116 protein-coding genes, 5 pseudogenes and 1 riboswitch (2 of these 122 only partly in view) are annotated in these 115,343 nt (G+C 37.4%); of the genes and pseudogenes, 99 read left to right on the forward strand and 22 right to left on the reverse strand.

The genetic code is table 11. The features are described from left to right. From MHB53_RS25505 to MHB53_RS25540, 8 genes are all read left to right on the forward strand, one after another. Positions 1–533 carry the 3' portion of a pyruvate, water dikinase regulatory protein gene (locus MHB53_RS25505; RefSeq protein WP_445661484.1) on the forward strand. 274 nt of this gene lie to the left of the window's left edge, so 533 of the gene's 807 nt are visible here — the last part of the coding sequence; the start codon falls outside the window, past its left edge; it ends in the stop codon at positions 531–533. 455 nt (positions 534–988) lie between these two features. Continuing rightward, positions 989–1,387, forward strand: a complete 399-nt coding sequence (locus tag MHB53_RS25510; protein WP_340924069.1) for a YaiI/YqxD family protein — start codon at positions 989–991, stop codon at positions 1,385–1,387. 52 nt (positions 1,388–1,439) lie between these two features. Next, positions 1,440–3,254, forward strand: a complete 1,815-nt coding sequence (gene dnaG, locus MHB53_RS25515; RefSeq protein ID WP_340924072.1) for a DNA primase — start codon at positions 1,440–1,442, stop codon at positions 3,252–3,254. A 40-nt stretch (positions 3,255–3,294) separates the two neighbouring features. After that, a complete protein-coding gene (rpoD, locus tag MHB53_RS25520) occupies positions 3,295–4,425 on the forward strand; it encodes an RNA polymerase sigma factor RpoD (RefSeq protein WP_340924074.1) in 1,131 nt (376 codons plus the stop codon). Positions 4,426–4,672: 247 nt separating this feature from the next. Beyond that, positions 4,673–5,215 (forward strand): hypothetical protein, encoded by a 543-nt coding sequence (locus MHB53_RS25525; protein WP_340924076.1) that lies wholly within the window; start codon positions 4,673–4,675, stop codon positions 5,213–5,215. A gap of 497 nt (positions 5,216–5,712) precedes the next feature. Further along, on the forward strand, positions 5,713–6,069 hold the full coding sequence (gene cccA, locus MHB53_RS25530; RefSeq protein ID WP_340924079.1) for a cytochrome c550: 357 nt from the start codon (positions 5,713–5,715) through the stop codon (positions 6,067–6,069). 78 nt (positions 6,070–6,147) lie between these two features. Continuing rightward, complete coding sequence (locus tag MHB53_RS25535) at positions 6,148–6,852, forward strand: tRNA (adenine(22)-N(1))-methyltransferase (RefSeq protein WP_340924081.1); 705 nt, start codon at positions 6,148–6,150, stop codon at positions 6,850–6,852. After that, positions 6,849–7,967, forward strand: coding sequence for a Nif3-like dinuclear metal center hexameric protein (locus tag MHB53_RS25540; protein ID WP_340924082.1), 1,119 nt, complete (start codon positions 6,849–6,851; stop codon positions 7,965–7,967). The genes MHB53_RS25535 and MHB53_RS25540 overlap by 4 nt, the downstream gene beginning before the upstream one ends. A gap of 128 nt (positions 7,968–8,095) precedes the next feature. Here MHB53_RS25540 and MHB53_RS25545 read toward each other — a convergent pair whose 3' ends face one another. Together MHB53_RS25545 and vrrA are read right to left on the reverse strand one after the other, a co-directional pair. Then, complete coding sequence (locus MHB53_RS25545) at positions 8,096–9,052, reverse strand: 4-hydroxy-3-methylbut-2-enyl diphosphate reductase (RefSeq protein ID WP_340924084.1); 957 nt, start codon at positions 9,050–9,052, stop codon at positions 8,096–8,098. 109 nt (positions 9,053–9,161) lie between these two features. Continuing rightward, positions 9,162–9,659: a VrrA/YqfQ family protein gene (vrrA, locus tag MHB53_RS25550; RefSeq protein WP_340924087.1), complete on the reverse strand. Its 498-nt coding sequence runs from the start codon at positions 9,657–9,659 to the stop codon at positions 9,162–9,164. Positions 9,660–9,862: 203 nt separating this feature from the next. Between vrrA and MHB53_RS25555 the strand changes: the two genes are divergently transcribed. Together MHB53_RS25555 and MHB53_RS25560 are read left to right on the forward strand one after the other, a co-directional pair. Then, positions 9,863–11,179 carry a DEAD/DEAH box helicase gene (locus tag MHB53_RS25555; RefSeq protein WP_340924090.1) on the forward strand — a complete coding sequence of 439 codons (1,317 nt, stop codon included), beginning with the start codon at positions 9,863–9,865 and terminating at the stop codon, positions 11,177–11,179. A gap of 140 nt (positions 11,180–11,319) precedes the next feature. Beyond that, positions 11,320–12,222: a deoxyribonuclease IV gene (locus tag MHB53_RS25560; protein ID WP_340924998.1), complete on the forward strand. Its 903-nt coding sequence runs from the start codon at positions 11,320–11,322 to the stop codon at positions 12,220–12,222. 160 nt (positions 12,223–12,382) lie between these two features. On the opposite strand, the gene MHB53_RS25565 is transcribed toward MHB53_RS25560, so the two are convergent. After that, on the reverse strand, positions 12,383–12,643 hold the full coding sequence (locus MHB53_RS25565) for a DUF2624 domain-containing protein (protein WP_340924094.1): 261 nt from the start codon (positions 12,641–12,643) through the stop codon (positions 12,383–12,385). A 282-nt stretch (positions 12,644–12,925) separates the two neighbouring features. Between MHB53_RS25565 and MHB53_RS25570 the strand changes: the two genes are divergently transcribed. The 4 genes from MHB53_RS25570 (at position 12,926) to MHB53_RS25585 (ending at position 16,671) form a co-directional block, all read left to right on the forward strand. Further along, positions 12,926–13,711: a metal ABC transporter ATP-binding protein gene (locus tag MHB53_RS25570; RefSeq protein WP_340924097.1), complete on the forward strand. Its 786-nt coding sequence runs from the start codon at positions 12,926–12,928 to the stop codon at positions 13,709–13,711. Continuing rightward, on the forward strand, positions 13,711–14,562 hold the full coding sequence (locus MHB53_RS25575; protein WP_340924099.1) for a metal ABC transporter permease: 852 nt from the start codon (positions 13,711–13,713) through the stop codon (positions 14,560–14,562). The genes MHB53_RS25570 and MHB53_RS25575 overlap by 1 nt, the downstream gene beginning before the upstream one ends. A 9-nt stretch (positions 14,563–14,571) precedes the next feature. Beyond that, positions 14,572–14,991, forward strand: coding sequence for a Fur family transcriptional regulator (locus tag MHB53_RS25580; RefSeq protein ID WP_340924101.1), 420 nt, complete (start codon positions 14,572–14,574; stop codon positions 14,989–14,991). Between the two features lie 519 nt (positions 14,992–15,510). After that, positions 15,511–16,671, forward strand: coding sequence for an IS256 family transposase (locus tag MHB53_RS25585; protein ID WP_340924574.1), 1,161 nt, complete (start codon positions 15,511–15,513; stop codon positions 16,669–16,671). A gap of 528 nt (positions 16,672–17,199) precedes the next feature. Here the strand turns inward: MHB53_RS25585 and MHB53_RS25590 are convergent. From MHB53_RS25590 to MHB53_RS25605, 4 genes are all read right to left on the reverse strand, one after another. Further along, complete coding sequence (locus MHB53_RS25590) at positions 17,200–17,793, reverse strand: hypothetical protein (RefSeq protein WP_340924102.1); 594 nt, start codon at positions 17,791–17,793, stop codon at positions 17,200–17,202. A 180-nt stretch (positions 17,794–17,973) separates the two neighbouring features. After that, on the reverse strand, positions 17,974–19,101 hold the full coding sequence (ispG, locus tag MHB53_RS25595) for a flavodoxin-dependent (E)-4-hydroxy-3-methylbut-2-enyl-diphosphate synthase (RefSeq protein ID WP_445661485.1): 1,128 nt from the start codon (positions 19,099–19,101) through the stop codon (positions 17,974–17,976). Between the two features lie 107 nt (positions 19,102–19,208). Then, positions 19,209–19,526: a hypothetical protein gene (locus MHB53_RS25600; RefSeq protein WP_340924104.1), complete on the reverse strand. Its 318-nt coding sequence runs from the start codon at positions 19,524–19,526 to the stop codon at positions 19,209–19,211. Between the two features lie 288 nt (positions 19,527–19,814). Then, a complete protein-coding gene (locus MHB53_RS25605) occupies positions 19,815–20,327 on the reverse strand; it encodes a DUF1189 family protein (protein WP_340924106.1) in 513 nt (170 codons plus the stop codon). Between the two features lie 155 nt (positions 20,328–20,482). On the opposite strand from MHB53_RS25605, the gene MHB53_RS25610 reads away from it, so the two are divergent. Both MHB53_RS25610 and sodA read left to right on the forward strand, forming a co-directional pair. Beyond that, positions 20,483–20,965 carry a DUF456 domain-containing protein gene (locus tag MHB53_RS25610; protein ID WP_340924108.1) on the forward strand — a complete coding sequence of 161 codons (483 nt, stop codon included), beginning with the start codon at positions 20,483–20,485 and terminating at the stop codon, positions 20,963–20,965. Positions 20,966–21,086: 121 nt separating this feature from the next. Beyond that, positions 21,087–21,695: a superoxide dismutase SodA gene (gene sodA, locus MHB53_RS25615; protein WP_340924111.1), complete on the forward strand. Its 609-nt coding sequence runs from the start codon at positions 21,087–21,089 to the stop codon at positions 21,693–21,695. Between the two features lie 108 nt (positions 21,696–21,803). On the opposite strand, the gene MHB53_RS25620 is transcribed toward sodA, so the two are convergent. Continuing rightward, positions 21,804–22,496, reverse strand: a complete 693-nt coding sequence (locus MHB53_RS25620) for a histidine kinase (RefSeq protein ID WP_340924114.1) — start codon at positions 22,494–22,496, stop codon at positions 21,804–21,806. Between the two features lie 487 nt (positions 22,497–22,983). Between MHB53_RS25620 and MHB53_RS25625 the strand changes: the two genes are divergently transcribed. The 9 genes from MHB53_RS25625 to MHB53_RS25665 all read left to right on the forward strand — a co-directional run bounded on the left by MHB53_RS25625 (position 22,984) and on the right by MHB53_RS25665 (position 32,326). Beyond that, the gene (locus tag MHB53_RS25625) at positions 22,984–25,392 is read left to right on the forward strand and encodes a Na+/H+ antiporter subunit A (protein ID WP_340924117.1); all 2,409 of its coding nucleotides are present in this window, start codon (positions 22,984–22,986) and stop codon (positions 25,390–25,392) included. Then, complete coding sequence (locus MHB53_RS25630) at positions 25,379–25,801, forward strand: Na(+)/H(+) antiporter subunit B (RefSeq protein ID WP_340924120.1); 423 nt, start codon at positions 25,379–25,381, stop codon at positions 25,799–25,801. The genes MHB53_RS25625 and MHB53_RS25630 overlap by 14 nt, the downstream gene beginning before the upstream one ends. Before the next feature lie 3 nt (positions 25,802–25,804). Then, positions 25,805–26,140, forward strand: a complete 336-nt coding sequence (locus tag MHB53_RS25635) for a Na(+)/H(+) antiporter subunit C (protein WP_340924123.1) — start codon at positions 25,805–25,807, stop codon at positions 26,138–26,140. Next, entirely contained in the window at positions 26,133–27,617 is a 1,485-nt protein-coding gene (locus tag MHB53_RS25640) for a Na+/H+ antiporter subunit D (protein WP_340925005.1), read from the forward strand. Before MHB53_RS25635 ends, MHB53_RS25640 begins: the two co-directional genes overlap by 8 nt. A 40-nt stretch (positions 27,618–27,657) precedes the next feature. Continuing rightward, positions 27,658–28,140 (forward strand): Na+/H+ antiporter subunit E, encoded by a 483-nt coding sequence (locus tag MHB53_RS25645; RefSeq protein WP_340924125.1) that lies wholly within the window; start codon positions 27,658–27,660, stop codon positions 28,138–28,140. Then, entirely contained in the window at positions 28,140–28,424 is a 285-nt protein-coding gene (locus MHB53_RS25650; RefSeq protein ID WP_340924128.1) for a Na(+)/H(+) antiporter subunit F1, read from the forward strand. Before MHB53_RS25645 ends, MHB53_RS25650 begins: the two co-directional genes overlap by 1 nt. Continuing rightward, positions 28,402–28,758 carry a Na+/H+ antiporter subunit G gene (locus tag MHB53_RS25655; RefSeq protein WP_340924131.1) on the forward strand — a complete coding sequence of 119 codons (357 nt, stop codon included), beginning with the start codon at positions 28,402–28,404 and terminating at the stop codon, positions 28,756–28,758. The genes MHB53_RS25650 and MHB53_RS25655 overlap by 23 nt, the downstream gene beginning before the upstream one ends. A gap of 185 nt (positions 28,759–28,943) precedes the next feature. After that, positions 28,944–30,158 (forward strand): MFS transporter, encoded by a 1,215-nt coding sequence (locus MHB53_RS25660; protein WP_340924134.1) that lies wholly within the window; start codon positions 28,944–28,946, stop codon positions 30,156–30,158. Between the two features lie 119 nt (positions 30,159–30,277). Continuing rightward, positions 30,278–32,326 carry a peptidoglycan D,D-transpeptidase FtsI family protein gene (locus MHB53_RS25665; RefSeq protein ID WP_445661546.1) on the forward strand — a complete coding sequence of 683 codons (2,049 nt, stop codon included), beginning with the start codon at positions 30,278–30,280 and terminating at the stop codon, positions 32,324–32,326. 48 nt (positions 32,327–32,374) lie between these two features. Here MHB53_RS25665 and MHB53_RS25670 read toward each other — a convergent pair whose 3' ends face one another. Then, on the reverse strand, positions 32,375–32,833 hold the full coding sequence (locus MHB53_RS25670; RefSeq protein WP_340924138.1) for a hypothetical protein: 459 nt from the start codon (positions 32,831–32,833) through the stop codon (positions 32,375–32,377). Between the two features lie 2 nt (positions 32,834–32,835). Next, positions 32,836–33,186, reverse strand: coding sequence for a hypothetical protein (locus tag MHB53_RS25675; protein WP_340924140.1), 351 nt, complete (start codon positions 33,184–33,186; stop codon positions 32,836–32,838). Between the two features lie 186 nt (positions 33,187–33,372). Here MHB53_RS25675 and rpmG point away from each other — a divergent pair, with 186 nt between their 5' ends. The 10 genes and pseudogenes from rpmG (at position 33,373) to MHB53_RS25720 (ending at position 42,202) form a co-directional block, all read left to right on the forward strand. Further along, positions 33,373–33,522 carry a 50S ribosomal protein L33 gene (rpmG, locus tag MHB53_RS25680; RefSeq protein WP_340924142.1) on the forward strand — a complete coding sequence of 50 codons (150 nt, stop codon included), beginning with the start codon at positions 33,373–33,375 and terminating at the stop codon, positions 33,520–33,522. A 280-nt stretch (positions 33,523–33,802) separates the two neighbouring features. Next, positions 33,803–33,898, forward strand: coding sequence for a hypothetical protein (locus tag MHB53_RS26520; protein WP_445661547.1), 96 nt, complete (start codon positions 33,803–33,805; stop codon positions 33,896–33,898). A gap of 236 nt (positions 33,899–34,134) precedes the next feature. After that, positions 34,135–34,415: pseudogene (locus MHB53_RS26525) on the forward strand (RNA-guided endonuclease InsQ/TnpB family protein). A gap of 177 nt (positions 34,416–34,592) precedes the next feature. Beyond that, a complete protein-coding gene (locus MHB53_RS25690) occupies positions 34,593–35,159 on the forward strand; it encodes a 5-formyltetrahydrofolate cyclo-ligase (protein ID WP_340924145.1) in 567 nt (188 codons plus the stop codon). A gap of 56 nt (positions 35,160–35,215) precedes the next feature. Further along, complete coding sequence (locus MHB53_RS25695) at positions 35,216–35,395, forward strand: hypothetical protein (protein ID WP_340924148.1); 180 nt, start codon at positions 35,216–35,218, stop codon at positions 35,393–35,395. A 251-nt stretch (positions 35,396–35,646) separates the two neighbouring features. After that, positions 35,647–37,164 (forward strand): rhomboid family intramembrane serine protease, encoded by a 1,518-nt coding sequence (locus MHB53_RS25700; RefSeq protein ID WP_340924151.1) that lies wholly within the window; start codon positions 35,647–35,649, stop codon positions 37,162–37,164. 33 nt (positions 37,165–37,197) lie between these two features. After that, a complete protein-coding gene (locus MHB53_RS25705; RefSeq protein ID WP_340924152.1) occupies positions 37,198–37,401 on the forward strand; it encodes a YqgQ family protein in 204 nt (67 codons plus the stop codon). A gap of 14 nt (positions 37,402–37,415) precedes the next feature. After that, positions 37,416–38,387, forward strand: a complete 972-nt coding sequence (locus tag MHB53_RS25710; protein ID WP_340924154.1) for an ROK family glucokinase — start codon at positions 37,416–37,418, stop codon at positions 38,385–38,387. A gap of 622 nt (positions 38,388–39,009) precedes the next feature. Further along, the gene (locus MHB53_RS25715) at positions 39,010–40,896 is read left to right on the forward strand and encodes an LTA synthase family protein (RefSeq protein WP_445661486.1); all 1,887 of its coding nucleotides are present in this window, start codon (positions 39,010–39,012) and stop codon (positions 40,894–40,896) included. Positions 40,897–41,083: 187 nt separating this feature from the next. Beyond that, positions 41,084–42,202, forward strand: coding sequence for a YqgU-like beta propeller domain-containing protein (locus tag MHB53_RS25720; protein WP_340924156.1), 1,119 nt, complete (start codon positions 41,084–41,086; stop codon positions 42,200–42,202). A 66-nt stretch (positions 42,203–42,268) separates the two neighbouring features. On the opposite strand, the gene MHB53_RS25725 is transcribed toward MHB53_RS25720, so the two are convergent. Then, entirely contained in the window at positions 42,269–42,445 is a 177-nt protein-coding gene (locus MHB53_RS25725; RefSeq protein WP_340924158.1) for a DUF2759 domain-containing protein, read from the reverse strand. 229 nt (positions 42,446–42,674) lie between these two features. Between MHB53_RS25725 and MHB53_RS25730 the strand changes: the two genes are divergently transcribed. Continuing rightward, positions 42,675–43,301 (forward strand): MBL fold metallo-hydrolase, encoded by a 627-nt coding sequence (locus MHB53_RS25730; RefSeq protein WP_340924161.1) that lies wholly within the window; start codon positions 42,675–42,677, stop codon positions 43,299–43,301. Positions 43,302–43,421: 120 nt separating this feature from the next. Here MHB53_RS25730 and MHB53_RS25735 read toward each other — a convergent pair whose 3' ends face one another. Then, complete coding sequence (locus MHB53_RS25735) at positions 43,422–43,664, reverse strand: DUF2626 domain-containing protein (RefSeq protein WP_340924163.1); 243 nt, start codon at positions 43,662–43,664, stop codon at positions 43,422–43,424. A gap of 265 nt (positions 43,665–43,929) precedes the next feature. On the opposite strand from MHB53_RS25735, the gene comGA reads away from it, so the two are divergent. The 8 genes from comGA to MHB53_RS25775 all read left to right on the forward strand — a co-directional run bounded on the left by comGA (position 43,930) and on the right by MHB53_RS25775 (position 48,499). Next, positions 43,930–45,000 carry a competence type IV pilus ATPase ComGA gene (comGA, locus tag MHB53_RS25740; RefSeq protein WP_340924164.1) on the forward strand — a complete coding sequence of 357 codons (1,071 nt, stop codon included), beginning with the start codon at positions 43,930–43,932 and terminating at the stop codon, positions 44,998–45,000. Next, positions 44,942–46,003, forward strand: a complete 1,062-nt coding sequence (gene comGB, locus MHB53_RS25745) for a competence type IV pilus assembly protein ComGB (protein ID WP_340924167.1) — start codon at positions 44,942–44,944, stop codon at positions 46,001–46,003. The genes comGA and comGB overlap by 59 nt, the downstream gene beginning before the upstream one ends. Before the next feature lie 19 nt (positions 46,004–46,022). Next, positions 46,023–46,343, forward strand: a complete 321-nt coding sequence (comGC, locus tag MHB53_RS25750) for a competence type IV pilus major pilin ComGC (RefSeq protein WP_340924170.1) — start codon at positions 46,023–46,025, stop codon at positions 46,341–46,343. Position 46,344: 1 nt separating this feature from the next. Further along, positions 46,345–46,800 carry a competence type IV pilus minor pilin ComGD gene (gene comGD, locus MHB53_RS25755; protein ID WP_340924173.1) on the forward strand — a complete coding sequence of 152 codons (456 nt, stop codon included), beginning with the start codon at positions 46,345–46,347 and terminating at the stop codon, positions 46,798–46,800. After that, the gene (locus tag MHB53_RS25760; protein ID WP_340924176.1) at positions 46,787–47,101 is read left to right on the forward strand and encodes a hypothetical protein; all 315 of its coding nucleotides are present in this window, start codon (positions 46,787–46,789) and stop codon (positions 47,099–47,101) included. Before comGD ends, MHB53_RS25760 begins: the two co-directional genes overlap by 14 nt. Next, the gene (comGF, locus tag MHB53_RS25765) at positions 47,055–47,564 is read left to right on the forward strand and encodes a competence type IV pilus minor pilin ComGF (protein ID WP_340924179.1); all 510 of its coding nucleotides are present in this window, start codon (positions 47,055–47,057) and stop codon (positions 47,562–47,564) included. Before MHB53_RS25760 ends, comGF begins: the two co-directional genes overlap by 47 nt. Positions 47,565–47,774: 210 nt before the next feature. Next, positions 47,775–48,302 carry a shikimate kinase gene (locus MHB53_RS25770; protein WP_340924180.1) on the forward strand — a complete coding sequence of 176 codons (528 nt, stop codon included), beginning with the start codon at positions 47,775–47,777 and terminating at the stop codon, positions 48,300–48,302. Between the two features lie 20 nt (positions 48,303–48,322). After that, positions 48,323–48,499 (forward strand): YqzE family protein, encoded by a 177-nt coding sequence (locus MHB53_RS25775; RefSeq protein ID WP_340924182.1) that lies wholly within the window; start codon positions 48,323–48,325, stop codon positions 48,497–48,499. Positions 48,500–48,559: 60 nt separating this feature from the next. Here the strand turns inward: MHB53_RS25775 and MHB53_RS25780 are convergent, their stop codons facing one another. Then, positions 48,560–49,354: a YqhG family protein gene (locus tag MHB53_RS25780; RefSeq protein WP_340924185.1), complete on the reverse strand. Its 795-nt coding sequence runs from the start codon at positions 49,352–49,354 to the stop codon at positions 48,560–48,562. Next, positions 49,323–51,023, reverse strand: a complete 1,701-nt coding sequence (locus MHB53_RS25785; protein WP_340924188.1) for a DEAD/DEAH box helicase — start codon at positions 51,021–51,023, stop codon at positions 49,323–49,325. Before MHB53_RS25785 ends, MHB53_RS25780 begins: the two co-directional genes overlap by 32 nt. A 209-nt stretch (positions 51,024–51,232) precedes the next feature. Next, positions 51,233–51,324, forward strand: a riboswitch (glycine riboswitch). A 193-nt stretch (positions 51,325–51,517) separates the two neighbouring features. Here MHB53_RS25785 and gcvT point away from each other — a divergent pair. Genes gcvT through gcvPB form a run of 3 tightly spaced genes read left to right on the forward strand, consistent with a single transcriptional unit; the run spans position 51,518 to position 55,447 of the window. Beyond that, positions 51,518–52,624, forward strand: a complete 1,107-nt coding sequence (gene gcvT, locus MHB53_RS25790) for a glycine cleavage system aminomethyltransferase GcvT (protein ID WP_340924190.1) — start codon at positions 51,518–51,520, stop codon at positions 52,622–52,624. 20 nt (positions 52,625–52,644) lie between these two features. Then, positions 52,645–53,994, forward strand: coding sequence for an aminomethyl-transferring glycine dehydrogenase subunit GcvPA (gene gcvPA, locus MHB53_RS25795; protein ID WP_340924193.1), 1,350 nt, complete (start codon positions 52,645–52,647; stop codon positions 53,992–53,994). After that, complete coding sequence (gene gcvPB / locus MHB53_RS25800) at positions 53,987–55,447, forward strand: aminomethyl-transferring glycine dehydrogenase subunit GcvPB (protein ID WP_340924197.1); 1,461 nt, start codon at positions 53,987–53,989, stop codon at positions 55,445–55,447. Before gcvPA ends, gcvPB begins: the two co-directional genes overlap by 8 nt. A gap of 35 nt (positions 55,448–55,482) precedes the next feature. Here the strand turns inward: gcvPB and MHB53_RS25805 are convergent, their stop codons facing one another. Both MHB53_RS25805 and MHB53_RS25810 read right to left on the reverse strand, forming a co-directional pair. Then, positions 55,483–56,277, reverse strand: a complete 795-nt coding sequence (locus tag MHB53_RS25805) for an AAA family ATPase (RefSeq protein ID WP_340924199.1) — start codon at positions 56,275–56,277, stop codon at positions 55,483–55,485. A gap of 54 nt (positions 56,278–56,331) precedes the next feature. Continuing rightward, positions 56,332–56,697, reverse strand: a complete 366-nt coding sequence (locus tag MHB53_RS25810) for a rhodanese-like domain-containing protein (RefSeq protein WP_445661548.1) — start codon at positions 56,695–56,697, stop codon at positions 56,332–56,334. 456 nt (positions 56,698–57,153) lie between these two features. Here MHB53_RS25810 and MHB53_RS25815 point away from each other — a divergent pair. The 3 genes and pseudogenes from MHB53_RS25815 to MHB53_RS25825 form a co-directional block, all read left to right on the forward strand. After that, positions 57,154–58,593: pseudogene (locus MHB53_RS25815) on the forward strand (vitamin B12-dependent ribonucleotide reductase); the annotation flags it as partial. Positions 58,594–58,835: 242 nt separating this feature from the next. Continuing rightward, positions 58,836–59,954: pseudogene (locus tag MHB53_RS25820) on the forward strand (vitamin B12-dependent ribonucleotide reductase); the annotation flags it as partial. A 212-nt stretch (positions 59,955–60,166) separates the two neighbouring features. After that, positions 60,167–61,051, forward strand: a complete 885-nt coding sequence (locus MHB53_RS25825; protein WP_340924203.1) for a patatin-like phospholipase family protein — start codon at positions 60,167–60,169, stop codon at positions 61,049–61,051. A 131-nt stretch (positions 61,052–61,182) separates the two neighbouring features. On the opposite strand, the gene MHB53_RS25830 is transcribed toward MHB53_RS25825, so the two are convergent. Then, complete coding sequence (locus tag MHB53_RS25830) at positions 61,183–61,548, reverse strand: SA1362 family protein (RefSeq protein ID WP_340924206.1); 366 nt, start codon at positions 61,546–61,548, stop codon at positions 61,183–61,185. Between the two features lie 62 nt (positions 61,549–61,610). Further along, the gene (locus MHB53_RS25835) at positions 61,611–62,555 is read right to left on the reverse strand and encodes a DUF1385 domain-containing protein (protein ID WP_340924210.1); all 945 of its coding nucleotides are present in this window, start codon (positions 62,553–62,555) and stop codon (positions 61,611–61,613) included. Positions 62,556–62,700: 145 nt separating this feature from the next. On the opposite strand from MHB53_RS25835, the gene MHB53_RS25840 reads away from it, so the two are divergent. The 12 genes from MHB53_RS25840 to MHB53_RS25895 all read left to right on the forward strand — a co-directional run bounded on the left by MHB53_RS25840 (position 62,701) and on the right by MHB53_RS25895 (position 78,627). After that, positions 62,701–63,192 carry a YqhR family membrane protein gene (locus MHB53_RS25840; protein ID WP_340924213.1) on the forward strand — a complete coding sequence of 164 codons (492 nt, stop codon included), beginning with the start codon at positions 62,701–62,703 and terminating at the stop codon, positions 63,190–63,192. Positions 63,193–63,272: 80 nt separating this feature from the next. Further along, positions 63,273–63,719, forward strand: a complete 447-nt coding sequence (aroQ, locus tag MHB53_RS25845) for a type II 3-dehydroquinate dehydratase (protein ID WP_340924215.1) — start codon at positions 63,273–63,275, stop codon at positions 63,717–63,719. Between the two features lies 1 nt (position 63,720). Further along, positions 63,721–64,782 (forward strand): M24 family metallopeptidase, encoded by a 1,062-nt coding sequence (locus MHB53_RS25850; RefSeq protein WP_340924217.1) that lies wholly within the window; start codon positions 63,721–63,723, stop codon positions 64,780–64,782. 21 nt (positions 64,783–64,803) lie between these two features. Next, positions 64,804–65,361 carry an elongation factor P gene (gene efp / locus MHB53_RS25855; RefSeq protein WP_340924219.1) on the forward strand — a complete coding sequence of 186 codons (558 nt, stop codon included), beginning with the start codon at positions 64,804–64,806 and terminating at the stop codon, positions 65,359–65,361. Between the two features lie 1,639 nt (positions 65,362–67,000). Beyond that, a complete protein-coding gene (locus MHB53_RS25860) occupies positions 67,001–68,701 on the forward strand; it encodes a histidine kinase (RefSeq protein WP_340924221.1) in 1,701 nt (566 codons plus the stop codon). An 18-nt stretch (positions 68,702–68,719) separates the two neighbouring features. Further along, entirely contained in the window at positions 68,720–70,384 is a 1,665-nt protein-coding gene (locus tag MHB53_RS25865; RefSeq protein WP_340924225.1) for a response regulator transcription factor, read from the forward strand. A 1,072-nt stretch (positions 70,385–71,456) separates the two neighbouring features. Further along, complete coding sequence (locus MHB53_RS25870; protein WP_340924228.1) at positions 71,457–73,058, forward strand: glycoside hydrolase family 32 protein; 1,602 nt, start codon at positions 71,457–71,459, stop codon at positions 73,056–73,058. Between the two features lie 172 nt (positions 73,059–73,230). Further along, positions 73,231–74,760: a glycoside hydrolase family 32 protein gene (locus tag MHB53_RS25875; RefSeq protein ID WP_340924231.1), complete on the forward strand. Its 1,530-nt coding sequence runs from the start codon at positions 73,231–73,233 to the stop codon at positions 74,758–74,760. A 76-nt stretch (positions 74,761–74,836) separates the two neighbouring features. Continuing rightward, positions 74,837–75,226: a VOC family protein gene (locus MHB53_RS25880; protein ID WP_340924233.1), complete on the forward strand. Its 390-nt coding sequence runs from the start codon at positions 74,837–74,839 to the stop codon at positions 75,224–75,226. A gap of 197 nt (positions 75,227–75,423) precedes the next feature. Next, positions 75,424–76,728, forward strand: coding sequence for an ABC transporter substrate-binding protein (locus tag MHB53_RS25885; RefSeq protein WP_340924236.1), 1,305 nt, complete (start codon positions 75,424–75,426; stop codon positions 76,726–76,728). Between the two features lie 104 nt (positions 76,729–76,832). Then, positions 76,833–77,774, forward strand: a complete 942-nt coding sequence (locus MHB53_RS25890) for a carbohydrate ABC transporter permease (protein WP_340924239.1) — start codon at positions 76,833–76,835, stop codon at positions 77,772–77,774. 19 nt (positions 77,775–77,793) lie between these two features. Continuing rightward, entirely contained in the window at positions 77,794–78,627 is an 834-nt protein-coding gene (locus MHB53_RS25895; protein ID WP_340924241.1) for a carbohydrate ABC transporter permease, read from the forward strand. Positions 78,628–78,946: 319 nt separating this feature from the next. Here the strand turns inward: MHB53_RS25895 and MHB53_RS26530 are convergent, their stop codons facing one another. Together MHB53_RS26530 and MHB53_RS25900 are read right to left on the reverse strand one after the other, a co-directional pair. Beyond that, positions 78,947–79,090, reverse strand: a complete 144-nt coding sequence (locus MHB53_RS26530; RefSeq protein ID WP_445661487.1) for an IS3 family transposase — start codon at positions 79,088–79,090, stop codon at positions 78,947–78,949. A gap of 5 nt (positions 79,091–79,095) precedes the next feature. Then, a pseudogene (locus MHB53_RS25900) lies at positions 79,096–79,326 on the reverse strand (IS5/IS1182 family transposase); the annotation flags it as partial. Positions 79,327–79,560: 234 nt separating this feature from the next. Between MHB53_RS25900 and MHB53_RS25905 the strand changes: the two are divergent. From MHB53_RS25905 to MHB53_RS26020, 24 genes and pseudogenes are all read left to right on the forward strand, one after another. Continuing rightward, positions 79,561–79,847, forward strand: a pseudogene (locus MHB53_RS25905) (transposase); the annotation flags it as partial. 158 nt (positions 79,848–80,005) lie between these two features. Continuing rightward, a complete protein-coding gene (spoIIIAA, locus tag MHB53_RS25910) occupies positions 80,006–80,938 on the forward strand; it encodes a stage III sporulation protein AA (protein WP_340924243.1) in 933 nt (310 codons plus the stop codon). After that, positions 80,931–81,446 (forward strand): stage III sporulation protein SpoIIIAB, encoded by a 516-nt coding sequence (gene spoIIIAB, locus MHB53_RS25915; RefSeq protein ID WP_340924246.1) that lies wholly within the window; start codon positions 80,931–80,933, stop codon positions 81,444–81,446. Before spoIIIAA ends, spoIIIAB begins: the two co-directional genes overlap by 8 nt. A 161-nt stretch (positions 81,447–81,607) precedes the next feature. Then, positions 81,608–81,811 (forward strand): stage III sporulation protein AC, encoded by a 204-nt coding sequence (gene spoIIIAC, locus MHB53_RS25920; protein WP_340924248.1) that lies wholly within the window; start codon positions 81,608–81,610, stop codon positions 81,809–81,811. Positions 81,812–81,832: 21 nt separating this feature from the next. After that, positions 81,833–82,219 (forward strand): stage III sporulation protein AD, encoded by a 387-nt coding sequence (spoIIIAD, locus tag MHB53_RS25925; RefSeq protein WP_340925011.1) that lies wholly within the window; start codon positions 81,833–81,835, stop codon positions 82,217–82,219. Between the two features lie 30 nt (positions 82,220–82,249). Further along, positions 82,250–83,461 carry a stage III sporulation protein AE gene (gene spoIIIAE, locus MHB53_RS25930; protein ID WP_340924252.1) on the forward strand — a complete coding sequence of 404 codons (1,212 nt, stop codon included), beginning with the start codon at positions 82,250–82,252 and terminating at the stop codon, positions 83,459–83,461. 114 nt (positions 83,462–83,575) lie between these two features. Then, on the forward strand, positions 83,576–84,208 hold the full coding sequence (gene spoIIIAF / locus MHB53_RS25935) for a stage III sporulation protein AF (protein WP_340924255.1): 633 nt from the start codon (positions 83,576–83,578) through the stop codon (positions 84,206–84,208). Beyond that, positions 84,183–84,842 carry a stage III sporulation protein AG gene (gene spoIIIAG, locus MHB53_RS25940; RefSeq protein ID WP_340924258.1) on the forward strand — a complete coding sequence of 220 codons (660 nt, stop codon included), beginning with the start codon at positions 84,183–84,185 and terminating at the stop codon, positions 84,840–84,842. Before spoIIIAF ends, spoIIIAG begins: the two co-directional genes overlap by 26 nt. Continuing rightward, positions 84,843–85,388, forward strand: coding sequence for a SpoIIIAH-like family protein (locus tag MHB53_RS25945; RefSeq protein ID WP_340924261.1), 546 nt, complete (start codon positions 84,843–84,845; stop codon positions 85,386–85,388). A 318-nt stretch (positions 85,389–85,706) separates the two neighbouring features. After that, positions 85,707–86,204, forward strand: a complete 498-nt coding sequence (accB, locus tag MHB53_RS25950; protein WP_340924263.1) for an acetyl-CoA carboxylase biotin carboxyl carrier protein — start codon at positions 85,707–85,709, stop codon at positions 86,202–86,204. 12 nt (positions 86,205–86,216) lie between these two features. Further along, positions 86,217–87,572 (forward strand): acetyl-CoA carboxylase biotin carboxylase subunit, encoded by a 1,356-nt coding sequence (gene accC / locus MHB53_RS25955; RefSeq protein ID WP_340924265.1) that lies wholly within the window; start codon positions 86,217–86,219, stop codon positions 87,570–87,572. Positions 87,573–87,587: 15 nt separating this feature from the next. Beyond that, on the forward strand, positions 87,588–88,004 hold the full coding sequence (locus MHB53_RS25960; protein WP_340924268.1) for an Asp23/Gls24 family envelope stress response protein: 417 nt from the start codon (positions 87,588–87,590) through the stop codon (positions 88,002–88,004). 673 nt (positions 88,005–88,677) lie between these two features. Beyond that, positions 88,678–89,067, forward strand: coding sequence for a transcription antitermination factor NusB (gene nusB / locus MHB53_RS25965; protein WP_340924271.1), 390 nt, complete (start codon positions 88,678–88,680; stop codon positions 89,065–89,067). Positions 89,068–89,082: 15 nt separating this feature from the next. Then, positions 89,083–89,949: a bifunctional methylenetetrahydrofolate dehydrogenase/methenyltetrahydrofolate cyclohydrolase FolD gene (gene folD, locus MHB53_RS25970; protein ID WP_340924273.1), complete on the forward strand. Its 867-nt coding sequence runs from the start codon at positions 89,083–89,085 to the stop codon at positions 89,947–89,949. Between the two features lie 105 nt (positions 89,950–90,054). Continuing rightward, complete coding sequence (gene xseA / locus MHB53_RS25975; RefSeq protein WP_340924275.1) at positions 90,055–91,410, forward strand: exodeoxyribonuclease VII large subunit; 1,356 nt, start codon at positions 90,055–90,057, stop codon at positions 91,408–91,410. Then, complete coding sequence (xseB, locus tag MHB53_RS25980; RefSeq protein ID WP_340924277.1) at positions 91,403–91,633, forward strand: exodeoxyribonuclease VII small subunit; 231 nt, start codon at positions 91,403–91,405, stop codon at positions 91,631–91,633. The genes xseA and xseB overlap by 8 nt, the downstream gene beginning before the upstream one ends. After that, on the forward strand, positions 91,630–92,514 hold the full coding sequence (locus tag MHB53_RS25985) for a polyprenyl synthetase family protein (protein ID WP_340924280.1): 885 nt from the start codon (positions 91,630–91,632) through the stop codon (positions 92,512–92,514). Before xseB ends, MHB53_RS25985 begins: the two co-directional genes overlap by 4 nt. 406 nt (positions 92,515–92,920) lie before the next feature. Further along, positions 92,921–94,813 (forward strand): 1-deoxy-D-xylulose-5-phosphate synthase, encoded by a 1,893-nt coding sequence (dxs, locus tag MHB53_RS25990; protein WP_340924283.1) that lies wholly within the window; start codon positions 92,921–92,923, stop codon positions 94,811–94,813. Positions 94,814–94,818: 5 nt separating this feature from the next. Then, complete coding sequence (locus MHB53_RS25995; protein ID WP_340924285.1) at positions 94,819–95,646, forward strand: TlyA family RNA methyltransferase; 828 nt, start codon at positions 94,819–94,821, stop codon at positions 95,644–95,646. A 107-nt stretch (positions 95,647–95,753) separates the two neighbouring features. Continuing rightward, a complete protein-coding gene (ahrC, locus tag MHB53_RS26000; RefSeq protein ID WP_340924288.1) occupies positions 95,754–96,203 on the forward strand; it encodes a transcriptional regulator AhrC/ArgR in 450 nt (149 codons plus the stop codon). Between the two features lie 179 nt (positions 96,204–96,382). Then, entirely contained in the window at positions 96,383–98,074 is a 1,692-nt protein-coding gene (recN, locus tag MHB53_RS26005; protein ID WP_340924290.1) for a DNA repair protein RecN, read from the forward strand. 110 nt (positions 98,075–98,184) lie between these two features. Then, complete coding sequence (spoIVB, locus tag MHB53_RS26010; protein ID WP_340925013.1) at positions 98,185–99,471, forward strand: SpoIVB peptidase; 1,287 nt, start codon at positions 98,185–98,187, stop codon at positions 99,469–99,471. 271 nt (positions 99,472–99,742) lie between these two features. Continuing rightward, complete coding sequence (spo0A, locus tag MHB53_RS26015; protein ID WP_340924293.1) at positions 99,743–100,528, forward strand: sporulation transcription factor Spo0A; 786 nt, start codon at positions 99,743–99,745, stop codon at positions 100,526–100,528. 430 nt (positions 100,529–100,958) lie between these two features. Then, complete coding sequence (locus MHB53_RS26020) at positions 100,959–101,690, forward strand: glycerophosphodiester phosphodiesterase (protein WP_340924296.1); 732 nt, start codon at positions 100,959–100,961, stop codon at positions 101,688–101,690. Between the two features lie 24 nt (positions 101,691–101,714). Here the strand turns inward: MHB53_RS26020 and MHB53_RS26025 are convergent, their stop codons facing one another. Next, complete coding sequence (locus tag MHB53_RS26025; protein ID WP_340924300.1) at positions 101,715–101,951, reverse strand: DUF2627 domain-containing protein; 237 nt, start codon at positions 101,949–101,951, stop codon at positions 101,715–101,717. 181 nt (positions 101,952–102,132) lie between these two features. Between MHB53_RS26025 and bcd the strand changes: the two genes are divergently transcribed. The 9 genes from bcd to MHB53_RS26070 all read left to right on the forward strand — a co-directional run bounded on the left by bcd (position 102,133) and on the right by MHB53_RS26070 (position 111,095). After that, complete coding sequence (gene bcd, locus MHB53_RS26030) at positions 102,133–103,230, forward strand: branched-chain amino acid dehydrogenase (protein ID WP_340924302.1); 1,098 nt, start codon at positions 102,133–102,135, stop codon at positions 103,228–103,230. A 151-nt stretch (positions 103,231–103,381) separates the two neighbouring features. Continuing rightward, positions 103,382–104,806, forward strand: coding sequence for a dihydrolipoyl dehydrogenase (gene lpdA, locus MHB53_RS26035; protein WP_340924304.1), 1,425 nt, complete (start codon positions 103,382–103,384; stop codon positions 104,804–104,806). 33 nt (positions 104,807–104,839) lie between these two features. Further along, positions 104,840–105,835, forward strand: coding sequence for a thiamine pyrophosphate-dependent dehydrogenase E1 component subunit alpha (locus MHB53_RS26040; RefSeq protein ID WP_340924306.1), 996 nt, complete (start codon positions 104,840–104,842; stop codon positions 105,833–105,835). A 15-nt stretch (positions 105,836–105,850) separates the two neighbouring features. Beyond that, positions 105,851–106,834 (forward strand): alpha-ketoacid dehydrogenase subunit beta, encoded by a 984-nt coding sequence (locus MHB53_RS26045; RefSeq protein ID WP_340924309.1) that lies wholly within the window; start codon positions 105,851–105,853, stop codon positions 106,832–106,834. A gap of 30 nt (positions 106,835–106,864) precedes the next feature. Then, the gene (locus MHB53_RS26050; RefSeq protein WP_340924312.1) at positions 106,865–108,139 is read left to right on the forward strand and encodes a dihydrolipoamide acetyltransferase family protein; all 1,275 of its coding nucleotides are present in this window, start codon (positions 106,865–106,867) and stop codon (positions 108,137–108,139) included. A gap of 385 nt (positions 108,140–108,524) precedes the next feature. Further along, positions 108,525–109,376 (forward strand): methylmalonyl-CoA mutase family protein, encoded by an 852-nt coding sequence (locus MHB53_RS26055; RefSeq protein ID WP_340924314.1) that lies wholly within the window; start codon positions 108,525–108,527, stop codon positions 109,374–109,376. After that, positions 109,352–109,714 (forward strand): hypothetical protein, encoded by a 363-nt coding sequence (locus MHB53_RS26060; protein WP_340924317.1) that lies wholly within the window; start codon positions 109,352–109,354, stop codon positions 109,712–109,714. The genes MHB53_RS26055 and MHB53_RS26060 overlap by 25 nt, the downstream gene beginning before the upstream one ends. Positions 109,715–109,997: 283 nt before the next feature. After that, the gene (locus MHB53_RS26065; protein ID WP_340924320.1) at positions 109,998–110,435 is read left to right on the forward strand and encodes a BrxA/BrxB family bacilliredoxin; all 438 of its coding nucleotides are present in this window, start codon (positions 109,998–110,000) and stop codon (positions 110,433–110,435) included. 153 nt (positions 110,436–110,588) lie between these two features. Continuing rightward, the gene (locus MHB53_RS26070) at positions 110,589–111,095 is read left to right on the forward strand and encodes a L,D-transpeptidase (protein ID WP_445661488.1); all 507 of its coding nucleotides are present in this window, start codon (positions 110,589–110,591) and stop codon (positions 111,093–111,095) included. An 80-nt stretch (positions 111,096–111,175) separates the two neighbouring features. Here the strand turns inward: MHB53_RS26070 and prli42 are convergent, their stop codons facing one another. Continuing rightward, positions 111,176–111,268, reverse strand: a complete 93-nt coding sequence (gene prli42 / locus MHB53_RS26075) for a stressosome-associated protein Prli42 (protein ID WP_340924325.1) — start codon at positions 111,266–111,268, stop codon at positions 111,176–111,178. 414 nt (positions 111,269–111,682) lie between these two features. On the opposite strand from prli42, the gene mce reads away from it, so the two are divergent. The 4 genes from mce to MHB53_RS26095 all read left to right on the forward strand — a co-directional run. Next, a complete protein-coding gene (mce, locus tag MHB53_RS26080; protein WP_445661489.1) occupies positions 111,683–112,138 on the forward strand; it encodes a methylmalonyl-CoA epimerase in 456 nt (151 codons plus the stop codon). Continuing rightward, positions 112,131–113,681, forward strand: coding sequence for an acyl-CoA carboxylase subunit beta (locus MHB53_RS26085; protein ID WP_340924331.1), 1,551 nt, complete (start codon positions 112,131–112,133; stop codon positions 113,679–113,681). The genes mce and MHB53_RS26085 overlap by 8 nt, the downstream gene beginning before the upstream one ends. Before the next feature lie 203 nt (positions 113,682–113,884). Continuing rightward, on the forward strand, positions 113,885–115,003 hold the full coding sequence (locus MHB53_RS26090) for a M20/M25/M40 family metallo-hydrolase (RefSeq protein WP_340924333.1): 1,119 nt from the start codon (positions 113,885–113,887) through the stop codon (positions 115,001–115,003). Between the two features lie 48 nt (positions 115,004–115,051). Continuing rightward, positions 115,052–115,343, forward strand: partial view of a chemotaxis protein CheW gene (locus tag MHB53_RS26095; RefSeq protein ID WP_340924336.1) — the 5' portion only. The gene runs 209 nt beyond the window's last position; 292 of the gene's 501 nt are visible here — the first part of the coding sequence; it begins with the start codon at positions 115,052–115,054; its stop codon lies beyond the right edge, outside the window.

The raw sequence follows: 115,343 nt of genomic DNA on the forward strand, positions 1-115,343 counted from the left end.
TTATGGATATTTTCGAAAAAACATTTGAGAGAGCGCCATTAAATGAACCAGGACTTGTTCGTCAATTGGACGAAGATTATTTTAAAAAGATTGAAGCAGTAGAATTCGCTGTTAAATATGATGACGGCAGAGATCCTCGTGGGTTGTTAAAAGCGGATATTATACTCATTGGGGTTTCTCGAACATCTAAAACGCCACTTTCTCAATATCTTGCACATAAAAGGTATAAGGTTGCTAATGTGCCGATTGTTCCAGAGGTAGATCCGCCTAAGGAGTTATTTACAGTTGACCCTAGTCGGTGCATTGGATTAAAAATTAGTCCGGAAAAGCTAAATAGTATTAGACGTGAAAGGCTTCTTTCGCTTGGATTAGACGATAAGGCTAATTATGCTAATATCGAAAGAATTAAGCGAGAAATCGCATATTTTGATAAAATATCTGCAAAATTAGATTGTACAGTCATCGATGTTACTAATAAGGCAGTTGAAGAGACAGCAAATATTATTATTAATAATATCCAAAAAAAAATGTAAAAGCACAATATGGTTGTGTTTTTTTAGGGACTTCCAACTGGTGTAAGTGATGTGGCAACGCTTTTAATCTTGCTTACAAACAAGAGGAGGTCTTTAAAAAAGGATACATGATAATAATTGCGATGACTTAATGTATCATCTGCAATAACGTTGAATCCTTTATCGCTTTTCTTTAAAGCATATATATAGTCAAATAGACCAAAATAAGATATAATAAAAAATTGGGTTGAAAATACATAAATTAGGTTTAGAGCTGTCTATTAGTGAATAAACTAGTTATTACGTTCACAAAAAAGTCAACTTTAAGGAAAATTCGACATACAATCTCACTATTCCTTAAAAAGTTTCAAAAAAAGAAGGAATATATGGAGTGATGTAGAATTAATAACGATACTAAGAAAAATTCAATTATATTTGTAGATGCGGACGCGTGTCCGGTTAAAACAGAAATTTCGATGATAGCTAAAGAAAAGAATTGGCACACACGTTTTATTGCTTCTTTTGACCATATACCGAATGAAGAGAGTAAAAACGGTGAATGGTCTTTTGTTGACCCAGGGAGAGACTCTGTTGATTTGTATATCTTAAATTGGATAAAAAATGGAGATGTATTGATCACACAGGATATCGGATTGGCTAGCCTAGTACTGCCGAAAGGTGTTTATGCACTTTCACCGAGGGGAACGGAATACAAGGAAGAAACAATAAATACATTATTGGATTTTCGATTTTTATCTGCAAAAGCAAGAGAAAGAGGAGTATATGGAAAGGGGCCTAGTCCATACTCAAAAGAAGATCGGATAAACTTTCAGCAAGCATTGCAAAGGTTATTGTCGAAAATTGAAGGAGTATAGAAATTTTCGTCGAATAAGTTACTGATATATTAATTTTGATGGAGATGTTTTTGTGGCGGTAAAAATACCTGAAGAAAAAATCAATGAGTTGCGGCAAGCAGTTGATATTGTTGATGTCGTGAGTGATTATGTTCAGATAAAAAGGCAAGGTCGAAATTATTTCGGTTTATGTCCTTTTCATGGGGAGAACTCACCTTCCTTTTCCGTATCTCCTGAAAAACAAATTTTTCATTGCTTTGGCTGTGGGGCAGGTGGAAATGTATTTACCTTTCTAATGGACATAGATGGTATCACTTTCCGCGAATCAGTAGAAAGAATAGCGGAAAAAGGAAATATTCAGCTTGATATTGATACTACAAATACAGAAAATCGTCAACAGCAAATACCACCTGATCACCAACGAATGATCGAAGCTCATGAATTACTGGCAAAATTTTATCATCATCTGCTCTTAAATACGGATGAAGGGGCAAAAGCCCTCGAGTATTTACTGAACAGAGGCTTTACAAAAGAAAGTATAAGTAAATTCCAAATCGGCTATTCTTTACCAGAATGGGATTTTTCAGTTAAGTTCCTGGAGAAACGAGGCTTTCCTTTGGAATTAATGGAAAGAGCAGGGTTGATAGGGAGACGTGATAAAGATGAATCATACTTTGATCGATTCCGTAGCAGAATCATGTTTCCACTCCATAATGCCAAAGGTCAAATTGTTGGATTCTCTGCACGAGCTATAGAATCTGATGACCAGCCCAAGTATTTGAATACTCCAGAGACAGAACTTTTTAATAAGAGCACACTTCTATATCATTTTCATGAAGCAAGAAGTCATATCCGTAAACAAAACTTTGCTGTCATATTTGAAGGATTTGCAGATGTCATATCGGCAGACTTAGCTGGAGTTAAAAATGGATTGGCAGTAATGGGTACAGCATTTACGAAAAATCATGCTCAACAATTGCGAAGACTAGTTGATGAAGTTACATTATGTTTTGACTCGGATCAAGCTGGATTTGAAGCAGCATTCAAGGCTGGTACACTGCTTGTACAACAAGGGTTTAATGTGACAGTAGCTACTTTGCCGAATGGCTTAGATCCTGATGACTACATTCGAAACCACGGAGCAGACAAATTCCGTAAAGATGTAATAGGGAATGGCCATACCTGGATGGCATACAAATTAATATACTTTCGTCAGGGCAAGAATCTTCAAAATGAAGGAGAAAAGCTTCATTATATCGAAGAAGTTATAACGGAAATCAGTAAGCTTACAAATCCTGTAGAGCGGGATTTATATATCAGACAATTGGCTGAAGAATTTTCCTTGTCATTAGATGCATTAATGGAACAGTTAAAAACATTAGATAATACGCATCAAATAAAACCAAAAGAACAGCAGCAAATACAAAAAAATCCACCTGTCGCACCACGTTCCGCAAAAAAGTTACTTCCAGCACATATAGCGGCAGAAAGGCAATTGATTGCAAGAATGCTTCAAGATGAAGCAATTACTTATCGTGTCATAGAAATGCTTGGCGAAACCCCATTTTTTTATGATGAACATCAGGCAATCCTTACTTATTTATGTGGTTATTATGAAGAAGGTAATCATCCTGACTCGAGTAATTTCTTGCATTTTCTTCCTGATAAAAAGTTGCGTACGATTGTGGCAGAAATAGAAATGCTCTCAATTGACCATGAACATACTGAGCAAGAATTAAGAGATTACGTAAACCATGTGTTGAAATACCCGAAAATGTTAATGATAAAAGAAAAGCAATTGGAACAAAAAGCAGCGGAACGGAATAATGATCATTCCACAGCAATTAATATTGCAATGGAGATTATTGAAATTCGCAAATCTTTGTGAAAAATATTACGGTATGCAAATGCTGGAAGGAGGGGGACGTATGGCTGAAAAATCGGCTCGTTCCAATGAAACAGAAATAGAACTTACCCTAGACCAAGTAAAAGAACAATTACTTGAACAAGGAAAAAAGCAGGGTAGCTTAACATATGAGCTTATTGCAGGAAAACTTGCCAACTTTGATTTAGACTCAGATCAAATGGATGAGTACTATGAATTGCTTGGTGACCAAGGTGTAGAAGTCCTCGAGGAAAGTGAAGTAGATGGAGCAACTCCGGGATCCCCACAAGTTCAAAAGGAAAGTGAAGAATTTGATTTAAATGACTTAAGCGTACCTCCAGGTGTTAAAATTAATGACCCGGTTAGAATGTATCTAAAAGAAATTGGCCGCGTTAATTTATTATCTGCAGCTGAAGAAGTAGCTCTTGCAAAAAGAATCGAACAAGGTGATGAAGAAGCAAAGAAACGACTTGCTGAGGCTAATCTTCGTCTCGTTGTTAGTATTGCAAAGCGTTACGTAGGTCGCGGCATGCTGTTTCTTGATCTAATTCAAGAAGGAAATATGGGTTTAATAAAAGCTGTTGAGAAATTCGACTTTGAAAAAGGCTTTAAATTTAGTACGTACGCAACATGGTGGATTCGTCAAGCTATTACAAGAGCAATTGCTGACCAAGCGCGGACGATTCGTATTCCAGTTCATATGGTAGAAACGATTAATAAACTTATTAGAGTCCAAAGACAATTACTTCAAGATCTTGGCAGGGAACCAGCTCCTGAAGAAATTGCGGAAGAAATGGATTTAACACCAGACAAAGTACGAGAAATTTTAAAAATAGCCCAAGAACCGGTTTCGTTAGAAACGCCAATTGGTGAGGAAGATGATTCACACCTAGGCGATTTTATCGAGGATCAAGAAGCAACTTCACCTTCAGATCATGCTGCATATGAGTTATTAAAAGAGCAACTTGAAGACGTACTTGATACTTTGACAGATCGAGAAGAAAACGTACTTCGTCTTCGTTTTGGTTTAGATGACGGCAGGACGCGAACGCTTGAAGAAGTTGGAAAAGTTTTCGGTGTAACACGTGAGCGAATTCGTCAAATTGAAGCTAAGGCCTTAAGAAAATTGCGTCATCCTAGCAGAAGCAAACGTCTAAAAGATTTTCTTGAATAATCATATGCAATCCTTCGGTTTACTTCTGGTCACGGAAGTAAACCTTTTTTAGGCCCGGGTCACTTCGGTGTTGCCACAGGACGTGGCGAACCTAACCGAAGTTCCCTATAGCCAGCGCTTTTCCTGACCTACTTAGCTTGACGTTCCTTCATTAAGCATGTCGGAGACGTTTAAAACGCTTTCACAACAAAGGAAATCTCTTTACGATTTATCCCGAATATTTAAGTAAATAGGATGTGATCGGGCATTGAATGCTAATAGAAAAAAAGTCATTATATCTGAAATCAATTTTTGGAAACAAAACAATATGCTACCTGAACATTATTGCGATTATTTGCTTACTCTTTATTCAAAGGGAGAAGATATCCAAGAATCAGTCGAAAGAGCAAATAAATCAAAGTCTTTATTTACTGATGAACTTATTTTTAATTGTTTGTTTTTGATCATTATTTCTTTATCCCTTGTATTGACTTATTTTACTCATTTTTCATTCGCTTTGCAAACAGGAATATTGACGATTTTTGGTATATTTTTATTCTTATCCATTTTATATTATCAAAAGAACGGGAAAAAGAAGCTAATTATTTATATTACAGCTGCTTTTCTACTGCTGTTGTATATGGTGCAAATCAACAAATTCTTTTTTCATAGCGAGATGAACAATCTTTATACGCTGCTACTTATTAATTGTTTATTATGGGTAGTTGCAGGGATTTGGCGTAAGATTCCCTTTTTTACTATTTCTGGATTTGTAGCGGTATCAGTATTATTATTTTTTTTAGTAACATGATATTATAAATTATATTATTTGAAGCTAATAATGGTGATATTAATTCCGTGGCTGTTGATTACTAATAAAAGTGCGAAACGTTATCAAATTGAAACAAGAAGTTCGAGGCGAGAAGGTATGGAGGATCAGGTTTGCTCAGATGTGCTGATTTCCGTGTTGCCCACAGGACGTACGTACTTGCACAGGACGTGCTGGCCTCTGTGTTGCTCACAGGACGTAAGCGATCTTAACAGAGGATCATTCCTTAACAGAGGATCCTTTTCCTTTGTAGAAGCACCTAATTAGCAACGAGGAAATTCGCCGTTTATCATTTGGTGTTTTTTTAATCCTCTAAAATTGGTTTTTGCATTAAAATTGTTCAATATATATGTCTAATTATCGAAAAGTGAATGAATCTTCATACCTAAGGCTTTCACTTCTTACGTTTTTCGAGTAAAATGTAGTTGTTTGCATTAATGATTTTTTTACAGAAAGTTATTACATAAGGAGGGTTTAGTATGAAAAGAAATGCTATCGTTCCATATATTTTAATTATGGTGTTGGGACTAGGATTGATCTTTTTCCTTGGAATTAAAGGCGTTGGCGATTCGAAGGAAATAGCAAAAGAGCAAGAAGGTGGTCAAGAGGAAACTGTCGCATTTGAACCAGAAGCATATGCGAATAAATCTTGTATTACTTGTCATGGTGAAAACCTTGAAGGACAAGGAGCTGTACCTAACTTACATGGAACAGGCCTTTCTGAAGAAGAAGTTGCCGATATTTTAGCGAATGGTACAGAGGGCGGCATGCCTGCTGGCTTAGTTCCAGCTGAAAATGTAGAAGAAATGGCTGCATGGATTGCTGGACTTAAATAAAAGATGTACAGCAACAAATAAAAAAGTTCTTTGCTATTTGCAAAGAACTTTTTTACCTTTATTAATGAGGTGATAGGAATGAATATTGATAAATTATCTAAACGATTAGATTGTGTAGCTTCTTATATTATTCCAGGCATGAGGATTGCGGATATAGGTTCAGATCACGCTTATTTGCCTTGCCATGCAATAAGGAGAGGGATTGCTACTCACGCAATTGCTGGGGAAGTCGCAGAGGGGCCTTACCGAGCCGCAATACAGCAAGTGAATAGTAAGGGATTAACTGAATTAGTCGCAGTTAGAAAAGGAAATGGGCTAGCTGTAATCGAAGTTGGAGAAGTAGAGTGTATTGTAATCGCTGGAATGGGTGGCTCACTAATTACAGAAATACTAGAAGCAGGTAAGGAAAAACTTGAAGGAGTTAAACGGTTAATTTTACAACCGAACTTAGCAGCTAACAATATCCGACGTTGGATGTTAGAAAATGAGTGGCAACTGATTGACGAAAACATTCTTTGTGAAGATAATAAAAATTATGAAGTTCTTGTAGCAGAAAAAGGAAATGCGCGTCTTCCATATCAGGATTTAGAAAAAGGCATATTACTAGGACCATATTTATTAAAAGAAAAAAATCAGGTATTTCAACAAAAATGGCTGGATGAAATGCAACAATGGGAAAGAATACTTTTGCAGCTTAGTAAATCGGATAATAAAGCAAAATATATAGATAGGCAAAAGGAATTGATGGAAAAGATTAATTTAGTTAGGGAGGTATTGTCGTGAAAACCATCAATGGTTATGAATTTATTCAAATGTTTGAAGAGTTCTCTCCGAAAAAGCATGCGCTTGAAGGTGATCCAATCGGATTACATGTAGGTACATTGAATAAGAAGATTAAGAAAGTCATGATTGCTTTAGATGTTATGCAAGACGTCGTAGATGAAGCGATTGAAAAGGATGTAGATCTAATTATTGCTCACCACCCATTAATTTATCGACCACTGAAAAATATTTCAACAGAGGATCCAACAGGGAAATTGATCGAGCAATTAATCAAACATGATATAGCTGTCTATGCGGCGCATACGAACCTTGATGTATCCAGCGGAGGAGTAAATGATATGCTTGCTGTCGCATTAAAATTAGAGGATACGACGGTGCTTGTACCAACATACTCAGAAACACTCAAAAAGCTCGTAGTCTTCGTCCCTGAAGAAGATGAGGAGCAAATGTTACAAGCATTAGGTCACGCTGGCGCAGGAGCAATTGGTGAATATACTGAATGCTCCTTTTCATCCATAGGTACAGGGCGCTTTTTACCTGGGGGAAATACGAATCCACATATTGGAAAACGAGGAAAGCTAGAATGGGTGAAAGAAGTAAAAATAGAAACAGTCTATCCTGAGCATATAGAGAAGAAAGTAATAGCTGCTATGCTTAAGGCACATCCTTACGAAGAGCCAGCGTATGACCTATATTCGCTTGATTTACAGTCTGAACAGCTAGGTCTTGGAAGAGTAGGAGAACTAAGCGAAGAGATGAACCTACAAGCGTTTGCGGAATATGTAAAAGTTGCGCTCGATTCGGGTGGAGTTCGCGTTATTGGTGATCTTAATAGCCGTGTCAAAAAGGTAGCCATTCTTGGTGGGGATGGCAATAAATATATTAGCGCGGCTAAATTCAAAGGGGCCGATGCATATGTGACAGGTGATATTTATTATCACACGGCACATGATGCAATGAATATGGGGCTGAATATCGTTGATCCAGGACATAATGTGGAGAAAATCATGAAAAAGGGATTAACGAATATACTACAGGAAATGAGCGAGAAAAGGAATTACGAAGTAAAAATATTCGCCTCGGAAATAAATACGGACCCTTACATCTTTTTATAGAAGATGTTAAATAACTTTCCACTGCTTGTGAGAAACCAAGCTTACCAGCAAGGAGTTATAATCAACCATATCAAAAAAGCTGATCCAATTTCTTTGGATCAGCTTTTTAGTATGAAACAATATACTGATTAACTTGTAGGTAATTTTGGTTTTCTTACTTTTGGTAGTATTTTATTTAATGGAACTTTGTTTTCACGCACCCATGTTGATTGATCTATTGGATTAAATTGTTCTAGAAATGCAATCACTTCACGAACGATAGGTGTCGGTGTGGATGCGCCGGCAGTGACTGCAACTGTTTTAGCAGCTTTTATCCAGTCAATATCTATTTCGCTTACATCACCGACACGGTAGGCATTGGTGTGCGCAATCTCTTTCGATACTTGGGCTAAGCGATTTGAGTTATTGCTCATAGGATCGCCCACTACAATCAAGACATCTGCTACTCCAGCTTGTTTAGCGACAGCTTCCTGACGAACTTGGGTGGCAAGACAAATTTCTTCATGCTGTTCAGCCAAAGGGTATTTGTCCTTTACTTTATCCATAATTGCTTTAACATCCCATTGACTCATCGTTGTTTGATTTGTAACGATTATTTTTTCGTTATTCACATTAAGTTCATCAACGTCTTCTAAGGACTCTACAAGATGCACAATTTGTGGCGCAACGCCAACGGCTCCTTCTGGTTCTGGATGCCCTTTTTTACCAATATAAATGACATCGTATCCTTCTGCTTCTTTCTCCCGAATTAAATCGTGAGTAATTGTCACATCCGGACATGTTGCATCAATTGTAGTAAGTCCTTTTTTTTCAGCGATCTCTCGAACTTCAGGTGAAACACCGTGGGCAGTATAAATCACAGTACCGCTATTAACTTGTTCCAGTATTTCTTTACGGTTCGGTCCATCAAGTGTGATAATGCCATCTTCGGCAAAAGCATCTGTTACATGTTTATTGTGAACAATCATACCTAGAATATAGATTGGGCGTGGTAATGTTTTATCCAGTGCTGCATTACGGGCGATGACCATGGCATCAACAACACCATAGCAATAGCCACGTGGGGCGATCTTTATTATCTTCATTCAAATCCTCCTGACCGCAGGTTTAAGCCTGAAATCTATTGAACTCACATCTTTATTATATATAAATATGATAGAAAAGCCAATAGATGAGGTATTGAATACAAATAGATCAAGGGATATATAACTTTGGAACAGATTTTCCCTTCTGCTCCTTAGCGATTAAGTTCTCTGTTTTGATATCGCTATGTTTTACCTTTTTTTGAGCAATGTTTTCAGTTACTTTCGGTTGTTCTTCCTCCGATTCAACAGGAGTATCTTTAAACGCACGGTACATTTTCCACATGGATGGGATATTTTTAACAATAGGACCATATTGCTGAACCATTGGACCGAACTGCTTAGCTGTGCCTAATACTTGCTGTGTTTGGTTTAAAAAAGAATTGATCTTTTGCGGGTTAGCCAATCCTTGAAGAAAAGAAGTACTGGTACTTCCACTTCCACGACTAAAACCCTTGGCAGTATTTCCTATAGCTGCGTTACTATTCTTTTGAAATAAATTCGACAGGAAACTACCTCCCCCACCTCCAGGTCCTCGAGTATTACGCATTGCTCCGTGCGAGCGGGGCATTTGTCTTTGCATTGGCGGTCTCATCATATTACGTTGCATAGGATTATCCTCCTTTCTCAGCTACTATAATGTACATTATGCAACTCCTAATAAAAGGAGTAGTTAAATGGCATATGTATAGGGCTTTAAACAAAAAATCCCTGCCTATAAATTAGTAAAAAAGATAGCTCACATTGTACATGCTTTATTTATGGTTTATAATAATGGTTTGAGGGAGTTTCCCATTAAAGGAGTGAACGGATATGACTGAACATACATTTAATCGATTCCAGTTTAAATCATTTATAAATAAAGCAATTGAAGAATTGGGCTTTAGAGAACCTACTGAAATCCAAGAGAAAATGATTCCATTATTTTTAAAAGGTAAAAGTGCGATTGGACAATCGCAAACAGGGACTGGAAAAACTCATGCTTATATTTTACCGATGATTGAAGCTATTGATCCTGAAAGACAGGAAGTTCAAGCAGTCATTACTGCACCAACAAGAGAATTAGCAAATCAAATTTATCATGAAATACTCAAAATTACTCAGCACTTAGAAAACGAAACGATTACAACACGTTGCTATATCGGTGGAACGGATAAACAACGAACAATTAATAAGCTGAAGCAACAACCGCAAATCGTCGTGGGAACGCCAGGACGAATTAATGATCTTGTTAGAGAGCAAGCATTATTTGTGCATACAGCCTCTGTATTAGTAGTAGACGAGGCAGATTTAATGCTTGATATGGGTTTCCTCCAGGATGTAGACCAAATAGCTGGGAAAATGCCAAAAGAATTGCAGATGCTTGTATTTTCTGCAACGATACCGGAAAAATTAAAGCCTTTTTTAAAAAAGTATATGGAAAATCCTACATTTCAGCATGTGCAACCGAAGCAAATTTTTGCTGAAAATATCGAACATATCCTTGTACCTAAGCGCAGCAGAGAAAAAGTGGATCTACTCAAAGAAATGTTAATTTCATATAACCCATACTTGGCGCTTGTGTTTGTAAATACAAAACAAATGGCAGAGAAAGTGGCAGGTCAATTAAGTGAACGAGGATTAAAGGTCGGAAGAATTCATGGCGATTTAACTTCTAGGGATCGTCGGAAAATGATGAAACAAATTCGTGATCTAGAGTATCAATATATTGTTGCAACGGATTTAGCAGCAAGGGGCATCGATATTCAAGGAATTAGCCACGTAATCAATTATGAGCTTCCAAGAGACCTAGACTTTTATATACATCGAACAGGGCGTACAGCCAGAGCGGGAAACAAAGGATTGGCCGTTACAATATATGAGAACTCTGATGAAGATGCTTTGGTTCAAATCGAGAAAATGGGAATTGAGTTTACTCACCTTGATTTAGTCAAGAACGAATGGGTCGAAGTAAAAGAACGTAATCGCCGGAAAAACAGGAAAAAGTCTGTAGATGAAGTAGACATAAAGGCACGAAAATTTGTAAGAAAACCTACGAAAGTAAAACCGGGTTATAAAAGGAAAATGCAAGAACAAATAGATCAAATAAAAAAACGAGAACGTCGAATAAGTAAACAAAGGAAAAAGTAAACTCGTTTCAGCGAGCTTAAACATCGGGGAATCAGGTGGGGATTCTACCCGCCTGATTGGTAAATCCCACCTACGCTTCACTTTGACTTTGAGGTGGGGGTCTTTAAAACCTAAAGAAAAATAAAGGAGAGGGATAAATGATGTTGAAGATTGGTTCTCACGTGTCAATGAGTGGAAAGAAAATGCTCCTCGGTGCGAGCGAGGAAGCAGTATCATATGGCGCTAACACATTGATGGTGTATACGGGAGCACCGCAAAACACACGCAGAAAGAATATTGAGGACTTAAATATTGAAGCCGGGTTATTGCATATGAAGGAAAATGGAATTGAAGAATTCGTGGTGCATGCTCCTTATATTATTAATATTGGTAATACAGTCAAACCTGCTACATTTGAGCTTGGTGTAAACTTTTTGCGCTCAGAAATAGAAAGAACGGCAGCAATTGGCTCTAAGCAAATTGTTCTCCATCCTGGAGCGCATGTAGGTGAAGGTGCTGAGAAAGGGATTCAAAAGATCATCGAAGGTCTGAACGAGGTATTAACGAAAGATCAAGAAGTACAAATAGCACTTGAGACGATGGCTGGAAAAGGGACAGAGTGTGGTAGAACATTTGAAGAATTAGCAGCAATTATCGATGGAGTCCATCATAATGACAAGCTATCTATTTGTTTTGATACATGTCACACGCATGATGCTGGCTACGATATAGTTAACGATTTCGACGGTGTGCTAGAAGCTTTTGATAAAACAATTGGTATAGAACGGATAAAGGTCCTTCATATTAACGATAGTAAAAATGAATGTGGGGCTAAAAAAGACCGACATGAAAACATTGGATTTGGATATATTGGTTTTGATGCGTTAAACTATATCGTTCATCATCCGCAGTTAATCCAAATACCAAAAATTTTAGAAACACCTTTTATCGGTGAAGATAAGAAAAATAAAAAAGCACCATATAAACACGAAATAGAAATGATTAAAAATAAAGTATTTGATGAGCAAATTCGTGAGAAAATGCTTGATCCTATCATAAAATAACCCAAAGCTAAATGAAGCCTAATCTACTAGGCTTTCATTTAGCTTTTTAATTGGATGTAAAGATAGTTTTTCTAATAGTTGGATACATATTATTGTTTACGATGTACTAGTGCAGAAGTTTCTAGATTCGAGATTACTCGGCAATTAGCCTTCATTTTTCCTATAATCCAGCTGTATGTTGTATAAATAATTTATTAAGCTCTTTTGCTGTTTTCGGACCTGATACTTTAGCGATTTCCTTAATAATTTGTGCTCTCGTTTTGTCGTCAAAAATATCAAAATGCTTTCCATGTAAGTATTTAGCAATCTGTTCAGCTTGTGGTCTAGCCAGTTCCATATTAATTTCACCAGCATACTTTAATAATTCATCTGCAGTTATGTTGTTCATTTTGGAATTTACCATATTTTTCAACAAATTCATTGGACATCACTCCTCATCCAAATGTATGTTTAATAAAGATGAATCGTGACACAAAAATTCCGCCAATTTTTATGCCTTTAGATTAAGTCGGCGTTCAAATCGATATGTATCTATAGATAGCCCACGTTAAAGAGTGGTATCATCTTAAACTTTGCTCAGCAGACGCTACTATTTATAACATTTCTGTATAAAAAGCCAATCTGTTTACAAGTCAAGTTTGGTTGTGTATAATTTCTTATGTAGTAAATCGTAATGATTCTGATTATAAGAGGATGTATGTAAATGACACTAAAAGCTATTATTGAAATAAATGATATAAGTTTTCGTTATGATCGAGAAAATGTATTGGAAAATATAAATTTAACAATTCCATCTGGTGCATTCCTTGGACTTGTTGGTCCCAATGGATCAGGAAAATCGACGTTGCTAAAATTAATCCTTGGATTATTAAAGCCTCAAGAAGGGGAAATAACATTATTCGGACAACCGCAAGATAAATTTAAAGAATGGAATCGAATTGGGTTTGTTTCACAAAAAGCGAATTCTTTTAATAGTGGTTTTCCAGCAACTGTCTACGAGGTAGTTGCAAGTGGATTAACTGGGAAAATCGGCTTATTTCGTTCTCTTGGACATAGTAGAAAAAATGATGTTATGGAAGCTGTTAGATCGGTCGGATTAGAAGAATTTATTAACCGAAATATCGGAGAACTATCGGGCGGACAACAGCAACGGGTATTTATTGCACGGGCAATTGTTTCAAAGCCAGATATTCTTATTCTAGATGAACCAACAGTTGGTGTAGATGCAAAAAATGTAAAGTCTTTTTATGATATGCTTGATATATTAAATAAAGAGTTAGGCATTACATTGTTATTAGTCACCCATGATATAGGGACAATTAGCAATAAAGTTACCCATGTGGCATGTTTAAATAAGCATTTGCATTTCCATGGTATGACAGATGAATATGAGAAGCTAAGCCCTGAAGAAATGTCGTCTTTTTATCAGCATGATGTGCACGTGCTTACGCATGAACATGAGTCCCATTATGAAGGTGGGTACAAATAATGATTACTGCTATTTTTCAATATGAATTTTTAAAAAATACATTTTTAACCGGTATATTAATTGGATTGATCGCTCCGTTACTTGGTACTTTTATTGTTGTAAGAAGACTCTCATTAATAGCCGATGCGCTAAGCCATGTGACACTTGCAGGTATTGCAGCAAGCCTTTTTTTAAGTAAAAAGGTATTGTTTTTCGCGGGGATGAATCCACTCTATTTTGGAATGGGCTTTTCTGTACTGGGTTCCATATTTGTTGAACGTTTAAGATCAGTATATAAGCATTATCAGGAACTCGCTATCCCGATTATTTTATCGGGAGGAATCGGTATTGGTGTTATCTTTATTTCATTAGCTGATGGTTTTAATACTGATTTACTCAGCTATTTATTTGGGAGTGTCAGCGCAGTTAGCAGAACTGATCTATATGTCATTATAGCAGTCAGTATTTTTGTTGTTCTAGCAGTGGTCTTATTATATAAAGAACTTTTTTTATTATCATTTGATGAGGAACATGCAAAAGCGTCGGGAATTCCGGCCAAGGCTATCCACTTTCTATTCATGGTCATGATAGCTTTGGTTATTGCAGCATCGATGCGTATAGTAGGTATTCTGTTGGTGTCCGCTTTAATGACATTACCTGTAGCCGCAAGTATGAGAATTGCTCGCGGATTTAAACAAACTATTTATCTTTCGATATTATTTGGGGAAATTTCGGTTATTGGTGGGCTAATAAGTGCTTATTATTTGGACCTTGCTCCAGGTGGGACAATCGTGATGATTGCCATTGTTATATTAATTAGTGTTATTGGTTTTAAAAAAATTCAAAGTAAACGACCGATGAATATAAATTGAGGTGAGGACATGCATATTACTGAAGCAATTCAGACAGTAAAAGATCGAGGATATAAAGTTACTGGAAAGCGGGAGCAAATGCTAGAAGTATTTACTACTAATAATAAATATTTAACCGCTAAAGATGTGTTCGAGCTAATGCAAGATGATTTTCCTGGCCTAAGCTTTGATACAATATATCGGAATTTATCACTATTCTTTGAATTAGGTATCTTAGAATCTACGGAGCTTGCGGGAGAAAAGCATTTTCGCTATGCATGTACAACTCATGATCATCATCATCATTTTATCTGTTTAACATGTGGAAAGTCGAAAGCGATAGAAGCATGTCCGATGGAATTTGTTACGGAGGATTTGCGAGATTATGAAGTGGCAGATCACAAGTTTGAAATCTACGGAAAGTGTCCGAAATGCAAGAGTGCTTCATAAAATATGTGCACTGAAAAAGTATAGGGGCATGTTTTTGTGAAGTTTGTGGAAAAAAATATGGGACCGCAAGATCCGTCTGTATAACGGTGGGCCTACAACAAAAGAAGCCAATTTGGCTTCTTTTGTTGTAGGAAGCCCCTTTTTAGATATATGACGCTTGTTTGCTCATTTATGAGCAATGTTAGTTTATCGGAATGAACAAACAAACGTTCGGCAAACGGTAGTGTTTTTAACCCAGCCCTTCGAAAAAATTGTAGTAGAGAAGGTTTTTTATTTTTCGAAATACCATATTAATGAACGGACATGCCTATCCAGTAAATTCTACGGGTGGCTTGTAAAATATGGCGAGCGTCCAGTAAATCCCGTGGGTGGCTTGTAAAGTAAGGCGAGCGGCCAGTAAATCCCGTGGGTGGCTTGTAAAGTAGATAGAGTCCGTATAATTGTGTAAAAAGAAAAGGTCTCATCAAGACCTCATGTTACAATGTTTTCAACCACGATCACATTGAGGAGGAATTGATGATGACCCAACTTAATTTTAACCTAGATATTGAAATTTTAAAAGACTCAGTGCTAAATTCAAACCTGGAAGCGGTAGTAAAATCCACGATTGTACTTGTCCTAAATGAATATATGGAGAAGGAACGCGATGATTATCTCCAAGCAGCTGCCTACGAGCGCTCGATCGAACGCATTGATTACCGAAATGGCTACTACGAGCGAGAGCTTCTCCTTAGTATTGGAAGGGTTCAACTGCGAGTCCCGAGAACCCGTGAGGGACACTTTTCTCCCTCCGTGTTTGAAAGGTTTTCCCGTGTCGATCAGGCTTTTGTATTGTCGATGTTAGAGATGGTGGTCAATGGGATTTCCACTCGAAAAGTCACAAATGTCGTTCAACAACTGTGTGGAGAAAACGTCTCTAAATCGTTCGTATCTTCGCTTACTGGAAAGCTAGATCCAATCGTAAATGAGTGGGCAAACCGCCCCCTAAATACCATGTACTATCCGTACGTTTATGCAGATGCTATGTATATCAAGGTCCGGGAACATAATAAAGTGATTTCCAAGGCAGTTTATATCGCTACAGCGATAAATGAAAACAAGAGACGTGAAGTGATTGGACTAAAAATCGATCATGTTGAGAGTTTTGAGGCATGGCAAGGATTCTTCCAACACCTGAAAGGACGTGCTCTTCAGTCTCCAAAACTTATTATTTCAGACGCTCATGAAGGACTGAAAAAAGCAATTCAGCGGGAATTCATAGGCACTTCTTGGCAACGTTGCACTGTCCATTTTAAACGGAATATCATTGAACGATTGCCAAAAAAAGAATCAAAACAAATAATCGCTGACATGAGGCGCATCTTTAATAGTATTTCAGTAGAAGAAGCTCGCCAATATAAAGAGCAATTTGTCGATAAATATGAAGAAGAAGCAAAGGTCCAGAAAGCAATTGAAATTTTAGAGGATGGCTTCGAAGATGCCATTCAATTTCTCAACCAGCCTTCTCGTTATCATCGTTATCTAGCGAGCACAAATTCACTTGAAAGGCTTAATCAGGAGGTTCGCAGGAGAGAAAGAGTCATACGTATCTTCCCGAATAATCAATCTGCATTTCGACTTATCGGTGCAATACTAATGGATTATGAAAACAGAGAACGAAGCGGAAAAAAGAGTTTATAAAATGACAATTTCATCAAGTGAAAAGGGGGTACCCCCTTTTCACTTGATGAAATAAAATAGCCAACTCTAACTAAATATCATAAAGAAAAAATTGTAAACTAAATTACACAATTGTCTGGACTTGACTAGCAAATCCCGTGAGTGGCTTGTAAAGTAAGGCGAGCGTCCAGTAAATCCCGTGAGTGGCTTGTAAAGTAAGGCGAGCGGCCAGTAAATCCCGTGAGTGGCTTGTAAAGTAAGGAGAGCGGCCAGTAAATCCCGTGAGTGGCTTGTAAAGTATAGCGAGTGGCCAGTAAAATCCTATGAGTGGCTTGTAAAGCATGGCGAGCGGTTAGTAAATCCTATAAGTGGTTAGTAATCCGCCTATATAGGTGAAATATTTAATAAATAAATGTGAAATTATCCTATATTCAACAAGTAGGGATAAAGTTTATTCATTCGGATAGTTTGAATTAGGTTTTAAGCTAATAATGTGAATCGTAATTAATAAAGGCTGCCAAAATTTTCTTCGACAGCCCAAGAAGCCAATTATGCTTTCTGTTTGGTTTTTATATTTGCAGTTTCTAGCCAATTCCCAACCCAGTCCTCAGCTTCTTTCCAGTTATAGACGCGAATTACCTGCTCTGGAGCAGGTTTTCTATTATACGGTGTATCGAAAAGGATAACAGGAATATTCAATTCTTCAGAGATGGCTACTGCATTATCATGCTTATCTTCAAAGAAAAGATCAACTTTATGTCTTTTAGCTGTGGCAACCTTATCGTGGGAACCAATTAATTCAATATGATGATAATCAATATCCTGCGTATTAAACCATGCCTCGGTTACATCTCTGAGCGTGTTTTTTCTTGCACTAATGAAGTATAATTCATGGTCCTTGATCCATTTTGACAACACAGACTTGGCTCCGTTTGCTAGCGGAGACTGTGAATAAATTTCTGGCTCAGCCGTCACAAACCAGTTATAAAAAGTATTCTTTGACACATTTATGCATTCAGTAATTTCATATTCCGTAAGATCGTCCAAAGTAATGTTTAAATGAAAAGCTTTATTTATAAAAGGTACAAGGGACGTGGGGCATGTAACTGTGCCATCAATGTCTATACCAAATCTTTTTTGCAATGATATATTCTCCTTTGTAAAAAGATAAGAAAGTAAAAGTTTTTCAACGTTTACGCGCCCACATCGTGTGGACACAGTTTGTACGTCTCGAACAGGGCGCTTGTGTTTTCTTATCAATATTCTGATTTTGTATAAATTGTTATAAAAACAGCACGGATATGTGACCGTGCTGTTTCTATATTAATTTACGATATTTTGTTTTGTTTCTTCTTCTTCTTCTTCTTTTTGCTTTTTGAAATACTCTTCTGCCATGATGTCTATCTCTTTTTTTAGTTCCTCAACCATAGTTGCTTCTGGAACTTTTCTAACCGTTTTTCCTTTTTTGAATAATAGTCCTTCACCGCGTGCCCCTGCAATGCCGATATCGGCTTCACGAGCCTCACCTGGCCCATTTACAGCACAGCCTAAGACGGATATCTTTAATGGTGCTTTAATATGTTGAATATATTCTTCTACTTCATTGGCAATACTAATTAAATCAATTTCAATTCTTCCGCATGTCGGACATGAAACAAGTGTTGCAGCATTCGAGATAAGGCCGAATGATTTCAATAGTTCACGAGCCACTTTTATCTCCTCAACGGGATCTGCACTAAGTGAAATACGCAAGGTATTACCAATGCCTTTACTTAAAATGGCACCAAGCCCAGCTGCACTTTTAATCGTTCCAGCAAATAGAGTGCCACTTTCTGTAATACCTAGATGAAGTGGGTAGTCAAAAGCTTTTGCAGCTTTTTCATATGCTTCAATTGCTAGTGGAACATCAGATGCTTTCATAGATACAATAATATCGTGAAAGTCTAAGTCTTCAAGAATCTTTATATGGTGAAGCGCACTTTCAACCATACCGTCTGCAGTAGGATAACCGTATTTTTTAATAATATGTCTTTCTAAGCTTCCGGCATTTACACCAATCCGAATTGGGATACCTTTTGCTTTTGCTGCTTTTACAACGGCTTCTACTTTCTCACGGCGTCCAATATTGCCCGGATTGATTCGAATTTTATCTGCTCCGCCTTCAATTGCGATTAATGCTAGTTTATAGTCAAAATGAATATCAACAACGAGGGGGATAGTGATTCTTTTTTTGATTTCTTTGATAGCGTGCGCCGCTCTTTCGTCGGGGCATGCTACCCTAACCATTTGACAGCCAGCCTCTGTTAAACGATTAATCTCGTTGACTGTTGCTTTAACGTCATGTGTTTTCGACATAGTCATACTTTGAATAATTAGCTCGTCGCTTCCTCCGATCGTCAAATTACCAACTTTTACGGGACGTGTTTTAGAACGATGTATTATTTCACCCAAGGGTATTTCTCTCCTTTTAATAAACGAAGAATTTTATAGTTACTAATCTATTGTATCAATATTATATCTATCTTGACAACATTCAACTATTAAAGTAAACAGGTAAATCAGTGGTATAATGGGAATTTATATGTATGACCAGCCTGGATTTGTTCCGGTTTCACTCCGTTATTGTACTCGGTAAAGTCTTTTACGGCTTGTTCGATTGATACGGGCAATACTCCAGGACTTAACTGTTCAAGTATTGATAACACTGTTTCGCCTCGTTTCATTTCGACAAGTGTATAGGGAAGTGTGCTAATAATGTTTTTTTCGATTGTTGAAGCGTCTGCTGTTTCATTAGCTGGAAGTGTACCGACCGTTAAATCATGATACATACTGTATATTACAATTAGTCCTACCATTAGTGCTGCAATGTTTTTCATGTTTAATCCCACCCCTCATCATATAGATACTCATCTATATGTGAGGGGTGGGATAAATATGATTAAAAAGGATGTTCAAAAAGTCATCAAATGATAAACGGCGAATTTTTTCATTGGTAATTAGGTACTTCTACTAATCTACTAAGGAAATCCTCTGTTAAGGTCGCTCACGTCCTGTGAGCAACACAGAGGTCAGCACATCGTGTGCAAGCCCGATCATCAAAACCTTCGCGCCTCGAAATTCTTGTTTCTAAGTTGGTACCTTTTTGAACACGTACTATTAAGTCATTATTTATTTTTCGGTTTAGGTATTTTTAATATGCTCGCACATATATAAATCAATGATACGGCCAGATCGATAATGAGTGCTCCAGGTATGACAAGGTCAAATAGGGCTAGAACACCAAATGAAAAAGTGGTGAATGTAATGCTAAATGCTGTTAATCTCCAACTTTGTCTGTATGGTAAGTTCCGTTTAAGTATTTTCGCTAGTAACAGAGCGATTGCGGCCAGCACTGTTATTTTAAAAATAATTACTCCGGCATTGAAAATATACATAAACAGAATATATATTGGTAAAATGATCATCAAACTACCGGTATCAAAATCGAATCCTGGCACTAGAATGGATGAATCTTTACCCGCAGCCAACGCTTGGATGAGGCCAGGTAAAAAATAGAGTAGAGCAAGAAAAAACACATATTGTAGGGTTTTACCAATACCTGCAAATCTAAACTTAGCAATATGTTTTACTGAATAAATACTTTTAATAAACATCGAAAAGATAGTAATATTTTTCATGCAATCACTTCCTATAACAATATTCAATCTTCTATAGTGTAGATGTGGTCATGTGAATAATTCAAGGTTTTTTGAAAATATTACTTAATTGTTCGGAAATAAGCTGTTTTTATTGATGAAAATAGGGAAATGATCGTAAAGAGAGGGGGTATCATATGGAGACAGTGTATTGGATTCTTATTATTATTCTTATAATTATTGCCTTTATCGGGCTTGTCTATCCTATTATCCCAAGTGTGATATTTTTACTGGGATCATTTATCTTGTATGGATTATTATTCTCATTTGAGCCATTTAATTGGTTGTTTTGGATAATACAAACGTTATTCGTTATGTTGCTATTTTTTGCAGATCATTTAGCCAATTTAATTGGAGTGAAGAAATTTGGTGGGTCAAAAGCTGGGATGTGGGGGAGTACAATCGGTATATTAGTCGGTCCATTTGTCATTCCGGTGTTTGGTATTTTAATTGGCCCATTTCTTGGAGCGGTAATTGGAGAAATAATTGTTAATAGAACAAAATTTACTTTAGCTTTAAAAATTGGTCTGGGTTCTGTTGTTGCTTTTATTAGCAGTGTGGTAGTAAAAGCCATTATTCAATTAGTGATGGTAGGATACTTTTTGTTTCTCGTTCTCTAATATATATTCTCAGTGAATTCTCAGGCATAAAGTTTGAAAGAAGTTTCCAATTTTGATAATCTTAGTCTGTAGAACTTGAATCATTTAATGATTCAAAAAAATTACATAGGAGGAATTATAAATGGCATATGAACTACCGCAACTTCCTTATGGATACGATGCATTAGAGCCCCATATCGATAAGGAAACAATGAATATTCATCATACAAAACATCATAACACATACGTGACTAATCTAAACAAAGCGCTCGAAGGAAATGCTGAGCTGGCAGGCAAATCTGTTGAAGACTTAATTTCGGATCTTGATTCTGTTCCTGAAGCTATTCGTACAGCAGTCCGCAATAATGGTGGGGGACATGCAAACCATTCATTATTCTGGAAACTTCTTTCAGCAGATGGTGGCGGAGAACCAACAGGTTCCCTTGCTGAAGCAATTAATAGCAAATTTGGAAGCCTAGATAATTTTAAAGAACAATTTGCTGCTGCAGGAGCAGGACGTTTCGGTTCTGGTTGGGCTTGGTTAATCTTGAAAAATGGAGATATTGAAATTACTAGTACTCCAAACCAAGATAGCCCACTAATGGAAGGTAATACGCCTTTATTGGGATTAGACGTATGGGAACATGCATATTATTTAAAATACCAAAATCGCCGTCCGGAATATATGGGTGCATTCTGGAACGTCGTTAATTGGGATGAAGTTCAAAAGTTATACGATGCAGCAAAATAATAAATTATAAACCAGGGTGTTCGAGAGGTTAGCTCTTGAACACCCTGGTTTTATGTCGTGCACCCTGGCTAGTGCATTTTTTGATTAGTCCGGTTTTGGCGGGCGTCATTAATCCTTAAAAACTTCTTCTTTCATATATGGACAGAATTGAATAGGTTCGGTGATTTTATCGTCCGTAATATGGACCTGGCATGTTTTATCATGCTTCATAAACTTAAAAACCCCATTATTGAAATCCGTACCAATTTCTTTGTAAAATATTCCTTCATGCTGAACTTCCTTTGAACTTGAAAAACTCAGTCGATAATTGTCTCCATCTTTCACAAGATAACCACGAACACCTTTTTCAAAAAAATCTTCTTCTTCTTCGCTTTTAATCGAACGATCGAGTGAAACAACATGGAAATCAACAAATGGAATATTTCTTAATAAAACATTTAGGAAGGAGCCTTTAGTGATTTCTTCCCATCTACTTTGTGCAGTTTGGCCAATGATAATTTGTGTAATATTATGATTATGTGCTATTTCGGCTATTACTTTACTCGAATGCCGTTTTTCATTATCTTTGAGAATAAAATCGTCAATATCTAATTCCTCAACTAGTTCTTTCCAACGTTCAACATATCCAGATTTTTCCGCATCAAATTCATCATATGGAAGTGGATCAACCGTTAATATATATAAAGGACAATCCATGATACTCGCCATTTTATGACCGCGTCTAATTAGACGTTCCCCATTCGGACCGTAATATACACAAACAAGAATACTCTCATCCATACGCCCTTTAACTTTTTTCATGGCGAAAATCACCTCTTTTATCATAATCATTAATACAATAGTTTTTGTGCATTCGAATAATATAATTAAAACTTAATTATCATAGTCGATTAGGTGCATTATTGCAAGCTTGATTTACTTAAGCATTTGGAAAAGTAAATGAACGAATCTTGTGCCTATACAATATACAGTGAAAAAAGTTACTAATCGTGCATGCAAAATGTGTTTAGTGTATAATTTATGGTAAATATAAATATACTGTGTAGTCGCTAGTCCAACAATATCAAATGGTTTGACCAATTGATATATATACCCCATAGGTAATGAAAGAATTAATAGAAAATCTACACTTTCATTATTGTTATACAACCCATTTTTTACAGAATATTTCAATTGTTTTATGCCGTCTTGATATGCTAAATATACAGTTCTGAGTTTTATACTATCCATAGGGCTTGGGCTTTAGGACTGCATTCCTCAAAAATGATCATGAATTGGAGGTTTAGTTTTGCTTATTATCATCACGATTTTACTCCCGTTTTTAGCCGCAGCACTTATTCCATTCTTTTATAAACGTTTATCACGAATACATATAGGTTGGTTTGTCCTTGCTGTGCCAGTCATTCTTTTTATCATGCTCGCTCGCTATGTTCCATCCATTGCAAAAGGAAGTACATATTTAAATACCATCGAATGGATTCCTACGTACGGTATCAACTTTTCTACCTATTTGGATGGTCTTAGTATGATTTTTGGTCTTCTGATCACAGGTGTAGGTAGCTTGGTCATACTGTACTCCATTTACTATTTATCTGCAAGGGAATCCCTACATCATTTCTATATTTACTTGCTTTTGTTTATGGGCGCAATGCTTGGTGTCGTATTGTCTGATAATATTTTTGTATTATATGTGTTCTGGGAATTAACAAGTATCTCTTCTTTTTTGTTAATTGCATTTTGGTATCATCGGAAGGGATCAAGATATGGCGCTCAAAAATCATTATTGATTACTGTGAGTGGTGGGATAGCCATGCTCGCAGGTTTTATCATGGTTTATATTATGGCAGATACATTAAGTGTTCGAGAGCTTATTTCATCTTTGAATGATTATATTGATCATCCGCTATTTCTTCCAGCGATGTTATTGGTGCTACTTGGAGCATTCACAAAATCAGCTCAATTCCCATTCCATATATGGTTACCTGATGCAATGGAAGCTCCTACACCAGTTAGTGCTTATTTACATTCAGCGACAATGGTTAAAGCAGGTATTTATCTGGTTGCGCGTCTAACACCCGTTTTTGGCGGCGATTATGTTTGGTTTTGGGTTGTCAGTGGGATCGGTATTTTCACATTGTTTTGGGGCTCCTTTAATGCAGTACGCCAAGTTGATCTCAAGGCATTACTTGCCTATTCCACGATTAGTCAACTTGGCTTAATAATGAGTTTGTTTGGCCTTGGATCTGCTGCACTTCACATAGGGTATAGCACAGATTCGGTTATATATACACAAGCAACATTTGCCGCACTTTTTCATCTCGTTAATCATTCTACGTTTAAAGGTGCACTTTTCATGGTTGTTGGTGTAATTGACCATGAACTAGGCACAAGGGATATCCGTAAATTGGGAGGCTTAATGGCTTTAATGCCGATTACTTTTTCTATCGCAATCATTGGGAGCTTCTCAATGGCGGGATTACCTCCTTTTAATGGCTTTTTAAGTAAGGAAATGTTTTTTGAATCAGTTGTTAAAATAACACAACTTGATATCTTTTCATTAGGAACTTGGGGATATCTTTTCCCGGTTATTGCTTGGATTGCTAGTATTTTTACATTTGTCTATTGTATGATCATCGTTTTTAGAACGTTTCTAGGGCCATATCAGCCTGAAAAATTAGAGCATAAAGGGCAAGAAGCACCTTTCAGGATGCTAATAGCACCAAGTATTCTTGCAATTTTGGTAGTCGGTATATTCTTTTTCCCTAATCTAGTCGGTAACTATTTACTAAAACCGGCAATGGCAAGTATTTATCCGACTTTTTCTGACGTAGAAGAACTAGTTCCACATATTTCCGCTTGGCATGGTTGGAACACGCCTTTATTAATGACGATTGGAGTTATAATTATAGGGTTAATATTGTTTCGAATTCTTCGTTATTGGAAACCTGTGTATCGTCTGTTTCCGCCAGGTTGGAGCTTGAATGCTCTATATAATTACACTCTTATGCAAATGGAGCATCGTTCTTCAGAAATTACAAAATCATATATGACAGGTAATCTTCGCGATTACGCACTATATGTATATCTTTTCTTTTTCACTGCTGTTGGAGGTGGATTATTCTTTACAGATGCGTTTAATTTCGACGTGTCCAGTAATGCGCCAATCAGGGTGTATGAGTGGATATTAGTCTTTGTTATGATGACAGCTGGTGTTGCGATTCTATTTTCTAGATCTCGCTTGACAGCTACTTTACTGAATGGGGTTCTTGGATATTCGATCGCTATATTCTTTGTTTTATTCCGTGCTCCGGATTTGGCACTTACTCAACTTGTTGTAGAGACTGTAACAACTGCTTTATTCCTATTATGTTTTCGATTCTTACCTGAATGGAAGAAGGAGACATATAGACCGCGGAAAAAAATGGTTCATGCGTTTATCGCTATCTCCACTGGAACTATTGTTACGCTTATTGCCTTGTCTGTACAGAGTAATAATACGTTTGAAACAATTTCTATATACTTTGAAAATGCGTATGAACTTGCAGGTGGTAATAATATTGTTAATGCCATTTTAGGTGATTTCCGGGCATTCGATACAATGCTAGAAGTTGTCGTACTATTTATTGCTGGACTTGGTGTATATACATTAATTAAGCTAAAGGCTGGAAAGGGGGAGCAGGACATTGAAAATAAATGATGTTATTTTACAAACAGTTACACGAATAGTCGTTTTTATCATCTTAACGCTTGGAGTATATCTGTTTTTATCAGGTCACAATAATCCAGGTGGCGGTTTTATTGGTGGTCTTGTTCTTGCCTCAGCCATTGTGCTACTTTATCTTGCTTATGATATAGAAACAGTCCATAAAGGAATTCCATTCGATTTTAAGCGGGTTGCTGCTCTTGGTGTTTTGATTTCAGTCACTAGTGGATTTGGGGCGCTTTTATCTGATTCTCCATTTTTAAGCCAGGCGTTTTCTTATTTTAATCTACCTGTTTTTGGAAAAACGGAACTGGCAACTGTGATTATATTTGAGGCCGGTGTTGCCTTAACTGTTGTTGGTGTAGTAGTAACAATTATTTTGAGTATAAGTGAGGATGTGTAGTCCATGGAAACTTTAATTACCATCCTAGTCGGGGTATTGGTAGCCGTAGCGACATATTTAATTTTGTCACGGAACTTTATTCGTGTCATTTTGGGAACTTCTTTACTATCCCATGCGGTTCACCTTCTTATTATGACGATGGGTGGATTGAAAACCGGGAATGTTCCATTGTTAGCAGCAGAAGGCCCATATGTGGATGCATTGCCACAAGCGTTGATTTTAACGGCGATTGTGATCAGTTTTGCTGTTACTGCATTTTTACTTGTATTGGTTTATCGCTCATATCAGGAATCTAGGACGGAAGATTATGATGAGTTAAGTGGGTTAAATGATGAATAATCTGCTTGTACTGCCTATGGTTATTCCGATTTTGACCGGTATTATTCTTGTTTTCCTCCGCTCATTCGTCCAAATTCAGCGGTGGCTCAGTATCGGTGCAATGATTGGAACAGCGGGTGTTAGTATTTATATTTTAAATAGGATTCAGACAGAGGGGATATTATATCTCGATTTCGGAGGTTGGGCACCACCTTACGGAATCATCTTTGTCGCTGATTCATTCTCGATGCTCCTTGTCTTGACGACAAGTATCGTTACTGCGATTTGTCTCCTATATGCCTTTTCTTCCATTGGAAAAAAACGAGAAAATATGTTTTTCTATTCTTTTGTTCATTTGTTAGTTGCGGGAGTAAACGGTTCTTTTATGACTGGTGATCTTTTCAACTTATTTGTATGCTTTGAAGTGATGTTGGTAGCTTCATATGTACTTATTTCACTAGGCGGAAAAAAGATTCAACTAAAAGAATCGATCAAGTATGTTGCTATTAATGTATTATCATCATGGTTTTTTCTTGTTGCGATTGCCTATTTATATGGAACAGTAGGGACTTTAAACTTTGCTCATTTATCACAACGAATAGCCGAAGTTGGACAAGGCCCACTGTTGACGACGATCAGTATTTTATTTCTGCTTGTATTCAGTTTAAAGGCCGGGCTCTTACTTTACTTTTGGCTTCCAGGTGCATATAGTGCTCCTCCAACCGCTGTAGCAGCGTTGTTTGGTGCGTTGCTTACAAAAGTAGGTATATATGCAATGTTTCGGGTATTTACATTGTTATTTTATCACGAACCTTCGATCACCCATACGCTTATCGGCGTAATGGCTGCAATCACAATGATCGGCGGGTGTTTAGGAGCAATAGCCTATAAGGATATTCGTCAAGTTGTTGCGTTTAATGTTGTCATCGCCGTTGGATTTATTCTCGTAGGATTAGCTGTTTCTACTCAAACTGCAATCGAAGGATCGATCTATTATCTAGTGCATGACATGATTGTAAAAGCATTACTGTTTCTGCTTGCTGGAACAATCATCAGTATGACTGGTACAGGGAAAATCAATGAAATGAGTGGCCTCATTCGCAATTATCCGTTATTAGGTTGGTTATTTTTCATTGTTACACTTTCACTAGCAGGTATTCCACCGTTTAGCGGGTTCATCGGTAAAATATTGGTAGGCATGGGGGCAGTTGAGACAGGTTCCTTCGTTTTACTTGCGCTTGCTTTCATATCTAGCATTTTTGTACTCTATTCCCTTTTGCGAGTCTTTATGAACTGTTTCTGGGGAGAAACAATCATTAGTGAAGAAGATGAAGTCCCGTTGAAACGCGGCTTATTAGTCCCTTGTGTATTACTTGGTATCGCTACTGCTGTCCTCGGTCTAGGAGCAGAAGCGATTTCTGCTTATGTACATGATGCAGCAAATACATTAGCGAACCCAGATATTTATATCGATGCGATTTTGGGTGATAAAAAATGAGAGGTTTTATAGTGTTTCCAGAAAGAAGAGGTGGATGTAAATGCCAGCCCAATTTTTACTGAATTTATTTATTGCATTGCTTTGGATGTTGTTACGTGATGAAGATGTATTAAGATTTTCCACCTTTTTCTCGGGTTTCTTAGTTGGGATTGTAATAGTATTCCTAATGCATCGATTTTTCGGGCAACAATTTTATTTGCGTCGTTTCTATTCACTTGTTAAACTGATCATCATTTTTATTTCGGAGTTACTTCAATCAAGTTATGTGGTGCTTGTGCAGATATTAAAGCCAACGCTGCATATCAAACCAGGCATTTTTACGTATGAAACAAAATTAAAAAGTGATTGGGAAGTGTCAACCCTTGCCATGCTACTGACACTCACCCCCGGATCTGTCGTTATGGAAGTATCCCCTGAGGGTAATGTGTTCTATATACATGGGATGGATCTTGAGGAGTCGAAGGATAGCCTCTTGCGTTCTCTCGAAAAATTTGAAAAAGCGATAATGGAGGTGACTCGATAATGATTGAAATAATGCTACGTACTTCACTTGTATTGTTTACTTTGTCCATAGCAATTGTTTTATATCGAATCATACGAGGACCATCCATGCCTGATCGCGTGATTGCTATGGATACGATCGGCGTGAATCTCATTTCTGGGATCGCGATTATCTCGATCATACTAAAGACGAAAGCATTTCTGGAAGTGATTCTTATTATCGGAATTCTGGCTTTTATTAGTACGATCGCTCTCTCAAAATTTATTGAGAGGGGTGTTATCGTTGAATATAAGCGAGATCGTTAAATATGCTGCCGTCTTCCTCATATTCATAAGCAGTATTGTTAGTGTGATTAGTGCATTTGGGATGATTCGTTTTCCAGATGTGTATACACGGATACATGCAGCGACAAAAAGTACAACATTAGCAGTACTTTTAACTTTAAATGGAGCATTTTTTTATTTTTGGGCTGCAGAATCGTTTATCAGTGTTCGACTTATCCTGGGGATCGTCTTCGTTTTTTTAACAGCTCCTGTTGCAGGACATCTCATCATTAGAGCGGCATATCGTTCAAATGTAAAACTAGCTGAATCGTCGATTGAGGATGAGTTAAAAGCTGTACTTAAAGACGAGAAGTAACACTTGAAACACCTATAGCTTTATTGCGATAGGGTGCGAGAGCATAAGCCATTACCTTACAGAAGGAGCACTTTCTACAGGGGAAGGCTTATGCTTATTGCTTTTTAACTGCGACTTCCATATTTGGTAGTATAAATCTCTCTTTTTCACTTAAAATAGATAAGATGAAAAGGGGAGTTTTTGTTATGAATGTGTTAAGAAAAGTGTTCGGTGATGTTGACGTTTCAAGAGATTTATTATTGTTGTTATTAATTGGCGGTTTGTATTCGTTAAGTATTTCATTATCAAATACATTTGTGAATATTTATTTATGGAAACAATCGAAGGAATTTTTTGATCTTGCAGTGTATAATTTGGCCATCGTTATATTTCAACCCATCACCTTTATCATTGCAGGAAGATGGGCAAAGAAAGTGGACAGAGTCATTGTGCTACGCTTCGGAGTTATTTTTCTTGCTTTGTTTTTTATTGCCGTATTGTTATTTGGTGAAAGGTCTTCAGAGCATCTCATTATCCTTGGCGGACTTCTAGGAATTGGATATGGTTTCTATTGGCTCGCTTTTAACGTGTTAACTTTTGAAATTACAGAGCCAGAAACAAGGGACTTTTTTAATGGATTTATGGGCGCACTTACATCTGTTGGAGGAATAATAGGCCCAATCTCAGCAGGATTTATTATTACTCGATTTACATCAAATATTGGTTATACATTTATTTTCGCCATTTCCTTGTTTCTTTTTGTCGCTGCAGTGATCACAAGTTTTTTTATTAACAGACGCCCCGCTTCAGGACAATATATGTTTGTAAAGATATTTACTGAAAGAAAAAAGAATACTAATTGGCGGCTCGTTACAAATGCGCATCTTTTACAGGGATTGCGTGAAGGTACATTCGTTTTTGTCATTTCGGTTTTTATATTTGTTGTGACACAAAATGAATTTGCTCTTGGAACATATGGCCTCATCAATGCAGGTATGGCATTTATTATGTATACGTTAGCTACGCGCTTAATAAAAAAAGAGAAAAGAAAGAAAATAATGGTGATTGGCGGATTATTGCTTTATTTAGCTATATCCCTGGTGGTTTTCAATATTACATATCCCAAGCTTCTAGTTTATGGTGTATTAATCGGTATTGCATACCCATTGATGCTTGTTCCATATACGTCAATAACCTATGATGTCATTGGAAAGAGTTGGCGAGCGGCTGAAATGAGAATTGAATATATTGTTGTGAGAGAGTTATTTTTAAACATGGGGCGTATTATTTCGGTACTAGCTTTTATTTTCGCGATTACCTTTTTTAAAGCCTCTTCTAGTATTCCAATATTTCTTTTGGTAGTTGGGATAGGGCATACGATAGCTGCATTTATGCTCACAAAAGTGCAGGTAGATGTGTGAAGAGTGGTTGTATTGCATCGGCTTTTCTTTTACAATAAAAGAAAAGCGGTTTGGGGAAGAAAGGACTGTACGGCTTGAAAAATAAAGAGAAGAAGAAAAAGTCTCATGTTCCACTTAGGATGAACATGTTGTTTTTTATTGTTTTTTTGCTATTTGCGATATTGATTCTTAGATTAGGGGTTATTCAAATTGTATATGGTGAAGATGCAAAAAGGGAGATTGAAAGGACAGATGATGTAACGGTAAGTACATCTTCTCCGCGTGGATTAATATATGATAAGAACCTTAATCTACTCATTGAAAATAAACCACAAAAAGCGATTACGTATACACAACCGAAAAGCTTTGATCAAAAAGAAACATTAAAAACGGCCAAAGCGCTTGCGGAAATCATTCATCAAGATACAGAGCGAATAACGGAACGAGATAAGGTTGATTTTTGGTTAATGATTAATCCGGAAAAAGCGAAAGCTAAGATTACAGATGCTGAACTAAAAAAATATGAAGGTACGGATAAGGAAAGTGAACTGAATAAATTGCAAAGAGAACGAGTAACAGAAGAGGAACTTGCTTCTCTAACTAAGGATGATCTCGAAATCTTAGCTATTTATCGTGAGTTTACAGGTGGATATGCACTTGTACCACAAATTGTAAAAAACGAAGGTGTAACAGAGGAAGAATTCGCAATCGTGAGTGAAAGACTAAGCACATTACCAGGAGTTGATACTACGACAGACTGGGTACGCGAGTATCAGTATAACGATACGCTACGATCGATATTAGGAAACATAACATCAGGATTGCCAGCTGAAAATCTAGATTATTATCTCTCGCGTGGGTATAGTCGGAATGATCGCGTCGGCAAAAGCTATATCGAGCTACAATATGAAGATGTATTACGCGGCCAAAAAGAAAAAGTTAAAAATGTAACGCGTTCTGGAAATGTATTGGAAACAATGCTCATACAAGAAGGGATGCGGGGGAAAGATCTTGTACTATCAATGGATATTGAATTACAGCAGGCTGTAGATGAAATTATCGAAGACGCACTTCTGAATACAAAAAGAAAATCAGGTACAGGGCTTCTTGATCGAGCATTTGTCGTATTAATGGACCCGAATACAGGTGAAATTTTATCACTTTCCGGTAAACAGTATTTATATAATGAAGAAAAGGGAAAATATGAATTCACAGATTTTGCGGCTGGTAATTTTACAACAAGTTATGTTGTAGGGTCGGCTGTTAAAGGTGCGACGGTATTAACGGGATATATGACGGGCGCAATTGATCCATATAACTCAGGAATATTGGATGAACCACTCTATATTAAAGGAACTGACCCAAAAAGTTCTTGGTTTAATAGGGGGGGGAATAATATGTATCTTACTGACAGGGAAGCCTTAGCTAGGTCTTCTAACGTATATATGTTTAAGACAGCTATTGCTATCGGAGGTGGACAATACAGAAGAGGTCAACCTCTTGGTATTGATAAAGAAAAGGCATTTTCCGAAATGCGTAATCATTTTGGTCAACTAGGCCTTGGAGTAAGAACAGGCATTGATCTACCTGGAGAACAAGTCGGTTTTCGTGGCGATGTTCCTTCTGCGGAACCGGGTAAGACATTGGATTTTGCTATCGGGCAATTTGATACATATACACCACTTCAACTTGCTCAGTATGTTTCAACGATCGCCAATGGTGGTTATCGGATGCAACCGCAGATCGTGAAGGAAATAAGAGAACCTGGTGATGAGAATGGTGGTATTGGGCCCTTAGCGCAGGCTACGCAACCAAAGGTGCTAAATAAAGTGGAAACATCAAAGGAATTAGTGCAAAAGGTACAACAAGGTTTTTGGGATGTTTTCCATAGTGCTAAAGGAACTGGAAAGTTTTTCAAAGATAAACCATATAGTGCAGCTGGAAAAACAGGAACAGCAGAAACGAGAGAGCAAGGAACAGATGTGTGGAACTTGACGCTCGTTGCTTATGCCCCATATGAAAATCCGGAAGTTGCTATGTCTGTCGTCGTACCATCCGCTTATCTTAATGTTAGGGGTGGAGCAGAAAATCAAATAAATTCGGAAATCGGCGATAAAGTATTGCAAGCTTATTTTGATTTGAAAGCTAATCGTAGCAAAAAAGATAAGAATGAAGAGAATGAAGAATAATGGGGACGCAAAAAAGCAGGCTTATATTAGCACTGCTTTTTTGCCTTTTTAGGGTTCTTTTGTAATGGAGTCTGCTATTTGTTCAAAGTTCATTTCATTATTAAGGTGATATTTTCCAATTTGTATATAGCGTTGTAATTTATTTTCGCCAAGAAAATCATTAAATGCTTTTGCATCAGGGATGATTTTTGCTTTCTCCAATTGGCTGCTTATTTCTTTAGAGGACATACCTTCGCTGATCGTTAATTCAAAACTAGTCACTTTAGGTTCGTCAGGTTTAGTGGTTTGTTCATTTTCTTTTGCCTTTACCGCAATCAATTTTTCATAATTAGTTTCCAAATCTCCTATTTGAGCTTTTAGCTCTTCAATCTCAGCATTCTTTGTTTGGAGATCAATAGATGAAATTGTCGCTTTTTCTTTTTCAATGAAAAATAGATTAAAAATGAATAACAGCATGGCCGATATTAGTAAACCGAAAGCAAAGGCTCTCGTACTTTGTTTATTCATCCTTAAATCCTCCTATTAATAATATCTTGAACTTTCTCAACTGGGAGGGAAGATTGATTAGATATTTGTTGAATATTAAGACCCTGATTATATAATGCCAAAACATGACTCTTTAAGATTTCATTAGGGCTATTAAATCCTTGATTTGCTTGCGATTGCAGCAAATCATCGTCCACAAGCAATTCTTCCTCAAGCACTTTCATTCTTTTCTTTAACATGTATTGCTCTTGAAGAACATTCATTGAGAGCTGTTCGACTTCTTTTTCCATTATCTTTACTCTATCTTTTTGAAAGAATGATACTAAGAATAGCAAAATTGCAGCACTTAATAAGATAATAATGACTGTTTCCATAATTCACCTCGAAAAACATTTTATCATATTTATAACATAAAGTATTTTTTTACCCTCATTTGAACGACTTTGTTTAAGGGAGTAACGATATATCTGTAATTTGGACTAGCAATTCTAAAATAAAAGTGATATTATAGAAAAGTCGTATGAATAGTGAAGAATGCAATGAAGTTTGGAGGGAAAGACATGCGCGTAAATATTACATTAGCTTGCACGGAATGCAATGAGCGTAATTATATTTCAACAAAAAACAAACGTAATAATACTGACCGTATTGAGCTTAAAAAATACTGTCCGAGAGATAAAAAATCTACTTTGCACCGTGAAACAAAATAAATACTAAAAAGCCAACTCACTGTACGCACCAGTGAGTTGGCTTTTTTGTTTTAACGTTTTTTCAAAAGAAGTCTCCCTCTTTAAGCATGTAACGGACAGAGCCCAGCTGTAAGGGGGAGATGAATTTTGGTAAGGCGTCTAGCGTAAAAAGCTTGTGTAATTAAAACATACGTTCTATAATAGTTGTAAATCCCCTAATTAAGAAGGTGACGGTCATGTTACTAAATCTCAAATTCAGAGTCTTCCCGACAGAAGCCAGAAAGACAAGTTAGATCGCTGGCTGCAATATTGCCGTCAAACTTATAATTCTTACCTTTTAGATAAGCAACGAAAGTATAAACAATCGAACAATCAAAGTATCCTATTCAAGATTTGAAATGCAAAACAACAAATAAGGGATAAGAGGAAAAATCCTTTTCTCAAAGAAATGCCATCCCAACCACTCCTAGAAGTATTTCTACGCCTAGAAAAGTCCTATCAGAATTTGTTTCGTGGGGACGCGAAATATCCAAAAATAAAAACATACAAAGTATATAATATTCTTACGTTTCCTCCATTCGGGTATAACAAAAAAGGTAACCGCCTCGCCATGTCATTAAAAACATTCGCCAAATGATTCGTAATCGAAAGCTAGCCAAATCGATTTCAGATGCCGAATGGGGTATGTTTCAACAGATGCTTGCTTATAAATGCAAGAAAAATGGTGACACGCTTGTCAAAATACAACCAGCTTACACTCACAAGACTGCTCAATCTGTCAACATCGTGTCAAGAAGTCACTCTCTATCCGCACCCATATTTGCACAAAATGCGGGACAATATTAGACAGAGATTATAATGCAAGCCTCAATATTCCTCAAAAAGGATTAGAACTTCTAGCAGTCAACATCTGAAAAATAAATAGCAGTAGGGCAAGGTTGTGCCCGAACAGGATAATCTACGCCTGTGGAGACAATGTAAGACGTATGGGATAACCATTACGCAGTGGTCTGGGAAACAGGAAGCCCTTCTTCAAACAACCCGCAAGGGTGTTATGCTGGGGTCATTCACTATAGAAAGGGGTGTACAATATGGATAAAATATCGTTGCGGAAAAAAGTAAGTAATGATCTTAAGTCAATGGATAAAATGGCATACGAACATCAGTCACAACTGATCGCTAAGCGTTTAATGGAAACAAATGAGTGGAAGATGGCTAAATGTATAGGTTTTACAATCTCACAATTTCCTGAAGTAGACACCTGGCAGTTAATTAGATCGGGATGGTTGGATGGTAAAAGTATTGTTGTTGCCAAATGTATTCCCTCGGTAAAGCAATTGAAATTCAAGGAAATTACTTCTTTTGACCAACTTGAAAAGGTTTATATGGATCTTTATGAACCGAAAATGGCGACAACGGAAGTAATGAATAATAAAATTGATTTATTGGTCGTGCCTGGTTTGGCGTTTAATCGACAAGGATTCCGAGTTGGATTTGGTGGGGGCTATTACGACCGCTATTTAAATAGTTTTTTTGGAAAAACAATTTCATTAGCTTTTTCTTCGCAAATCATTGAGAACCTTCCATATGAAGAACACGATATACCGGTGGAACAGATCATGACTGATCAAGAAATAATCAAATGTAAACCGTTATAATATTAATGCATATTCCTAGTCCTTTTTCACACACTAGTGGAAGGAGGGATGGAATAATGAAACAAATTTGTAACCTACTAATTTTTGCCGTATTATCAGTAGTTGTTTTTAAAAGACGGTATCAGTTATTTAATTACATCCTTGGTAATCAATGGTTAAGAAAAATAAGTGTAAATGCTGCGATGACTTTGCCGAGTGTCCGAAATCAATTTATCAAAAGTGCATTTCGAAAATGAAAATGAGCTCCTATCAGCAAGCTGAATATCTGGAATCAGGTAGGAGTAATGGTAGCTTCCATCTACATTTCACTTCAAGTAGGATCTTAAAACCTAAATAAAAGATCAAGATGAAAAAATTTAAAAATGTCGGTATTGCTCTGTTCTTGGCGATACTGATATTTTTTAGCAAAGTTTTTGCATCTAAAACACATATTAGATATAGTAAGATAAGACGAGTTTTGTTTAGGTAAGAAAGAGGGGCTTGTATATTGTCTGAACGACGAGAAGATTATTTTTTTTGGCGACTCGCACATTATTTTTCAAATGAAGCCGAGTACCGATTATTAAGAGTAAATGAAAATCAAACGGAATTATGGTTTGAAAACAAAAGGAAAAAAAACGCGAGACTAATCCGTTTAGTTAGGTTTGACTTAAACTGGGCAAATAAGATCAAACGTGATATTCAAATTCTATCTGTTCAATCAGAAAAACTTAGGAAGCACTTTTTTGCTAAAAAGTTAACGGTACTTAATCTATATATATCACCATTCTTCCCTGTGGATGATTATGAATATTTATTAGAAAATAAAGAAGCTAATACGGATAAAATAAATATTGAAACAATCATTATGTCTAGGGATAATTCAAAGGAAGCTATAGATTCTGTAAGTGAGCTGCTCGAGGAAACTCTGGATTTTCACATCAATGCAGTATATGATGAAACTGAAATAAATGTGTTAAAGCAAACAGTCTTTAAAAAGGCTTCTCAGGAGCTGCAAGAAGAAAGGCAATTATTCGAATATAGCAAACCCTTTTTTGCATACGCTTTTATGGCCATTCAAATTATTGTCTTTATATTACTAGAAGTAAATGGGGGGAGTACAAATACAGAAACATTAGTTAAATTTGGTGCTAAATATAATCCACTAATTTTAGAAGGGGAATGGTGGCGCTTTATAACGCCTGTTTTTTTACATATTGGTATACTGCATCTCGCAATGAATACATTGGCCTTATACTATTTAGGAACAGCTGTCGAAAAGATGTTTGGACATATAAGATTTATATGGATATATGTATTTTCTGGATTTACAGGGACATTGGCAAGTTTTGTTTTTACTGGAAACCTGTCTGCTGGTGCAAGTGGTGCTATTTTTGGATGTTTTGGTGCGCTTCTGTATCTTGGTGTCGTACATCCCAAAGTCTTTTTCAGGACGATGGGTATGAATGTGCTTGTGTTAATTGGCATAAACTTAGTATTTGGATTTTCCATACCCGGTATTGATAATGCCGGACATATTGGCGGTTTAGTTGGTGGTTTTCTTGCAACAGGTGTTGTTCACTTCCCGAGGAAACATCGATTATTTCAACAAGCTGGATTTTTATTACTTACTGCTGCAATTGTTTCTACAATGATTTATTTCGGCTATCATGACGACCGACCAGAGGTAGTAAACAGTTTAGCTTCGAATCAGATGGAAAAAGGGGAAATGGAAGAGGCATATGAGTTACTAAGTGATTATGTTGGAGAGGGGAAAGGAAATGCTGTTTCTTATTTTCAACTTTCTTTATTAGAAATATATCAAGAACAATATGGAGAGGCGCAGAGGCATTTACAGCAAGCGATTAAATTAAATCCTGATTTTCATGAAGCACATTTTAATTTAGCGCTTCTGTATAGCGAAGCGGGAGAGTTAGATCAAGCAAAAGAGCATGTGCAAAAGGCTCAATCTTTATATGAAAATGAAAAATATGAAAAACTTCTTAATGAAATAGAAAAGTACTAATAGGAATACACATTGGTTAAGAGCGAGGGAAATATGCATACAGTTTATGACGTACAACAATTATTAAAAAGATTCGGGGCTTTTATTTATATGGGTGATCGCCTTTCTGATTTAGAGGTGATGGAATCGGAAATAAAAGAATTATACTTTGCTAATTTAATTCAAAAAGAACAATTTCAGCAAGCGCTTTTCGTATTAAGAAGTGAAATAATAAAAGAGCAAAAAAATAAAGAATAGTGGGGGAAAAGAACATGAATGAAAAATTACTGGCAGGAATTGATATTGGTGGTACATCTATTAAACTAGCTTTCTTTACAGAAATAGGTGAAATCGTACATAAATGGGAGATACCTACAAACAAAGCCGATAAGGGGAGTGCGATCATTCATGACATCGGGGATGCCATTCAGTCTAAATTAATTGAATTGTATGGTGATGTTACCCCATTAATTGCTGCAGGAGTAGGAGCGCCCGGACCAGTGGATACGGAACGCGGTCTGTTGTTTGAAGCAGTGAACATTGGTTGGCAAGATAATTTTCCTTTAAGAGATTTGATGCAATCTGTACTTCATGTGCCTGTAGCAATCGACAATGATGCAAACGTTGCCGCTTTAGGTGAAATGTGGCGAGGGGCCGGTGAAGGGGCGAAAGATTTAATTTGTATTACGCTTGGGACTGGCGTTGGCGGTGGAATCATCAACGATGGTGATATTGTTCATGGAAGCAAGGGCGCTGCCGGTGAAATAGGACATGTTACTTCCGTATTGGATGGAGGTTTTATGTGTAATTGTGGGAAAACTGGATGTTTAGAAACCGTAGCATCTGCTACAGGTGTTGTTAAAATAGCCGAAGAACAACTTCAAGCTTATCAAGGGGAGTCATTATTAAAAGCTATTGTCAAGATGAACGGAAATTTAACAGCAAAAGATATTTTTGATTCGGCAGCAAAAAATGATGAATTAGCAAATAATATTATTGGATTACTAACAGATTATTTAGGAGTAGCATTAGCTAATGCTGCAGGTATCTTGAATCCACAAAAAATAGTAATTGGTGGCGGCGTATCCAAAGCAGGTAATATATTGCTCACACCATTAAAGGAGAAATTTAAAAAATATGCATTTAAACCTGTCGCTGAAAATACAGAAATTGTCATTGCGGAATTAGAAAACGATGCGGGAATAGTTGGAGCAGCGTGGTTAGCTGCAAATAAAATAGGTTAATAGAGGATGTTCAAAAAGTCACCAAATGATAAACTGCGAATTTCTTCGTTGGCAATTAGGTACTTCTAATAAGGAAAAGGATCTTCTTTAAAGAAGTGTGGAACCTCTGTTAAGGAAAAGAGGATCCTCTGTTAAGATCGCTCACGTCCTGTGAGCAACAAAGAGGTCAGCACATCGTGTGCAAGTAAGTAATATTCACATTTTAATTCAGTTTTTATATACTTTATGTATGATGTAAATCAAAAGTCGAAATGCTGACACATTCTATATTTAAGTACAATACAATGATTAAAATCAAAAGGAAAGGGCCTATACGGCTCTTTCCTTTTGATTTTCTTACTCTAATGTACAAATATTACTTGGGTATTTCATACCAACTTCAAGGTTATAAGAATGAATTTAAATTAAATAGGACGAGAATGAAACTTTTCAGAGATTAATACGTCTATATATATGGCATAGTGAATAAGATTCATTTGGAGGTTTTCTTGGACTACTTATTATATTTTGAGATTTGATTTTTTGTAAGAAACATATTATGATATTCGTTAGTTCATTTAACTTTTTCAATTAAATGGATATTGAGTAGTGGGTTTTCACTCAATAGTAGGAGGTAATTGTTTTGAGCAGGTTAAAAAAAATAAGTGTATCGCTTCCAATTATAGCGGCACTCATGTTATGGATCAAAACCTATATTGTATATAAAACAAGTTTTAATATCAAAATAGAAAATTTTATGCAAGAGCTAATATTGTTTATTAACCCGTTAAGCTTTTTACTTTTTGTATTAGGGATTTCATTATTTTTTAACACCGAAAAAGTGCGTAATAGATATATTATTATCACTAGTTTCATATTGGGATTTGTATTATACGGAAATGTAGTGTTCTATCGTTTTTTTACTGACTTTCTAACACTACCAGTACTTTTCCAAACTAGTAACTTTGCTGATTTAGGTGACAGTGCTAAAACAGAAATACACTGGACCGATTTAATTTACTTTATCGACGTGCTTATTTTATTCATAATGATTAAATTCAAATCAAAAGCAATTAACATAACCCCGATAAAAAAAGCGAACAGACGTGCATACTTTCTTGTGGCAGCTGCAATGCTCTTTTTGAACTTAGGTCTTGCTGAAACGGAAAGACCGCAGTTATTAACAAGGACATTTGATAGAGAGATGCTTGTTAAAAACCTTGGGACCTATAATTATCATCTGTATGATATATTTTTACAGTCAAAATCATCAGCACAAAGAGCAATGGCCGATGGAAGTGAGCTCGTTGACATCGATAATTATATAAGTGCTGGTTTCGTTAAACCTGATGAAAAGATGTTCGGAATTGCCGAAGGAAAGAATCTGATCGTTATTTCATTAGAATCTATGCAAAGTTTTGTTATGAACAATGATGTATATGGCCAAGAGGTAACGCCATTTCTTAATGAATTTATAAAAGATAGTTATTATTTTGATGAATTTTATCATCAAACTGGGCAAGGTAAAACCTCAGATTCTGAATTTTTACTGGAAAACTCTTTATACCCATTGAACAGGGGAGCGGTTTTCTTTACACATTCAGGTAATAAATACGATGCAATGGCTCAGAAACTAAGTGATAAAGGATATCACTCTTCCACAATGCATGCAAATAATAAAAGCTTTTGGAACCGTGATATTATGTATCAAGCGTTAGGCTACGATTATTTTTATTCAGCTACAGACTATACGATTACTCCTGAAAACTCTGTAGGTTGGGGAATGAAGGATATACCCTTTTTCGAACAATCTGTTGATATAATGAAAACAATACCTAAACCTTTTTATACGAAGATGATCACTTTAACGAATCATCATCCGTTTAGAGTCGAAGGTGATGATAAATTAATTGATGAATATGATTCTAAAAGTGGTACACTTAATCGTTACTTTACAACAGTAAGATATACGGATGAAGCAATAAAAGACTTTATTCAAAAGCTTAAAGACGAAGGTATTTATGAAGACTCCATTATTGTTATGTACGGAGATCATTATGGCATTTCCGAAAACCATAATGAAGCAATGGAGAAATATTTAGGAAAAGAAATAACACCTTTTGAAAGTGCGCAGCTTCAACGCGTGCCATTGATTGTTCATATTCCGGGGGTTACGGATAATGGAAAAGGAAAAACTATTTCAAAAGTAAGTGGACAGATTGATTTAAAACCTACTCTCCTACATTTAATGGGGGTTAATACAAAGAAAGATATACAGTTCGGGGAAGATTTATTTTCTCCAGATCATCGTGAATTTGTAGTATTCAGAGATGGGCGCTTTGTTACAAGGGATTACGTGTATACCGATAATACATGTTATTCCAAAGATACAGAAGAACCTGTAGAGGCTTCCCTTTGCGAGCCCTTTAAACAAAAAGCAAGTAAGGAGCTAAATTACTCTGATAAAATAATTTATGGTGACCTGCTACGGTTTTATGAAGATCCAGACTATACAAATGCTACTCGTTAGTGGCGAATAAAGGCTGACTCATAAGTGCCCGGGATTTTTTCCTCTAAGAAGCAACGTTTGCTATTACTGAGGGTGCCGGGCATTTAGTTATTGAGTTGGCTTTTTTAGTAATGATTCTAGAATGTTTTAATGTGCAGTGCGTTCAATCTTTTGCAGTATAATGGATCAATAAGGGAGGGGAGTTTATGTGCGTCGGACATTAAAAGGGTGCTTATTAATACATATTTTAATTGTTTTTTTACTAAGTGGGTGTATAGAAAAAACGATGGATGCAAGTCCCAAACACAATCCCACTGATAAGAGCGAGAATGAGTCTATCGTGAATTTACCAGTAAAATCCTTACCTATTGATCCAGGAGCATTTGAAAAAGTGTATGGTTGGATTGATGCCAAAACCATAATATATTCTTACGTGGAAGAAGAAATGTATATTGTTGCCACACATCATCTTTTTAATGGTGATTCGAAGGTTGTTTTTACATCACCAACTCCAATCGTCAATGTTATTATCCACCCAAGTCAAGAAAAATTACTTATTCACACATCACCATATACCCATGGAGCAAAAATCTTTATAACTGACTTACTAGGGGAAATCACATTTTCAACAGAAATTGACTCTTATGAATTGGCTATTGAATGGGATCCAAAAGATTCTTCACAAATGTTTATTACTGCATTTTTTGAAGATTGGACATATGATATACATCATCTTAATCTAAATAACAAGGAAATGACCAAAGTTCCTCATCTCCATCCATTTATGAAATGGATGAACCATTCCGTTATTGAACAAAGATGGAAGGACAATGATGGTGCCTTTTTTGCGCCACTTTGGAAAACCTCAGTAGATGTAGATAGTCATTCCGAATTAATAAAGGATACGGTATTTCGTTTTGACGTTTTTTCCGATTATTTAATGGCTATCATTGTTCCCGAAAATAACAAGCAAGTTTTTGAATATCAATTTTTTGATTTTTCTATGGAACGTAAAGCGATTTTGGAAATGCCAAATATAATGCAGTATTCCGATTGGCTTATCCCGAATTATGATTATAATGTGGTAGAAAATCGATTTATTACTATTGCTCCTAAAAACCATGGTAGTTTGGATAATTATAATAATGGATTTAAGATGATTGAACTTGATTTACATGAAAATACAAAGCGGGTGTTGATGGAGGATATAGAAAATAAACCATTCACGTGTACTCCTGATGGTGAGTTATGTTTATACGGGTTTCAGTTAGAGGAATTGTTAAATCTCAAAACAAAGAAAATAGAAAAGCTTGTTACGGATAGTTAAATAGTTAATAGAAATGAAAAAACGAAGCACCTGCTAAGGAATGCTTCGTTTTTCTTATGATTTGTATTAACCTTTGGGAAGCGATTCGGTAATTTTTATTAATGATGCGACGGCAAAGAAGCCAAATACCGCAACAGTGCCAAATCCAAAAACGATCCCAAGAAGATTTTTGTTTTTTAATGCACTGATTGTACCAAAAACAGCAAGTATAGCAACTAAAAGAAAAATAATAACTGTTCCCATCAAAAAAGCTCCCTTCTACAAATAGTTCCATTAATTCTTATTAATAAATGAATACGTCCTTACATATTTTATAGCTTTTTTCCAATTTTGTCGAGTTGAAAAAGTGACACTTCTATGAAGACCTATTTTTATTATACACAAGTTTAAATAACGTATCAAAGAATCAAATCATTTCGTATTAAGGCTCTAGATGATAAAATGATAGAAACGAATAAAGTGAGGAATATAAATGAATTGGAAACAAATTCCCTTAGGGACATATCAAACAAATTGTTACATCCTTTACAATGAAGAGAAGCAATGTATTATTTTCGATCCTGGATCTGAAGGGGAAGCATTAAATGCTTTTATTAGCCAGGAAAAATTTAAACCACTTGCGATTGTATTAACACATGCTCACTTCGACCATATTGGCGCAGTAGATGATGTACGTGACAAATGGAATATACCTGTTTATATACATACATTAGAAGACGAGTGGTTAACCGATCCATCATTGAATGGTTCAGGACGTTTTCCAATTGGAGCGTTCATACAAGCGCGGGCTGCTGATTACTTACTTACAACAGAAGATGATCTGCATATCGGACCATTTTCATTTGAGGTATTACATACGCCTGGCCACTCACCAGGGAGTCTTTCTTTTTATGTGAAAGAAATAAACACTGTCTTTTCTGGTGATGCTCTTTTTTCAGGCAGTATTGGTCGTACAGACCTAACAGGTGGAAATCATAGTCAGTTAATAGTAAGTATCAAGAACAAGTTGCTCACGTTACCAGAAGTAACTACAGTGCTTCCTGGGCATGGACCAGAGACAACAATTGAAATAGAAAAAAATAGTAACCCTTTTTTATAAAAAAGCTGTTTCATTAAATGATTTTCGGATCATGAAGACTGTCTGAAATGAGTCTATTTTAATAAAAAAAGGCTCCTCTCTTATCAGTTAGTTCCTGACAGTGGAGTAGCCTTCTTTTTTTTACAGCCCGCCGCCTGGAGGCATTAGGAATAACGTATAGTATGTAAATCCAGCAAAGAATACAGTTAAGTATGCGCCAAATACATACATATACATCCGTTCAGACAATCTTAAATAGCTAAGAAGTACAAAGAATCCTGTTTGCCCAAGAAAAAGCAATGCCGTTTTGTCCATGCCGCCTAAATAAAACATAATTGTAAAAATACCAGTCCAGAATGCTAACCCTCTGTACATACGATCCATATGTAACCCTCCTTTGCAGCCTTAAATCCATCAATTTCATATTATAAAGGAAATATGCTGATAAAGTAAATATATGAACTGCTGAGTTTGTGACAAATGCGTGATAAGTTCATAATCATCACAAATCTCCCTCGTTTATTATATTATACCCCATTCAAGTGAAAAAGAAAAAAGAATTAAATAATTTTAATCTTTTAGAAGGAGATTATCGATGCTTGTCGAATAGTGTAAGTTAACGAAAAGAATAGGTGGTGCTTTATGAATAATGTCTATTGAAAAAATAGCAGATCAACTTCTTAAACAAGCCCTACATTTTGCAGCCACAGATATCCACATTACTCCTCAAAAAAATAATTATTATATCCAATTTAGGCTACATGGTATGTTAGCTACAATCAAATCCATCCCACCCAAATCGGGAGATAGACTAATATCACATTTGAAATTTATGGCCTCAATGGATATTAGTGAAAAAAGAAAACCACAGAGTGGATCCTTCGAAGTAAATCTCAGCAATCTATTAGTAGCACTCAGAATTTCTACCCTTCCAACAACATTGGCAAAAGAAAGTCTTGTCATTCGTATCTTGCCTCAAGACCAATCCTTTTCACTTGAAAATATGACTTTATTTCCATCTGCTTCACATATTCTTAAATCTTTAATGGTACATTCGCATGGAATGATAATTTTTAGCGGTCCGACCGGAAGTGGGAAATCGACTACGATGTATGCGCTCGCTGAGCATTGTGCAAAGAAATTAAATCGCCGAGTAGTAACACTTGAAGACCCTGTTGAGAAACAAAACGACGCTTTATTGCAGGTCCAAGTAAATGAAAAAGCGGGAATCACGTATAATACCGGACTTAAGGCAATTTTACGTCATGATCCTGATGTGATTATTATTGGAGAAATTCGGGATGCTGAGACAGCTCATATAGCGATCAGAGCGGCATTAACGGGCCATCTTGTTTTGTCGAGCTTGCACACGCGTGACGCTAAAGGAGCGATTTATCGGCTGTTGGAGTTTGGTGTAAAGCAACAAGAAATTGAACAAAGTTTACTAGCTATAACTGCACAAAGAATACTGACGTTAATATGTCCTTTATGTGGATCTAATTGTTCTAAATATTGCACATATACAAACCAAGTAAAGAGAACGGGTGTATATGAAATTCTATATAGACAAGCACTGGAGATGGCATTAAAAGAATCTAAAGGAGGCAAGGAAGTATATCATTATCCGACAATAAAAAAATTGATAGGAAAGGGGCATGCGCTTGGCTACATTTCTATTGAAGAATATAAACGCTGGGTTTTTGAGGAAGTTGACGCTTAGGGAACAAGGAAAAGCTTTGAATAGAATTAGCGATATGCTTAATAATGGGTTTACATTGAACGAGGCTTTAGAATTTCAAAGTCGTTTGGATCGTAAACATTATACGTTATATGAATCGATGATTAAAAGCATTCATAGCGGACAACCACTCTACGAAGTGTTCCACCAAAGTAATTTTGATAGTCAGGCATGTGCACAAATATTTTTTGCCGATAAACATGGCTTTATCGCTGAAGCATTAAAAGAAAGCGGTCAATATTTATTACGAAAAACGGAAGAACGAAAAAAATTATCTAACTTAATGCAATACCCACTTATATTACTATTTGTACTAGTAATCATTGGCATTCTAATGCAAGTGCTCTTACTTCCCCGTTTTAACATGCTTTATCGTTCGATGGACTTTCATCAAGGTTTAGGTATTAAACTTATCCTCTATTTCACGCAAAATATTTCCTACTATTTAATTTCGTTAATAGGCATAATATGCATCATTTTTATTATGACCAAATGGCTTTTTAATAAAAAAACTGCCCTTGAAAAAGCTTCGCTTTATTCACGTATTCCGTTCCTCCACTCTTTCTATACATTGTATCAGACTGCCTTTTTCTCAAGAGAATGGAGCTTTCTATTAAAAAGTGGATTTTCTGTTAATGAAACACTTAAAGTGATGGAATCACAAAGCTTTAGACCATTATTGCGTGAAACGGCCGTGAACATTAAAGAGCTACTCATGTTTGGTTATTCTTTTTCCGATGCGATATCACATCTCCCTTTTTTGGAGGAGGAAATGAAGATAATCATTGCTCATGGTGAACAAAATGGGCGGCTTGATAGTGAATTACATTATTACAGTCATATCTGTTTACAATCACTAGAAGAGAAGACAATGAAAATGTTTCAAATCATTCAACCAATTATATTTATCCTCATCGGATTAATTGTGATCGCTGTATATATGTCGATTTTTTTACCGATGTTTCAAATGATTGAATCAATCTAAAAAGGAGAGAAAATCTATAATGAAAAATTTAATAAACAATCAAAAAGCCTTTACCTTAATAGAAATGATGATTGTTTTACTCGTTATTACGATTATCCTGCTTGTTGCATTACCTAATGTAACAAAACATAGCTCATCAATAAATGAGAAGGGGTGCCTGGCATATGTGCAAATGCTTCAAGGACAGGTTGAAGCATATCGCTTGGAAAATAGTGCTATTCCTGATGCTGCCAAATTAAAGGAATATATTGGATCAACTAACGAACTAGCTTGCCCCAATGGGAATCTGATCGCAATTGATGCTTCTGGAAAAGTAACAGCAAAAGTACAGAGTAATTAAATTGAAAATACTCCATTTAAATAATGCTGCAGATGAACGAGGTTTTACTTTATTAGAGGTATTGATCGTTATAACTGTATTAACGGTAATGCTTTCTTTCAGTGTATTTACATTAGGGAATTTTGCCGAAGTGATGCAGAAACAGCTGTTTATCACTAAACTCCAGTCGGATCTATTTTATGCTCAAGCCTATGCGATTCATCAAAAGGAACCTGTTGTTGTGAGATTTTCGAAAGTTAAAAATGGGTATCAAGCGATGAGCAAAGATACTCAAACATTTTTATTCGAAAGGAAGATACCCGCTCCCATTTATTTGAGTGAGAGTAACTTGGTTAGTCTTACATTTACAGCTGAGGGTACCGTTTCAAACTTTGGAACAATTATATTTAAAATGGGAAATAAAAGTATTAAATTAACTTTTTATATTGGAAGGGGGAGGTTTAGTGTTCAAGAATAACTTTGGCTTTACCTTCCTAGATTCCATTCTTTCTTTAAGTTTTATTTTGCTACTGACTATTACTATGTTTCCGTTTCTTTTTAATATGCTGAATCATTTGAGTGAAGAAAAAAAGGAATTGACTGCTTACAGGCTATTGTTCGAATATGTGGAAAACCAAATAACAATGTATGATGGGATGTCTGAATATAGGACAGTAAGAAATATGGAATTTGAATTAACGCTATCGCTAGAAGGGGGCGAAGGAGGCTGGAGTGCTTGTGTGTATTATGAAGAACTGGAAAGATGTATTAAACAATGATTCTGGATTCACATTATTGGAATCCATTTTGTCCATGTTGATATTGATGACAATTATGACGATTTTACCGCTCATTTTTTATGCCTTCTCCGCGATCGATCGTTCCGTAAATGTAGAGGATGATTTTGAATGGAATTTGTTTCTGATTCAATTTCGAAATGAAGTTAAAAATGCGGATAGGCTTATCATTTATAGTAACCGTGTATTTATCGATAAACCTGAGCAACAGTCTATCTATTATGAGCAGTATGGTACTTCTATCAGGAGAAGGGTGAATAACTTCGGACATGAGATTGTCCTTCAAGAGCTTAAAAAGGCTAAATTTGAGAAAGACGAGGGAGCTCTACTACTTCAAGTAGAATTTCTGAATGGAACAAATGAAGAAGCAAGGATTTCTATACCAGTGATGGAGGAGGAAGAACCATTAGAAATGAAAAAGGAGTCGTATATCCAATTACATTAATCATTACTTTCATTTCATTTTTAGTATTAATGGAAGCGTCACAGATTTATATATCAGAATTGGCTTATTTGATGGAGATGAAGGAATATTATCAAGAAGAGATTAAACTATTGTTGAGGAATAGGTAGAGAATAGGAAGATGCCGAATTGGAATAATTGATTTATAATAGTAACATAGAAGGATATGAAGAGGATACAGGAGTGTGAAGGATGACAAGGGCTATTTATTTAATTGGATTTATGGGAGCTGGAAAAACGGAGATTGGAAAGGTACTTGGAGAAAAAAGTGGATCCGAAGTTATTGATATGGATGAGCGAATCGTAAAAGAAGCAGGAATGCAGATTAGCGACATGTTTAATCGGTATGGAGAAGTTTACTTTAGGGAAAAGGAATCTCAGGTCTTAAAGGTGATTGGTAAAGATTCCACGATCGTAACAACAGGAGGCGGTGTCATATTAAAGGAAGAAAATCGCGGTTTTTTAAAAGAAAAAGGAATGGTTGTTTTTTTACAATGTAGACCAGAAGTAATTGTAAATAGACTAAAAGATGACTTAACACGTCCGCTAATTCGCCAGAAATCACTTGCAGATATTGTAGATATGTATAATGCACGTCTCCCATTATATTTGGAATGTGCAGATATTGTTATTGACACGACTAATTTAACGATAGAAGAAGCTGCGTCATTAATCAAGGAACGGATAAAATTAGGATCGAAGGGTAATACTTCCTATTAAAATAGGAAGGAGGTGGAGAAATGCAAGTGAATGATTACGTCAAGTATATGACTGAAACATTTGTAAAGCATTTTGATCAGCCTAAATCTGACAGAAAGAAATTGAGGATGGAAAGAAAAGGATTCAAGGCTCCGATTCTTTTTCGGTTATTTGGGCTAATGCCATTATCTATAAAGATGTTTTTTCGAAGAAGCTGATTCAAATATTTTTTTTGAATCAGCTTCCGAGAACAATGAGTTTCGTGCTTGTTCCGCATGTTAAATCCTTGTCGCCATATGAAAAACACCGCCATTTATGACCTCAATGTTAATGAATGGTTCATATTGTTCTTTAAGTCCTTCTTTTTCAGTCTCATATGTTTCCGGTTTTTCTTCATAATCCGCATAGAAATGATTTAATAATTGTAAATCATCTTCCCATCTTTTCACTGCATCTTCTGCCCAACTATGATTATTTTGCGATAATTCATTTATTAAATAAGCTTCCATTCTATTTAATCCACTTTCCGGTTTAATGATTGGTGAGATAGTAAAACAATAGTCAGGAATTTTTGAATGAAATGTTAGATGGTTAAGCTTTTCTTGGAACTGTTCAACGATAATGCCATTAAGTAAATTTAAACCAATAGATCTTATGACGTCGCGTTTTCTATCACATTGATATGATATTTTTAAATTTAAAACAAGCCATGGGTGCAATGGAATTTGTCTTGTGTGATTAGCAAGTTGAGGCTCCTCATATACCATCATATAACTAGCTAGCTTTTTGCTCGTACGAAATAATTGATGGAGTCGCGGTGCACCAAAATGAATTAATTCACCTTTCATGTCATCGGGTGCACGTTCTTGATCTGAAATATATGTTACCTTCATTGGGTTAGGAATACCGTTCGTCTTTTCTAGATATACCCAATAGAATGGTCGATTCATTAATTCCTTATCCATTTCAATTGATAGTTGAACAGTAAGGAAACCATCTCCATTCTCGGTAATCTGACAATCATTCGCCTCGAAAAAACGCTCAAGATATTGATGAATTTCTTTTTGAAGCATGTTCTATATCTTCCTTTCGCATCGTGTCTGCAAATTGAATCAATGAGGAGAGATTATCCATTTTCACTTTCATTTCTCCTTCTGATTGTGATTGTTGAAAAATATCATTAAAATAATCTTCCATATTACTGCAATCAAGATTTGTTAAAATTTCATCCAATTCACCAACTACTCGTTCAAATAGCTTAATTTTTTCATATAACAGCTCTAGAATATGTTCTTCAATCGTATCTTTAATGGCGAAATTATATATATGTACATCTTTTTCCTGTCCAAGTCGATGTACACGGCCTATTCTTTGTTCCAGTTTCATTGGGTTCCAGGGTAAATCAAAATTAATGACATGACTGCAGAATTGTAAGTTGATTCCTTCGCCACCTGCTTCTGTCGCGATTAGCACTTGAGCTTGATTTTTAAAAAGATCGCGCATCCAATCTTTTTTACCACGTTTAAAGCCACCTCTAAAAGGTACGGAACGAATCCCATGCTGTTGCAAAAACCATTGTAAATATAATTGTGTTGCTCGATATTCAGTAAAAATAATAACTTTATCATTGATTGACTGAATTAATTCCAAGGCTTTTTCCGCCTTCGAGTTTTGCTTCACTTTTTCAATTTTTGTGTGAATATATTGGAGTGATTGCTTATATTCCTCGGACGGTTCTTCATATTTATTTAGCATATTTTTAAGGGTGAAAAAAACTGCCTCTCTGCTACTGCATGCTTCTCTCTTTAATGTGAGTAAGGAAAATCCGTGAGGTTTAAACTCAGAATCTCCACTATTTAAAGACTCTAGTGAATCATATAATTCACGTTCCTCAGTCGTAAATTCAATAGGAATTGCTTCAACTTTTCGCTCTGTCCATTCAATTCCGGTTGTCGCCCTCCGATTACGAATCATCACTTTATTAACTAAGTCTTTTAAATGTTCATCTTCTTGTATACTCAAACGTTTGTTTTTGTACTTTTCTAAAAAGACACTTTGGCTTCCTAAGTGACCCGGTTTTAATAAAGAAACGAGATAAAAAATTTCCTCGATTCTATTTTGTATGGGGGTAGCTGTTAAAAGTAAACAAAACTTTTTTTTCAGAGATTGAACAAATTCATAGTTTTTCGTTTTGTGATTTTTAAGTTTATGTGCTTCATCAATAATAATTAAATCATAATGTTGTTTAGCAATGATCTCCTTGTGAGGGCTGCGCTTGGCTGTGTCAATGGAAGAAACAACACAATCATATTGCTCCCATACATAACTTTTTCGCTGTGCGACGGCGGAAATATAGAATTTAGAGTTAAGCTCGGCAACCCATTGGGAAACTAGGGATGCTGGTACAAGAATTAACACCTTCTTTACTAACCCGCGAATCATATATTCTTTTAAAATTAGACCAGCTTCAATTGTTTTACCAAGTCCGACTTCATCAGCTAAAATAGCTTTTCCGTTCATGTTCTCTACAACTTGTTTAGCAGTTTCTAGTTGATGCGGTAAAGGCGTAAGGTTCGGTAAAAACTTAGTAGCTAAAAGTCCTTCAAACTCAGGTACACATAAATGACTTTCCGCTTGTGTAGATAAATGTATCATCTCCTGCGAAGCCCAAGGCCCATCTTTTTCTAACCTATTTAAAAATTCCTCTTTCCAAATATGATCAAATGTGATTTTAACAGACATTATAAGCCTCCTAACGATTAGAGGAAAAACATTGATAGACAAGAGAAACAATGTTACGATATATTCAGAAATGGGCGAATTGTTTTTTAATATTTCGTGAGAAATTTAATCATCATTTTGAAGTAGTCCTACCAAGTCCGCTTCATCCGAAATGCATATGTTTCCACTTGGTGAATAGTATATCCAATAGTGCAATTAAATATAGGCGAATGAAAATAAGGGGAGAGACTGCAAATTGCAGCACCGAAGGAGCAAGCAACATTGTTGTGAATCTCTCAGGTAAAAAGACCCTTATTTGACGCAACTCTGGAGAGTGTTCTGCCATATTGCAGAACTACCAAAGGGGTAAGCCAGGACGTTATGGTGAAACTTTCAGGTGCCAGGACAGAGAATCCTTTTTTAATAAGAGGTCTTCTCTGTCCTTTTTATGTCAAAAACTCTCCCAGCCGATTTAATCAAAAGTGTTTTTTTGTCTTTAAAAAGGAGGAAGGATATTGTCCAAATTAAAACGAACATCGCTTTTTTCGGTCTATCAAGACTACGGAGCCAAGACAATAGATTTCGGTGGATGGGAAATGCCAGTCCGGTTTTCCGGTATTAAAAAGGAACATGAAGCAGTAAGAAAATCCGCGGGCCTTTTTGATGTATCCCATATGGGGGAATTAATCATTACAGGAAAATCTAGTTTCGCTTTTTTACAAAAAATGCTGACAAATGATTTATCAATATTAAAGAAAGGCAAGGTTTTATATTCAGTGATGTGTGATGAAAGCGGAGGAGTAGTGGATGATTTGCTCATCTATCAGCTTAGTCAAGAAGCATATTTACTCGTTGTTAACGCTGCAAATACGACTAAAGATCTAGAATGGCTGCAAAAACATATTATTGGAGAGGTGCAAATAAAAAATGTATCAGATCAATATGCGCTTTTAGCTATTCAGGGACCAGAAGCAGAAAATATTTTGCAAAAGCTTATAGTTCATACTAACTTAAAAGAGGTAAATCCATTTCATTTTAATGAATACGTTAATATAAATGGTTCATTCGGACTTGTATCAAGAACTGGATACACGGGTGAAGATGGATTTGAAATCTATTGTTCACCGGCTGCTGCGATAAAAATTTGGAATGATCTACTTGAAGCTGGAAAAGAACAGGGACTTTTGCCATGTGGGCTTGGAGCAAGAGATACGCTGCGATTTGAGGCGAAGTTACCGCTATATGGTCAAGAGATATCTTCTACTATCACACCACTTGAAGCAGGGCTTGGATTTGCTGTGAAATTAAATAAAAAGGAAGATTTTATCGGTAAATCTGCACTGGAAAAACAAAGAGAGCATGGAATCCCACGAAAGATTGTTGGAATTGAGATGATTGACCGTGGGATTCCAAGGCAGGGCTATCAAGTTTTTTTAGCTGATGAAGAAATTGGTGTGGTTACTTCAGGAACACAATCCCCCACTTTTAAAAAGAATATTGGTCTAGGGTTAATTAAGTCGGAAATTTGTAATATTGGTACAGAGCTTGAAATCGAAATCCGTAAGAAACGTTTAAGAGCTAAAATCATCGCAACCCCATTTTTAAAACGTTCGAAAAATTAGGATATTGGGAGGTTGTCTTTATGTTAAAGCATCGTTATCTACCAATGACGGAACAGGACAAAGCGGAAATGTTGGAAACAGTTGGCGTGGATTCAATTGATCAATTGTTCTCTGATATACCTGAAAAAGTACGATTTAAAGGCGAATACAATATTAAAAAAGCAAAATCGGAATTTGCACTTTTAAAGGAGCTAGGTAGATTGGCAGGTGAAAATGCCAATTTGAAACAGAACACATCTTTCCTTGGAGCGGGCGTTTATGATCATTATATTCCAACGATTGTTGATCATGTTATCTCCAGATCTGAGTTCTATACAGCGTATACACCTTATCAACCTGAGATTTCCCAGGGGGAGCTTCAGGCGATTTTTCAATTCCAAACGATGATCTGCGAGCTTACAGGCATGGATGTAGCGAATTCATCTATGTATGATGGCGGAACCGCACTTGCGGAAGCGGCAATGCTAAGTGCTGGACATACACGTCGTAAAAAAGTCCTTATATCAAACACGGTCCATCCTGAATCACGAGAGGTATTAAAAACATATGCAAGAGGGCAGTACATCGAAGTGCAGGAAATTCCATATAAAGATGGGACTATAGATTTATCTGAACTGAAAGCCCAGCTTGGAGATGATGTCGCGGCGGTTATTGTCCAGTACCCTAATTTTTTTGGTCAGATTGAACCTTTAATAGAAATAGAGAGGCTGATCCATGAAAACAAAGGGCTTTTTATTGTCTCTAGCAATCCACTTGCACTAGGCGCTTTGACTTCTCCAGGTGAGTTAGGTGCTGATATCGTGATAGGCGATGCTCAGGTCTTTGGCATTCCAGCTTCATATGGTGGTCCACACTGTGGATATTTCGCGGTTTCTTCGAAATTAATGAGGAAAATACCAGGTCGTCTTGTAGGCCAGACGACAGATGAAAATGGGAAGAGAGGTTTTGTGTTGACTCTCCAAGCTCGTGAACAGCATATTCGTCGCGATAAAGCGACATCGAATATATGCTCCAACCAAGCATTAAATGCATTGGCAGCTTCAGTGGCGATGACAGCTCTCGGAAAAAAGGGACTTAAGGAAATTGCAACACAAAACATTCAAAAATCGCATTATGCAAAACATGCCTTTATAGAAAAAGGCTTTGACATAGCTTTTGAACATTATCATTTTAATGAATTTATCGTTAAGCTTCGTAAGTCGGTAGAATCTGTGAATGAGAAGTTGCTAGAGCGAGGCATCATCGGTGGGTATGATTTAGGGCGAGATTATTCAGAACTTGAGCAGCATATGTTGGTGGCAGTCACTGAGTTGCGAACGAAGACAGAAATAGATGAGTTTATAGAGGAAATGAGGGATTGTAATGAGTAAACAAGATCTGATGCTTATTTTTGAACAATCTACGCCAGGGAGAATTGGTTATAGCCTTTCTGAACTTGACGTGCCAGCTGTGGAGTTAGCTGATTGTTTACCGGAAGGATATATACGTGAGCAAGAGCCAGATCTTCCTGAGGTTTCTGAGCTTGATATTATGCGTCACTTTACAGAATTGTCGACACATAATCATGGAGTTGATTCGGGGTTTTATCCGCTTGGTTCTTGTACGATGAAATATAACCCGAAAATCAATGAACAAATTGCTCGTATTCCTGGTTTCGCCCATATACATCCACTCCAACCGGCATCATCTGTTCAAGGTGCATTAGCATTAATGTATGATTTACAGGAGCATTTGAAAGAAATTACAGGCATGGATGAGATAACACTTCAAACAGCTGCAGGTGCCCATGGTGAATGGACGGGATTGATGATGATCCGTGCTTTTCATGAGCAAAATGGTGACAGTGTACGTACAAAAGTAATTATTCCCGACTCTGCTCATGGAACGAATCCTGCATCAGCCACTGTTGCAGGTTTTGATACGCTTACTGTCAGATCTGGTGTAGATGGACTCATTGATCTAGCGCATTTAAAAGAGCTTGCTGGCACTGATACAGCAGCACTGATGCTAACAAATCCAAATACACTTGGTCTATTTGAAACGCAAATCTTAGAGATCGCTGAGATTGTTCACGGGGTAGGAGGTAAACTTTATTATGACGGGGCAAATTTAAATGCGGTCATGTCAAAAGTACGGCCGGGAGATATGGGCTTCGATGTTGTCCATTTAAATCTGCATAAAACATTTACAGGTCCTCATGGTGGAGGTGGTCCGGGGTCTGGCCCGGTTGGAGTCAAAAGAGAGTTAATCCCATATTTACCAAGGCCGATTATAGCCAAAAAAAATAATGAATTTATTATTGATTACGATCGACCTCATTCCATCGGGCGGGTAAAGTCTTTCTACGGAAACTTCGGAATCAATGTGCGTGCATATACGTATATTCGATCCATGGGCCCAGACGGTCTAAAAGCAGTTACAGAGTACGCCGTATTAAATGCAAATTATATGATGAGAAAACTTGCTCCTTATTTTGAGCTTCCGTATGATCGTCATTGTAAGCATGAATTTGTATTAAGTGGAAAAAGTCAGAAAAAGCTGGGCGTGCGTACGCTTGATATGGCAAAAAGACTGTTAGACTTTGGTTATCACCCACCGACTATTTACTTTCCGCTTAATGTAGAAGAGTGCATGATGTTTGAACCAACAGAAACGGAGTCAAAGGAAACGCTTGATGCATTTATTGATGTAATGATACAAATAGCAATAGAAGCGAAAGAGAATCCAGAAAAAGTTCAGAAGGCTCCTCATACGACGATTGTAAAACGTCTAGATGAGACAAATGCTGCAAGGAAACCAATTTTGAGATATGTAAAAGAGTAAAGAACAAGGCAGAGTTTGGTCTGCCTTGTTCTTTACTATAAATGTCTCAAAAAGGTTTGAGGAGAGTGAAGGAAATCTTTCATAATTTGTACATGTTCAATGTCTTCATATCTTATCAAGGAAGGGGGATGTGTATCAAAACTAAAAATATGTGCATTAGGTAGTGCCATGATCATTGGCGAATGTGTAATGATAATAAATTGAGAGCCTTCTTTTACCGCATCCAAAATGATGCTTATTAAACTCAATTCTCTCATAGGAGATAAAGGAGTTTCTGGCTCATCAAGTAAATAAAGCCCGTTTGGTTTAATACGTGATTGGAAAAAGTCAAGAAAGCTTTCACCATGTGAACGTTGATCGAGTCCTTCGTTATATAATCCTTTTAATTCATCTAATGTTCTCATATGTGGCATAGATGCTAGCCCTTTAGCAAAAGCTGATTTATTTTTATATTCCGCTTCAATTTTTGTAAGTTCCATTTCAGCGTCTTGTTTCATCGCTTTTATTCTTTTTACGAATGCAAGAAAGTCTTCTGCTCTTAAAAAAAATCCATTTTTTGTTTGATAGGACCAAGATAACTTTAATGTTTCTGCCAGTTTTTTTGCATGAATTAAATCAATGTCATCATGTAATTCTGTTCCTCCTGCAACAGGTAGATTTGCCGCAGCAGCAATACCTTCTAACATTGTGGATTTTCCGCTTCCATTTTCTCCAACGAGAATCGTGATAGGATGTTCAAAGGAAAGCTTATTAAGCGTTTGCAAAATGGGTAGAGAAAAAGGGAATTGACCGTGATTGATTGGATTATACTGTACAGATTTGAGAATCATTGTTTCTCCTTTCGAAAAAAACCGCAGAATATGTTTCTGCGGTTTGCCTGTAATTTACTTTTTCATTTTCACTTTACCAGACCATTTTTTGAAACCACCCTGTAAATGAGAGAGGTCGTTATAGCCCTTCTTTTTTAACATAAGTGCAGCCCTACCGCTACGCATCCCACTTTGGCAATAAAGGTAAACCGGCTTGTCAGGTCTAATTTCCTTTATCCGTGTTTTCAGTTGAGACATAGGAATATTGCGTGCTCCAAGGATATGTCCACCTTCATACTCATTTGATTCCCGCACATCAATAAGTTGCGCTTTGCGGTATCCTGCTCGAAATTCCTCTTCTGTGAGGGTCTTCAAGATTTTTTTTTGACGGAAGTAATTATATAAAGAAAATGCAATAATTGCTCCCAGTAAAACAAGCATCGTATAAACTGCTGTCAATTTATTCCTTCCCCCTTCTACTAAATGACTCCAATATCTATTATATTCGTCATCGGCCTATGAATCAAAATTAATTTGTTTATTTATACATAATTCGACTTTATTGTGGCAAGATATACTTTTTTAAACTTTTATGTAGTTGAAACCTGGTAATATCTAATATGTGTCTCTTATACAAAAATTGCAAGTGTAATGCCTATTGAATAAATTGTGTTTTTATTCATTTATTAGGGAAGCTATCGCCTCCTCTATAAGTAATATTCAACATTGCATTTTGATAAATGTGAATATTACTATATATAGTGTTTATGAACAAGATAACCATACTGTATATTGTGTTTTAAGATTGATTTCAAACGCGGTAATATGGTAAATTTACATAAGAGTCATCTAGCTTATTAAAGCATGGCTGAGAGAATATTTAAAGGGGTTGTTGCAATGTCTAAAGCGTATACGAAAAAGAACAAGTTAAATGTGGAAAGCCTTAATGAGGATATTAAATTGTTTAAACAGGTTCATCCTATAACAACTGAGATGAAGATAACACATAAAGGGGTATCACGGCTTGTAATGCTTGATCGCTATGCATTTAAAGATACGGAGAAAATTACGTTAACAGCCGGTGATTTTGTTGTATTAACAATAAAGGAAGATCCAAAGTTTCCTGCAAGAGGTCTTGGATACCTGCAATCGATTAATTGGGAGGAGAATACAGCAAGTGTCATCGTAGAAGAAGAATTCCGAAGCTCGCTTGATGAACCGGAAGGAAGGGAAACGGGGATCATTGTTCGTCCGATCGATATTATCGAGAAGCCACTGGAGGTTTTCTACGAACAGATTGCCAAGCGCAATGCTACGGGACTTGCCTCGGTAGAAAAAACAGAAGAAAAAAGACAGGAATGGTTCGATAAGTTTTATAAAGAACTTTCAAGTCTTAACTTCGTGCCAGCGGGACGTGTACTTTACGGAGCAGGATCAGAAACAGAAGTCACTTTTTTCAATTGTTATGTAATGCCGTTTGTCACAGATTCACGTGAAGGCATTTCCGAACATCGTAAACAAGTTATGGAAATAATGAGCCGCGGCGGCGGTGTTGGAACAAACGGTTCGACATTGAGACCGCGTAATACACTAGCAAGAGGAGTAAACGGAAAATCCTCTGGTTCGGTATCTTGGCTTGATGATATTGCTAAACTAACGCATCTTGTGGAACAAGGTGGATCCAGGCGTGGTGCCCAAATGATTATGCTTTCGGATTGGCATCCCGATATTGTTGAATTTATTATTTCGAAAATGCAAAATCCGCGTATTTTAAAGTTCTTAATTGAAAATACAACTGACCCTGTTATTAAGAAACATGCGAAGGACAAGCTGAAATTTACACCTCTCACTGATTCCGAAGAAGCGTTGTATCAAGGTGTACTCAATTATCGGAATATCCCTGGATTCGGTGGTTTTGACGAAAGAATCTTCCGTGAGGCCGAAGGGAAATTGACTGAAGGTGGTACATATTCAGTCCATAATCCTGAGTTTTTGACAGGTGCCAATATCTCTGTCTGTCTCACGAAAGAATTTATGGATTCTGTTGAAAATGATGAAGAATACGACTTACGCTTCCCGGATGTTGAAAATTATGATGCGGAAGAGATGAAAGTATATAACGAAGAATGGCAAAAAGTTGGAGATGTGCGCGAATGGAAAAGGATGGGTTATAAAATCCGCTCATACCGAAAAATCAAGGCGAAAGAATTATGGAACTTGATTAATATTTGTGCCACATACTCTGCAGAACCGGGCATTTTCTTTATTGACAATGCGAACGAAATGACGAATGCAAAAGCGTACGGACAAAAAGTAGTTGCAACAAACCCGTGTGGTGAAGTTCGCCTCACGTTAAACATTGCGGGATAAAGCGGGAAAGCTGAGATTGCCAATCCGAACCGAAGGCTAAAGGTAAAGCTATAGTCAGGGGCAACGCATACGTACTGATCCTCGAAAGAGACTATAATGTACGCACGAGACCGCAACACTGTGAGAAGGCAGTGAAAATGTATGCTGAGCTTACAGGAAATCAACTGTAAGAACTAGAGGATAAAAAGCCTTTAGGATAACAAAAAATGGAACAACCACTTGCACCATACTCAGTCTGTAACTTAGCAGCTGTGAATCTTGCTCAAATGGTAGATAGAGAAAATAAAACAGTTGATTTTGAGAAGTTGAAAGAAACGGTGGAAATTGGCGTAAGAATGCAAGATAATGTTATCGATGCTACACCGTATTTCCTAGAAGATAATAAGAAACAGGCGCTTGGCGAACGCCGTGTCGGCCTTGGTGTCATGGGTCTTGCTGATTTATTAATCTATTGTGAGAAGGAATACGGATCGCCTGAAGGAAATGAACTTGTCGATCAAGTATTCGAAGCAATGGCTACCACTGCGTACCGCGAATCTGTGGAACTTGCTAAAGAAAAAGGTAGCTTCCCATTCTTAACAGGAAAAACGGAGGAAGAAACAAGTAGATTACGTGAAGCATTTATTAATACTGGGTATATGAAGCAAATGCCTGAAGATATTCGTGAATCGATCTTGGAAACAGGAATTCGAAATTCGCATTTGTTAACTGTTGCTCCAACGGGATCCACTGGAACAATGGTTGGCGTTTCTACAGGTTTAGAGCCTTATTTCTCATTCACATATTACCGTAGCGGTCGTCTTGGGAAGTTTATTGAAGTGAAGGCGGATATCGTCGAAGAGTATTTACAAGATAATCCAGATGTAGAAGCTGATCATCTGCCGTACTGGTACGTTACAGCAATGTCGCTTGCCCCTGAAGCACATGCAGATGTGCAATGTGTTATCCAACGCTGGATAGACAGTTCAATTTCGAAAACAGTGAACGCTCCGAAAGGCTATTCCGTCGAACAAGTTGAGCAAGTATATGAGCGTCTATATAGAGGTGGAGCAAAAGGCGGCACAGTGTATGTCGATGGAAGCCGCGATTCACAGGTCCTGACATTAAAAGCTGAAGACAATAACATGGAAGTTAGTGAACAACTTGAGTTTAAACAGCAACAGCCAGTTGTATTAGTTGATACTATTCAAGATTTACGCTCAACAAGCGTGACTATTGGTTCGGAACTAGGCAACACTTGCCCAGTGTGTAGAAAAGGACAAATAATGGAAATTGGCGGCTGTAATACATGCGATAACTGTAACGCACAACTAAAATGTGGGTTATAAAAAAGACCTCTAGCCCCCTGACTCCTGAAGCTAGACATAATGAACAACGGCTAAGTACGCCACGGTGTGTGGCAACTCCGTTGTGACCCACATCATTTGGGCCAAAAATTAATTACAGGCGAATCTTCAATAGGTCGCCTGTTTTTGTTCTAATTATCTACACTTTCCTCTAAAGATATGATAAGCACTTTTTTAGAGAGGGTGTGTGGGTGATGGAAGTTGATGGAGTATTTTCAGGAGGCGGTATTAAAGGTTTTGCGCTGATGGGGGCATACGAAGTGTTGGAATCAAAAGGATTTGTATTTAAAAGACTGGCGGGGTCAAGCGCTGGCGCAATTATGGCAGGATTGATTGCAGCTGGATATACGAGTAAGGAAATAATTAAATTAATGAAGGAAACAGAAGTAAAAGAATTTTTAGATCATCGTCGCACATTATTACCATTTCCAATAGCTAAATGGTTATTGTTATACTGGAAAATGGGCTTGTATCGCGGCAATGCGTTAGAGGAATGGCTTGGTAAAAAATTGGCTGTCAAAGGTATATATACTTTTGCAGATTTGCCGAAAAATAAATTACGGGTGATTGCATCGGATTTAACAGCAGGTAGTCTCTTAGTTTTACCAGATGATTTAGGTATATATGGAATTCCTAAAGAGACGTTTCCAGTAGCCAGAGCAATTAGAATGAGTAGTTGTTTACCCTTTTTTTTCGAGCCTATCAAACTCCGTTCGCTTTCAGGGACAAATATTATTGTAGATGGAGGCTTACTCAGTAATTTTCCTCTTTGGTTGTTTGAGAATGAACAAAATCAAAGAACTAGACCAATAATTGGCGTGAAATTGAGTTATAAACCGGAAGAGCAACCGAAAAGGGTAATTAATAATGGATTGAATTTATTTGAAGGGTTATTCAGTACAATGAAAGAAGCCCATGATGCTAGATATATTTCTAGGAAATATGAAAAAGATATTATTTTCATACCGATGGAAGAAGGATTAACAACTGAGTTTTCGTTAACAGATGAAAAAAAAGACGCCCTCATTGAAAGAGGGCGAAATCGGGCTAAATTATTCTTAAAAACGTGGACATATTAACTGAAAGCGAAAGTCGAAATTCTTTGTTTATTGTATGTGTAAGATACTCGCTAAATAGAACATTAACTAAGAACAGTTTAGGAACACGGACTAAGAACGCCACGTCCGTTTGACCTGCATCGTGCTGGCCTCTAATATATTGCTCTATCTTTTTTCTTACTTTTAGGCTTATTCTTGTTGCCATCAATAACTGTTAAATGAGCAGTTGACTTTTTTCGTAATGGTTTTTGTCTGGGCGGGCTGCTGAACTTACTAGCAGTCTGCTGTTTTTTCACTCGTTTTTTTGATTGCTTTACAGCCATTGCATACGACCTTTTCGCATTAGCATCAGGTTTCTTTCCACTCCAGATTCGATAGATAACATAAATAACAGCTATCATAAGACCTACGAATAATAATTGTTTTACGATATTAAGTGGATTAAGTATTAAATTTGCCGCAACACCAATCGCCACAAAAAAGATGAATACACCTATTAACCATTTTCGTACTTTCAAGAGCGCCACCTCCTCGGGAGTAATGAGCATTTTCCCCAATAAGACTTTTTTTTATACTTTTGTTATACGATTTTCTCAAGTTTTAATTGTTCTTCCTTCACCTTTTCCACTTTTAGAAGTTCATTAAACGAGGCAAGAGCAACTTCCACTTGTTTATTATCGGGCTCTTTCGTTGTTAACAATTGTAGCCATAATCCTGGATAGCCAAGAAAGCGCAGAATAGGCACATGTCGAACCTTATTCGTCAATTGTAGTACTTCAAATGAAATACCTAAAACAACAGGAATTAATGCAATTCTATTTAATACTCTTACCCAAAGTGGATCCGTTGGTACCAACATATAAACAAATACACCAACAATAACTGTGAAAAGCATAAAACTACTACCACATCTGTAGTGAAGTCGTGACATTGCTTGGACATTTTCAACTGTTAATTCCAAATTATTTTCATACGCATTAATCACTTTATGCTCAGCACCATGATATTGAAAGACTCGCTTGATCATCGGGGTCATTGAGATAAAGTAAATATAACCGAGTAAAAGGATTAGTTTAAATAGCCCTTCAACTAAAACTTGGGCAATATCACCCGGGAAAATCGGCTTCGTAAGTGCTGCTAAAAAAACAGGAACAAGTGTAAAGATAAACTTTGAAAAAAGAAACGATAGAACACCGATAGCGGCAACACTTAGTATTAACGTAGTTTTTGAAGTTTTTTCTTCTTTTATTTGCTCATCATCAGCGGGGTCTACATCGTATCGATCAGTAGAATATGTTAAATGTTGGGAACCGTTTGCGCTTGCTTCAATAATGGCAACAATACCTCGGACAAATGGAATTTTTTTTAACTTTTTTAGTGCAGGTCGTGTCTTTCTTGGAAGATGAAAAAAGTCAATAGTACTGTCTTTTCTGCGAATTGCTGTAACAGTGTGGTGCTTTCCGCCAAACATAACGCCTTCTACAACTGCTTGCCCACCGTATGCAGCTTTTTTTGTTTCCTTCATAATAGACACCAACTTATTTTGAATTTAATAAATCAAATGATACTTCCCTTTCATTTTACTGTAAAAATGAAAATTTAACCAGAGGAATATATTTTATGAAAAAATACACCCAGTCTGGACATGCTAATAAATGGAGGTGTGTTAAATGGAAAAAGAAAATTCAAAAGAAATAAAGCCAATGCCGCTTTTAATACTAACAATAATTACTGGTATTGTTGGCGGGACTGTCGGTACTATATTTATCTATCTTGCTCATTATTTTCATTTTACATCCATCAGTCCTGCGATTATTATTTCTCCTATCCCCGGGGCTTGGAAAGCAGGGTGGATAGGTGTGGTAGTTACGATCATTTTATATAATCTACTTTCAATCTTGGCCGCACTATTCTATTACGGCGTCTTAAGGAAGAAAACCTCTCTTTATTGGGGGTTGGCATATGGGCTAGCTATCTACATATTGTTATTTATCGGTTTACCCGCCGTAATCCCGGGGATGAAGCCATTCTATAAACTTGACATTAACACAATACTTACTGAATTATGTTTTTTTATTCTATACGGTATGTTTATCGGATATACGATTTCTTATGAGTATAATGAACAACGATACTTGAAAAAAATAAATGTGAAACATTAAAAAATTTCAATTAGGTTAGGACTGATTTCATCATTTATGATAGAATATGCAAGATGAACAGTCTTTTTTAGGGTGTGAGAATGTTGAAAATTCTTTTGTTAAATGGTCCTAATTTAAATATGCTCGGCAAGCGTGAGCCTGATATTTATGGTGCGGGTACACTGGAACAGCTTGAAGAAAATGTAATGAAGATTGGGTCGGGAATTGGCTTGGATGTTGTTTGCATGCAGTCTAATTATGAAGGTGCATTAATCGATGAAATTCAACAGGGGGAAGCTAGTGGGTTTCAAGGCATTCTTATTAATCCAGGGGCATTAACGCATTACAGTATTGCTCTACGAGATGCGATAGCTGGAAATAGCCTACCTGTAATTGAAGTTCATATTTCCAATGTCCATAAAAGAGAGGAATTCAGGAGTCATTCCGTTACTGCACCTGTAACAATTGGTCAAATTGTTGGTTTTGGTTTTTTTGGCTATGAACTTGCATTACGAGCAATGAAAGATTATGTACAGGGGAGAGGGTAGAATGGGCAAGCTTAATAAACTACGCGAACGAATGAATAACCATGATATCGATGGATTATTAATTACTAGTACATACAATCGCCGATATATAACGAATTTTACGGGTACTGCTGGTGTAGCACTAATTAGCCGTGATAAGGCATTATTTATTACCGATTTTCGTTATACCGAGCAAGCTGCGAAACAGGCCACTGACTTTGACATAATTCAACATATAGGTTCGATTAGCAAAGAAGTGGCTAAGCATGTAAAAGAATTAGGCATTAAAAAGCTCGGATTTGAACAAGATTATATGTCATACTCTTTGTGGAATGCATATAAAGAAGCAGTGGAAACAGAGTTTGTTCCTATATCTAATCTACTAGAAAATATGCGTTTAATAAAAAGTGCGCAAGAATTAAGTATTATTAAAGAAGCAGCAGATATTGCTGATGCCGCATTCAAGCATATTCTAGATTTTATTAAACCTGGATTAACAGAGTTGGAAGTAGCCAATGAATTGGAGTTTTTTATGAGAAAAAGTGGGGCAGAATCCTCTTCGTTTGATATTATTGTTGCTTCTGGTACAAGGTCGGCATTGCCGCACGGTGTGGCTAGTGACAAAATAATTGAAACTGGCGATTTTATTACGATGGATTATGGAGCACTACATAAAGGTTATGTGTCAGATATAACGAGAACAATTGCTGTTGGGGAGCCTTCGGAAAAATTAAAAGAGATTTATTCTGTGGTGCTTGAGGCACAGTTACGAGGAATGGACCAAATCCAGCCAGGAATGACGGGAATGGAAGCAGATGCAATTGCTAGGGATTATATCGCTGAAAAAGGCTACGGGGAATATTTCGGTCATTCCTTAGGTCATGGAATAGGTTTGGAAGTGCATGAAGGACCTGGATTGTCTACGCGCTCTGAAACAAAGTTAGAACCCGGTATGGTTGTAACGGTAGAACCAGGTATTTACTTACCCGGGATCGGCGGAGTAAGGATTGAAGATGATACAGTGATTACAGAAACAGGCAATGAAACACTTACACATTCAACAAAAGACTTGATTATTTTATAGTAGAGAGAAGGAGGAAATCAGATGATTTCAGTAAACGATTTTCGAACAGGATTAACGATAGAGGTTGATGGCAGTATTTGGCGTGTGATGGACTTCCAACATGTAAAGCCAGGTAAAGGTGCAGCATTTGTTCGCTCTAAATTAAGAAACCTACGAAATGGTGCTATCCAAGAAAAAACTTTCCGTGCTGGCGAAAAAGTAGGACGCGCACAAATTGATAATAAAAAGATGCAATATTTATATGCTAATGGTGATATGCATGTGTTCATGGATAGTGAAACATACGAGCAACTAGAGCTACCAGAAGCACAAATTCAATATGAATTGAAATTTTTACAAGAGAACATGGAAGTTCATGTGTTAATGTACAATAGTGAAACATTAGGCGTTGACTTACCAAACACGGTGGAACTGGAAGTAATAGAAACGGATCCTGGAATCAAAGGTGATACAGCTTCCGGTGGACATAAACCAGCGAAAATGGAAACAGGATTAACTGTTAATGTTCCTTTTTTCGTAAATGTTGGAGATAAATTAGTTATCAATACTACAGATAGTTCATACGTTTCAAGAGCATAATAGACCTTTTAAGATACCGAGGAATTTAATGAGAGCACTGGAAAGTCTTCATAATTTCGGGATCTATTATAGAATACTGTTGATTTCCGCTCAAGGCGGACGCTTCCGTGGGTGGGCTTCTTAGGCCAACAGGGTGTTTTGGTCACGAAGCCGTTGCCACACGATGTGGCGGATTTTAGGCTTCGTTCCGTAAAGCTCCTGCGGGATCTCACGTAGACGTGCTTTTCCCGCAGAAGTCGCCGCCTCCCATTCCAATTAACGGAACCCGCTAAAATCAACATTCAAGCTTAATAGACCCGAAAATAAAAGGTATAATACCCCCTAATTCAAAGGGGATTATACCTTTTTTGCTTTATAATTATTTTATCAATTTTAAAATAGGTCGGTATTATAATTCAAAAACAACAATCAATGATTGTCCATATATGGCTATTTATGATTTAGTTGTTCCAAAGGAGGTGGTCGTTTAAGATGGGGATGAGAAAGTTCTCGTACTCCTCCTTTTATTTTGCCAGGCATACATAATGCTCAAAATTGATATAATTAATAAGAAATTTTTCAAGTGGTCTATAGGAAAAGCTTCTATTCTACGAAGAATATTGAGTAAGAAGATATTAATTGAAGTATACATTAAGTCCTATATTCCGCTAATCGTATTATGTCAAATCATAAAATAGAATATGACTGTTTTCGACTTTTTAATTGGGCATTATCCCAAAAAAGTCGTACTTGAATAGGGGAATGTTTTTCCTTTCCCTTGTTTCGTCGTTTTGGCTTTTCCATCCGACATTTTTTGATTATCCGGCCTCATTCCTTTTTAGGTATATGCTCCCATCAAGACCCAACCACCTTAAGATTAGCCGCTTAGTTTCGTTAATATTCTACACCATTCTTTTTTCGTCAATGAATGGTGTTTCTTTGAATTCTATTACACTCACATAGTCGAACTGCTCCAGAATCGTCTTTCCTGTTGGACTATGGAAATTTTTTTCATATAGTCGCAACGGTATATCCTCGGCAATCTTGATCCTTACCCTGCCATTGTATCAGTGTGTAGATGAGAAGCCCTATTACTAGTACATAGTAAATCCAAGGATCCTGACTTCATTTTTTAATCCATCTTCCGCCAATAAATAACGAAATTTGAATCGATTTGTTTAAATAAAGGAATCCCAAATCACTGTGGCGAATCTATTCAGAATAGCCTATGAATGGAGTAATTCCTATGTCAAAGCTGATCGACAATGATTTACAAATTATCCATGCATGTTCGTCTGCAGTAATTGCTCACTTCTGTGATTCACTGAATGTGGTGGAACATATAAACGAATGTGTATCTTGGGGCTGCAGTGGACGGATATGTCTCTTGGTGAAGATATCAAAGACCACGTCATCAACCTAATTCACCGACCATCGTATGCAGGTGAATGTTGCATCCGGGCTCGATCGACACGCCGTTAAATAAAAGATTGACCGGGGAATAGAAAAAAATTTGGCCCCCGGGTGGAAGACCGGCTAAGTAAAAATAAACTGTACCTTCTGCCGGTCTCGCCGTTATGAATTTTTGAAGAGTCCTAGTGAATAATCGACAGAGGAGGGGGTTATTATTGTCTTTTTTCGTAAACTGAAGCAATTTAAATTGTTTTTTAAGCTGCTTATTCGACTTTTAATCATCATGGTTCCGATTTATGCGCTAAGTATTTATATCAATCATACGTCAGCCAATCATATAAAGGATAAACTCATCCAATCGAAGATGTCGCAAAATCAGTTTTTTATGAGTTCGTTCGAAAGCGAAATAGTTCACCTCATGGAATTACAGGACGAGTTTATTAGCGATAGGGATTTGCACAATTTTGCCCTTTCGTCGGCTACGATGGGTGAATTTGAGAAATTGACCGCAATCTTGCGAATTCAGGGAAAGCTAAAGATGATAACAGGCAAGTACATTGAAACAGTAAATTTATACTATCCTTCGTTAAACCTGTTGATTTCTCCGAATGAAATCAACGAACCAACGGCGGAACAATTGGAGAGCTTGCAACAATCCACGGTTACTGTCGGTCCGAAAATGACTTTGTGGAATAATAAGCTATTGCTTGGCGTACCTTATCAGGTCGGTAGCGACGTGCACGGGCAACCGTTTTTTTTATTCGGCATCGAATTGTCCATTCCGAAAATCGAGGATGCTTTGCTGAAATTTATAAAGGCGAATAACGGCGAAACGGCCCACTTTATCAATGTCGATGAGAATTGGATTGTGTCGGGAAATAGGGAAGATCCCGACCAACCGTTCATTAATGAATATGTCAAAAAGCATATTCGGGACAATCAGACAAATCATGGAGAGATAGAAGTAAACGGGGAAAAATATTTGGCTGCGTACGGATATTCAAACTACATCAACGTTGCTTTAGCCACTTACGTTCCAAAAGAACGCATATTTAGTCCGCTAAAAAAATACAGCTTTTTAGTATGGCTCGTATCGATCACCGTATTTTTTATGCTGTGTCTGTATTCATTTTGGCTTTACCGGCTTATCCACCAACCTTTGCACGTCTTGGTCAGAGCGGCGAGGAGAATGGAAGGAGGCGATTTGGACATGGAACTTCATTATAAGAAAAATGATGAGTTTGGTTATATATACCAGCAACTCAACGATATAATCGGTAACATCAAAGTTTTGATACGGGAAAATCATGAGCAAAAAACGTTGGTGCAGCATGCTGAGTTAAAGCAACTGCAGGCCCAGATCAATCCTCATTTTCTTTACAATACATATTTTATTTTATACAGGATGGCCAGAAGTAAGGATACGGATAACCTTATCACTTACACGAAATATTTGGGTGATTATTTCAAGTATATTACGCGCAACACGTTCGATGAAATTTCTTTGCTGGAAGAAGTCAATCACGCCAAGAACTATGCAAAAATTCAGTCTGTTCGTTTTTATCATCGGATAGAAGTGCATTTTGAAGATTTGCCGCACGAAATGCAATTTGTAGCGATACCTGGAATGCTGCTGCAGCCGATACTGGAGAACGCATACGAACATGGATTCAATGATACGTTGAACGGCGGAAAATTAAACATATTTTACGCTTCAGAAGACGACTACAACCTGATTGTGGTGGAGGACAACGGGAAAGGAATGACGCAAGTGGATATTGCCAGCACAAATAAGAGCCTTCAATCTCCTGCTACCGATATTAAGGTTACCGGCATGATCAATGTTCATAGAAGGATGAGGCTTAAGTTTGGCGGGGAAAGCGGTGTGGAGGTTTTGGCTGCGGATTCGGGAGGTTTGCGCGTGGTTCTTCGAATTCCAAAATCATGAATACGGGAGGAATGCAGCATGTATCGTTTGTTGATCGTCGATGATGAGCCTGTTATCGTAGACAGCCTATCCTATCTTTTATCGGATAGCTCTGATTTGGAATTGGAAGTATACTCTGCCTATTCGGCAGTAGAAGCCATGGAATGTTTGAATCGTATGAAGTTTGACATCGTTCTGACTGACATCCGAATGCCTAAAATGTCCGGATTGGAACTGCAGAATGCGATAAAACAACTTTGGCCTAATTGCAAAGTGATTTTTTTAACAGGGTACAATGATTTTTCATACATCCAAACCGCGATGCAAAACGGTGGATATCATTACATTCTCAAAACGGACGGAGACGAAGAAATTATTCGTACGATCCGGAGAGCGGCAATAGATATTATGAAAAAGTCAGATGCCGAAAACATGATGCTGAAAACGAAGCAAAAATTGAACGCTGCCATACAGTCGTTGCAAAAAGATTTTATCGTGGAAATGATTAACGGAATAACCCAAGACGTGGTAACATTGGAACGGCAGTTTCAGCAATTGGACATTCCTTTATCAGCGGATTATCCGGTTTATATGGTTCTGGGGCAGGTTGACGAATGGGGTAAATGCGAAAGTTACTCCGATCAATCCTTGTTAATGTTTGCAATTCAAACCATTACTGAAGAATTCATCACCACCACCGGTTATACCTTCCAATCAGTTGCTTTGGACCGTTCGAAATTTTTACTGCTCGTTCAACCGTTGCAACGGCTAAAGCAATCCGAGAAAGAGGCGGATGTGGTTTGGATACGAAACCGGGTATTTATGGAAGGAGTGACAGAGTCGGTTCAGAGTGTATGTAAAAGCTGGTATGGAAGTACCATTTCTTTCGCGCTCAGTAACGGAGCGGTTTCGTGGGATACATTAGGGAGAAGATATAACGGGTTAAAGCTTCTCTTATTGAGTGGTTTAGGTGAAGGCAAGGAGCTGCTGCTGACTGAAAACAGATCGAACGACGCGGAGGTAGTTCAGAATCAGTCTCTGCATATGGTTATCGGGAAAATAGATGCCTTAAAAATATTTGTTTTGAACGGAAGAGATGAAGATTTTATGGGGACTTTTCAGGAGTTACTGGATGAATTAAAGCTATATCGGCAAATTTCTTCTAAACTTAAATTGGAAGTCTACTATTCCTTGACGGGTTTGTTTTTACATGTCATTAATCATTGGGACCTTAATGGGATGGATCATATGGATATCGATCTGATGAAGTTGATTCAAATTCAAGAGCATGATTCGTGGGACGATGTGACGATTTACTTCCAGAATTTAGCCGATATCATTATAAAATCGAAACAAACGGTTCAGCATGAAAGGGGATATGAAGTGATCCAGAGAGTGCACCATTATATAGAGGCAAATATGTCTGGAGATTTGTCCCTTACCCGAATTGCTGAAAACGTTTACTTGAACCCGCAATATTTGTCCCGTTTATACAAGCAAGTTACGGGGAGCATGCTGTCGGACTATTTGATGAAAGTTCGTTTGAATAAAGCAAAGGAAATGCTATCCGACAGGCAGATGAAAGTCCATGAGGTTGCATCGGCGTTAGGGTTTGATTCGGCTGCATATTTTACAAGGTTTTTCAAGAAAAATACAAGCTTGACCCCGATTGAGTTTCGCGATGGAAAAAGGCGTTCTAGCTGAACCGTTTGTGCCTTGAAATGCGCAACGATCGATTGCGTCGCGACAGGAATATTAACTTTGCATAGAGAGTTGAAGGAACAGCAGAAAAAGCAAGGGCACTACCCGAGGCCACTGAAAAACTATTGTTTTTTTGAGAAATTAGGTTTTCAAAAAAAGGACGCTTTTGATGCGTATATATCAAAAGTGTCCTTTTCCTTTCCTATTCTTGCTCTTTCTCGTTTATAAGTTTTATCATTCGTTTGAGGTTGACCACAAAGTTGGTTGTGGCCCCTTGAATTTGCATGCAAAATAGACCTGTGCTAATGACTTTTTTATAGCCGTGTCTGTTTTTCAACTCGTCATTTTTCGCTTCAATTTTATAACGTTCGGAAGCAAGTTGTTTAAATTTTTTTTGTTTTGGAAATCATGCTGTTCCGTATGGAGAACCGATTTAATGGTTAAGTAATAGCTTTTTGTTTTTGCGCCTTCCTTATAACATCCTTCTCTTAAATGACAAATCTTCACTTTTCGATGTCAAACATAAATTTATAGCGCAAATTTCGTTCTCCATTTTTTCGTGCTTGTTTCATTTTTTCACTGCTAGGATCCCTGCTGGACAAACAAACATGCCTGCATCTTTGTTAAAATCAAAGTATCCTCTGGCTTTCTATTTCCGGTTATAGTAATCGGATGAAGTTTAGAAATCAATTCAATATTTTCTTCTTTTGTATAAGATAAATTATTTTTCCCTGAATAGGCCGTATCACCAATGATAGTCTTGACCTCTATACTTTTCCATTAGGACAAGCGGACGAAGTATATGGCAGGCTTCTCCAACACAGATTAATGGAAATTTTATTGGATTGGAGCAGATTTGAATTTAAAAGGATTAATTTTATAAAAAGCAAATTAATCATACCAATCCCCAAAAATGATACTTGAGAATCCATAATGTGTGCATCAAAGAAGTCATCATAAGTCAATAAAGTAAACAAAGTCACATAGAAATGCTTTTTTTTTCGGTTTATAATTAATATAACGAAAGGGAGGTTGATATGAACTCGTCGAGTCGCTGGAAAAAAGATATAGCCAATTGGAAGCGTATCCAATTGTGTTAGTCGGCCAGAAGCCGACGCTTGCGGCGACCGGGGAACCTGCGGATTCGTCAAAAAAAGTTAATAAATTAACTTCAAAACTGGGGGTTAACTTAACAATGAAACACCGACCAAGTTATCATTACACACGTAAAAAGGACTATATGGGTGATATTTGTGCTCCCATCTATTTCAATGGAGAATACCATGCTTTTTACCAAACTTCTCCGGGTTCTGAGGGGTATGGGTACATGCCGTGGGCACATGTAACTTCACATGATCTGCTGCACTGGGAGGATAAGGGGATTGCCCTGTTTCCGGACAAATCCCGCGGTGAGACCGCGTGTTTCTGTGGATGTAGTTATATCAAAGACGGGAAAGTAGAACTGCTTTACACGAGTGTTGGACCTAGCCGACCGGCCCTTCACGGCTGTGAACAGTGGGTTGCCACTACTGAAGACATGGTTACCTGGAGACAGATACCTGAAAACCCAGTCATTGACATGTCTATCCACGAATTTAAAGTTACCGAATGGCGTGACCCCTTTGTGTTCCGTTACCGTGGTGAGAATCTAATGGTTGCGAATGCAATCGTTGACGACCTGTTCGGCTCGATACTTATCTACCGATCGAAAGATATGCGCAATTGGGAATATCTAAATGTATTTCTCAGAAACCCTATCCCGGTGACATATGAATGTCCGGCAGTCTATGTGTTCGGCGATAAGCTAGTTTTACGTCGCGGTGTATTACCTTATAAAAATAACATCCACGTTGTGGGGACCCTAAACGACGATTACTCCTTCAACCAGATAACACACGACCGCGACGTAACCCCAGTTGATTATGGGATTTTTGATGACATTAATTTGCTATATGATATGGATGGCCGCTGTATAACATTTTCTCATTGTCCAGATAAAATTCAACTTTATGGCGATGTTTTAGACGATCGTTTTATTGGTACCCTTTCCGCTCGCGAAATTAGCCTTAGGGAGGATAACCGTCTGATCATAAAGCCCCTTCGAGAGTTTGAGAGTTTGAGAAGTAGTGAAGCGGAGTCCGTAAGGTTGGAGAATTTTAGCGGAAACTATGAATTCAAAACGAAGAGTACAACTTTTGAAATGTGTGCATCAATAAAGGCGGAAGAGGAATTTACCATTCGCATACTAGGAGCTACTGACACCCCAGAACATACGGATATCCACTTCAACCCACAAAAAGGGACCTATTGCCTGGACTTAACGGAATCAACCATGTTGAAAACCAACACCAATCCAGTTAAAAATTGGTTGGAATTTCAGGATTTTCCGCCACTAAGTAAACAGGAACCAAATGGAATCATTACTGATCCAATTAAAGGCTGGTACGATAAAAAGGACACCGGCAAATGTGACATCACCGTTATGGTTGACCACTCGTTTATAGAGATATTTGTTAACGACACCTCAGCTCTGACTGCTTATGCGTTTCCTTTTAGTGATGATATCGGAAAAATTGAGTTTATTGCGAACAATGTCGCTAACGCTCAATTCGATATATACACGATGTCCCTGAAGAACGCCACAGCTGATAAGAAGGACGTTGTAATAAGTAAATAAATAAATCATATCTATATTTTCCATATTGATTATAACATAAAACGCATCCAGTCATATCTATCTATTTATCTATCTATCACAAGCTGATGTTTGCGGCGATAGGGGAGATTTACCGGCAATCTCTATGTCGTCAAAAGGAAATTAATAATTATAAAACATGGAGGTATTAACAATGAAGCACAGACCAAGTTATCACTATACACGTAAAAAGGGCCATGTCGGCGATATTACTGCTCCAATCTATTTCAATGGCGAATATCATGTTTTTTATCAGACTCCCCCGGGATCCGATAAACATACTGGATACCAACCGTGGGCACGTATAACATCACAGGATTTACTGAACTGGGAAGATAAAGGGATCGCCCTGTTTCCTGACACCTCCCGCGGTGAAACCTTGTGCTTCTCCGGGTGTAGCTATATTAAGGATGGGAAAGTAGAGCTGTTTTACACAAGTATTGGACCTAACCGGACGGCTTTTGATGGTAGTGAACAGTGGGTTGCTACTACTGAAGACATGATCACTTGGAAACAAATACCTGAGAATCCGGTCATTGATATGTCCATACACGACTTTAAAGTTACTGAATGGCGTGACCCCTTTGTATTCCGTTACGGCGGTGAAAATCTTATGATTGCGACAGCAATTGTTGAAGACCTGTATGCGGCGATACTTATCTACCGATCGGAGGATATGCGAAACTGGGAATATATGAATGTATTTTACAAAGACCCTATCCCGGTCACATATGAGTGTCCGGCAGTCTATGTATTCGGTGATAAGCTTGTTTTACGTCGAGGTGTATTGCCTTTTAAAAACAATATCCATATTGTCGGGACTTTGAACGATGACTATTCCTTAAATCAGCTTACACAGTTTACACACGACCACGATATTAGGCCTGTTGATTACGGGGTTTTTGATGATATCAATATGCTATATGATGATGAGGGGCGTTGCATCACATTCTCCCATAATCCGGATAAAATTCAACTTTTTGGCGATGTATTAGAAGATCGTTTTTTCTGCACCATTTCCGCTCGAGAAATCAGCATGGGGGAGAATAACCGACTGATCATAAAGCCCCTACGAGAATTTGGGAATTTACGAAGCGGCAGTGCAGAGTCCGTAAGGCTGGAGAACTTTAGTGGAAATTATGATTTCAAAACAAAGAGTACAACATTTGATTTGCGTGCATCAATAAAGAGTGAAGAGGAATTTACTATTCGCATACTAGGAGCTACTGACACCCCAGAACATACAGATATCATTTTCAACCCACGTAAAGGGACCTATTCTTTGGACTTAACGAATTCAACCATATTGAAAACCAATACCAGGCATATCAAACGTTGGTTAGAATTCCATGACTCCCCACCAATTAGTAATCTAAATCCGGTAGGAAGCACCAATGATCCGACTGTGGAGGGAATCATCACCGATCCAATCAAAGGCTGGTACGATAAAAAGGACAACGGCATATGCGACATCACCGTTATGGTAGACAACTCATTTATAGAGATATTTGTTAACGACACCTCAGCTTTGACTGCTTATGCGTTCCCTTTTAGTGATGATATTGGAAAAATTGAGTTTATTGCGAACAATGTAGCTAATGCTCAATTCGATGTATACAAGATGTCCCTGGAGAACGCTGTAGTAAGTAAGGAGAAGGAGAAGGCAGTAGTAGTAAATAAATAGATTACTAGAATAACAATGGACACAGGACTGGAATTGTATCCAGTCCCAAGTACAGAAGAGGAGGAGGTAATGATCTATGGAAAAATTTAAAGTTTTGGGATTCGGTCATGTAGGAATCAGTGTACGAGATGTTGAAGAATCACGGAAGTTCTATGAAAATATTCTTGGTTTTCGAACGGTGTGGGAACACTACGAAAATGGAAGTCTACTGTTTATCGGGAATCAGTCCTGCGTCATTGAGTTTATTGATGCGGAACGAAATAAGGTGGACGGGCTTAATGGACCCGTCAACCATTTATCAATTCTTGTAGACGATATAGAGGCTGCAGTGGCAGAACTTAAGAGTAAGGGCATTGTATTTGAAATAGATATAACTCTAGACTCAAACCTATATCCAAATGGAGAAAAGTTCGCCATTTTTCGCGGGCTAGACGGGGAGCGCCTCCAGCTTGAGCAAATATTGTAGGATGAATGTCGAGCAAGGGAAATTTAGCCGCCCATAAGGCATATGGCCAAATTAGGGAAGAATGAAAAAACAATAAATAAAAACCTTTCTTAAGGAGAAGCAATTTAAATTAGATTTATTTATAACCCGGGTAAACAGAATATTAATCAAACTAAAAGCGACTTTAAAGGCGCTTAATAAATAAAGGAGGGATTTGCATGGAAAAATTTAAAAAATTTGGGTTCGTTTCTCTCATACTATTGTTTGTTTTTTCTATTGTTTTAACGGGTTGTTCTTCATCCACTGGTTCAAAAGTTGAAAAAGTTGGAGATAGCGATAAAACAAGCATTACCATTTGGCATCCAATGACAGGTGTCCAGGGAGAAGGCATAGAAGCTGTCACCAAGTACTTTGAAGATAAAAATCCCGATATTAAAGTAAATTTAGTGTATACGCCGGGTCATTCTGATGAAAATAAGAAGCTAACTGCTGCTATTGCCGGTGGCGAGGCTCCGGATGTTGTCTGGTTTGACCGTTTCAAGATTGCTCAATTTGCGAATCAAGAAGCATTCACTGATTTAACCGACATGGCGGATCGTGATGGTGTAAAAAAGGAAGATTTTTACGCTGACGCATGGGATGAGGCGAGTTATAAAGAAAGACTTTTTGGTATTCCGACTACCGCGGATACTCGGATGTTGTTTTACAATAAGGATATATTTAAAAAGGCTGGATTAGATCCAGATAATCCTCCTAAAACAATTGATGAATTGACCGAAGCCGCAGATAAATTAATGATTAAAGAGGGGGACCGTTTCAAGCAAATTGGTTTTGTTCCATGGTATGGCGAAGCTGATCTAATGCTTTGGGCTATAAATTTCGGTGGTGAGATGTTTGACAAAAACGCAGGGAAACTGACAGCCAATAATCCGGAATTTGTCACTACCCTACAGTGGATGGTCGATTTCGGTGAAAAATATGGTGTTGAAAACTTTACTTCCTTTCAAGACTTTGAAATTGGAGGGCCACAAGAACCATTTATTGCAGAAAATCTTGCAATGTTTCCCAGTGGCAACTGGACTGTTTCCTCGATTGAAAAATACAAACCCAATTTAAATTATGGTGTTACGCCTATGCCAAACATTACAGGGGAAAATCCCAAAACGATGTTGGGGGGCTGGACCTGGGTTATTCCAAAAGGGGCAAAACATGAGGAAGCAGCATGGGAATATATTAAATTTGTTACAGGCCCAGAGGCAAGTAAAATGCAAATTGAAGTCAGTAATGAATTCTCTTCACGCCCTGATGTGAATATTGAGGTTTATTCCGATGATCCAATCATGAAACAATTTGTTGAATCATTGGATCACGCGATTGCACGTCCTGTGACGACTCAAGGTCAACTGTTTCGGAATGGACAGAGGAATGCTGTTGACCAAGCGATACACGGCAATGGATCTCCAAAGGAACTCTTAGATAAGTATACGGATGAATTCAATAAAGCTCTGAAAAGAGATCAATAGACAAGGGGGGGTACTTCCCCTTTGTTATTCCATCCCCATCTAATGATAGATTTTAGTAAATACGCTTTGAGGAGAATCACTGATCATATAAAGGAGGTTGAACAGTGGCACATGAAACGGGAGTGTCTAAAAATCGTCTAATAAATATACCGAAAAAGAAAATAAAGCCTTTAAAAAGGGAAAATGTTGTAGGATGGATGTTTGCCTTGCCTTGGGTGATTGGCCTGTTGGTCTTTTACGGCTATCCGTTATTTTCATCACTTTATTATAGCTTAACATCCTATAGTATTTTACAACCTGGAAAATTTGTTGGACTCGAAAACTATGTCACATTATTTAATGATGATCTGTTTTGGAAATCGATAAATAATACCGTCTATTTTGCGATTCTCTTTGTGCCGTTAAGTATTATTTTTGGTATTGCTTTGGCAATGATGTTGAATCTGAATGTCAAAGGGATGTCGTATTATCGGACATTCTTTTTTTTACCAACCCTTGTTCCGCACGTTGCTTTAGCGGTGCTTTGGCTATGGTTGTTAGATCCGGAATTCGGCTTGGTTAATAATTTACTTGCGCAAGTGGGGATTTCGGGTCCACCATGGCTCGGTGGCCAGTATTGGTCGAAGCCGTCGCTCATTTTTATGTCGCTCTGGGGTATCGGTCAGGCGATCGTTATCTATTTGGCTGGCTTGAACGATATTTCTGAGGAATATTACGAAGCAGCAAAAGTTGACGGAGCGAACTGGTTTCAAACTACATTCCGAATTACGATACCGATGTTAACCCCAGTAATTTTTTACAATCTCGTCATGGGGGTCATCGGCGCGTTTCAACAATTCACCCTGCCTTATACGTTGACACAGGGATCGGGACAACCGGCGAATTCAATGAAGTTCTACGTGATGCATTTGTATGATAATGGCTTTAATTATTTTCGCATGGGTTACGCGTCCGCAATGGCCTGGATTTTATTCATCATCATCATGGCCTGTACCGCCGTTATTTTCTTAACGGCCAAACGTTGGGTGCATTACCAAGGAAAATAGAAAATAAGGAGGTTGTATCGTGATTTTAAGCAAAAATGCCATACAGAAACTTTTCACGCATATCGTGTTGATCGTTGCGTCGTTGTTTTTTTTGGTCCCGTTTTTCTGGATGTTGTCCACTTCTATGAAACCGTTAACGGAGCTTTTTTCCTATCCACCCACATGGATTCCGGACGTTTTTGAGTGGAAAAACTATTCGAATGCGACAAAATATATCCCATTTTTTACCTACTTAAAAAACACTGGTGTGATTACGATTTTAAGCACCTTGGGAGCAATTTTATCCTGTCCGCTGGTTGCCTACAGTTTTGCAAAGCTTAATTGGAAGGGGCGGGACGTTTTATTCGTGTTGACGATAGCGGTCATGATGATTCCCATGCAGGTCACGATGATTCCGCTGTTCATTTTGTTTTATAAGATCGGTTTGGTAGGTACGTCGCTGCCCCTAATTATTCCTTCATTTTTTGGGGTGCCGTTCTATATCTTTTTATTAAGGCAGTTCTTTATGGGACTTCCAAATGAATTAAGAGAATCGGCTAGAATTGATGGCGCCAATGAGTTTCGGATTTATTGGCAAATTATGCTCCCCTTGGCGAAACCAGCTGTATTAGCCGTTGGGTTATTCCAATTCATTGCTAGTTGGACGGATTTCATTGGTCCGCTGTTATATTTAACGAATTCTAATCAATATACGTTGTCATTAGGTCTGCAGGAGTTCCAGAGCCAGATGGGAACAGAATGGGGTATGATGATGGCAGTAGCGGTTATGATGACCTTACCTATTATCGTTCTGTTCTTCTTCATGCAGAAAACGTTTATCAGAGGAATTACCTTTAGCGGCATTAAAGGTTAGTCCTTGGACTTGGCTGAAAAGGCAGAAAAAACCCATTCAACAGGTTAAAGCTAATAAGACGAAATAAAATCTTTATAATCCAAACTGTAAGATCACTGCAACTGTATATGAAGAGTTGCAAAATAATTATTAGCCGTATGAGTTCAAACGTGCCATACGGCATTAATTTGTAAAAAGGCATAAAACGATCAGTTCGACAAGACCAACTTTAAATAACCGAAAACTCTTGGTTTTTCTGTAGAAATTAATTACATAGGTTGGTATGCAACACTAAATCAAACAGTTTTTTTAAGGGTCAAGTTTCTGTATTCTACTGGACTTAAATAGTCATTGAACTATGCATCCGGATATTGTTGTACCAATGAACATAATCGAAAATTTCAAGTGCCAGTTGTTCAAGGGTGTGAAAGTATCTTCCGTTAATTAATTCTGTTTTTAAAATCTTAAATGTTGCTTCCGCCACTTCCCGAGAAAATATTTAAAAGACTTATCATATATAGATCGGTCTACAACATCCACATCTGATATATCATAAATTCTTTTTAACAATAGATACTTGGAATAGCCTGATTTTAGTTCATCGAGAAAAAATAAAATCAACGAGATCATTTATTTGACGCAACAGATTATCTTTTGGGATAACCATATCGTAAAGTTCATATTAGCACTTAGATTCAATGATTCTTGAGATTGCAACATATGATTCATCACTTTTATATTAGATAACCTTATTATAACCTGTTTTCTAAAAGATTGTTGGCTTTTGAATAGAGGGAGGCTCTGAGCAGCCCGAATATACGTAGACTCCTGCGGGAGATGCGAGATAGGCAAGACCCCACAGGGCGCAGCCCGAGGAGGCTTGCCACTCGCCCGCGGAAAGCGAAGTGTATACGGGGCTGTTGGCAGATAGCAACAATCTATGTGGAAACAGCCTTTTATTTTAATGTTGAAAAATGCAAAGAAGGAGTTATAAAGAAAGGGCTAAAAGTAAGGCTTATTCTGTAAGTATAAAATCAAACGAACATACAGAACAGGTGAAATTTCAAGAAAGCCAGTTTTTTTAGAAAATCTAAAAAACGCTATAAAATAGAGGCTAAAAATAGCAAATTAAAACACAGCACGGGTATAATATTGCGAAAACTTCGGGTCTAATTGGCATGGAATTGCAAGGTGCCACGGCTATATTTACAGTAAATTTCAAAAGAATATTAAAAAACTAATTGATTAACATAATGGGAAAATAGACAACAAAGGATAAAAAGACGTCCAAAATTCATTTCTGAATTTTAGAGTCGTCTTTTTTTGTTTGATCATTCCTCATAATTTAAGCTTGACCGAATACATATTAGGTAGTGGATATGTACGGAGGAGGAACTGAATGGAAACTGTATTGCAATATATACCTATGCAAATAAGTGAGCTGATCCAAAGCTTACCTAATAAATTATTGACGGAAATGGAAGAGATTAGATTAAGAATAGGAAGACCAGTAGAAGTATGTGCAAGCTGTCAGCCACACTTTCTCAATTATACTTTCACAAAGAAAGATGCAGATCAATTTATTAGTAAATTAGCCAATCATTCCTTTTATACACTTGATGAAGAGTTAAAAAAAGGCTATATCACGATAGCGGGCGGACATCGAGTTGGTCTTGCTGGAAAAGTTATTTTAGAAAATGGTTACGTAAAAGCGATTCGGCATTTGGCGTCATTTAACATAAGAATAGCTCGGGAAAAACCAGGTGTTGCTGATAAGTATATTCCATATCTATATGATCAAGGCTGGAAAAATACGATGGTCATTGGTGCACCACAGACAGGTAAAACTACATTGCTGAGGGATCTTGCTAGACTCGCATCAACAGGCATGGAAAATTATCATATTCCGGCATTAAAAGTGGGAATTGTCGATGAACGATCAGAAATTGCAGGCTGTGTGCATGGAGAACCACAATTGCGGTTTGGACCGAGAGTCGATGTACTAGATGCATGTCCGAAAGCAGAAGGTATGATGATGATGATACGTTCGATGAGTCCAGACGTATTAATTGTAGATGAAATCGGTCGCCCAGAGGACAGTATAGCTATTTTAGAAGCAGTTAATGCAGGAATCAAATTAATCATGACAATGCATGGGCGTAATATAGCAGAAGTTAAAAATAGACCGATGTTAAAAGAAATTTTTGATCAGAATGTATTTGAGCGTGTAATAGGTCTGTCCCGTGAAAAAGGGCCCGGTACTGTTACGACCATTTCGGATGCCAAAGGCAATACCATTACTAGAAAAACAGCGTTACTACATTATGTTTAAAATAATTGGTGCAATTTTCATTATTGTCGCAACGACTTGGATAGGATTTGAATTTTCCAAACGGTTAAGTGATCGGACGAAGCAACTCAGACTATTTAGAAATTCCTTGCAAACGTTAGAAGCAGAAATTATGTATGGACATGCACCACTAGAAGAAGCAGCACGAAGAATCGCTTCTCAGCTACCAAAGCCGGTCTCTCTTCATTATCGCTTATTTGCGGATAAATTAACTTTAGCAGGTGCAACCGTTATGTCTGCATGGGAGGAAAGCTTGAAAGAAACATGGCAGCTAACCGCATTGCAGCGCAGTGAATTTGAAATACTTCTACAATTTGGTGAAAATCTTGGCAGGCATGATAGGCAAACACAACAAAAACAAATTATGCTAGCACTTACACATCTTGAACGTGAGGAAGAAACGGCTCGTGATAAACAAAAAAGTTATGAAAAAATGACAAAAAGCCTTGGTATATTATCGGGGATTCTATTAATTATCTTGCTTATATAGTCTAGCTTTTATTTCTTCCTCACAAGATGATTTAATGGCTAACTCCTTTTTTGCAACATGTCATATCTCACCTATGTGCCATAGAGGGTTCTACTAAGGATTTTAGACCGTTCGACCAATTTAGATGTGCTTACGCAATTGTAGTGACAGGGGGATAGGTAATGGGCATAGATGTAGATGTCATATTTAAAATAGCTGGAGTGGGAATCGTTGTAGCTTTTCTTCACACCATCCTTGATCAAGTAGGCAAGAAAGAATATGCACAATGGGTTACATTGTTTGGATTTATTTATATTTTATTTATGGTCGTAGCAATAGTAGATGATTTGTTTCAAAAAATAAGATCAGTATTCTTATTCCAGTGATAGGAGGGGACTGTCATCGTCATCCTACAAATTGCGGGAATTGCATTAATCACAACATTTCTTGCCTTGGCCATTAAAGATCAAAAACCTAATTTTTCATTTTTGCTAGTTTTATTTGTTGGTAGTGGCATATTTATTTTTCTTGTCGATCAAATTCAACTTATATTTACAATGATTGAACATTTAGCTGCTAGTGCTAACGTTAATATGATGTACGTGAAAACAATGTTGAAAATTATTGGTATCGCTTATATCGCAGAGTTTGCGGCACATATTAGTAAGGATGCTGGTCTTGGAGCAATGGCGGCAAAAGTGGAACTCGCTGGAAAGATTTTAATATTAGCGATGGCTGTTCCGATTTTGACCGCTATGATTGAAACGATTATTCAAATGATGCCCGCAAGGTAACGCGAGTGTAAGAACGGGGTGGACCTGATCATGAAATCTTTGAAGCTCATATTGTTGGCCTGCTTCTTATTACTAATCGGGGCAGAAAATGTACAAGCTGTTCAGAATGAAAATGAAGTAAATGAGCCAGATACTGAGCCAGATACTGAGCCAGATACTGATTATGTTACAAATCAAATAAATAACTTAGGACTTGAGGAATTAACAGAGTACTGGGATGCGATCGTCACAGAATATGGAAGTTATTTGCCCGAAAGTCAGAGAGGAACACTACTAGAATTTGTGAAAGGGGAGAAAACCTTTTCAATTGAAGGGTGGCTCAGAGGTTTCATTGCATTTGCTTTTCAGGAAGTTGTGATGAATGCAAAGCTACTTGGAGCAATTATTATGCTTTCTATTTTCAGTGCTATTTTACAATCCTTACACAATGCTTTTGAAAATGGGGCAGTAAGCAAAATTGCTTATTCGGTTATTTTTATGGTGTTGATTATTATGGCATTAAATAGTTTTCGCATTGCTGCTGATTATGCAGTAAGTGCCATCGATGCGATGAGCCAATTCATTTTTGCGCTACTGCCACTAGTTCTCGCCCTCATTGCTTCATCAGGAGGTGTGGCGTCATCGACGTTCTTTCATCCGGTTTTAATATTTCTTATTAATGTGAGCGGCATTGTTATTAAAAATATTGTGCTACCTCTTTTGTTCCTCTCCACCCTACTTAGTATAACAAGCGCTTTAAGTGGTCAATTTAAAGTCACGCAACTTTCAGGTTTATTACAAAAAGCAAGTGTAGGTGTACTTGGAATTTTTGTGACTATATTACTAGGTGTTATCTCTGTACAAGGAACTGCAACCGCTGTTGCGGACGGTGTTGCGATAAAAACAGCAAAATTTGTTGCGGGAAACGCTATCCCTGTTGTTGGACGCATGTTTACTGATGCAGCAGATACGGTAATAACAGCATCATTACTCCTGAAAAATACTGTTGGAATCGCAGGTGCAGCAATCGTTTTATTAATTGCCGTTTTTCCGGCAATAAAAATACTAGTCATTTCATTCATGTATAAACTAGCGGCTGCATTTATGCAACCGCTTGGGGATGGTCCTGTAATTGAATGTCTAAATATTGTTAGTAAAAACATGTTATATATCTTTGCTTCACTTGCGATTATCTCATTCATGTTTTTTCTAAGTATCACAATACTCGTCGCTTCGGGGAATATTACAATGATGATCAGATAATACGAACTTCATTAAGCATTATATCTTATTGGTATTGTGAGAAAAGTTTAGATTTCGATGATCTAGACTAGGTCACTTTTTAGTTCTACTCGTTTATTTAAAGGAGGAAGTAGCATGCCATTTTTAAGTGATTGGATTTTAAATATTATTATATTTTTGTTGCTTGCAATGGTTATCGATATGCTACTCCCGAGTTCAACTATGAAAAAATACGCAAAGCTTGTTATTGGTTTACTTCTAATCGGGATGATTCTATCCCCGATTTATAAGATAATGTCTATGGATTTTGATCTTGTATTAAAATCGTTATCTCCAACAGTAAATGAAAATATTCAAATGCAAGAAAATTTACTAGAAAAGAAAAAAAGAGAAATACAAGCCTCACAGTATGCATATACATTAGAGCAACTGGCTGTCCTTATGAAGACTGATGTGGAAAAGGAGATGATAGAGAAATTTGATCTTACGATATCAAACATAAAAATATCAGCAGATACGAACGCGGAGCCAATAATTGAACATTTAAAGAGCGTTAAAGTCAGTCTTGAAACAAATAAAGAAAAAACATCAGCAATTACTCCAGTAAGTATTAACATCAATGAAAGTTCGGAAAAGCAAATGCCAGTAGATCACACAAAAATCCTTGAAACACTTTCAGCACGTTGGGAAATACCAGTTTCGATTATCGAAATTGTGCCGAAAGGAGAAACCGAAGAAGAATATGAACAACAAAAACGGGCCCCTTGATTGGCTAAAAAACAAATTAGGAGACACGTCTACGGGCAATAAACATGGCAAACATTATTATCTGATTCTATTGCTTTTAGCAGGAGCGATCTTTATGTTGATGGGGAACTTTTTTGGTAAAGATCCTCTTTCAGAACCAGTTTCCGGTTTAAATCAAGATGCAAATGATGATAACACTGCAGAAACAATGAAACAGCAAGATACTGGAAAAAATAATAGAATGAAGATATATGAAGAGCAATATGAAAATCAATTAAAAGAAGCATTAGAGCAAATCGTTGGGGTCCAAGCAGTCACGGTTGTAGTGAACGTCGAGTCGACTGAAAGTCAGGTTTTTGAGAAAAATACCACTTTGAAAAATCAAACAACAAGTGAAGAGGATGATAAAGGTGGTAAAAGACAAGTAGAAGATCAGTCACATGAAGAGCAGCTTGTGATCGTTCGAGAAGGAGAAAAGGAAGTTCCGATTATTACGGAAACGAGAAAACCAAGTATTAAAGGTGTACTAGTTGTAGCCGGTGGAGCAGAAAACATGCAGGTGAAGAAATGGATAATTGAAGCTGTAACAAGGTCACTAGACGTTCCTAGCCATAAGGTGGCAGTTATGCCAAAAAAAACTAAGGGGGATTCCTAAATGCTGTTAAAAAAGCAAACGGTTTGGCTTTTAACGATGTTAAGTTTAGTTGTGGTTTTATCTGTTTATTATGTGACTTCTAATCCAAGTAAAAATGATCTGGCAACAATAGGAAACGGAGATACATCTGAGGTTGGAAGTAAAACAGCTGCTGATGATCCAGACATGAAGATCGTAACAGAAGCGGCAGGCGACGAAGTTTTTGAGACGGTACGAATGGATTTGCAAGATAAACGTAGTAAAGAAGTGCAAGATTTGACTGTGAAAATGGGATCTCCAGAACTGTCAGCTGACGAGAAAGATAAAATATATACGCAAATGGAAGAAATAAATGAATATAGTACAAAGGAAAAAACAGTAGAAAGTTTAGTTAAAGGCCTTGGGTATGACGATGCATTAGTCAGAGCGGATGAAAACGAAGTAAAAATAACTGTAAAGTCATCAGAAGAACATTCTCGTGCAGCTGCTGTGAAAATATTAAAAGTTATACACGAGAATATTGGAACGGAAATTGCGGCAACAGTAGAATTTAATTCAAATAAATGATCATATAATAAGGCTAATCTATGACGGAGGGAGAATTTTTCCCCTCCGTCATTCTTTATAATAGAGGAAGTTCAAAAAGTCACCAAATGATAAACGGCGAATTTCTTCGTTACTCGGTTTTTCTGGTTCTCACGTATTAAAAGCATACGCTCCGATCCTTAAAACCTTCGCGCCTCGAACTTCTTGTTTCTAATTTGGCACCTTTTTGAACATCACTAATAAATAAAAATTGAACTGTTTAGCAACTAGGATTGAATTCTTGTATGGTTTTATAATATGATATTAGTAGCTACTCATAAAAATAAAGGAGTGTCATGAATGCTAAAAATTCAAGAAATTCGTGAACTTATAAAACTAATTGATCAATCCGATATCGAGGAATTTGTATTTGAGCATGAAGGTTCGAAAGTTGAAATGAAAAAAAACATCGTCAAACAGCAAGTTCAGCCACTATTACCGGTAGCGCAAGCACCAACAATTCAAACTGTAAGCCAGCCTTTGAACATAGAGCCTGTAGCAACAGTTACTTCAGGCCAAGTGGAAGCCCAAGGTCAATCTACTGTTGATACAAGTAACTTGCACACAGTATCATCTCCAATGGTTGGTACATATTATGAATCTTCAACACCGGATACACCTGCTTATGTTCAAGTTGGATCGGGAGTGAAAGAGGATACTGTTGTTTGTATAGTAGAAGCGATGAAATTATTTAATGAAATTGAAGCTGAAGTGGAAGGTGAGATTGTGGAAGTCCTCGTTAAAAATGGCGAACTTGTAGAGTATGGACAACCATTATTTTTAGTCAAGCCTAGATAAGGAGCGAAATCCATGATAAAAAAGGTATTAATTGCAAATAGGGGAGAAATTGCAGTCAGGATTATTAGGGGCTGCAAAGAAATGAATATAGAAACCGTTGCTGTTTTCGCGGAAGCTGACAGGGAAGCTTTACATGTTCAATTAGCTGATGAAGCATACTGTATCGGACCTACCGCATCGAAGGATAGCTATTTAAACACAGCGAATGTGATAAGTGTTGCTAAATTAACTGACTGTGATGCGATACATCCAGGTTATGGATTTTTAGCTGAAAATGAAGATTTTGCTGAGCTATGTCGCGATTGTAATATTATTTTCATTGGACCAAGTCCAGAAGCAATTTCTAAAATGGGAACAAAAGATGTTGCCAGGGAAACAATGAAAATGGCTGGGGTTCCGATCGTTCCAGGATCACAGGGAATAATTAAAGATGGGGACGAAGCATTGCAATTATCAGAAAAAATTGGATACCCTGTTATCATAAAAGCTACCGCAGGTGGTGGTGGTAAAGGAATTAGGGTCGCGAAAAATGAAGAAGAACTAATAAAGGGAATTAATATAACTCAACAAGAAGCAATGACTGCTTTTGGTAATCCTGGGGTATACATAGAAAAGTATATAGAGGATTTCCGTCATGTTGAAATTCAAATAATGGCTGATGGCCATGGAAATGTCATTCATCTTGGTGAGAGAGATTGTTCCATTCAGAGAAGATTACAAAAATTATTGGAGGAAACACCGTCTCCAGCTATTGATTCTGAAATGCGGGAACAAATGGGTGAAGCAGCAGTAAAAGCTGCTCAAGCTGTTGATTACACAGGTGCAGGTACGATAGAATTTATTTATGATTATCGAAATAGGGAATTTTACTTCATGGAAATGAATACTAGAATTCAAGTTGAACATACAATCACAGAAATGGTAACAGGAGTAGATTTAATTAAAGAGCAAATTCTTGTTGCTTCAGGTAATACGCTATCTGTTACACAAGAAGAGGTCACCTTTAATGGTTGGGCCATCGAATGCAGGATCAATGCCGAAAATCCTGAGAAAAACTTTATGCCATCTGCCGGGAAAATTGCCATGTACTTACCACCTGGTGGGTTCGGAATAAGAGTAGATTCAGGAGCATATCCCGGTTATACAATCCCACCTTATTATGATTCCATGATCGCAAAAGTAATTTCACATGGTGCAACAAGGGAAGAAGCAATAGCTAGAATGAAACGAGCATTAGAAGAATTTGTTATTGATGGCGTAAAAACGACTATTCCATTTCATTTAAATCTATTAGAAAATGAAGCATTTATCGATGGAAACTTTAATACAAAGTTTTTAGATATTCATGACGTCATGAACCAAAAATAACGGAGGTGTTTTAACATGGAAGAGAGTATGAATATGCTTGAAATGACACAAGATAATGAACAAAGCCATGGTAAAATTGAAATAGCACCAGAGGTAATTGAAGTTATTGCTGGAATCGCTGCATCGGAAATCGAGGGTGTAGCACAAATGCGTGGCAATTTCGCTTCAGGTGTGGTTGAGCGACTTGGAAAGAAAAATCATGGCAAAGGTATTAGAGTGGAGCTTGCGGAAGAGGGAATCAAAGTAGATGTCTTTTGCTTAATGAACTTTGGGGTATCCATTCCAACTATAGCTCAAAAGGTACAAGATAACATCCGTCAAACTTTGTATAATATGACGGCACTTGATGTAGAAGAAGTAAATGTTCACATCGTTGGCGTTGCCTTTGAGAACCAACGTCAAGAAATGGTTGATGAAATAGAAGAACAGTGATGAATCCTACATTTAATGGACAGTAAAACAGCCAGTAAAATAAAGAAAAGTATATGAGGCTAACAGTTCCTAAATTGTCAGCGGGGAAGCGGATAAAGTGCCTCCTCGATAAAAGTATCACTGTATGAGCCAGAGGTATATCCTTTGGCTTTTTAAAATTTTTCTTCCAACGATGTGTTTCACACAATCTCATGTTACACTAGGTACATAAACTAGCCTACGATTAACGGCGATTGTATATTGGTTCTTATTTTTAAAGAGGATGTTCAAAAAGGCACCAAATGATAAACGGCGAATTTCTTCGTTGGTAATTAGGTAATTAGGATCCTCTGTTAAGGATCCTCTGTTAAGGATCCTCTGTTAAGATCGCTCACGTCCTGTGAGCAACACAGAGGTCAGCACATCGTGTGCAAGTACGTCCTGTGAGCAAACAGAGGTCAGCACATCGTGTGCAAGTACGTCCTGTGAGCAACACAGAGGTCAGCACGTCGTGTGCAAGTACGTCCTGTGAGCAACACAGAGGTCAGCACGTCGTGTGCAAGTATGTCCTGTGGGCAAAACGTAGAAGTCAGCACACCCTGTGCAAGTCTGATCCTAAAACCTTCTCGCCTCGAACTGCTTGTTTCTAATTTGGCACCTTTTTGAACACGCACTTAAAGGAGTTTTATATAAAATGAAAAGAAGAATAGCGCGAGAAAAGGCATTGCAGGCAATGTACCAAATTGATATGAGTGAGGCAGATCCCGCTGAAGCGCTTAAGAATGTGTTGGAAGATGAAAGTCCTGATCCATTTTTACAGAAATTGGTGGAAGGGACAGTTGCTAACCTAGAAGAAATTGATCAGGAAATCAGTAAGCATTTAGAACGCTGGACCATTGATAGATTGGCAAAGGTTGATGTAAGTATTTTAAGAATTGGTGCGTATGAATTACTATATACTGATGATGTACCACAAAATGTTGTAATCAATGAGGCAATTGAAATCGCAAAGCTCTTTGGTGATGAAAAGTCAGGTAAATTTGTGAATGGCATTTTATCCAAAGTAAAGGGTGAGGAGCAATAACTGGGGGGAATGGAAATGGCAGCAAAGATTATTGATGGAAAAGAAATTTCAACGCAAATTCGCAAAGAATTAGAACAGGAAGTAAAAGCACTTACAGAGGCTGGAATTAGACCTGGACTTGCGGTCATTTTAGTTGGCAATAATCCTGCATCAAGAACCTATGTTACTTCAAAACAAAAAAGTTGCAAGGCAATCGGAATGGAATCTCTACTCATAGAATTTCCAGAGGATATCAAGGAACAGACTCTTTTGGAAAAAATTGAAGAGTTAAATGAGCAAAATAACATACATGGCATTTTAGTTCAGCTTCCGTTGCCAGCACATATTTCTGATGAAAAAGTAATTGAAACAATCTCGCCTGAAAAAGATGTGGATGGTTTCCATCCCGTGAATATTGGGAAAATGATGACTGGACAGGATACATTTTTGCCGTGTACGCCTTTTGGTGTTTTAAAAATGCTCAAACATATGCAAATACCAATCGCTGGGAAACATGCTGTGATCGTGGGAAGAAGTAATATAGTCGGTAAACCTGCGGGTCAATTATTGCTAAACGAAAATGCTACAGTTACATATTGTCATTCAAAAACACAAGATCTTGCGGCCTTCACTACAAAGGCTGATATAGTCATTGCCGCTGTTGGTATAGCAAAAATGATCAAAGCTGAACATATTAAAGAAGGCGCAGTAGTCATAGATGTAGGCATGAACAGAGATGAAAATGGGAAATTATGCGGTGATGTTGATTTTGAAGATGTTAAAGAAAAAGCGGGCTATATCACGCCCGTTCCTGGCGGCGTTGGGCCAATGACTATAACAATGCTTTTGTTTAATACAGTGAAATCAGCAAAAAATAATTTACAAAAAAAAACACAATCATAATTAGTTTATAGTAAAATAAAGAAAAGCTGTCGTCCCAGTGCGGATGCAGCTTTTCTTTAAATGAAAAAAATAGTGGATTATATTTCCAAATGAAGGATGTGGAAAATGCAAACGCCGCAGTATTTAACAGTCAAGTCCTTAACTAAATATATAAAGCGAAAATTTGATGCAGATCCATATCTTGCAGATGTATTAGTCAAAGGTGAAATATCTAACTTTAAAAAACATTCTAGTGGTCATATGTATTTTACTTTAAAAGATGATAAAGCAAGAATTATGGCTGTTATGTTTGCAGGTTCTGCACGAACAATGAAGTTTCTGCCGGAAAACGGGATGAACGTTCTTGTTAAAGCAAGTGTTACTGTATATGAATCATCTGGACAATATCAATTATATATTAAAGAAATGCAGCCTGATGGTGTAGGAGAACTATTTTTAGCTTATGAGCAATTAAAAGAAAAATTAGAAAAAGAAGGTTTATTTGATCCCATGCACAAACAAAAGCTACCTTTCTATCCACAGACAATTGGGATTATTACATCGCCAACTGGAGCGGCGGTTAGGGATGTTATTATAACTATCAAACGTCGCTATCCTATTGGGAAGATCTTGCTTATTCCTGCGCTTGTGCAAGGAGAAAATGCATCTCGTTCCATTGCAGAAGCAATAAATAAGGCGAATGAAAATTCCGAAATCGATGTATTAATCGTTGGCAGAGGTGGAGGTTCCATAGAAGAACTTTGGGCTTTTAACGAAGAGGTTGTTGCACATGCCATCTATCAATCGAAAATTCCTATTATTTCCGCAGTCGGTCATGAAACGGATTTTACAATTGCGGATTTTGTTGCTGATGTGCGAGCAGCAACGCCAACTGCAGCAGCAGAACTTGCTGTTCCTCATATAGAAGAATTATTAGAGCGGTTAATGAACCGAAAAAGTAGACTGTTTAGTAGTATGGGGCAACATATCCGTTTTAGGAAGAGTCAGTTAGAGTCAATTCAGCGTTCTTATATGATAAAGAATCCTCAAAAGTTATATGAACAAAGATGGGAGCAACTTGATAGGATGACAGAAAGGCTGCACTATGGAAATAGAAATATTTTCGGACAAAAAAAGGATAGATTCACACAGCTTGAAAGCCTACTGAAACGCAACCATCCATCGAAAAAATTAATAATGAGTGTGGATAGATATAACGCAGTAAAAAGGAGACTTACCAACGAAGCACGTAGTATATTTAAGCATAAGGCTAGAGAGTTTACTGGGAAAATGGCCACATTGGAGGCATTAAGTCCATTAAGTATCTTGCAACGTGGATTTAGTATTGCTTATACAGATGAAAGTCATATTTTAAAAAGCGTGGAGCAAGTAGCGACAGGCGAAAAAATAGAAGTGAATGTCACTGATGGCAGTTTAATTTGTACGATTAATCATATAAAAAAGGGTGAGGAAAATGAGTGATACATTGACATTTGAAGAAGCGATGGAACAATTAGATATTATCGTTCAGAAACTGGAAGAAGGCGACATTCCTTTAGAAGAAGCATTAGCTAACTATCAAAAAGGGATGGAGCTATCTAAAATATGCCATGATAAACTAAAAAATGCAGAAGAGCAGCTTACAACAGTTCTTACGGACAATGGAGAAGAAACGTTTCGCCTGCAAGAGGAGGATAAAGATTGACATTAAGCATCGGAGAATTTACAAAACAGTATAAAACACTGATAGATAATGCACTGTTGTCAACAATCGAGAGGCTAGAAGCGCCTGAAGTCCTTAAAGAAGCGATGGACTACTCATTAAAAGCTGGAGGGAAAAGAATTAGGCCCTTATTGTTACTTTCTGCAATTGCAGCATTTGATAAAGAGCCTGCAAGTGGACTTACAGCAGCTGTATCGATAGAGATGATTCATACATATTCACTCGTCCATGATGATCTACCTAGTATGGACGATGATGATCTTAGGCGCGGAAAACCAACAAATCATATTGTTTACGGTGAAGCAATGGCGATCTTAGCGGGAGATGGATTATTAACCCATAGTTTTCAATTAATCGCTGATGATAAAACGTGGGATGCTGAGACGAAGGTGAAACTAATCAGTTTACTAGCTAGATGTGCGGGTCCTGAAGGTATGGTTGGTGGACAAACCTCCGATATTCAAGGAGAAAATAAACACTTGGACATGGAAGAATTAGAATATATTCATCGCCATAAGACTGGAAAATTACTAACATTTAGCGTCTTAGCTGGAGCAATAATTGGTGGTGCAACGAATGAACAATTATCATTATTTGAGAAATATGCTCATCATTTAGGCCTCGCATTTCAAATTAGTGACGACATACTGGATATCGAGGGTAATGAACAAATAATGGGAAAACCAGTTGGTAGTGATACTGGAAAAACGAAAAGCACTTATCCATCCATTTTAACATTAGATGGTGCCAAGAAGCATTTATCGGATCATATGGAAGCGGCGAAAAACACATTGAAAGAGATCGACCTCCAGACCACATTACTGGAACAAATAACAGATCTTATTGAGGGCCGAGATCATTGATGACTTTACGATAGATTGAAAATGAACCGTCTTTATGATACAATTTCTGAAGGTTGTAGATGGTGCTGAATTCTAGTCAATCAACCGGTTTTAAAGATGGGCCTAAAAGTCTATTAACGAATGGTGAAGAAATTATATGAAAGATATTTTTAACACTCAATTAAATGGAGCGTCAGTATCGCCGTTATCACATTCGTGTTAGCGGCTATTTTTTCAATTGCTTCCAACGGGATATTAAATAATTCCGTGGCCACCTGGGCTTCTAGTTGTACTTTTTATTGTATTGATTGGTATACTTTTTGATATGATAACAATTGCATCGCACGCACTATAATAAAAACAATAAAAAGCAAAAAGATGAAGCGAAGACGAAGCAAAATATAAGAAACGAAAGTGAGTGGTCCCGTTGGATCTATTGACAATTAAAGACCCTTCATTTCTGAAAAAAATGAATAATGATGAATTAGAAAAATTAAGTTCAGAAATCCGTAATTTTTTAATAGAAAGACTTTCCCTAACAGGTGGGCATATTGGTCCGAATCTGGGAGTGGTTGAATTAACACTTGCACTGCATAAATGCTTTGATAGTCCTAAAGATAAAATACTTTGGGATGTGGGACATCAATCATACGTTCATAAAATATTAACTGGCAGAGGGGATCAATTCGACACTCTCCGGCAATATAAGGGATTATGTGGTTTTCCGAAAATGTCTGAAAGTGAGCATGACGTCTGGGAAACTGGGCATAGCTCTACATCGCTATCAGCAGCAATGGGCATGGCAATCGCTCGTGATATTAAAGGTGATTCATCGTACGTTATACCAGTAATAGGAGATGGCGCCTTAACAGGTGGCATGGCATTGGAAGCATTGAATCATATCGGACATGAACAAAAAGATATGATTGTTGTATTAAATGATAATGAAATGTCCATTGCACCCAATGTTGGTGCTCTACATAATATCCTTGGAAAACTTAGGACAGCTGGAAAGTACCAATGGGCTAAAGATGAACTGGAATATTTATTGAAAAGAATACCAGCTGTTGGTGGCAAACTAGCTGCAACTGCTGAAAGAGTAAAGGATAGTTTGAAGTATTTACTTGTTTCTGGTGTGTTTTTCGAGGAACTCGGATTTACTTATTTAGGTCCGGTTGACGGTCATGATTACGATGATTTATTTGAGAATCTTCAATATGCAAAGAAAACAAAAGGTCCTGTATTATTACACGTGATAACAAAAAAAGGCAAGGGCTATAGTCCAGCTGAATCAGATAAAATTGGTACTTGGCATGGTATTGGTCAATATAAAATAGAAACAGGCGATTTAATCAAGGCTGTTAATACACCTCCAGCATGGAGTGCTGTTGTAAGTGAAACTGTTCGGACGCTTGCAAGAGAAGATAATCGGATTGTCGCGATTACACCTGCAATGCCTGTCGGATCAAAGCTCGAAAATTTTGCAAAAGAATTTCCCGACCGAATGTTTGACGTGGGCATTGCTGAGCAACATGCAACGACCATGGCGGCTGGATTAGCAACACAGAAAATGAAACCATTTCTCGCCATTTATTCCACATTTCTTCAAAGAGCATATGACCAAGTTTTACATGATGTTTGTAGACAAAACTTAAATGTATTTTTTGCTATTGATAGGGCGGGGCTGGTCGGTGCAGATGGGGAAACACATCAAGGTGTTTTTGATGTTGCGTTTTTAAGAAGTCTGCCGAATATGGTATTAATGATGCCGAAGGACGAAAACGAAGGGCAGCATATGGTCAATACTGCTGTTCAATATGATGATGGACCCATTGGACTTAGAATTCCGCGTGGGAATGGGTACGGCGTTCCTATGGATGAGAATCTACAAATCATACCTATCGGTTCATGGGAAATATTAAAAACTGGCAATGATGCGGTGATTCTTACTTTTGGGACGACAATTCCGATGGCAATGGAAGCAGCTAAGAGATTAGAAAAGCAAGGAATCATGATACGAGTTGTCAACGCGCGATTTATTAAGCCAATGGATGAAAAAATGCTCCATCAGATTTTAGAGAATAATTTGCCGATCTTAACAGTCGAAGAGGCAGTGCTTCAAGGTGGATTCGGTAGTGCTGTAATGGAATTTGCTCATGATCAAGGGTACCATCATGCAATAATCGAGCGAATAGGCATACCTGACAATTTTATTGAACATGGATCTGTAAAAGAATTATTAAAAGAAATAAATATGACATCTGAAAGTATCGTATCAAAAATCAATGCGATTTTACCGCAAAAGATAAAAAGGGCGTAGCGTGAATGAAAGCAAAAAAACAAAGGCTTGATATATTATTAGTGGAACGTGGTCTTAGTGAAACACGAGAAAAGGCAAAGCGGGCTATAATGGCAGGTATTGTTTTTTCAAATGAAATGAGACTTGATAAACCTGGTGAAAAAGTAAACGAAGATATCGAATTAGTTATTAAAGGGAAAACAATGCCGTATGTAAGTCGTGGTGGATTGAAGCTTGAAAAGGCTTTGCAGGCATTTGAGATCAAAATGGATGGTAAAGTATTGATTGATATCGGCGCCTCAACTGGTGGGTTTACGGACTGTGCGCTGCAAAATGGTGCATTGATGTCATATGCGATTGATGTGGGCTATAATCAATTAGCATGGAAACTCCGTCAAGATGAGCGTGTGATTGTAATGGAAAGAACGAATTTTCGTTATGTTGAACCAGCTGATTTAGGAAAAGGCGTGCCAAATATATCTACTATTGACGTTTCGTTTATTTCATTAACGCTAATTTTACCTGTACTTAAGCATTTATTAGCAACAGGGAGCGACGTTATCGCTTTAATAAAGCCACAGTTTGAAGCAGGAAAAGGCCAAGTTGGAAAAAAAGGGATTGTTCGTGAAAAAAATATTCATGAGGACGTAATTACGAAAATCAAAGACTTTTCCTTGGCACAAGGTTACAATGTGTTAAATCTCTCTTATTCACCAATCACTGGTGGTGAAGGGAATATTGAATTTTTAATTCATCTAGGTTGGGATGGTAAAACAGACCAATCCGGATCCAATAAATTGCTTGACACAGTATCAGATATCGTAAATGAAGCACATGAAAATTTTAAAAAATAAATGTTTGGATTTAAGGGCTTTTCCTTTGGGATTGCCCTTTTCTTAATGAGTATTTATAATGATGTATAAATGAGCATAAAAATGCATATTTAAAAGGTGGGTCAAATATGACAAAAGGTCAAAGACATATAAAAATCAGAGAGCTGATAGGAACAAAGGAAATCGAAACGCAGGATGAGCTTGTAGAACGCTTGAAAAACGAAAATTATAACGTCACACAGGCAACCATATCAAGGGATATTAAAGAACTACACTTAGTCAAAGTTCCATTAATTGATGGACGTTATAAATATAGTTTGCCTGCAGATCAACGATTTAATCCACTGCAAAAACTAAAACGGGCATTAACTGATTCCTTTGTTGGAATTGACTATTCAGAAAATTTACTTGTAATGAAAACATTACCTGGAAATGCGCAAGCTGTGGGTGCACTAATCGACCACCTGGATTGGGGCGAAATTATGGGTTCGATATGTGGAGATGATACATGTCTGATTATATGTAGAACAGCTGAAGATGCAAGTGTAGTCAATGATAAACTCATTGAAATGTTATAAAAGGATGTTCAAAAAGTCCGGTAAAAATTGCTGTCGAATTTCGTTGTCAGCTTGCTTCTCCGCTCCTCACGTATTAAAAGCATACGCTCGGTGCTCGAAGTCTGCGCTTCCTAGAACTTCTCGGCTCTTTTTATCCTCCTTTTTGAACACGCATTATAAGAATGTGAGGTGTAATCTCTTTGTTGCAAGAACTGTCCATTAAAAATTTTGCAATCATTGATGAAATTTCGGTTTCATTTAATAAAGGATTAACGGTTTTAACTGGAGAAACTGGTGCGGGAAAATCAATCATTATCGATGCTGTTCATCTACTCGTAGGAGGGCGCGGTTCTTCCGAGTTTGTTCGGCACGGCGAGAAAAAGGCAGAAATCGAAGGGTTATTTTATTTGGATGAGAAGCATCCATGCTTTGCTAAAGCAAGTGAATTTGGAATTGAAATCGAAGAGGGTATGCTCATTTTACGTCGTGATATAGCGCAATCAGGGAAAAGTGTTTGTCGCATTAATGGGAAACTTGTAACGATTGCTGTTTTGCGTGAAATAGGTAGTACGATCATCGATATCCATGGTCAACATGAACATCAAGAATTAATGGATGAATCATTACATCTTCATTTATTAGATCAATTTGGCAAAGAGGAGATTGGTAAAGCATTATATGACTATCAAGAAATCTTTGTTGAATATGATCAAACCGCTAAACAAATGAAGCAACTTACTGAAAATGAACAGCAAATGGCGCATAGGCTAGACCTGCTCCAATTTCAGCTACAGGAAATACAAGCGGCAAATTTAAAACTAAACGAAGATGAAGAACTAATGGGCGAAAAGGGTCGCCTGACTAATTTTGAAAAAATATTTGCAGCGATTAAATCGGGTTATGAAGGATTACAGGGTGAGCAGCGAGCCATGGATTATATTGGACATGCAATGGGGCATTTGGAAACTGCTTCTGACCTCGATGACCATTATGTGGAAATATTAGACTCTGTCGCAACTAGTTATTATGCTCTTGAAGACGTAGTTGGTACGTTAAGATCAGAATTGGATAAACTAGAATTTGATCCAATGCGATTAAACGAAGTGGAGTCTAGGTTAGATGAAATTAACCAACTAAAACGAAAATATGGCACAACTGTAGAAGAGATCATTGAATTCAGTGCAAAAGTTGAAGAAGAAATCGAATTAATAATAAATCGAGACGTTCGAATTAATCAGCTCGAATCAAAGCTGTCATCCTTAAAAGAAGATTTACTCTTGGAAGGAAAACAATTAAGCGATTTACGAAAAAAATGGTCGAAAAGATTAACAAAAGCGATTCATCATGAATTAAAACAGCTCTATATGGACAAAACAATATTTGAACCCATATTTAAAGCTTCCGCAAATGAAGTCTCTTTTAAACAAGATGGAATAGATGAAGTAGCCTTTTATATTTCAACAAATCCTGGAGAACCATTAAAGCCGCTTTCAAAAGTAGCTTCAGGAGGAGAATTATCCAGGATGATGTTGGCACTTAAAACAATTTTCTCCAAGCATCAAGGAATTACATCGATTATTTTTGATGAGGTTGATACAGGAGTGAGTGGAAGAGTAGCACAATCAATAGCCGAGAAAATTCACCAAGTATCTTCGCATTCACAAGTGTTATGCATTTCACATTTACCTCAAGTGGCTGCTATGGCTGATACACATTTATTGATATCTAAAAATATTAATGCTGGAAGAACAAAAACCAATCTTTGCATATTAAACAAAGAAGAAAAAATAAAGGAAATTGGGAGAATGATTTCCGGAGTGGAAATCACTACTGTCACAAAAGAACATGCGAAAGAATTGTTAGAAATTGCCTATACGATAAAAAAAACTTGAAAAGCTATCCTATATTGGACAGCTTTTTTCTTTTTCGCTTGTTATAAATGCATGCATTGCAGGCTAAATTATAGGTGTGGGCTAGAAAGCGAGGAGAGTGAACATGATTGATGTATGAACGCATAAGAAAATTAACTGGTGGAATTCTCCTTGTTTCACTGATCATGTTGGCTTTTTATGAGCCATTTCAACAATATATTAAAATTCCCTCCAGCATTACAATGTTCGAAGGGGATGAAGAAATAATTACCAAAAGCGGTAGCGTTGCTGTATCTACAGCTTCTACAAATATAAATACAGCATTTACCGAAGATGAGCAAGCTATTTCTCTACAGGGAACGAATGCTGGTGAAGATAAATTAATATTGGAATTTGCTGGTTTTCCTGTCAAAGAAGTCGATGTAAATATCCTTAAAGACTTTAAAATACTACCAGGTGGGCAATCGATTGGTGTTAAATTAAATACATTAGGGGTATTAGTGGTAGGACATCATCTTGTAGCAACAGCAAATGAAAAAGTATCACCAGGAGAAGATGCAAATATTAAAGTTGGTGATATTATTACAACAATTGACGGTGAAAAAATTGAGGAAATGGTCGACGTTGCTCCTTTTGTAGAGGAGGCTGGAAAGAAAGGAAAGTCTCTTTTATTTACAATTCAACGTGGCCAAGAAAAAATAGAAACATCGATAAAACCGATGTTAGACGATAAAACAAAAGCATATAAATTAGGTTTATATATTCGTGATTCTGCTGCTGGTATTGGAACAATGACTTTTTATGATCCCAAATCGAAAAAATACGGCGCACTTGGTCATGTAATTTCCGATATGGATACAAAAAAGCCAATCGTCGTTGAGGATGGACAAATTGTAAAATCTACTGTGACAGCGATAGAAAAAGGGAAAAATGGCGCGCCAGGAGAAAAACTAGCCAGGTTTTCTGCTGATAGTGGAATAATTGGGAATATCACGTTAAACAGTCCGTTTGGCATTTTTGGCAAGCTAAATCAATCCGTTAAGAATGGAATTATTGATAAGCCAATGCCGATAGCGTTATCTCATCAGGTGAAAGAAGGTCCTGCAAAGATTTTAACAGTAGTCGATGGAAATGAAGTAGAGGAATATGACATTGAGATAGTAAGTACCATTCCACAAAAGTTTCCAGCTACAAAAGGAATGGTTTTGAAAGTGACTGATCCAACCTTATTAAGTAAAACTGGAGGTATCGTACAAGGCATGAGTGGCAGTCCAATTATTCAAGAAGGTAAAATAGTTGGCGCTGTGACACATGTGTTTGTAAATGACCCTACTTCAGGCTATGGTGTGCATATTGAGTGGATGCTTCATGAAGCTAAAATAAATATATATGAGAAAGAATCACAAAAAGCGAGCTGAGGGCGTATGTAGCCCTCTTTTTATTTTTATGAATAATCAATGGAAAACTATGGTATATTTATAATGAAGATTATTCGACAAATTGGATTGATACTGACGAATACAGTCGAAATATAGAGGTATTAGGAGCAAATGGAAGGTATTATAAGAAAAAATATATATTATTAAAAATAATAAAGGGATTTCACCCTATTTGGCGAAATTGTCTGATAGAATATAAAAAGTAGACATAAATTAACTAATTTTAGGGAATCTGAGGAGGAAAGTGACGTTGAAAAAAATTAAAGTATGTATTGTGGACGATAATCGAGAGTTAGTTGGATTGTTGGATGAATTTATTTCTTCGCAAGAAGATATGGAAGTGGTTGGAACTGCTCACAATGGCCAAGACTGCTTGCAATTACTTGAAGACGTTTCACCCGATGTATTGATTTTAGACATCATCATGCCGCACTTAGATGGTCTTGGTGTTCTAGAACGCTTGCGCCAATCGGAGACCCTTTCATTTCCAAGCGTAATTATGTTGACGGCATTTGGTCAAGAAGATGTAACAACGAAAGCAGTAGAATTAGGAGCCTCCTACTTCATTTTAAAACCTTTCGACATGGAGCATCTTGCAAACCATATACGTCAAGTAAGTGGTAAAGGAACAATGACAAATAGGAAACACACACCCCACAAAACATCTGACGAAAAAAAGCCTCGCAATCTGGAAGCGAATATTACATCAGTTATTCATGAGATTGGCGTTCCGGCACATATTAAAGGCTATTTGTATTTACGGGAAGCGATTTCAATGGTTTATAACGATATTGAATTACTTGGTTCTATTACTAAAGTGCTTTATCCAGACATTGCCAAGAAATTTAATACAACAGCAAGTAGAGTAGAAAGAGCGATACGCCATGCGATTGAAGTTGCGTGGAGTCGTGGAAACGTAGAATCGATATCTTCTTTATTTGGCTACACAATAAGCATGTCTAAAGCAAAACCGACTAATTCTGAATTCATCGCAATGGTTGCAGATAAGCTTCGCTTAGAACATAGAGCATCATAATCATCAGTGATTTGACAACGTTTTGATTGAAGAAGGAGCCGTTGATTTTACTGCATTCATACTATACTGCAACTTCAAAGCCTATAGACAAAAACCAATGAATTTAATTCATTGGTTTTTTGCGTTTAAAATGGTATTCCTGTCCACTCAGCCTGAGTTATGAGCCGCTCATGTAATTTCCTGTCCACTCAGCCTGAGTTATGAGCCGCTCATGTAATTTCCTGTCCACTTAGCCTGAGTTATGAACCATTCATCGGGAATCTGTAAAGTTAAAGTACAAATTAAACATCCCCTTGAAGCAATAGGGAGTGGAAAGCTTTTTGCGTGAATGGGATCCTTCCATTTTTTTATATAAAAATAAGGAGTTTATTTTCACAAAAGACAGTGAAAAGGGGTATGATGGTACTATCTTTTTATTGGTGGTGAAAAAATGACACTCATCATTGCACATCGGGGATCAGCTGGTACACATCCGGAAAACACAATGGATGCTTTTATTGCAGCAGAAAGATTTGGCGCAGATGGAATAGAACTTGATGTACATTTAACCTCGGATGGTCAGCTTGCTGTCATTCATGATGATACACTCGATAGAACCACAAATGGCACGGGAAATGTAAGGGATTTTTCCATGCAGGAGTTAAGGAAGCTTAAAGCAAATTATCATTATAAGCATTTTTTTAAGAGAGCATCAAAAATTCCTTCACTACAAGAAGTTTTTGAGTGGTTAGGTGAGAATAAATTGATTTGTAATGTAGAATTGAAAAATGTTAACATTCGGTATGTTGGATTAGAGGAAAAGGTAGTAGAACATATCAGAGATTTCGGATATGAAAATAGAATCATTATTTCTACTTTTAATCATGATTCACTTGTATATGTAAATCGAATTGCCCCAGACATCGAAACAGCACCTTTATATAAAGACTTAAAATATAAACCGTGGGAATATGCAGAATCCATTCATGCGAGTGGTGTCCATCCGAGATTTACAGCCATTACACCGGCTTTGATTAAAGATACAATCAAAAATGGTATGGCGGTTAGATTATATACAGTGAATAAGGAACGGGACATGAAGAAGTTTATGGAAACAAATTGCACAGCAATTATTACAGATTATCCGGAAAAAGCGTTAAAAATAAGAAATGAAAAAAAATAAAAATGATCTGCCACGGAGGCAGATCTACCGTTTACGAAAGCGATCTTGTACTTTATTACGCTTCCTATCACGATGCAAAACAAATCCAGCGATAAAACCTAACCCAAGGATGAAAAAGATAAGGCCTGAAAGAAATTGCATCCATAATTTTGGAAATGGGCTTTGCAGCATACCAAATAGCATATCTCTCATTAGTTTTATACCATAGCCCGCAAGAATCCCGGGAATCAATAACATGAAAAGTGCAGCAAGTCTACCCATAGTCGTCTCCTTAAAAAAGTTGTGCTAAAAAAATCATATACCATCGGAATTATTTGTCAAGAAACCCGCTTTTAGCTACAATGAAGTGAAGTGGGATATACTTACATACATAAGAATTTTTTATTTCGGCTATTGTAGGACAAACATTTAATAAGACATAGGCATAGAGGAGAATGAAGACATGAAGATATTTGAATACATGACGAATTATGATTACGAACAATTAGTATTTTGCCAAGATGAACAATCTGGCTTAAAAGCCATTATTGCTATTCACGATACAACACTTGGACCAGCGCTTGGAGGTACAAGAATGTGGCCATATAATAGTGAAGAAGAAGCAATAGAAGATGCACTTCGACTGGCAAAAGGAATGACTTATAAAAATGCAGCATCAGGATTAAATCTTGGTGGCGGAAAAGCAGTAATTATCGGTGATCCTAGAAAAGATAAAAGCGAGGAATTGTTTCGTGCCTTTGGTCGTTTTGTACAAGGTCTGAATGGCCGCTATATTACAGCGGAAGATGTAGGTACTACTGTGGAAGATATGGACTTAATTCATCTGGAGACGGATTTTGTTACAGGAATTTCACCAGCATTCGGATCTTCTGGGAACCCATCGCCAGTTACTGCGTATGGTTTATATGTTGGTATGAAGGCCGCTGCAGTGGAAGCTTTTGGAACAGATTCATTAGAAGGGAAAACAGTTGCTGTTCAAGGAGTAGGAAATGTAGCTTTTGAACTATGTAATTATTTACATAAAGAGGGAGCGAATCTCATCGTTACAGATATTAATAAAGAAGCAGTGAATCGAGCGGTAACTGCTTTTCATGCAAAAGCAGTTGATCCTGATGAAATCTACGGGGTCGATGCAGACATTTTTGCACCTTGTGCTCTAGGTGCAATTATTAATGATGAAACGATTCCTCAACTGAAAGTGAAAGTAATTGCTGGTTCAGCAAACAACCAATTAAAAGACACCCGACATGGTGACCAAATTCATGAAATGGGTATTGTGTACGCTCCAGACTATGTGATTAATGCTGGTGGCGTTATTAATGTCGCAGACGAATTAATTGGTTATAATAAAGAACGGGCATTAAAAAAAGTAGAATCAATTTATAATAATGTAGAAAGAGTAATTGAAATTTCTAAAAGAGATGGAATTCCAACCTACCTAGCAGCAGATCGTATGGCTGAAGAAAGAATAGAAAAGATGCAAAAATCAAGCAGTCAATTTTTGTTAAATAATAAACATATATTGTCTAATCGTATTTAATATAAAATAGACACAGGGAGCGCCTACGGGCGTTTTTCCCTGTATTTAAGATACATATTTAGTTAGCAATGTATTCAAACAGTGCATTGTATTTTAAATTATTATAAACAAATCTGATCAAGAATTTGAATAGCGATGTGGAGGGAACACTTTGACACAAGAATATGATATTGTCATTCTTGGCGGTGGAACAGGTGGATATGTCGCGGCAATTCGCGCAGCTCAGCTTGGTTTGAAAACTGCGATTGTTGAGACAAACAAAATTGGCGGAACGTGTTTACATAAAGGTTGTATCCCAAGTAAGTCACTTCTCAGAAGTGCAGAAGTGTATGCTACAGCTAAGCGTAGTGAAGAGTTTGGTGTCATGACGAAAGAAGTAAGTTTGGATTTCGAAAAAGTACAAGCTCGAAAAGATGATATTGTAAATCAGTTGTATAATGGTGTACAATCTTTAATAAAAAAAGGGAAAATCAATGTTTTTGATGGATTCGGCAGAATTCTTGGCCCGTCCATATTTTCACCGACTCCGGGAACAATTTCTGTTGAAATGACGAATGGTAAGGAAAACGAGATGTTAATTCCGAAAAATGTTATTATTGCAACAGGATCTAGCCCACGAAGTTTACCAGGGATAGAAATCGATGGATCAACGGTTATGACATCAGACGACGCACTGCAAATGGAGGAGCTCCCTAAGTCTATGATTATCATTGGTGGGGGAGTAATAGGGATTGAGTGGGCTTCCATGCTGGCGGACTTTGGAGTTGCTGTGACGGTATTAGAATATTCCGAAAACATTATTCCGACGGAGGACAAAGAGCTTTCAAGGGAGTTACAACGGTCTTTACAGAGAAAAGGAATTGAAATAATTACGAATGCAAAAGCAAAGGCTAATACATTTGCTATCGAAGCAGGCATGGCGAGTATTTCTGTTGACATTAACGGGGAAACGAAGACTGTTACAGCTGAAAAGCTCTTACTTTCCGTTGGAAGAAGAGGAAATACCGAAAATATCGGTCTGCAAAATACAGATATCAATGTAGAGAATGGATTCATACAAGTAAATGCTCACTTTCAAACGAAGGAATCACATATATATGCGATTGGCGATGTTATCGGTGGATTACAGCTTGCACATGTTGCCTCACATGAAGGAATAAAAGCTGTCGAACATATTGCTGGACTGACCCCCGATGCGATTGACTATAACACGATTTCAAAATGTATTTATAGTAATCCCGAGGTAGCAAGCGTAGGGTTAACGGAAAAAGAAGCAGTGGAAAAGGGATATACAATTAAGATTGGAAAAATTCCTTTTCGATCGAATGGAAAAGCACTTGTATATGGAGACTCAACAGGTTTTGTAAAAATAATTGCGGATGAGGAAACAGGTGATGTTTTAGGTGTGCACATGATCGGTCCTCATGTAACGGATATGATATCCGAAGCCGCACTTGCGCATGTATTGGATGCAACACCGTGGGAAATTGCAAATACCATTCATCCACACCCGACTTTAAGTGAAGTCATCGGTGAAGCTGCACTAGCCGTTGATGGGAAAGCCATCCATATGTAGTAGGAAAAATAATTTAGATAGGGGGATTCATAAATGGAAAAAAATCGCCATGCTGAGCTTGGACTCAGTGACCAACAAGTGTTGGATATGTACGAAACAATATTAATGGCCCGTAGGATTGACGAACGTATGTGGCTTTTAAATCGTTCAGGAAAGATCCCATTTGTTGTTTCGTGTCAGGGGCAGGAAGCGGCCCAAGTTGGTGCTTCATTTGCGCTAAACCGAGAAGAAGACTATGTTTTGCCGTATTATCGTGATTTAGGTGTTGTATTAGACTTCGGAATGACGCCAAAAGAAATAATGTTATCAGCATTTGCCAAAGCAGAGGATCCGAATTCGGGCGGGCGCCAAATGCCTGGACATTTTGGGCAAAAAAGTAATCGTATTGTCACTGGTTCTTCTCCAGTAACGACCCAAGTGCCTCATGCGGTAGGTATCGCACTGGCAGCAAGAATGGAGAAAAAGAATCTTGTTACATTTGTTACGTTTGGAGAAGGTTCATCCAATCAAGGAGATTTTCACGAAGGATTAAACTTTGCTGGTGTACATAAATTACCTGTTATCTTCATGTGCGAAAATAATCACTATGCTATTTCAGTTCCACTTGAAAAGCAAATGGCATGTGAAAAAGTTTCGGATCGAGCGATTGGATATGGGATGCCAGGTGTGACGGTAGATGGCAATGATCCACTTGAAGTGTACAGAGTCGTGAAGGAAGCGGCAGATAGAGGCCGTCGTGGAGATGGTCCGTCACTTATAGAAGTGATAACCCACCGTTTAACTGCCCATTCATCAGATGATGATGATCGTTTCTATCGGTCACCTGAAGAACTTGCTAAAATGAAAAATGAAGATTCACTTAGTATGTTTGAAGCATATTTAATAGAAAATGAGTTATTAAATGATAATATAAAAAAAGAAATAAACGACCGTGTGATGGAAAAGGTAAACGAAGCGACGGACTATGCTGAAGCAGCGCCATATCCTGAACCAGAAGATACTTTAACATTCGTTTATGCAGCGGAGTAATAGGGGGAATGAACAATGGCAGTAATTTCTTATATTGAGGCTATCACTATGGCGATGCGTGAAGAAATGGAACGAGATCAAAAAGTATTCATTCTTGGGGAAGATGTGGGTAAAAAAGGTGGCGTGTTTAAAGCTACTCAAGGTCTCCATGATCAATTTGGAGAAGAAAGGGTTATTGATACGCCACTGGCGGAATCCGCAATTGCAGGGGTTGGAATAGGGGCAGCTATGTATGGTTACCGACCAATCGCCGAAATGCAATTTGCTGATTTCATATTGCCAGCTGTAAATCAAATCATATCCGAAGCAGCTAAAATTCGCTATCGTTCCAATAATGATTGGACTTGTCCGATTGTTATTAGGGCTCCATATGGCGGTGGTGTACATGGTGGACTTTACCATTCCCAATCAATTGAATCTATTTTTGCAAACCAGCCAGGATTGAAGGTCGTTATGCCATCAACTCCATATGATGTAAAAGGATTACTAAAAGCGTCTATACGTGATGAGGACCCTGTCCTTTTCTTAGAACATAAACGTGCCTATCGACTTATTAAAGGTGAGGTGCCTGATGAAGATTATGTTTTGCCGATTGGTAAAGCCGATGTAAAGCGGGATGGTGACGATATTACCGTCATTACATATGGATTATGTGTGCATTTCGCGCTTCAAGCTGCCGAACGACTTGCCGAGGATGGCATCGAGACCCATTTATTGGATTTGAGGACCATATATCCACTTGATCAAGAAGCAATTATCGAAGCAGCAGCAAAAACCGGTAAAGTCTTGCTTATTACAGAAGACAATAAAGAGGGAAGTATTATTGGAGAAGTGGCAGCAATTATTGCCGAGCATTGTTTATTCGAACTCGATGCTCCTATTATGAGGTTAGCAGGACCAGACACTCCTGCAATGCCATTTTCACCAACACTGGAAAAATATTTTCTGATAAACCCGGATAAAGTTGAAAAGGCAATGCGCGAGCTGGCAGAGTATTAACAGTGCGTGTTCAAAAAGGAGGTTATCAAATTGGCGATAGAAAACATCATCATGCCTCAGCTCGGGGAAAGTGTAACAGAGGGAACAATTACTAATTGGCTAATCCAACCTGGTGATAGCGTAATTAAGTATGATCCAATAGCAGAAGTAATGACTGATAAAGTAAATGCAGAAATTCCATCTTCTTTTACGGGTACTGTTACAGAGTTACTTGCAAAAGATGGTGATACACTTGCTGTAGGCGAAGTTATTTGTACAATTGAAACGGATAGCTCGGGTACGGTAGTTAATCCTGAAGCTGAAAATCAGAAAGAAGTTAAAGTTGGAATGCCATTAAGCGAATCAATAAAAAATCAAGGTGAAGCGATACATAGTATTGCTAAAACACGTTATTCACCTGCAGTATTAAAATTGTCGCAAGAACATGATATTGACCTATCGCAAGTAACAGGAAGCGGTAAAGACGGCCGGATAACAAGGAAGGACTTAAAGAAACTTATAGAGTCTGGAACTACACCGATAGCAGATACAGTTATCCAACCAAAAAAACCTCGTATTTCTATTTCACCAGTTCCGAAAGTACCGGATGTTCTTCCGACCCTTCCAGGGGACGTAGAAATACCGATTACAGGTGTGCGGAGAGCAATTGCGGATAAAATGCTTCGGAGTAAGCATGAAGTCCCACATGCGTGGACGATGACAGAAGTGGATGTAACGAGTCTTGTAAAATATCGTGATTCATTGAAAACGGAATTTAAAAAGGAAGAAGGTTATAATTTAACCTATTTTGCTTTCTTTATTAAAGCTGTTGCTCAAGCATTAAAAGATATTCCTATGATTAATTCGATGTGGGCTGGAGATAAGATCATTCAAAAGAAAGATATTAATATCTCCATCGCTGTTGCAACAGATGATGCGTTATTTGTTCCAGTCATTAAAAATGCAGATGAAAAGTCTATTAAAGGTATTGCAAAAGAAATTGCGGAACTGGCCCATAAAACAAGAAAAGGGTCCTTGACAAACGAGGATATACAAGGAGGAACCTTCACTGTTAATAATACTGGTTCATTCGGCTCGATTCAGTCAATGGGGATCATCAATCATCCTCAAGCCGCTATTTTACAAATTGAATCCATTGTTAAAAGACCCGTTATTATCAACGATATGATTGCTGTTCGTGATATGGTAAATATCTGCTTATCACTTGACCACCGTGTTCTTGATGGTGTCATTTGTGGAAAGTTTTTGCAACGCATTAAAAGTATACTTGAAAATATTTCAAAAGAAACGCAATCTATATACTAAGAATAGCTATCAATGATGGTGGTAGCATGGGCTGTCGAGAAAACCTCGACAGCTATTTTAGTATCCACCAACTTGATGCACAACTAAAATTAATAGTTGCTTACCGCTTGCTCACCCCATTTATAAGCCACTCAATGGATATACAGTCCACTCACCGTGGTTTATAAGCCACTCAATGCATATTCTGTCCACTCACCGTGGTTTATGAGCCACTCAATAGATTTCCTGTCCACTCACCGTCATTTATAAGCCACGTACTGTCCATTGAATTAGATGATAGCTTTTTAATATGGTGCATACATTGCTTGAGAACCATAAGTATAATAAAATATAAATATAGAAAAAAGATAGCGCTTTCATATATATGTGTGAATGGGATATCCAAATGTCGATTGAAGAAGCTATAACAATTTCATTTAAGTCAGTGAGTTTTAATAAGTGGAAAGAAATCGCGGAAAAAACCGTACGTGGAAAATCTATTGATTCTTTAAGTAAACAAACTTGTGAGGGAATAAAATTGTCGCCTCTGTATACAAGTGAACATCTCGATTCAATTGAAGTAGAACAATTTCCTGGAATAGGGTCTACTATAAGAGGCAGTCTTAAAGCGGATACAAATATTTGGAAAATTGCTCAGGTACTTGAAAAACGAAATTGGGAAGATTTAAAAAGCGACATAGTGATGGGAATCAAAAATGGACAAGAAACAATTTCTTTTGATGCGGATATATTATCAGATATTCACCGTCTTAACTTCATGGAATTAAGAAAAGTCATCGATTTTAATGTGTATCCTCTCTTTATTATTAGTAAAACAAACTTTCATGAAGTCGCTTTGAAATTACTACAAAGTGATGGTGTAAATATTTCTGGCGTGATGGGAAAAGATTTGCTATCTTCCGACTTACATAATGGATTTTTATTTAAGCCGACTAGTAATCTATTCAATAATTGGCTTGAAACAGTTGAAAAGCTAAATAAGCATTGTGATCATTTAAGGACGATTGTAATAGATGTAACTTCATATCAATCTAGTGGTGCAAGTGCAATACAGGAGTTAGGAATCGCTATTAGTGAAGCGGTTTTTTATATAGAAAAAATGCAGGAATATGGATGGGATCCAATTAAAACGATTCAAAAAATAGTATTTCAGTTCTCAATTGGCGGGCAGTTCTTTATAGAAACAGCAAAATTACGAGCATTTAAAAAACTATGGAAAATGATCTCCACTTTTTAAAACCGGCAACAACTGGTTGGGAAACGAAAGCATTAACTTGTTCAGCGCTGCAAGGAGACGGCATTGAATCGATATGGGGTATGATACAAGATTTTACAGGGCGGGGAAAATCATCAGATGTGTTTTATGACAGACGTAATACTCAAGTGAGTGAGTGGTTAATTTCCATGGTAAAAGATCGATTAGAAGTAGCATTTTTTCAAGATGAACAAGTAAAAAAAATAAGAAAGTCAATAGAAGATGGTGTGGAGCAAGGGAAGCTGACGGTGTTACAAGCCGAAGATGCGTATCAAGGAACACTTTATAAACGGACAGAGGGGCACTTACCAAGCAATTAAGGGAGCACTGACTGTCCTGTGGCGACGTCTGTGTGATCTGCATCGTGAAGGCCTCTGTGTGATTTAAATCGTGTAGGACTAAAAAAGGACAGCTTAGGTTAAGCTGTCCAAAAGCATCTAGGGAGTTTAGGGGTATGGATCTAGATGTATTGTTAAGATTCCCGATTTTTTCAAATTTAAACCTATTTATTTAATTTTGGTTCGATTATTTGATAAAATCGTAAATATACTGCTATGATAGCAGTAGAATTATAGTAGTAATCAAATAAAGGGGCGAATATAAGTGGATATGGATTTTAATCTTTATATGAATGATGTCGTTAGTAATGCACGACAAGATATGGAACAATCTGGCTATAAACAATTGACTACAGTAGAAGATGTGGAACAAGCCTTTGATAAAAAAGGGACAACACTTGTGATGATCAATTCAGTATGTGGTTGTGCAGGGGGCATAGCACGTCCAGCTGCGGCACACTCACTACATTACGACAAACGCCCGGATCATTTAGTAACAGTTTTTGCGGGACAAGATAAAGAAGCTACTGCGAAAGCACGTAGCTATTTTACCGATTATCCACCATCATCTCCATCGTTCGCGCTTTTGAAAGATGGTAAAGTTTGTACAATGGTTGAAAGACATGAAATTGAAGGACATGATCCAATGTCAGTAGTAAACAAACTACAACAATATTTCGAACAATACTGCGAAGAAGTTTGAGTTAATGCCCCAATCTGTGTACAACCACATATTGGGGTTTTTCATATCTAGAATGAATAACCCTTTTTGATGCAAAATAGTTAAGAAAAGCAAAAGCGCCCGTAGCAGGTGCCATCATACTTTTCTGGATATTTTAAAAAAAGGGTGATATTCTTGCAATTAATTTTAGTGATGATGTTAATGATTGGTTCATCAATATGGCCGTTTGGGGCTCAGGTTTTACCTGGAGATCCTATAATTATCGTTAATAAACAGACAAATGAGCTAGCATGGATAAATCATGGTAAAATAATGATGACAACAAAAGTAGCTACTGGAAAAACGAATGATTTAACTCCAGAAGGCTTATTCACAATTAAAGTGAAAGCGAAAAATCCATATTATCGAAAAAAAGATATTTTAGGTGGGGATCCGCGGAATCCGCTTGGCTCAAGATGGATTGGCTTTGATGCGAAAGGTACTGATGGGCGAATATATGGTTTGCATGGTACAAACGAACCATCAACGATTGGAAAGTATATTTCGCAAGGCTGTATTAGACTGCCGAAAACAACACTTGAACAGTTGTATAATAAAGTGACCAATGGGTCGAAAATATTCATAACCCACTCATCTAAATCATTTGAACAGCTGTCAAAAGAAATTGGAGCGCATGAATAAGTTTTACACATATCTGATTTTGACATTTCCTAAAATGAGAAAAAGCCCCTTGCAATAGTAGCAAAGAGCCTTTTAAACTATCACAGGAATGAGATCCCTGCCATGACTGTTGTAGCGATCATTGAAATGAGCATGAGATAAATAACGACTTTTCGAACTTTTTTATTTGACATCGAGAAGCACTCCTTGGCACGATTTAATTACTTCTATTTTATATCTAAATAACTTTTTAAACAACCCATCCGATAATTTTACTTAAATAGGAAATTCAAAAAGTCACCGAATGATATACAGCGAATTTCTTCGTTGGTATAGGTACGTCCTTCTACTAAGGAAAAGGGATCCTCTGTTAGGACAAGGAACCTCTGTTAAGATCGCTCACTTCCTGTGAGCAACACAGAGGCCTGCACATCGTGTGCAAGTACGTCCTGTGAGCAACGTAGAGATTCAGCACATCGTGTGCAAGTCCGGTTCTCACGTATTAAAAGAATACGTGAGAACCTCAAAACCTTCGCACCTCGAACTTATTGTTCCTAATTTGGAGCTTTTTTGAATACTCATTTAAATAATGTTATAGACAGTTCCTTATGTTTTTATATAACAAAAGGGGGGCGGTGTTTGTGAAAAGTGTTGATCATATTGGAATAGCAGTAAAGTCTATAGAAGATACTTTACCTTTTTATACTAAAACCCTCGGGTTAAATTGTATTGCAATGGAGGAGGTAGTATCAGAGCAAGTCAGAGTAGCTTTTCTCGAAGCGAAAAATGTTAAAATTGAATTATTGGAATCAACGAATCCAACAGGTGCGATTTCTAAATTTATTGAAAAACGTGGAGAAGGAATTCATCATATTGCCTTTAATGTTCATTCCATTGAGCATCGGATTGATGAGATTAAAGAACAAGGTTTTCGAATGTTAAATGATATTCCAAAACAAGGTGCTGCTGGTGCGATGGTTGCTTTTATGCATCCAAAGTCGAGTCATGGAGTTTTGTATGAATTCTGCGAAAAAAAGCCGCTGGAGGGGACGGGCAGTGACTGATATTTATAAAAAGATAAATAATCTTTACGATCGTAGACGAGAAGCAGAATTAGGTGGCGGAGATGAGCGGATACAAAAGCAGCATGAAAAAGGAAAATTAACAGCAAGAGAGCGAATCGATTTATTAGTAGATCCCGGTTCCTTTGTCGAGTTAAATCCCTTTATGGAACATCGATCAACTGATTTTGGGTTGGAAAAGATGAAATATCCAGGCGATGGTGTCGTCACAGGTTACGGAAAAGTAAATGGTCGGAATATTTTTCTGTTTTCTCAAGATTTTACGGTATTTGGTGGTGCATTAGGAGAAATGCATGCGGAAAAGATTGCAAAAGCAATGGACTTGGCAGCTAAAAACGGTGCACCATTTATCGGCCTAAATGATTCCGGTGGTGCGAGAATACAAGAAGGCGTTGTATCTTTGGATGGATATGGGCATGTTTTTTATCGAAATGCTATTTATTCAGGGGTAATCCCACAAATATCGGTAATAATGGGACCATGTGCTGGTGGAGCGGTTTATTCTCCAGCAATTACTGATTTTGTGTTTATGGTTGATCATTCAAGCCAAATGTTTATTACGGGCCCTAAAGTCATTGAAACTGTGACAGGAGAAAGTATTTCTTCTGAAAATTTAGGTGGTTCGAAGGTCCATAATGTGATTAGCGGCAACGCTCATTTCCGTGCTGAAAGCGAGAATCAGGTATTGAAAATGGTTCGTAAACTACTTTCATACTTGCCACAGAATAACCAAGGAAAACCGACCCTAATAGATTCCGATGCAAAAGAGGATTTACGACCTGAACTGGCAGAACTTGTTCCTTTTGATGCAATTAGACCTTATGATGTCCGGTCAGTAATAAATGAAATTGTCGATGAACTATCTTTTTTTGAGGTTCACAAAGAATTCGCCAAGAATATTGTGGTTGGTTTCGCGAAGATTCGTGGTGAGGTGATTGGTCTTGTATGCAACCAGCCCAAAGTTATGGCTGGTAGTCTCGATATTAATTCTTCAGATAAAGCAGCAAGGTTTATCCGGTTTTGTGATTCTTTCAATATTCCGATCATTACATTTGAAGATGTATCAGGTTTTTTTCCGGGAATTAAACAGGAACATGGTGGTATCATTAGACATGGAGCTAAAATTTTGTATGCTTATTCAGAAGCAACTGTGCCAAAAATCACAGTTATTTTACGCAAAGCATATGGTGGGGCTTATGTTGCACTAAATAGTAAAGCAATTGGAGCAGACCTCGTGTATGCGTGGCCAAATGCAGAAATTGGTGTAATGGGTCCTCATGGTGCGGCAAATATTATTTTTGCTCGTGATATCCAAAATAGCGAAAATCCCGAAAGTACTAGGGCTGAAAGAATTGAAGAGTATCGAGAAAAATTTGCCAATCCATATATTGCTGCTGCAAGAGGGATGGTAGACGATGTAATTGATCCGCGAGAAACGAGAATAAAACTTATTCAGGCTTTAGAAATGCTACGTAACAAACAAGAAGAGAGACCAAAGAAAAAGCATGGAAACATGCCGATGTAGTGAAGTTTTAACTTCATTTAGCAGAAGTCCCCACTTCTATAAGTGGCGGGATGAATGCGATTTACCTAATTCAGTGGGAATGCAAACTCCGGCGGATGTCACAGATTTTCAGAGGAAGTTTATCGAGCGAGCTCGATAAATTCTAGACGCAATTCCCGCCAAGGCGTAATTGATACTAAATAGAAACGATGGAGGTCATACATATGATTAATGAAGAACGGTTACTAAATGAATTTCTCGAATTGGTACAAATTGATTCAGAAACTAAAAATGAAGCGGAAATAGCCAAAGTATTAAAACAAAAATTTGAAGCACTGGGTGTACATGTTTTTGAAGATGATACAACAGAACAAACGGGGCACGGGGCTGGAAATCTAATTTGTACACTTGAAGGGACAAAAAAAGATGTGGATTCCATTTATTTCACCTCACATATGGATACGGTTTTTCCTGGGAATGGTGTGAAACCATCGGTTGAAAACGGGTATGTCATCACAGATGGAACGACGATTTTGGGTGCAGATGATAAAGCTGGGCTTGCCGCAATGTTTGAGGCTATTCGTGCCTTAAAAGAAGAGAGTATATCGCATGGTAGCATTCAGTTTATCATTACTGTTGGCGAGGAATCAGGTCTTGTAGGTGCGAAAGCGCTCGATTCTTCCTTTATAAAAGCAAAATACGGATTTGCGTTGGACAGTGATGGAGAAGTCGGCAATATCATTATTGCTGCACCTACTCAAGCTAAAATAACTACAGAAATACATGGGAAGACTGCGCATGCTGGAGTAGCTCCGGAAAAAGGAGTATCCGCGATTACGATTGCCGCAAAAGCTGTTGCGAAGATGCCGCTTGGTAGAATTGATGAGGAAACAACTGCTAATATAGGTCGCTTTGAAGGTGGACAAGCTACAAATATCGTAGCGGATCAAGCTTTTGTACTTGCAGAAGCAAGATCATTAGTGCCGGAGAAAATGGATGCACAAGTGGAAAAAATGAAAACAGCTTTTGAAGAAGTCGCCAATCAAATGGGTGGAAAGGCAATAGTCGATGTTGAAATCATGTACCCAGGATTTAAATATGGGGATGGAGATCAAGTCGTTGAAATTGCTAAAAAAGCGGCGAAGGAAATCGGCCGTGAGCCTAAATTATTAACTAGTGGTGGAGGTAGTGATGCCAATATTATTGCAGGTTTTAATATCCCGACTGTAAACCTTGCTGTTGGCTATGAAGAAATTCACACAACTAGTGAAAGAATGCCTATAAAGGAATTAACAAAACTTGCGGAAATGGTAGTTGCTGTTGTGAAAGAAGTCGCGAAATAATAAATAGAGGGCAGGCTGTTTAAAACAGCCTGCATATAAAAAAAGGGAGTGATAAATTTGTCCGAAAAAGTGGTTATTTTTAATGCTGGTAATGAGGATTATGCCATCGCTATTTCATATGTTATTTCGATAGAAAAATTAGATCATATTAACCCTGTCCCACATTTGCCTGAATATATGAGGGGAATAACAAAATCACGAGACACATTGATTCCAGTTTTGGATTTAGGTAGTATTTTATATGATTCTAGAACAGCCATTGACGGTGATTCACGAATGATCGTTATTCATACTGAAGAGCTATCATTTGGGCTACTTGTAAAAGAGGCAAAGGAAATAA

Source organism: Bacillus sp. FSL K6-3431 (assembly GCF_038002605.1).
Classification (GTDB): Bacteria; Bacillota; Bacilli; order Bacillales; family Bacillaceae_C; genus Lederbergia.

Excerpts from the sequence above, each read along its gene's own strand:
- MHB53_RS25510 (WP_340924069.1), top strand. The coding sequence starts at position 989 with ATGATAGCTAAAGAAAAGAATTGGCACACACGTTTTATTGCTTCTTTT.
- rpoD (WP_340924074.1), top strand. The coding sequence starts at position 3,295 with ATGGCTGAAAAATCGGCTCGTTCCAATGAAACAGAAATAGAACTTACC.
- cccA (WP_340924079.1), top strand. The coding sequence starts at position 5,713 with ATGAAAAGAAATGCTATCGTTCCATATATTTTAATTATGGTGTTGGGA.
- MHB53_RS25535 (WP_340924081.1), top strand. The coding sequence starts at position 6,148 with ATGAATATTGATAAATTATCTAAACGATTAGATTGTGTAGCTTCTTAT.
- MHB53_RS25545 (WP_340924084.1), bottom strand. The coding sequence starts at position 9,052 with ATGAAGATAATAAAGATCGCCCCACGTGGCTATTGCTATGGTGTTGTT.
- vrrA (WP_340924087.1), bottom strand. The coding sequence starts at position 9,659 with ATGCAACGTAATATGATGAGACCGCCAATGCAAAGACAAATGCCCCGC.
- MHB53_RS25555 (WP_340924090.1), top strand. The coding sequence starts at position 9,863 with ATGACTGAACATACATTTAATCGATTCCAGTTTAAATCATTTATAAAT.
- MHB53_RS25560 (WP_340924998.1), top strand. The coding sequence starts at position 11,320 with ATGTTGAAGATTGGTTCTCACGTGTCAATGAGTGGAAAGAAAATGCTC.
- MHB53_RS25565 (WP_340924094.1), bottom strand. The coding sequence starts at position 12,643 with ATGAATTTGTTGAAAAATATGGTAAATTCCAAAATGAACAACATAACT.
- MHB53_RS25570 (WP_340924097.1), top strand. The coding sequence starts at position 12,926 with ATGACACTAAAAGCTATTATTGAAATAAATGATATAAGTTTTCGTTAT.
- MHB53_RS25575 (WP_340924099.1), top strand. The coding sequence starts at position 13,711 with ATGATTACTGCTATTTTTCAATATGAATTTTTAAAAAATACATTTTTA.
- MHB53_RS25580 (WP_340924101.1), top strand. The coding sequence starts at position 14,572 with ATGCATATTACTGAAGCAATTCAGACAGTAAAAGATCGAGGATATAAA.
- MHB53_RS25585 (WP_340924574.1), top strand. The coding sequence starts at position 15,511 with ATGACCCAACTTAATTTTAACCTAGATATTGAAATTTTAAAAGACTCA.
- MHB53_RS25600 (WP_340924104.1), bottom strand. The coding sequence starts at position 19,526 with ATGAAAAACATTGCAGCACTAATGGTAGGACTAATTGTAATATACAGT.
- MHB53_RS25605 (WP_340924106.1), bottom strand. The coding sequence starts at position 20,327 with ATGAAAAATATTACTATCTTTTCGATGTTTATTAAAAGTATTTATTCA.
- MHB53_RS25610 (WP_340924108.1), top strand. The coding sequence starts at position 20,483 with ATGGAGACAGTGTATTGGATTCTTATTATTATTCTTATAATTATTGCC.
- sodA (WP_340924111.1), top strand. The coding sequence starts at position 21,087 with ATGGCATATGAACTACCGCAACTTCCTTATGGATACGATGCATTAGAG.
- MHB53_RS25620 (WP_340924114.1), bottom strand. The coding sequence starts at position 22,496 with ATGAAAAAAGTTAAAGGGCGTATGGATGAGAGTATTCTTGTTTGTGTA.
- MHB53_RS25635 (WP_340924123.1), top strand. The coding sequence starts at position 25,805 with ATGGAAACTTTAATTACCATCCTAGTCGGGGTATTGGTAGCCGTAGCG.
- MHB53_RS25640 (WP_340925005.1), top strand. The coding sequence starts at position 26,133 with ATGAATAATCTGCTTGTACTGCCTATGGTTATTCCGATTTTGACCGGT.
- MHB53_RS25645 (WP_340924125.1), top strand. The coding sequence starts at position 27,658 with ATGCCAGCCCAATTTTTACTGAATTTATTTATTGCATTGCTTTGGATG.
- MHB53_RS25650 (WP_340924128.1), top strand. The coding sequence starts at position 28,140 with ATGATTGAAATAATGCTACGTACTTCACTTGTATTGTTTACTTTGTCC.
- MHB53_RS25660 (WP_340924134.1), top strand. The coding sequence starts at position 28,944 with ATGAATGTGTTAAGAAAAGTGTTCGGTGATGTTGACGTTTCAAGAGAT.
- MHB53_RS25665 (WP_445661546.1), top strand. The coding sequence starts at position 30,278 with ATGAACATGTTGTTTTTTATTGTTTTTTTGCTATTTGCGATATTGATT.
- MHB53_RS25670 (WP_340924138.1), bottom strand. The coding sequence starts at position 32,833 with ATGAATAAACAAAGTACGAGAGCCTTTGCTTTCGGTTTACTAATATCG.
- MHB53_RS25675 (WP_340924140.1), bottom strand. The coding sequence starts at position 33,186 with ATGGAAACAGTCATTATTATCTTATTAAGTGCTGCAATTTTGCTATTC.
- rpmG (WP_340924142.1), top strand. The coding sequence starts at position 33,373 with ATGCGCGTAAATATTACATTAGCTTGCACGGAATGCAATGAGCGTAAT.
- MHB53_RS25690 (WP_340924145.1), top strand. The coding sequence starts at position 34,593 with ATGGATAAAATATCGTTGCGGAAAAAAGTAAGTAATGATCTTAAGTCA.
- MHB53_RS25695 (WP_340924148.1), top strand. The coding sequence starts at position 35,216 with ATGAAACAAATTTGTAACCTACTAATTTTTGCCGTATTATCAGTAGTT.
- MHB53_RS25705 (WP_340924152.1), top strand. The coding sequence starts at position 37,198 with ATGCATACAGTTTATGACGTACAACAATTATTAAAAAGATTCGGGGCT.
- MHB53_RS25710 (WP_340924154.1), top strand. The coding sequence starts at position 37,416 with ATGAATGAAAAATTACTGGCAGGAATTGATATTGGTGGTACATCTATT.
- MHB53_RS25725 (WP_340924158.1), bottom strand. The coding sequence starts at position 42,445 with ATGGGAACAGTTATTATTTTTCTTTTAGTTGCTATACTTGCTGTTTTT.
- MHB53_RS25730 (WP_340924161.1), top strand. The coding sequence starts at position 42,675 with ATGAATTGGAAACAAATTCCCTTAGGGACATATCAAACAAATTGTTAC.
- MHB53_RS25735 (WP_340924163.1), bottom strand. The coding sequence starts at position 43,664 with ATGGATCGTATGTACAGAGGGTTAGCATTCTGGACTGGTATTTTTACA.
- comGA (WP_340924164.1), top strand. The coding sequence starts at position 43,930 with ATGTCTATTGAAAAAATAGCAGATCAACTTCTTAAACAAGCCCTACAT.
- comGC (WP_340924170.1), top strand. The coding sequence starts at position 46,023 with ATGAAAAATTTAATAAACAATCAAAAAGCCTTTACCTTAATAGAAATG.
- MHB53_RS25770 (WP_340924180.1), top strand. The coding sequence starts at position 47,775 with ATGACAAGGGCTATTTATTTAATTGGATTTATGGGAGCTGGAAAAACG.
- MHB53_RS25775 (WP_340924182.1), top strand. The coding sequence starts at position 48,323 with ATGCAAGTGAATGATTACGTCAAGTATATGACTGAAACATTTGTAAAG.
- MHB53_RS25780 (WP_340924185.1), bottom strand. The coding sequence starts at position 49,354 with ATGCTTCAAAAAGAAATTCATCAATATCTTGAGCGTTTTTTCGAGGCG.
- MHB53_RS25785 (WP_340924188.1), bottom strand. The coding sequence starts at position 51,023 with ATGTCTGTTAAAATCACATTTGATCATATTTGGAAAGAGGAATTTTTA.
- gcvPA (WP_340924193.1), top strand. The coding sequence starts at position 52,645 with ATGTTAAAGCATCGTTATCTACCAATGACGGAACAGGACAAAGCGGAA.
- gcvPB (WP_340924197.1), top strand. The coding sequence starts at position 53,987 with ATGAGTAAACAAGATCTGATGCTTATTTTTGAACAATCTACGCCAGGG.
- MHB53_RS25805 (WP_340924199.1), bottom strand. The coding sequence starts at position 56,277 with ATGATTCTCAAATCTGTACAGTATAATCCAATCAATCACGGTCAATTC.
- MHB53_RS25810 (WP_445661548.1), bottom strand. The coding sequence starts at position 56,697 with ATGCTTGTTTTACTGGGAGCAATTATTGCATTTTCTTTATATAATTAC.
- MHB53_RS25825 (WP_340924203.1), top strand. The coding sequence starts at position 60,167 with ATGGAAGTTGATGGAGTATTTTCAGGAGGCGGTATTAAAGGTTTTGCG.
- MHB53_RS25835 (WP_340924210.1), bottom strand. The coding sequence starts at position 62,555 with ATGAAGGAAACAAAAAAAGCTGCATACGGTGGGCAAGCAGTTGTAGAA.
- MHB53_RS25840 (WP_340924213.1), top strand. The coding sequence starts at position 62,701 with ATGGAAAAAGAAAATTCAAAAGAAATAAAGCCAATGCCGCTTTTAATA.
- aroQ (WP_340924215.1), top strand. The coding sequence starts at position 63,273 with ATGTTGAAAATTCTTTTGTTAAATGGTCCTAATTTAAATATGCTCGGC.
- MHB53_RS25850 (WP_340924217.1), top strand. The coding sequence starts at position 63,721 with ATGGGCAAGCTTAATAAACTACGCGAACGAATGAATAACCATGATATC.
- efp (WP_340924219.1), top strand. The coding sequence starts at position 64,804 with ATGATTTCAGTAAACGATTTTCGAACAGGATTAACGATAGAGGTTGAT.
- MHB53_RS25865 (WP_340924225.1), top strand. The coding sequence starts at position 68,720 with ATGTATCGTTTGTTGATCGTCGATGATGAGCCTGTTATCGTAGACAGC.
- MHB53_RS25875 (WP_340924231.1), top strand. The coding sequence starts at position 73,231 with ATGAAGCACAGACCAAGTTATCACTATACACGTAAAAAGGGCCATGTC.
- MHB53_RS25880 (WP_340924233.1), top strand. The coding sequence starts at position 74,837 with ATGGAAAAATTTAAAGTTTTGGGATTCGGTCATGTAGGAATCAGTGTA.
- MHB53_RS25885 (WP_340924236.1), top strand. The coding sequence starts at position 75,424 with ATGGAAAAATTTAAAAAATTTGGGTTCGTTTCTCTCATACTATTGTTT.
- spoIIIAA (WP_340924243.1), top strand. The coding sequence starts at position 80,006 with ATGGAAACTGTATTGCAATATATACCTATGCAAATAAGTGAGCTGATC.
- spoIIIAB (WP_340924246.1), top strand. The coding sequence starts at position 80,931 with ATGTTTAAAATAATTGGTGCAATTTTCATTATTGTCGCAACGACTTGG.
- spoIIIAC (WP_340924248.1), top strand. The coding sequence starts at position 81,608 with ATGGGCATAGATGTAGATGTCATATTTAAAATAGCTGGAGTGGGAATC.
- spoIIIAE (WP_340924252.1), top strand. The coding sequence starts at position 82,250 with ATGAAATCTTTGAAGCTCATATTGTTGGCCTGCTTCTTATTACTAATC.
- spoIIIAF (WP_340924255.1), top strand. The coding sequence starts at position 83,576 with ATGCCATTTTTAAGTGATTGGATTTTAAATATTATTATATTTTTGTTG.
- spoIIIAG (WP_340924258.1), top strand. The coding sequence starts at position 84,183 with ATGAACAACAAAAACGGGCCCCTTGATTGGCTAAAAAACAAATTAGGA.
- MHB53_RS25945 (WP_340924261.1), top strand. The coding sequence starts at position 84,843 with ATGCTGTTAAAAAAGCAAACGGTTTGGCTTTTAACGATGTTAAGTTTA.
- accB (WP_340924263.1), top strand. The coding sequence starts at position 85,707 with ATGCTAAAAATTCAAGAAATTCGTGAACTTATAAAACTAATTGATCAA.
- accC (WP_340924265.1), top strand. The coding sequence starts at position 86,217 with ATGATAAAAAAGGTATTAATTGCAAATAGGGGAGAAATTGCAGTCAGG.
- MHB53_RS25960 (WP_340924268.1), top strand. The coding sequence starts at position 87,588 with ATGGAAGAGAGTATGAATATGCTTGAAATGACACAAGATAATGAACAA.
- nusB (WP_340924271.1), top strand. The coding sequence starts at position 88,678 with ATGAAAAGAAGAATAGCGCGAGAAAAGGCATTGCAGGCAATGTACCAA.
- folD (WP_340924273.1), top strand. The coding sequence starts at position 89,083 with ATGGCAGCAAAGATTATTGATGGAAAAGAAATTTCAACGCAAATTCGC.
- xseA (WP_340924275.1), top strand. The coding sequence starts at position 90,055 with ATGCAAACGCCGCAGTATTTAACAGTCAAGTCCTTAACTAAATATATA.
- xseB (WP_340924277.1), top strand. The coding sequence starts at position 91,403 with ATGAGTGATACATTGACATTTGAAGAAGCGATGGAACAATTAGATATT.
- MHB53_RS25995 (WP_340924285.1), top strand. The coding sequence starts at position 94,819 with ATGAAAGCAAAAAAACAAAGGCTTGATATATTATTAGTGGAACGTGGT.
- ahrC (WP_340924288.1), top strand. The coding sequence starts at position 95,754 with ATGACAAAAGGTCAAAGACATATAAAAATCAGAGAGCTGATAGGAACA.
- spoIVB (WP_340925013.1), top strand. The coding sequence starts at position 98,185 with ATGTATGAACGCATAAGAAAATTAACTGGTGGAATTCTCCTTGTTTCA.
- MHB53_RS26020 (WP_340924296.1), top strand. The coding sequence starts at position 100,959 with ATGACACTCATCATTGCACATCGGGGATCAGCTGGTACACATCCGGAA.
- MHB53_RS26025 (WP_340924300.1), bottom strand. The coding sequence starts at position 101,951 with ATGGGTAGACTTGCTGCACTTTTCATGTTATTGATTCCCGGGATTCTT.
- bcd (WP_340924302.1), top strand. The coding sequence starts at position 102,133 with ATGAAGATATTTGAATACATGACGAATTATGATTACGAACAATTAGTA.
- MHB53_RS26040 (WP_340924306.1), top strand. The coding sequence starts at position 104,840 with ATGGAAAAAAATCGCCATGCTGAGCTTGGACTCAGTGACCAACAAGTG.
- MHB53_RS26045 (WP_340924309.1), top strand. The coding sequence starts at position 105,851 with ATGGCAGTAATTTCTTATATTGAGGCTATCACTATGGCGATGCGTGAA.
- MHB53_RS26055 (WP_340924314.1), top strand. The coding sequence starts at position 108,525 with ATGTCGATTGAAGAAGCTATAACAATTTCATTTAAGTCAGTGAGTTTT.
- MHB53_RS26060 (WP_340924317.1), top strand. The coding sequence starts at position 109,352 with ATGGAAAATGATCTCCACTTTTTAAAACCGGCAACAACTGGTTGGGAA.
- prli42 (WP_340924325.1), bottom strand. The coding sequence starts at position 111,268 with ATGTCAAATAAAAAAGTTCGAAAAGTCGTTATTTATCTCATGCTCATT.
- mce (WP_445661489.1), top strand. The coding sequence starts at position 111,683 with ATGTTTTTATATAACAAAAGGGGGGCGGTGTTTGTGAAAAGTGTTGAT.
- MHB53_RS26090 (WP_340924333.1), top strand. The coding sequence starts at position 113,885 with ATGATTAATGAAGAACGGTTACTAAATGAATTTCTCGAATTGGTACAA.